This window comes from Pseudomonas sp. P4_D7 (assembly GCF_056401755.1).
In genome coordinates this window covers 1-115,343 of sequence record NZ_JBFUIR010000001.1, presented here as the reverse complement: position 1 = coordinate 115,343, position 115,343 = coordinate 1, and the positions used below count along the sequence as shown (strand labels likewise).

101 protein-coding genes, 1 tRNA gene and 1 pseudogene (1 of these 103 running past the window's edge) are annotated in these 115,343 nt (G+C 59.5%); 46 read left to right on the top strand and 57 right to left on the bottom strand.

What is annotated here, in order from left to right; all coding sequences use genetic code 11:
* On the top strand, positions 1–53 hold the 3' end of the coding sequence (gene fdhA, locus AC1DVF_RS00515; protein WP_093429915.1) for a formaldehyde dehydrogenase, glutathione-independent. Its footprint begins 1,147 nt before the window's first position; only the last 53 of its 1,200 coding nucleotides appear in the window; its start codon lies off the left edge, out of view; the stop codon is at positions 51–53.
* A gap of 70 nt (positions 54–123) precedes the next feature.
* Here the strand turns inward: fdhA and AC1DVF_RS00510 are convergent, their stop codons facing one another.
* Both AC1DVF_RS00510 and AC1DVF_RS00505 read right to left on the bottom strand, forming a co-directional pair.
* Positions 124–336, bottom strand: a complete 213-nt coding sequence (locus AC1DVF_RS00510; protein ID WP_477781863.1) for a cold-shock protein — start codon at positions 334–336, stop codon at positions 124–126.
* Positions 337–373: 37 nt separating this feature from the next.
* Positions 374–598, bottom strand: a complete 225-nt coding sequence (locus AC1DVF_RS00505; RefSeq protein ID WP_460130340.1) for a hypothetical protein — start codon at positions 596–598, stop codon at positions 374–376.
* Between the two features lie 215 nt (positions 599–813).
* Here AC1DVF_RS00505 and AC1DVF_RS00500 point away from each other — a divergent pair.
* Positions 814–911, top strand: a pseudogene (locus tag AC1DVF_RS00500) (hypothetical protein); the annotation flags it as partial.
* A 247-nt stretch (positions 912–1,158) separates the two neighbouring features.
* On the opposite strand, the gene AC1DVF_RS00495 reads toward AC1DVF_RS00500, so the two are convergent.
* Together AC1DVF_RS00495 and AC1DVF_RS00490 are read right to left on the bottom strand one after the other, a co-directional pair.
* Positions 1,159–1,833, bottom strand: a complete 675-nt coding sequence (locus tag AC1DVF_RS00495; RefSeq protein ID WP_477781862.1) for an anti-sigma factor — start codon at positions 1,831–1,833, stop codon at positions 1,159–1,161.
* Complete coding sequence (locus tag AC1DVF_RS00490; protein ID WP_093429918.1) at positions 1,830–2,465, bottom strand: RNA polymerase sigma factor; 636 nt, start codon at positions 2,463–2,465, stop codon at positions 1,830–1,832. Before AC1DVF_RS00490 ends, AC1DVF_RS00495 begins: the two co-directional genes overlap by 4 nt.
* A gap of 150 nt (positions 2,466–2,615) precedes the next feature.
* Between AC1DVF_RS00490 and AC1DVF_RS00485 the strand changes: the two genes are divergently transcribed.
* Positions 2,616–3,173, top strand: a complete 558-nt coding sequence (locus AC1DVF_RS00485; protein WP_099757364.1) for a DUF2780 domain-containing protein — start codon at positions 2,616–2,618, stop codon at positions 3,171–3,173.
* A gap of 1 nt (position 3,174) precedes the next feature.
* Here the strand turns inward: AC1DVF_RS00485 and AC1DVF_RS00480 are convergent, their stop codons facing one another.
* Entirely contained in the window at positions 3,175–4,062 is an 888-nt protein-coding gene (locus AC1DVF_RS00480) for an acyltransferase (RefSeq protein ID WP_099757363.1), read from the bottom strand.
* Positions 4,063–4,319: 257 nt separating this feature from the next.
* Here AC1DVF_RS00480 and rloA2 point away from each other — a divergent pair, with 257 nt between their 5' ends.
* From rloA2 to creD, 4 genes are all read left to right on the top strand, one after another.
* On the top strand, positions 4,320–4,823 hold the full coding sequence (gene rloA2, locus AC1DVF_RS00475; protein ID WP_007909997.1) for a retropepsin-like aspartic peptidase RloA2: 504 nt from the start codon (positions 4,320–4,322) through the stop codon (positions 4,821–4,823).
* Between the two features lie 73 nt (positions 4,824–4,896).
* Complete coding sequence (gene creB / locus AC1DVF_RS00470; RefSeq protein ID WP_414927150.1) at positions 4,897–5,577, top strand: two-component system response regulator CreB; 681 nt, start codon at positions 4,897–4,899, stop codon at positions 5,575–5,577.
* Complete coding sequence (gene creC, locus AC1DVF_RS00465) at positions 5,577–6,995, top strand: two-component system sensor histidine kinase CreC (protein WP_477781861.1); 1,419 nt, start codon at positions 5,577–5,579, stop codon at positions 6,993–6,995. The genes creB and creC overlap by 1 nt, the downstream gene beginning before the upstream one ends.
* Before the next feature lie 185 nt (positions 6,996–7,180).
* Complete coding sequence (gene creD, locus AC1DVF_RS00460; protein WP_477781860.1) at positions 7,181–8,551, top strand: cell envelope integrity protein CreD; 1,371 nt, start codon at positions 7,181–7,183, stop codon at positions 8,549–8,551.
* 208 nt (positions 8,552–8,759) lie between these two features.
* Here the strand turns inward: creD and AC1DVF_RS00455 are convergent, their stop codons facing one another.
* The 8 genes from AC1DVF_RS00455 to AC1DVF_RS00420 form a co-directional block, all read right to left on the bottom strand.
* Positions 8,760–9,389, bottom strand: a complete 630-nt coding sequence (locus tag AC1DVF_RS00455; RefSeq protein WP_099757359.1) for a glutathione S-transferase — start codon at positions 9,387–9,389, stop codon at positions 8,760–8,762.
* 176 nt (positions 9,390–9,565) lie between these two features.
* A complete protein-coding gene (locus AC1DVF_RS00450; protein ID WP_016772844.1) occupies positions 9,566–9,745 on the bottom strand; it encodes a hypothetical protein in 180 nt (59 codons plus the stop codon).
* A complete protein-coding gene (locus tag AC1DVF_RS00445; RefSeq protein ID WP_477781859.1) occupies positions 9,742–10,872 on the bottom strand; it encodes a PepSY-associated TM helix domain-containing protein in 1,131 nt (376 codons plus the stop codon). The genes AC1DVF_RS00450 and AC1DVF_RS00445 overlap by 4 nt, the downstream gene beginning before the upstream one ends.
* A 74-nt stretch (positions 10,873–10,946) precedes the next feature.
* Positions 10,947–13,373 carry a TonB-dependent siderophore receptor gene (locus tag AC1DVF_RS00440; protein WP_477781858.1) on the bottom strand — a complete coding sequence of 809 codons (2,427 nt, stop codon included), beginning with the start codon at positions 13,371–13,373 and terminating at the stop codon, positions 10,947–10,949.
* A gap of 234 nt (positions 13,374–13,607) precedes the next feature.
* Entirely contained in the window at positions 13,608–14,582 is a 975-nt protein-coding gene (locus AC1DVF_RS00435; protein ID WP_477781857.1) for a FecR domain-containing protein, read from the bottom strand.
* The gene (locus tag AC1DVF_RS00430) at positions 14,579–15,055 is read right to left on the bottom strand and encodes an RNA polymerase sigma factor (protein ID WP_189661312.1); all 477 of its coding nucleotides are present in this window, start codon (positions 15,053–15,055) and stop codon (positions 14,579–14,581) included. Before AC1DVF_RS00430 ends, AC1DVF_RS00435 begins: the two co-directional genes overlap by 4 nt.
* A gap of 221 nt (positions 15,056–15,276) precedes the next feature.
* Positions 15,277–15,984, bottom strand: a complete 708-nt coding sequence (locus tag AC1DVF_RS00425) for a 3'-5' exonuclease (protein ID WP_257356428.1) — start codon at positions 15,982–15,984, stop codon at positions 15,277–15,279.
* Complete coding sequence (locus tag AC1DVF_RS00420) at positions 15,981–17,915, bottom strand: DUF294 nucleotidyltransferase-like domain-containing protein (RefSeq protein ID WP_477781856.1); 1,935 nt, start codon at positions 17,913–17,915, stop codon at positions 15,981–15,983. Before AC1DVF_RS00420 ends, AC1DVF_RS00425 begins: the two co-directional genes overlap by 4 nt.
* A 259-nt stretch (positions 17,916–18,174) precedes the next feature.
* Here AC1DVF_RS00420 and AC1DVF_RS00415 point away from each other — a divergent pair, with 259 nt between their 5' ends.
* Positions 18,175–18,621 (top strand): response regulator, encoded by a 447-nt coding sequence (locus tag AC1DVF_RS00415; protein ID WP_034155034.1) that lies wholly within the window; start codon positions 18,175–18,177, stop codon positions 18,619–18,621.
* A 398-nt stretch (positions 18,622–19,019) separates the two neighbouring features.
* On the opposite strand, the gene AC1DVF_RS00410 is transcribed toward AC1DVF_RS00415, so the two are convergent.
* Positions 19,020–21,197: a malate synthase G gene (locus tag AC1DVF_RS00410; protein WP_477781855.1), complete on the bottom strand. Its 2,178-nt coding sequence runs from the start codon at positions 21,195–21,197 to the stop codon at positions 19,020–19,022.
* 504 nt (positions 21,198–21,701) lie between these two features.
* On the opposite strand from AC1DVF_RS00410, the gene AC1DVF_RS00405 reads away from it, so the two are divergent.
* A complete protein-coding gene (locus AC1DVF_RS00405) occupies positions 21,702–22,220 on the top strand; it encodes a glycine cleavage system transcriptional repressor (protein ID WP_093429935.1) in 519 nt (172 codons plus the stop codon).
* A gap of 223 nt (positions 22,221–22,443) precedes the next feature.
* On the opposite strand, the gene rarD is transcribed toward AC1DVF_RS00405, so the two are convergent.
* The 5 genes from rarD to AC1DVF_RS00380 form a co-directional block, all read right to left on the bottom strand.
* On the bottom strand, positions 22,444–23,331 hold the full coding sequence (rarD, locus tag AC1DVF_RS00400; protein WP_460130334.1) for an EamA family transporter RarD: 888 nt from the start codon (positions 23,329–23,331) through the stop codon (positions 22,444–22,446).
* A gap of 206 nt (positions 23,332–23,537) precedes the next feature.
* Entirely contained in the window at positions 23,538–24,512 is a 975-nt protein-coding gene (locus AC1DVF_RS00395; protein WP_093429937.1) for a serine/threonine protein kinase, read from the bottom strand.
* A gap of 165 nt (positions 24,513–24,677) precedes the next feature.
* Complete coding sequence (locus tag AC1DVF_RS00390; RefSeq protein WP_116254369.1) at positions 24,678–26,579, bottom strand: PhoX family protein; 1,902 nt, start codon at positions 26,577–26,579, stop codon at positions 24,678–24,680.
* Between the two features lie 70 nt (positions 26,580–26,649).
* Positions 26,650–27,414 (bottom strand): TOBE domain-containing protein, encoded by a 765-nt coding sequence (locus AC1DVF_RS00385; RefSeq protein ID WP_477781854.1) that lies wholly within the window; start codon positions 27,412–27,414, stop codon positions 26,650–26,652.
* A gap of 187 nt (positions 27,415–27,601) precedes the next feature.
* Complete coding sequence (locus tag AC1DVF_RS00380; protein ID WP_477781853.1) at positions 27,602–28,336, bottom strand: double zinc ribbon domain-containing protein; 735 nt, start codon at positions 28,334–28,336, stop codon at positions 27,602–27,604.
* Between the two features lie 91 nt (positions 28,337–28,427).
* Between AC1DVF_RS00380 and bioB the strand changes: the two genes are divergently transcribed.
* From bioB to AC1DVF_RS00325, 11 genes are all read left to right on the top strand, one after another.
* On the top strand, positions 28,428–29,483 hold the full coding sequence (gene bioB / locus AC1DVF_RS00375) for a biotin synthase BioB (RefSeq protein ID WP_477781852.1): 1,056 nt from the start codon (positions 28,428–28,430) through the stop codon (positions 29,481–29,483).
* Positions 29,484–29,642: 159 nt separating this feature from the next.
* On the top strand, positions 29,643–30,821 hold the full coding sequence (bioF, locus tag AC1DVF_RS00370) for an 8-amino-7-oxononanoate synthase (protein ID WP_477781851.1): 1,179 nt from the start codon (positions 29,643–29,645) through the stop codon (positions 30,819–30,821).
* Positions 30,814–31,545 carry an alpha/beta fold hydrolase gene (locus AC1DVF_RS00365; protein ID WP_477781850.1) on the top strand — a complete coding sequence of 244 codons (732 nt, stop codon included), beginning with the start codon at positions 30,814–30,816 and terminating at the stop codon, positions 31,543–31,545. Before bioF ends, AC1DVF_RS00365 begins: the two co-directional genes overlap by 8 nt.
* Positions 31,538–32,347, top strand: a complete 810-nt coding sequence (gene bioC, locus AC1DVF_RS00360; RefSeq protein ID WP_460089115.1) for a malonyl-ACP O-methyltransferase BioC — start codon at positions 31,538–31,540, stop codon at positions 32,345–32,347. The genes AC1DVF_RS00365 and bioC overlap by 8 nt, the downstream gene beginning before the upstream one ends.
* Positions 32,344–33,024: a dethiobiotin synthase gene (gene bioD, locus AC1DVF_RS00355; protein WP_095050294.1), complete on the top strand. Its 681-nt coding sequence runs from the start codon at positions 32,344–32,346 to the stop codon at positions 33,022–33,024. The genes bioC and bioD overlap by 4 nt, the downstream gene beginning before the upstream one ends.
* Before the next feature lie 107 nt (positions 33,025–33,131).
* Positions 33,132–33,428 carry a pyrroloquinoline quinone biosynthesis protein PqqE gene (locus AC1DVF_RS00350; protein WP_093429944.1) on the top strand — a complete coding sequence of 99 codons (297 nt, stop codon included), beginning with the start codon at positions 33,132–33,134 and terminating at the stop codon, positions 33,426–33,428.
* A gap of 274 nt (positions 33,429–33,702) precedes the next feature.
* On the top strand, positions 33,703–35,508 hold the full coding sequence (locus AC1DVF_RS00345; protein WP_414927158.1) for a phenylacyl-CoA dehydrogenase: 1,806 nt from the start codon (positions 33,703–33,705) through the stop codon (positions 35,506–35,508).
* Positions 35,509–35,778: 270 nt separating this feature from the next.
* Complete coding sequence (locus tag AC1DVF_RS00340) at positions 35,779–37,881, top strand: cytochrome-c peroxidase (RefSeq protein ID WP_477781849.1); 2,103 nt, start codon at positions 35,779–35,781, stop codon at positions 37,879–37,881.
* A gap of 198 nt (positions 37,882–38,079) precedes the next feature.
* A complete protein-coding gene (locus tag AC1DVF_RS00335; RefSeq protein ID WP_093429947.1) occupies positions 38,080–39,369 on the top strand; it encodes a GGDEF domain-containing protein in 1,290 nt (429 codons plus the stop codon).
* 90 nt (positions 39,370–39,459) lie between these two features.
* Positions 39,460–41,256: an acyl-CoA dehydrogenase C-terminal domain-containing protein gene (locus AC1DVF_RS00330; RefSeq protein WP_477781848.1), complete on the top strand. Its 1,797-nt coding sequence runs from the start codon at positions 39,460–39,462 to the stop codon at positions 41,254–41,256.
* A 210-nt stretch (positions 41,257–41,466) separates the two neighbouring features.
* Positions 41,467–43,245 (top strand): acyl-CoA dehydrogenase C-terminal domain-containing protein, encoded by a 1,779-nt coding sequence (locus AC1DVF_RS00325; RefSeq protein WP_477781847.1) that lies wholly within the window; start codon positions 41,467–41,469, stop codon positions 43,243–43,245.
* A gap of 227 nt (positions 43,246–43,472) precedes the next feature.
* Here the strand turns inward: AC1DVF_RS00325 and AC1DVF_RS00320 are convergent, their stop codons facing one another.
* Positions 43,473–44,387: a LysR family transcriptional regulator gene (locus AC1DVF_RS00320; RefSeq protein WP_093429950.1), complete on the bottom strand. Its 915-nt coding sequence runs from the start codon at positions 44,385–44,387 to the stop codon at positions 43,473–43,475.
* Between the two features lie 169 nt (positions 44,388–44,556).
* Between AC1DVF_RS00320 and AC1DVF_RS00315 the strand changes: the two genes are divergently transcribed.
* Together AC1DVF_RS00315 and AC1DVF_RS00310 are read left to right on the top strand one after the other, a co-directional pair.
* A complete protein-coding gene (locus AC1DVF_RS00315) occupies positions 44,557–45,840 on the top strand; it encodes an aspartate aminotransferase family protein (RefSeq protein ID WP_477781846.1) in 1,284 nt (427 codons plus the stop codon).
* Between the two features lie 194 nt (positions 45,841–46,034).
* Positions 46,035–46,193, top strand: coding sequence for a YqaE/Pmp3 family membrane protein (locus AC1DVF_RS00310; RefSeq protein ID WP_003228885.1), 159 nt, complete (start codon positions 46,035–46,037; stop codon positions 46,191–46,193).
* A gap of 133 nt (positions 46,194–46,326) precedes the next feature.
* On the opposite strand, the gene AC1DVF_RS00305 is transcribed toward AC1DVF_RS00310, so the two are convergent.
* The 15 genes from AC1DVF_RS00305 to rpsU form a co-directional block, all read right to left on the bottom strand.
* Positions 46,327–48,138, bottom strand: coding sequence for a S9 family peptidase (locus tag AC1DVF_RS00305; protein WP_477781845.1), 1,812 nt, complete (start codon positions 48,136–48,138; stop codon positions 46,327–46,329).
* Positions 48,104–49,243: a pyrroloquinoline quinone biosynthesis protein PqqE gene (gene pqqE, locus AC1DVF_RS00300; RefSeq protein ID WP_460092280.1), complete on the bottom strand. Its 1,140-nt coding sequence runs from the start codon at positions 49,241–49,243 to the stop codon at positions 48,104–48,106. Before pqqE ends, AC1DVF_RS00305 begins: the two co-directional genes overlap by 35 nt.
* On the bottom strand, positions 49,236–49,511 hold the full coding sequence (pqqD, locus tag AC1DVF_RS00295) for a pyrroloquinoline quinone biosynthesis peptide chaperone PqqD (protein WP_477781844.1): 276 nt from the start codon (positions 49,509–49,511) through the stop codon (positions 49,236–49,238). The genes pqqE and pqqD overlap by 8 nt, the downstream gene beginning before the upstream one ends.
* Positions 49,508–50,260, bottom strand: a complete 753-nt coding sequence (gene pqqC / locus AC1DVF_RS00290; RefSeq protein ID WP_093429953.1) for a pyrroloquinoline-quinone synthase PqqC — start codon at positions 50,258–50,260, stop codon at positions 49,508–49,510. The genes pqqD and pqqC overlap by 4 nt, the downstream gene beginning before the upstream one ends.
* A 136-nt stretch (positions 50,261–50,396) precedes the next feature.
* Positions 50,397–51,308, bottom strand: coding sequence for a pyrroloquinoline quinone biosynthesis protein PqqB (pqqB, locus tag AC1DVF_RS00285; RefSeq protein WP_103520389.1), 912 nt, complete (start codon positions 51,306–51,308; stop codon positions 50,397–50,399).
* An 81-nt stretch (positions 51,309–51,389) separates the two neighbouring features.
* On the bottom strand, positions 51,390–51,464 hold the full coding sequence (pqqA, locus tag AC1DVF_RS00280) for a pyrroloquinoline quinone precursor peptide PqqA (RefSeq protein ID WP_003422658.1): 75 nt from the start codon (positions 51,462–51,464) through the stop codon (positions 51,390–51,392).
* Positions 51,465–51,620: 156 nt separating this feature from the next.
* Entirely contained in the window at positions 51,621–54,035 is a 2,415-nt protein-coding gene (gene pqqF, locus AC1DVF_RS00275) for a pyrroloquinoline quinone biosynthesis protein PqqF (RefSeq protein WP_477781843.1), read from the bottom strand.
* 38 nt (positions 54,036–54,073) lie between these two features.
* A complete protein-coding gene (locus AC1DVF_RS00270) occupies positions 54,074–54,868 on the bottom strand; it encodes a carbon-nitrogen hydrolase family protein (RefSeq protein ID WP_460089106.1) in 795 nt (264 codons plus the stop codon).
* A 12-nt stretch (positions 54,869–54,880) separates the two neighbouring features.
* Positions 54,881–56,563 (bottom strand): flavin monoamine oxidase family protein, encoded by a 1,683-nt coding sequence (locus AC1DVF_RS00265; protein ID WP_099757338.1) that lies wholly within the window; start codon positions 56,561–56,563, stop codon positions 54,881–54,883.
* A 222-nt stretch (positions 56,564–56,785) separates the two neighbouring features.
* Positions 56,786–57,247: an Lrp/AsnC family transcriptional regulator gene (locus tag AC1DVF_RS00260; protein WP_093429958.1), complete on the bottom strand. Its 462-nt coding sequence runs from the start codon at positions 57,245–57,247 to the stop codon at positions 56,786–56,788.
* A 636-nt stretch (positions 57,248–57,883) separates the two neighbouring features.
* Positions 57,884–57,960: transfer RNA gene (locus AC1DVF_RS00255), tRNA-Ile, on the bottom strand.
* A 15-nt stretch (positions 57,961–57,975) separates the two neighbouring features.
* Positions 57,976–61,722 (bottom strand): bifunctional diguanylate cyclase/phosphodiesterase, encoded by a 3,747-nt coding sequence (locus tag AC1DVF_RS00250; RefSeq protein ID WP_320336238.1) that lies wholly within the window; start codon positions 61,720–61,722, stop codon positions 57,976–57,978.
* A gap of 126 nt (positions 61,723–61,848) precedes the next feature.
* The gene (rpoD, locus tag AC1DVF_RS00245; RefSeq protein ID WP_093441990.1) at positions 61,849–63,693 is read right to left on the bottom strand and encodes an RNA polymerase sigma factor RpoD; all 1,845 of its coding nucleotides are present in this window, start codon (positions 63,691–63,693) and stop codon (positions 61,849–61,851) included.
* A 67-nt stretch (positions 63,694–63,760) separates the two neighbouring features.
* Positions 63,761–65,725 carry a DNA primase gene (gene dnaG, locus AC1DVF_RS00240; RefSeq protein ID WP_093441982.1) on the bottom strand — a complete coding sequence of 655 codons (1,965 nt, stop codon included), beginning with the start codon at positions 65,723–65,725 and terminating at the stop codon, positions 63,761–63,763.
* A 485-nt stretch (positions 65,726–66,210) separates the two neighbouring features.
* Positions 66,211–66,426 carry a 30S ribosomal protein S21 gene (gene rpsU, locus AC1DVF_RS00235; protein WP_002551877.1) on the bottom strand — a complete coding sequence of 72 codons (216 nt, stop codon included), beginning with the start codon at positions 66,424–66,426 and terminating at the stop codon, positions 66,211–66,213.
* A gap of 199 nt (positions 66,427–66,625) precedes the next feature.
* On the opposite strand from rpsU, the gene tsaD reads away from it, so the two are divergent.
* Positions 66,626–67,651 carry a tRNA (adenosine(37)-N6)-threonylcarbamoyltransferase complex transferase subunit TsaD gene (gene tsaD, locus AC1DVF_RS00230; RefSeq protein WP_093441977.1) on the top strand — a complete coding sequence of 342 codons (1,026 nt, stop codon included), beginning with the start codon at positions 66,626–66,628 and terminating at the stop codon, positions 67,649–67,651.
* Positions 67,652–67,674: 23 nt separating this feature from the next.
* Here tsaD and plsY read toward each other — a convergent pair whose 3' ends face one another.
* Positions 67,675–68,244, bottom strand: coding sequence for a glycerol-3-phosphate 1-O-acyltransferase PlsY (gene plsY / locus AC1DVF_RS00225; RefSeq protein WP_093441972.1), 570 nt, complete (start codon positions 68,242–68,244; stop codon positions 67,675–67,677).
* Positions 68,245–68,318: 74 nt separating this feature from the next.
* On the opposite strand from plsY, the gene folB reads away from it, so the two are divergent.
* Positions 68,319–68,675, top strand: a complete 357-nt coding sequence (gene folB / locus AC1DVF_RS00220; RefSeq protein ID WP_064390789.1) for a dihydroneopterin aldolase — start codon at positions 68,319–68,321, stop codon at positions 68,673–68,675.
* Positions 68,666–69,181 (top strand): 2-amino-4-hydroxy-6-hydroxymethyldihydropteridine diphosphokinase, encoded by a 516-nt coding sequence (folK, locus tag AC1DVF_RS00215; RefSeq protein WP_477781842.1) that lies wholly within the window; start codon positions 68,666–68,668, stop codon positions 69,179–69,181. Before folB ends, folK begins: the two co-directional genes overlap by 10 nt.
* A 91-nt stretch (positions 69,182–69,272) precedes the next feature.
* Here the strand turns inward: folK and AC1DVF_RS00210 are convergent, their stop codons facing one another.
* The 11 genes from AC1DVF_RS00210 to AC1DVF_RS00160 all read right to left on the bottom strand — a co-directional run bounded on the left by AC1DVF_RS00210 (position 69,273) and on the right by AC1DVF_RS00160 (position 83,366).
* Entirely contained in the window at positions 69,273–70,496 is a 1,224-nt protein-coding gene (locus tag AC1DVF_RS00210) for a multifunctional CCA addition/repair protein (RefSeq protein WP_477781841.1), read from the bottom strand.
* Positions 70,497–70,559: 63 nt separating this feature from the next.
* Positions 70,560–72,122: a SpoVR family protein gene (locus AC1DVF_RS00205; protein WP_093441957.1), complete on the bottom strand. Its 1,563-nt coding sequence runs from the start codon at positions 72,120–72,122 to the stop codon at positions 70,560–70,562.
* A complete protein-coding gene (locus tag AC1DVF_RS00200; protein ID WP_007910114.1) occupies positions 72,119–73,390 on the bottom strand; it encodes a YeaH/YhbH family protein in 1,272 nt (423 codons plus the stop codon). Before AC1DVF_RS00200 ends, AC1DVF_RS00205 begins: the two co-directional genes overlap by 4 nt.
* Positions 73,391–73,511: 121 nt before the next feature.
* Positions 73,512–75,434: a PrkA family serine protein kinase gene (locus AC1DVF_RS00195; protein WP_007910115.1), complete on the bottom strand. Its 1,923-nt coding sequence runs from the start codon at positions 75,432–75,434 to the stop codon at positions 73,512–73,514.
* A gap of 297 nt (positions 75,435–75,731) precedes the next feature.
* Positions 75,732–76,061: a thiosulfate sulfurtransferase GlpE gene (gene glpE / locus AC1DVF_RS00190; RefSeq protein WP_016983139.1), complete on the bottom strand. Its 330-nt coding sequence runs from the start codon at positions 76,059–76,061 to the stop codon at positions 75,732–75,734.
* Positions 76,062–76,094: 33 nt separating this feature from the next.
* On the bottom strand, positions 76,095–76,976 hold the full coding sequence (locus tag AC1DVF_RS00185; RefSeq protein ID WP_477781840.1) for a symmetrical bis(5'-nucleosyl)-tetraphosphatase: 882 nt from the start codon (positions 76,974–76,976) through the stop codon (positions 76,095–76,097).
* Entirely contained in the window at positions 76,976–77,356 is a 381-nt protein-coding gene (gene apaG / locus AC1DVF_RS00180; RefSeq protein ID WP_116254383.1) for a Co2+/Mg2+ efflux protein ApaG, read from the bottom strand. The genes AC1DVF_RS00185 and apaG overlap by 1 nt, the downstream gene beginning before the upstream one ends.
* 113 nt (positions 77,357–77,469) lie before the next feature.
* Positions 77,470–78,288, bottom strand: a complete 819-nt coding sequence (gene rsmA, locus AC1DVF_RS00175; protein WP_093441939.1) for a 16S rRNA (adenine(1518)-N(6)/adenine(1519)-N(6))-dimethyltransferase RsmA — start codon at positions 78,286–78,288, stop codon at positions 77,470–77,472.
* Positions 78,285–79,274 carry a 4-hydroxythreonine-4-phosphate dehydrogenase PdxA gene (gene pdxA, locus AC1DVF_RS00170; RefSeq protein WP_093441935.1) on the bottom strand — a complete coding sequence of 330 codons (990 nt, stop codon included), beginning with the start codon at positions 79,272–79,274 and terminating at the stop codon, positions 78,285–78,287. The genes rsmA and pdxA overlap by 4 nt, the downstream gene beginning before the upstream one ends.
* A complete protein-coding gene (surA, locus tag AC1DVF_RS00165; protein WP_147307367.1) occupies positions 79,271–80,587 on the bottom strand; it encodes a peptidylprolyl isomerase SurA in 1,317 nt (438 codons plus the stop codon). Before surA ends, pdxA begins: the two co-directional genes overlap by 4 nt.
* Positions 80,568–83,366 carry an LPS-assembly protein LptD gene (locus AC1DVF_RS00160; protein ID WP_427119053.1) on the bottom strand — a complete coding sequence of 933 codons (2,799 nt, stop codon included), beginning with the start codon at positions 83,364–83,366 and terminating at the stop codon, positions 80,568–80,570. Before AC1DVF_RS00160 ends, surA begins: the two co-directional genes overlap by 20 nt.
* 130 nt (positions 83,367–83,496) lie before the next feature.
* Between AC1DVF_RS00160 and AC1DVF_RS00155 the strand changes: the two genes are divergently transcribed.
* From AC1DVF_RS00155 to AC1DVF_RS00145, 3 genes are read left to right on the top strand one after another with little or no spacing between them, the layout of a single operon-like run.
* The gene (locus tag AC1DVF_RS00155; RefSeq protein ID WP_477781839.1) at positions 83,497–84,516 is read left to right on the top strand and encodes an aminoglycoside phosphotransferase family protein; all 1,020 of its coding nucleotides are present in this window, start codon (positions 83,497–83,499) and stop codon (positions 84,514–84,516) included.
* The gene (gene murU, locus AC1DVF_RS00150) at positions 84,513–85,184 is read left to right on the top strand and encodes an N-acetylmuramate alpha-1-phosphate uridylyltransferase MurU (RefSeq protein ID WP_095050318.1); all 672 of its coding nucleotides are present in this window, start codon (positions 84,513–84,515) and stop codon (positions 85,182–85,184) included. The genes AC1DVF_RS00155 and murU overlap by 4 nt, the downstream gene beginning before the upstream one ends.
* 1 nt (position 85,185) lies before the next feature.
* Complete coding sequence (locus AC1DVF_RS00145; RefSeq protein ID WP_093441918.1) at positions 85,186–85,953, top strand: TerB family tellurite resistance protein; 768 nt, start codon at positions 85,186–85,188, stop codon at positions 85,951–85,953.
* A gap of 126 nt (positions 85,954–86,079) precedes the next feature.
* On the opposite strand, the gene AC1DVF_RS00140 is transcribed toward AC1DVF_RS00145, so the two are convergent.
* Entirely contained in the window at positions 86,080–87,063 is a 984-nt protein-coding gene (locus AC1DVF_RS00140) for an alpha/beta hydrolase family protein (RefSeq protein WP_093441912.1), read from the bottom strand.
* 73 nt (positions 87,064–87,136) lie between these two features.
* On the opposite strand from AC1DVF_RS00140, the gene AC1DVF_RS00135 reads away from it, so the two are divergent.
* From AC1DVF_RS00135 to trpE, 10 genes are all read left to right on the top strand, one after another.
* The gene (locus AC1DVF_RS00135; RefSeq protein ID WP_477781838.1) at positions 87,137–89,533 is read left to right on the top strand and encodes a PAS domain-containing sensor histidine kinase; all 2,397 of its coding nucleotides are present in this window, start codon (positions 87,137–87,139) and stop codon (positions 89,531–89,533) included.
* An 85-nt stretch (positions 89,534–89,618) separates the two neighbouring features.
* Positions 89,619–90,248: a response regulator gene (locus tag AC1DVF_RS00130; RefSeq protein WP_093441901.1), complete on the top strand. Its 630-nt coding sequence runs from the start codon at positions 89,619–89,621 to the stop codon at positions 90,246–90,248.
* Between the two features lie 347 nt (positions 90,249–90,595).
* Positions 90,596–91,720 (top strand): ABC transporter ATP-binding protein, encoded by a 1,125-nt coding sequence (locus AC1DVF_RS00125; protein WP_194935294.1) that lies wholly within the window; start codon positions 90,596–90,598, stop codon positions 91,718–91,720.
* A gap of 48 nt (positions 91,721–91,768) precedes the next feature.
* On the top strand, positions 91,769–92,812 hold the full coding sequence (locus AC1DVF_RS00120; RefSeq protein ID WP_016983607.1) for an ABC transporter substrate-binding protein: 1,044 nt from the start codon (positions 91,769–91,771) through the stop codon (positions 92,810–92,812).
* 181 nt (positions 92,813–92,993) lie between these two features.
* Positions 92,994–94,241, top strand: coding sequence for an ABC transporter permease (locus AC1DVF_RS00115; RefSeq protein WP_477781837.1), 1,248 nt, complete (start codon positions 92,994–92,996; stop codon positions 94,239–94,241).
* A gap of 12 nt (positions 94,242–94,253) precedes the next feature.
* Positions 94,254–95,078: an ABC transporter permease gene (locus tag AC1DVF_RS00110; RefSeq protein WP_008084123.1), complete on the top strand. Its 825-nt coding sequence runs from the start codon at positions 94,254–94,256 to the stop codon at positions 95,076–95,078.
* A gap of 502 nt (positions 95,079–95,580) precedes the next feature.
* The gene (locus AC1DVF_RS00105) at positions 95,581–96,729 is read left to right on the top strand and encodes an iron-containing alcohol dehydrogenase (protein WP_093441891.1); all 1,149 of its coding nucleotides are present in this window, start codon (positions 95,581–95,583) and stop codon (positions 96,727–96,729) included.
* 114 nt (positions 96,730–96,843) lie between these two features.
* A complete protein-coding gene (gene rpe, locus AC1DVF_RS00100; protein WP_007918813.1) occupies positions 96,844–97,518 on the top strand; it encodes a ribulose-phosphate 3-epimerase in 675 nt (224 codons plus the stop codon).
* On the top strand, positions 97,515–98,333 hold the full coding sequence (locus tag AC1DVF_RS00095) for a phosphoglycolate phosphatase (RefSeq protein WP_034155098.1): 819 nt from the start codon (positions 97,515–97,517) through the stop codon (positions 98,331–98,333). Before rpe ends, AC1DVF_RS00095 begins: the two co-directional genes overlap by 4 nt.
* Before the next feature lie 71 nt (positions 98,334–98,404).
* Positions 98,405–99,886 (top strand): anthranilate synthase component I, encoded by a 1,482-nt coding sequence (gene trpE / locus AC1DVF_RS00090; RefSeq protein ID WP_116254390.1) that lies wholly within the window; start codon positions 98,405–98,407, stop codon positions 99,884–99,886.
* Between the two features lie 173 nt (positions 99,887–100,059).
* Here the strand turns inward: trpE and estP are convergent, their stop codons facing one another.
* Positions 100,060–101,967, bottom strand: a complete 1,908-nt coding sequence (gene estP, locus AC1DVF_RS00085; protein ID WP_477781836.1) for an esterase EstP — start codon at positions 101,965–101,967, stop codon at positions 100,060–100,062.
* 408 nt (positions 101,968–102,375) lie between these two features.
* Between estP and AC1DVF_RS00080 the strand changes: the two genes are divergently transcribed.
* The 4 genes from AC1DVF_RS00080 (at position 102,376) to AC1DVF_RS00065 (ending at position 105,698) form a co-directional block, all read left to right on the top strand.
* On the top strand, positions 102,376–102,969 hold the full coding sequence (locus AC1DVF_RS00080; protein WP_186619856.1) for an aminodeoxychorismate/anthranilate synthase component II: 594 nt from the start codon (positions 102,376–102,378) through the stop codon (positions 102,967–102,969).
* 9 nt (positions 102,970–102,978) lie between these two features.
* Positions 102,979–104,028 (top strand): anthranilate phosphoribosyltransferase, encoded by a 1,050-nt coding sequence (gene trpD, locus AC1DVF_RS00075; RefSeq protein ID WP_095050325.1) that lies wholly within the window; start codon positions 102,979–102,981, stop codon positions 104,026–104,028.
* The gene (gene trpC / locus AC1DVF_RS00070; RefSeq protein ID WP_093441870.1) at positions 104,025–104,861 is read left to right on the top strand and encodes an indole-3-glycerol phosphate synthase TrpC; all 837 of its coding nucleotides are present in this window, start codon (positions 104,025–104,027) and stop codon (positions 104,859–104,861) included. Before trpD ends, trpC begins: the two co-directional genes overlap by 4 nt.
* Before the next feature lie 135 nt (positions 104,862–104,996).
* Complete coding sequence (locus tag AC1DVF_RS00065; RefSeq protein WP_460097089.1) at positions 104,997–105,698, top strand: lipoate--protein ligase family protein; 702 nt, start codon at positions 104,997–104,999, stop codon at positions 105,696–105,698.
* 9 nt (positions 105,699–105,707) lie between these two features.
* On the opposite strand, the gene crp is transcribed toward AC1DVF_RS00065, so the two are convergent.
* Entirely contained in the window at positions 105,708–106,352 is a 645-nt protein-coding gene (gene crp / locus AC1DVF_RS00060; RefSeq protein ID WP_093441863.1) for a cAMP-activated global transcriptional regulator CRP, read from the bottom strand.
* 238 nt (positions 106,353–106,590) lie between these two features.
* Between crp and AC1DVF_RS00055 the strand changes: the two genes are divergently transcribed.
* Together AC1DVF_RS00055 and speD are read left to right on the top strand one after the other, a co-directional pair.
* A complete protein-coding gene (locus AC1DVF_RS00055) occupies positions 106,591–107,013 on the top strand; it encodes an OsmC family protein (RefSeq protein WP_477781835.1) in 423 nt (140 codons plus the stop codon).
* 237 nt (positions 107,014–107,250) lie between these two features.
* Positions 107,251–108,045: an adenosylmethionine decarboxylase gene (gene speD, locus AC1DVF_RS00050; protein ID WP_194935305.1), complete on the top strand. Its 795-nt coding sequence runs from the start codon at positions 107,251–107,253 to the stop codon at positions 108,043–108,045.
* 118 nt (positions 108,046–108,163) lie between these two features.
* On the opposite strand, the gene coq7 is transcribed toward speD, so the two are convergent.
* The 6 genes from coq7 to hemJ all read right to left on the bottom strand — a co-directional run bounded on the left by coq7 (position 108,164) and on the right by hemJ (position 112,713).
* The gene (coq7, locus tag AC1DVF_RS00045; protein ID WP_008077993.1) at positions 108,164–108,811 is read right to left on the bottom strand and encodes a 2-polyprenyl-3-methyl-6-methoxy-1,4-benzoquinone monooxygenase; all 648 of its coding nucleotides are present in this window, start codon (positions 108,809–108,811) and stop codon (positions 108,164–108,166) included.
* Positions 108,812–109,007: 196 nt separating this feature from the next.
* Positions 109,008–109,346 carry a histidine triad nucleotide-binding protein gene (locus AC1DVF_RS00040; RefSeq protein WP_003228789.1) on the bottom strand — a complete coding sequence of 113 codons (339 nt, stop codon included), beginning with the start codon at positions 109,344–109,346 and terminating at the stop codon, positions 109,008–109,010.
* 57 nt (positions 109,347–109,403) lie between these two features.
* A complete protein-coding gene (locus AC1DVF_RS00035) occupies positions 109,404–110,192 on the bottom strand; it encodes an SDR family NAD(P)-dependent oxidoreductase (protein ID WP_093441854.1) in 789 nt (262 codons plus the stop codon).
* Between the two features lie 61 nt (positions 110,193–110,253).
* Positions 110,254–111,204, bottom strand: coding sequence for a DUF805 domain-containing protein (locus AC1DVF_RS00030; protein WP_093441849.1), 951 nt, complete (start codon positions 111,202–111,204; stop codon positions 110,254–110,256).
* Between the two features lie 75 nt (positions 111,205–111,279).
* Entirely contained in the window at positions 111,280–112,251 is a 972-nt protein-coding gene (locus tag AC1DVF_RS00025) for an NAD(P)H-dependent flavin oxidoreductase (protein WP_099757314.1), read from the bottom strand.
* Positions 112,252–112,284: 33 nt separating this feature from the next.
* Positions 112,285–112,713, bottom strand: a complete 429-nt coding sequence (gene hemJ / locus AC1DVF_RS00020; RefSeq protein WP_034155111.1) for a protoporphyrinogen oxidase HemJ — start codon at positions 112,711–112,713, stop codon at positions 112,285–112,287.
* A gap of 133 nt (positions 112,714–112,846) precedes the next feature.
* Here hemJ and argC point away from each other — a divergent pair, with 133 nt between their 5' ends.
* Together argC and erpA are read left to right on the top strand one after the other, a co-directional pair.
* Positions 112,847–113,881, top strand: a complete 1,035-nt coding sequence (gene argC, locus AC1DVF_RS00015) for an N-acetyl-gamma-glutamyl-phosphate reductase (RefSeq protein ID WP_034155112.1) — start codon at positions 112,847–112,849, stop codon at positions 113,879–113,881.
* A 168-nt stretch (positions 113,882–114,049) separates the two neighbouring features.
* The gene (gene erpA / locus AC1DVF_RS00010; protein ID WP_008077999.1) at positions 114,050–114,400 is read left to right on the top strand and encodes an iron-sulfur cluster insertion protein ErpA; all 351 of its coding nucleotides are present in this window, start codon (positions 114,050–114,052) and stop codon (positions 114,398–114,400) included.
* Positions 114,401–114,471: 71 nt separating this feature from the next.
* Here erpA and AC1DVF_RS00005 read toward each other — a convergent pair.
* Positions 114,472–115,343, bottom strand: an 872-nt coding sequence (locus AC1DVF_RS00005; RefSeq protein WP_477781834.1) for an anhydro-N-acetylmuramic acid kinase, incomplete at its 5' end; no start/stop codon positions are given.

Below are 115,343 nucleotides of genomic sequence, written 5' to 3'. Positions count from 1 at the left end.
GCGTGCCGAAGAAGTTTGTGATTGATCCGCATAAGTTGTTTAGTGCGGCTTAAGGTTTTACGCAATAGAAAACGGCGCCATTGAGGCGCCGTTTTTCATGGGGGCGGGAATTTCCTTCCGCTTTTACTCAATTTCAACTTCTTCTGCTTGCATTCCTTTCTGCCCTTTAGCAGAAATGTAACTAACTGATTGTCCTTCCTTCAGAGTCTTGAACCCATCAGCCTTGATTGCTTTGAAATGAACGAAGAGGTCATCGCCGCCATTCTTCGGCGTTATGAAACCAAACCCCTTTTCATCGTTGAACCACTTGACCGTGCCATTCTCTCTACCTGCCATGTCTTTGCTTCCCGTTTCGATTGATTGGTGAAAACATTTACAAAACAACAGAAGAATGAGGATGTTTGAGAAAGTCCTCGTCCTGAGCCAGTTTTATATCGACTGCGTAATATTGACCGTTATCGCCCTGCACAAGGTCATAGGTGACCTTCTGCCCCGCTTTGATGTATTTGATGATCGGATCGTCCGGGCTGATGCAAAAGATGATCGGCGGGACATCTGATTCGAGCAGTTGATCGCGCGGACTGAGTTGCTTCTCCATCACCGTATCTCCCGTTGAATGACCGTTAATTGCACCTCGCTTTCTTCGAACAATTGACACACCAGCAGCCTATTCCAGCCCGGATCGCTAGACACCTGTCAGATCTGACAGGTGTCTAGTTCTTTTTGAAATATTGATTTGCATGACAAGCAATTAACGGCCTAAAAAGATCTCAGCCCTCGGGTTGTTTCGCGGATTTGAAGTCTTGCGGGGAGATCAGCCTTGATCAGGCGCCGGAAGGTATGGCGAGTTCGATGCGGGCGTGCCGAAGAAGTTTGTGATTGATCCGCATAAGTTGTTTAGTGCGGCGTAAGGCTTGAGCGCAATACAAAACGGCGACCTCAGGTTCGCCGTTTTTTGTTGAAATCCAAGGTAAAAAGCTACCCTCATCGGAACGCCGCCCGCCCAGCCCTCTCCCTAAGGGAGAGGGGGAAAGGGAGCAGATTTGCGTTGTTATCGGGCCCGAGTTCGGCTCGGTAATTCAGGTCGATGAAACTCGAGAGAACACCACGGTCAGTCCCCTCTCCCTCTGGGAGAGGGCTAGGGTGAGGGGCTTTGCTTCAAAGGGCCGCCAACGTCCCTTGATACAGCACCGGCCCAGTCGGTTGCCCGGTCGGCGAACCACCTTTCGGCTCAAGACTTACCGCCAGCGCAATCGGTTTACCGATCAAGGCTTTCTGCGCTTCGCTCAGCTCAACCTTGCCTTTGCCTCCCGCCGGAATGACCCCGAGGGAAATCGGTTTGCCATCCGCCGGAATCGCCCACAGTTCCAGACTACGATCCGCATCAACCGCCGCCAGCGTCAGCGGCTCAACTTGCAGATAATCCGCATGCGCTTCGACCTTCAGCGCCGGTTGCGCATCGGCGGTCAGCAGGGTGGCGCGGTAGCGGGCGTCGTCGCGGTTGTACAGCGAGCCGAGGAACACCAGCACGGCAATGGAGCAGATCGCAGCGGTGAGTCGCAGCCAGTTCCAGAATGGCCGTTTTTCAGGCACATGCAGAACCTGTGGTTCGATGCGCGAGGTGATGCCGTGCCACACGCGGTCGGGCACCGGATGTTCCGGCAGCGCTTCGGTGAGAGTGGCGAGGCTTTCCTGCCATTGCGCCAGTTCAGCCCTTAATGCCGCGTCATCCAGTAGCAACTGTTCAAAGCGCCGCCGCGCAGGTGCAGACATCAGGCCGATGGCGTAATCGGCAGCGAGGGCGCGGCGCAGGGCAGGGGTCTGGTAGTTCATGATTCAAGGCACCGGCGCAGGCGTTCCATGCCACGGCGAATCCACGATTTGACTGTCCCCAGTGGCGTGGCGAGATGTTCGGCGAGTTCCGTGCACGACAGTCCTTGAAAGTAGGCCACGGTGATTGACTGGCGCTGCATGCTTTCGAGGGTTTCGAGGCATCGGTTCAGCGCGTTGGCCTCGCGGGCGCTGTTCAGTTGCTCGTGAGCCGAGGGGCTTTCGTCCGGCAGTGTGTCCTGTTCCAGATCAGTCAGTGGCCTTTCGCGATGTTTGCGCAACTGATCGATGGCCTGATTACGGGTGATGTTGATCATCCAGGTCAGCGGCGCCGACAGATGCGCTTCGTAGCGCGAGGCGTTGTTCCAGATGCGCACGAAGCTTTCCTGCAGCACTTCCTCGGCCAGATCGGTGCGGCGCATAAACCGCAGGGCGACACCATGCAGACGCGGGCCGACGCTGCGGTACAGCGTTTCGAAGGCGCGACGATCGCCCAGTGCACACTGGGCCAACAGCTGGCGCAACTGATCGGTGTCGGCGATGGAAATGACGACTCTCCAGGCAAAGGTAGAGCGACGAGGGCTGGGCTCGGACTGTTCACAGGCTAGTTCAGTGATAGCGGTTGTGCCATTCATCGCGAAGGTGTCCGGGATTTCACGTTTTATATACGCAGGCCGGACGAAAATGGATGCGCCGCGCCGGAACATGCCGGCGGATACCCGGTCAAACCGGCAGTTTCACTGCCCGTGCAACGGGTGGTTTTCACAGCGCAAGAGGATGTCTGAATGAAGATTTCACGCGGTATTGCCTTGGCTTCACTGATGACCCTTGCGGCCAGCCCGGTGTTCGCCGGTTTCAGTCTGGACGACGTGACCAAGGCGGCTTCGAGCATGCAGGGCGGCAATGCTGCCACCGCCGCGGCGCCGACCTCGGAAACCGCCGGTCTGCTGCAAGCCGTCACCGGTCTGGGGGTTACCCCTCAACAAGCCGTCGGCGGCACCAGCGCCATGCTTGGCCTGGCCAAGAACCAGTTGAGCAGCACTGATTATTCACAGTTGGCCAAAGAAGTACCGGGCATCGACAAGCTGTCGGGCGGTGGCGGTAACCTGGCGGCGCTGAGCGGCTTGTTGGGCTCGTCGGGCAAGTCAGCCGGGCTCGAAAACGCGCTGGGCAACGTCAAGGACACCAATGACCTGAACAATGCCTTCGGCGCGCTGGGCATGGACAGTGGCATGGTCGGCCAGTTTGCCCCGGTGCTGCTCAAGTACTTGGGTGATCAGGGCGTCGGCGGCCCGCTGCTGCAAAGCCTCGGCAGCATCTGGGGCGCCGGCACCGGTAGCTGATTCAGCCGCGTTCGCCGCGCAGTTCGGCGATGCGCTGATCCTTCTCGTTCCAGAGCTGGTTGACCCAGCTCTGGACCGTTTGACGAAACGCCGGATTATTCTCGTAATCACCCTGCCACAGCGCCGGGTCGAGTTCGCGGGTCTTGATATCGATGATCACGCGCGGCACGTTGCCGCTGATCAAATCCCAGAAACCCGGGATGTTCGCCTGTGGATAAACCACGGTGACGTCGAGAATCGCATCCAGTTGTTCACCCATCGCCGCCAACACAAATGCCACGCCGCCAGCCTTGGGCTTGAGCAAGTGCTTGAACGGTGATTGCTGCTGTGCGCTTTTCGCGGCGGTGTAGCGGGTGCCTTCCAGATAATTCACCACGGTCACTGGCTGACGCTTGAACAGCTCGCAGGCCTGTTTGGTGATTTCCAGATCCTTGCCGGCCAGCTCCGGATGTTTTGCCAGAAATGCCTTGGTGTAGCGTTTCATGAAGGGGTAATCCAGCGCCCACCACGCCAGTCCGAGAAACGGCACCCAGATCAGTTCTTTCTTGAGGAAGAATTTGAAGAACGGCGTGCGGCGGTTGAGGGTCTGGATCAGCGCCGGAATGTCGACCCACGACTGGTGGTTACTGACCACCAGATACGAAGTGTCACTGCGCAAGTCTTCGCCACCGCGAATGTCCCACTGAGTGGGGATGCACAGGCGGAAAATCAGCTTGTCGATCTCGGCCCAGGTCTCAGCGATCCACATCACCGCCCACGAGGCGTAATCGCGCCAGCGGCCTGGTGCGATCAGTTTGAGCAGAGCAAATACCAGCAACGGCCCGATCAGGATCAGGGTGTTGAGCAACAGCAGCAGGGTGACGAAACAGCCGGTGAGCAGGCGGCGCATAAGCAACTCTTTGCAAACGGATGGGCGCGCCATGATAAGCAGCTTCGCGCGGCAGGCCAAATCGGTGGTGACGAATGTTTCACTTTAGTCGCGTTAACCTGATCGTTCCCACGCTCTGCGTGGTAACGCCGCCCGGGACGCTCCGCGTCCCTGTGACGCAGAGCGTCACTGGATGCATGCCCACGCAGAGCGTGGGAACGATCAAGCGCGCAACGGTCTAAAATCCCGTTGCCCAACCTCTCAAGGAAGCCCCTTACGTGAAATCCCTCCTTGCACTGTTTGCCCTCGTCGCCCTGCCGGTCATGGCCGCCGAGCCGACCCTGTACGGGCGCTATGAATACATCGCGCTGCCGGAAATCGGCGGTGAAGTGCTCAAGGCCAAGATGGACACTGGCGCGCTGACCGCTTCGCTGTCGGCCAAGGACATCGAAACCTTTACCCGCGATGGCGATGAATGGGTGCGTTTCCGCCTCGGCACCAAGGACGCCAGCAACAAGGTCTACGAACACAAGGTCGCGCGGATCAGCAAGATCAAGAGCCGCTCGGATGAAGAGGATGAGGGCGAAAGCACCGAAGTCGCCAAACGTCCGGTGGTCGATCTGGAGCTGTGCCTGGGCAACGTCAAGCGTACCGTCGAGGTCAACCTGACCGATCGCAGCAACTTCAATTATCCGCTGCTGATCGGTGCCAAGGCCTTGCGCGAGTTCGGCGCGGCGGTTAACCCGGCGCGGCGCTTCACGGCGGATAAACCGGACTGCTGAGCCAAGTGGTCTCATTGACGTAACGTCAGGCTTGGGGCACCGTTCGCGCACCTAACCCACGGGCTCGGACGCCATGCCTCATATCCTGATTGTCGAAGACGAAGCGGCGATTGCCGATACGCTGATTTTTGCCCTGCAAGGCGAGGGGTTCGGCACCACGTGGCTGAGCCTCGGCGCGGCGGCGCTGGAGCATCAGCGGCAGACGCCTGCCGATCTGATCATCCTCGACATCGGCCTGCCGGACATCAGCGGCTTCGAGACCTGCAAACAGCTACGTCGCTTCAGCGACGTGCCGGTGCTGTTCCTCAGCGCCCGCGATGCCGAGATTGATCGCGTGGTCGGGCTGGAGATCGGCGCCGACGACTACGTGGTCAAGCCGTTCAGCCCGCGTGAAGTCGCGGCGCGAGTGAAGGCCATCCTTAAACGCATGGCGCCGCGTCCAGTGATTGAAGCCTCTTCGGCGCTGTTTCGCATCGATCCCGAGCGCGTACAAATCAGCTATCGCGGCCAGACGTTAAGCCTGACCCGCCACGAATTCCGCCTGTTGCAATGCCTGCTCGAACAACCCGAACGGGTATTCAGCCGTGAGCAATTGCTCGATGCGCTGGGCGTCGCTGCCGACGCCGGCTACGAGCGCAGCATCGACAGTCATATCAAAAGCGTGCGCGCCAAACTGCGTCTGGTGCGCGCCGACGCCGAGCCGATCCAGACCCATCGCGGCCTCGGTTACAGCTACAGCCCGGGGCACAGCTGATGTCGCTGGGGCTGCGGATCTTTCTGGTGTATGTGCTGTTTGTCGGCCTCACCGGGTACTTTGTGCTCAACACGGTGATGGAAGAAATCCGCCCCGGCGTGCGCCAGTCCACCGAAGAAACCCTGGTCGATACCGCCAACCTGATGGCGGAAATCCTCCGTGATGATTTCAAGGCCGGCACCCTTAGCGAGAACCGCTGGCCCGAGTTGCTGCGCGCCTATGGCGAGCGCCAGCCGCAAGCGACCATCTGGGGCTTGCCGAAAAATCAGGTCAACCACCGTATCTACGTCACCGACGCGAAAGGCATCGTCGTGCTCGATTCCAGTGGTGTCGCGGTCGGTCAGAATTACTCGCGCTGGAACGATGTCTACCTGACCCTGCGTGGCGAGTACGGTGCGCGTTCGAGCCGCAGTGATCCGGATGACGCCAGCTCGTCGGTGATGCACGTCGGCGCGCCAATTCGCGATAACGGCAAGATCATCGGCGTAGTCACCGTGGCCAAGCCCAACAGCTCATTGCAGCCCTATGTCGATCGCACCGAGCGGCGCTTGCTGTTTTACGGCGCCGGGTTGATCGGCCTCGGTCTGCTGTTTGGTGCTTTGTTGTCGTGGTGGCTGAGCCGTGCGCTGCACCGTCTGACCGGTTATGCCCAGGCGGTGAGCGAAGGCCGGCGGGTGGAAGTGCCGCATTACCGTGGTGGTGAACTGGAACAACTGGCTACCGCCGTGGAACAGATGCGCACGCAACTGGAAGGCAAGGCCTACGTCGAGCGTTATGTGCACACGCTGACCCATGAACTGAAAAGTCCGCTGGCGGCGATTCGCGGTGCGGCGGAGTTGCTGCAAGGCGACATGGCGCCGGTTCAGCGTTTGCGGTTTGTCGGCAACATCGACAGCGAAAGTGCGCGGATGCAGCAGTTGATCGAACGGTTGCTCAATCTGGCGCAGGTGGAACAACGTCAGGGCCTTGAAGAGCGGGTCGCCGTGCCGTTGGCCGTGTTGGTCGATGAGTTGCTGCAAGGGCAGGCAGCGCGAATTGAAGGCAAACAGTTGCGCATCGAACAGACGATTGCCGCGGATCTGCTGTTGATTGGCGAGCCGTTTCTGTTGGGTCAGGCGCTGGGCAACTTGCTGGAGAATGCGCTGGATTTCACCCCGGTTGAGGGGCTGCTGCGGTTCAGTGCCGAGCGGGTTGGCGAGCAAATCGAATGTCGATTGTTCAATGAGACGGCGCCGATTCCCGATTACGCTTTGCCGCGGTTGACCGAGCGTTTTTACTCATTGCCGCGCCCGGACAGTGGGCGCAAAAGCACGGGGTTGGGGCTTAACTTCGTTGAAGAAGTGATCAAGTTGCATGGTGGGGCGATGCAGATTCGCAATGTCGAGAGCGGTGTTGAGGTGACATTGCGCTTGCCTTGATACCGAGTCGTTGCCTTCGCGAGCAGGCTCGCTCCCACAGGGGATTTGTGAACGACACAGAACCAATGTGGGAGCGAGCCTGCTCGCGAAGGGGCCAGTGAAGTCTCCACACAATCTCCACATTCCCCCCACAAAACCCCCACACCCACTCAGCAGACTCTCCCCATCCAAACAGGGAGAGTCCCATGAACAAGAATCTGACGATAAAGCTCGGCGCCATCGCCCTGCTGATCCTGCTGTTGCTGATCCCGCTGCTGATGATCGACGGCGTCATCGACGAGCGCCAACAGTTGCGCGACGGTGTGCTCGAAGACATTGCCCGCAGCTCCAGCTACAGCCAGCAACTGAGCGGCCCGGTGATGGTGGTGCCGTATCGCAAAGTGATTCACAACTGGAAAACCAACGATAAAACCAACCAGCGTTACGACGAACCGAGCGAAGAACGCGGTCGTTTGTACTTCCTGCCGGAGCGTTTCGAACTCGACGGCCAGGTGCAAACCGAACTGCGTGCACGAGGCATTTATGAAGCGCGGTTGTTCCACGCCGATAACCGTATCAACGGCCATTTCTCATTGCCGGCGCAATTGGGCATCAAGGAAGACTTCAGCGACTACCGGTTCGATGCACCGTTTCTCGCGGTCGGTATCAGCGATATTCGCGGTATCGAAAATGCGCTGAAACTCGAGCTCGATGGACAGCGCCTCGATTTCGTTCCAGGTACGCAAGTCGGTTGGCTCGGTGAAGGTGTGCGGGTCACGCTGCCGTTGCTCGACACCAGTAAAACCACGGAACTGAGCTTCGGCTTCGACCTGCGTCTGCAAGGCACCGGTTCATTGCAGGTGCTGCCGGTGGGCAAGAGCAGCAGCGTCAGCCTCACCGCCAACTGGCCGCATCCAAGCTTTGTCGGCAACTTCCTGCCGGGCAAACGTGAAATCAATGATCAAGGTTTCAGCGCCGATTGGCAGACCACGTTTTTCTCCACCAACCTGCAAGACGCCATGAGCCGTTGCGTGAGCAGCAATGATTGCGAGGCGTTCAACGGTCGCAGCTTCGGTGTGAGCTTTATCGATCCGGTGGATCAATATCTGAAGAGTGACCGGGCGATCAAATATGCGCTGCTGTTCATTGTCCTGACGTTCGCTGGTTTCTTCCTGTTCGAAGTGCTCAAGAGTCTGGCCGTGCACCCGGTGCAATACGCGTTGGTCGGTGTGGCGCTGGCGTTCTTTTATCTGTTGTTGCTGTCGTTGTCGGAACACATCGGCTTCGCCCTGGCGTATCTGTTGTCGGCCAGTGCTTGTGTGGTGTTGATCGGGTTTTATGTCTGCCATGTGCTACGCAGTGTGCGTCACGGTTTGAGCTTTTCGGCGGGGCTGGCGGCGTTGTATGGCCTGCTCTATGGCTTGCTGAGTGCCGAGGATTACGCGTTGTTGATGGGCTCGTTGTTGCTGTTCGGTCTGCTCGGTGTGTTCATGGTGCTAACGCGCAAACTGGATTGGTACGGGATTGGGCAGAAGCCGGGCAAGCCGTTGGAGTTTGATGTGGGGGCGATGCAATGAGCCGGGTGGGATTACGTGAAGATCAGCGAGAGGCGGAGGTTTTGGTGACGCTGATTTTTGCAGCGCTACCATCGGAACCGAGGTGGTTCATTCGCGAGCAAGCTCGCTCCCACATTGGATTTATGTCGTTGCATCCATGGCATGAACAACACAATACAACTGTGGGAGCGAGCTTGCTCGCGAAGAGGCCGGAACAAGCGCCGCCGATTTAAGGCTTGGGCATCGTGGCGATCATGGAAGGTCGCTGACTCACTTCAAAGAACCAGTTGGCCAATTGCGGGTTGGCATCACGCCAGCCCAGGTCCGGGAAGCGCAGGTCGAGGTAACCCAGCGCACACGCCACGCTGATCGCTGCCACATCGAAATGGCTGGTCAGCTCGGCAATCGCGTCGCGCTCCAACACAGCGAGGGCGCGGCGGATCTTGTCACGCTGAGCCTCGAGCCATTCGTCCCAATGCTTTTCCGGCGCGCGCAGGACCATTTCATAACGCACCATCACCGACGCATCCATGATCCCGTCGGCCATCGAGGCCAGGGTCAGACGCCGCCAGCGGGCCGCGCCTTCGCGCGGGATCAGCGGATTGCCGACGTGTTGTTGATCGAGGTATTCGAGGATCACACGGCTGTCATGGATGACGTTGCCATCGGCCAGGCGCAGGGCGGGGATCTTGCCCAGCGGGTTGTCGACATTCAGCTCAGCGCTCGGGCTGACCGGGCTGAGCACGCAGTCTTGCAAGGCGACGCGATCCTGCTGGCCGGTTTCGTGCAGCAACACCATCACTTTGCGCACGAACGGGGAGAGCGTGTTGTGGTACAGGGTCATGCTGGGGGCGGACATTGGCAGGGTCTCGATCAGAACGATGAGGGAGCAGCATAGCCTGTCAGTGCACGAGCTCAAGCCTTGCGCCGAACCAAATGTAGGAGTGAGCCTGCTCGCGATAGCGTAATAACATTCAATAACTATGTTGACTGACCCGCAGCCATCGCGAGCAGGCTCACTCCTACAAAGGTTTTTCAGCTTCGCGGCAGAAAACCTCGTATCGCCAGAAACGCCGGCACACCCAGCCCAACCCAGCTCAACGCATCCCAAATCCCATCCCCAAGCAGCGCCGCAAACAACCCCGCCGCACTGAGCAACGCAATCACGATCGGCGTGCTGAACACTTTCCAGAAACTCGACTGACGCGGCTTCATGCAGAGGCCTCCGCCGTTTCCAGCACAGGCCTGGCCGCTCTGCGCCGCACCACCCACAAATACACACCACTGCCGAGCACAATGATCGTCAGCACATCAAGCGTGGCCCAGAGAATCTTCATCGGCATGCCGCCGTAATCACCGAAGTGCAGCGGCTGCGACATGCCCATGGCGTCCATGTACCACGGCCGTTCGGCCACGGCGGTGACCTGCAGCGTGGTCGCATCGATCAGCACCGGCGTCAGCAGATGCGAGGTCAGGTGCGTACCGCCCTTCATGAACACCGAGTAATGGTGTTCGCTGGAAAAGCGTGTGCCGGGAAAGGCAATGAAGTCCGGCTGCATGTCCGGCGCGACTTCGCCAGCGATATCGAGCAAATGCGTGGCCGGTGCCAGATGCGTCAGTGGCGGGGCATCGCGATAAGGTGCGATCAAGGTGTTCAGTGCATCGTTGCGCCAGGCGGCGATCAACAAGTCGGCGCACGCGCTGATCACGCCGGTCACGCCCACCACCAGCGCCCAGGTCAGGGTGACGACACCGATCAGGTTGTGCAGGTCGAGCCAGCGCAGGCGGGTGGATTTGTCCTGACGCACGGTGCCGAACTTCAAGCGGCGCATGAACGGCAGGTACAACACTGTCCCGGATACGATGGCCACGACAAACAGCAGCCCCATGAACGCCAGCAGCAACTTGCCCGGCAGCCCGGCGAACATGTCGACATGCAGGCGCAGGATGAACAGCATCAAGCCGCCATTGGCCGAAGGCGTTTCCAGCGCTTCCCCGGTGCGCGCATCGAGCATGAACGTGTGCGAGGAATTCGGTTCGGTGCCAGCGGTTTTCGCCATGATCGTCAGCACGGCGTTCGGCTCATCGTCATCGAAGCCGAAGTACTGCACGACGTCATCGGGGCGATGCTGTTCGGCGGCCACGACCAGTTGCGCCAGATTCAATCGAGGCGTGTCGGCCGGCATCTCGCGCACTTCGGGTGCGTCGCCGAGCAGGTGCTCGATCTCGTGATGAAAGATCAACGGCAAACCGGTCAGTGCCAGCATCAGCAAAAACACGGTGCAGACCAGGCTGGTCCAGGTGTGGATGAACGACCAGCGGCGAATTGTTTTACTTTTCATTTCATGACCTTCAAAAACACCAAAGCCGTCCACGGAGGACGGCCTGGTCACAGGGCCTGTTTCAGCTCAGACGCTTACCACTTGTAAGTGGCGCTGGCGACGACACTGCGCGTGTCGCCGTAGTAGCAGTAGAAGCTGTCGCAGGTGGAAATGTATTCCTTGTCGAACAGGTTGGTCGCGTTGAGTGCCAGCGACGCGCCTTTGAGGCTGTTGTCCAGGCGGCCGAGGTCGTAATGCACCGAAGCGTCGAACACGGTGTAGGCGTCCGCCTTGCCCAGCCAGGAATTGGCCTTGTCGCCGTAGGTGTTGCCGGTGTAACGCACGCCACCGCCAATGCCGAAGCCGTCGAGCACGCCGGCGTGCCAGGTGTAGTCAGTCCACAGCGACGCTTGCTGGTTCGGCATCAGTTGCAGGCGATTGCCCTTGTCGACGCCATTTTGTACTTCCGATTTGGCCAGGGTGTAGGCAGCGATGACTTTCAGGTTGTCGGTGACGTCGGAAACCGCTTCCAGCTCCAGGCCTTTGACTTTCACTTCGCCGGTCTGGCTGGTGATCGACACGTTGTTGACGAAGGTGTTGACCGAAACGTTCTTCTGAGTGAGGTCGTATACGGCAGCGGTCAGCAGGGTTTTGCTGCCCGGTGGCTGGTACTTGATGCCCAGTTCCCACTGCTTGCCTTCGGTCGGTTTGAGCGAACCGGTCGAGGTGGCGTCGGCGCCTGTGGTCGGCTGGAAGGATTCGGCGTACGACAGGTACGGCACGAAACCGTTGTCGAAGACGTAGCTGAGCGCAGCGTTGCCGCTGAACGCTTTGTCGCGCTGGGTGTTGGTGGCATCGCCCTTGTTGATGAACTGGGTGCTGGTGTGCACCCAGTCTTCACGGCCACCGAGGGTCAGGCGCCACTGGTCGAGGGCCATCTGATCCTGGATGTACAGGCCGGTCTGGTAGGTCTTCTGGTCGTAATCGTAAAACGCGGTGGAGCGCGCTGGACGCACGATCGGCTGACCATAGATCGGCGTGATCACGTTGGTGGTCAGGCCGTCACCGAAGATCGAGGTGTAGTTGGTGTTGCTGCGCTGATGGTCCAGACCCAACAACAGAGTGTGGCGGATATCGCCAGTGGCGAAGTCGGCCTGGAAGTTGTTGTCCACGGCGAACTGGCTGATGTCTTCTTCGACGCTGGTGCTGGTGCGCCCGACGTTGCCTTGATCATCCACTTCGGTGAACGGGTAGGAACCCGGCGTCAGCGACTGGAACGACAGGTCCGACTTGGTGTAGCGCAGGTTCTGCTTGAACTGCCAGACATCGTTCAGACGATGTTCGAAGGCATAGCCCAGCGCGTAGTAGGTGCGATCGTAATATTCCCAGTCCGGATCACCCAGATTCTTGTGGTGGGAAATATCACCGAACGGCGATTTGATCTTGGTGCCCTGCACCGGCAGGAACTGGCTGGTGATGCCGGTATCGTCGCGGGTGAACTGGCTCAGCAGGGTGAGCTTGGTGTCGTCGTCGATGTTCCAGGTCAGACTCGGCGCGATGTTGTAGCGCTTGTTGTCGACGTGATCGACCTGCGTGCCGCTGTCGCGCACCACACCGCTGAGGCCATAGAGAAACTGGCCAGCGTCGTCAATTTTGCCGGTGCTGGCGAAGTTGATCTGACGGTGGTTGTCGCTGCCGTATTGCAACTGGATTTCGCTGCTGGCTTCAGCACTTGGGCGACGGCTGACCATATCCAGCAGGCCGCCCGGTGGCGTCTGGCCGTAAACCGAGGAGGCCGGGCCGCGCAGCAGGGCGAGGCGGTCGAGGTTCCAGGTTTCCTGTTTCGGGTTGGCGTACACGCCTTTTGGCAGCGGCAGGCCGTCGAGGAACTGGGTCGGTTCGAAACCGCGCACACGCAACCAGTCGGCACGGGTGTCGCTGCCGTAGCTGCTGGCGGTGATACCCGGCATGTAGCGTACGGCGTCATCGAGGCTGTGCACGCTGCGGTCGTCCATTTGCTGGCGAGTCGCGACGGAGATCGAACGCGGCGCTTCGACCAGCGCGGTGTCGGTCTTGCTGCCGGCGGCGGTGCGGGTGGCGGTGTAGCCGTCGACCGGGCCCCAGGCGCTTTCGACGTTTTCCACACCGATGACGGAAGTTTCCGGCAGGGCCAACGTCCCTTCAGGCACCGCCACAAGGGTGTAGGTGCCGGTGCTGCTTTGTTCCAGTTGCAGACCGGTGCCATGCAGGGCCGCGCGCAAGGCACCGGCCGCGTCGTACTGGCCGTTGACCGGCGCCGAGGTCTTGCCCGCCGCCAGCGACGGATTCAGCGACAGCGCAATGCCGCCCCGGCTGGCGATCTGGTTCAGGGTGGTCGACAGTGGCGCCGCCGGCAGGTTGTAGGCGCGCACGCTGGACGCTTGTTCAGCGGCGAGCAACGGACTGCTGATCAGCGGCGCGCTGAGCGCGATGGCGACGGCCAGCAGACCGGGGCGCAACAAGGTGTCTAGCGAACGGGACATACGGCGGCTCCTGAATGGAAATATTTCTCAATTGCCTGTGTGCCGGATGAAAAGCAGAAAGTGATAGGGCAGGATGAAAATAATTTCGATTAACTGGAAACAGCCACATTTCTGCGGGCTTGATCGTTCCCACGCTCCGCGTGGGAATGCCTCAATGGACGCTCTGCGTCCGCTTCGGCAGGGACGCAGAGCGTCCCGAGCTGCATTCCCACGCAGAGCGTGGGAACGATCAGGTCAAGGGGAGGAGGGCTCGGCCTTAGCGACTGTGACCCAATACGGCGTATGCCGCTCGATCTGCACCGGCAGGGTCGGCAGCAATGCGCTCAGGGCCTTATCGGTGTCATGCAGCGGGAAGCTACCGGTAATCCGCAGGTCAGCCACGTCCGGTGCCACGCCCAGATACCCGCGACGATAACGCCCGAGCTCGTGCACCAAATCGCCCAACCGCGCGTTATCGACCACCAGCATGCCGCGCGTCCAGGCATCGGCGCCGGGATTGAGCGCGACAATCGAGCCCAGCCCGTCACCGCGCAGCAGCACTTGCTGGCCTTCATGGAGAATTTGCTCTTCAGGGTTGGATTGCGGGCGCGCCGCGACCGCCGACTGCAACACACTCAGGCGCGTGCCTTGGTCTTCACGCTTGACCAGGAACCGCGTACCCAGCGCGCGCATGCTGCCTTCGCGGGTTTCGACGATAAAAGGGCGCGCATCGCCATGCCCGGTTTCGACAAGAATTTCGCCTTCCTGCAAGACGATCAACCGGCGCTTCTCATCGAACCGCACATCCACCGCACTGTGGGTGTTCAGATTCAGCACGGTGCCGTCAGCCAGACGCACAGTGCGCTGCTCACCGGTCGCGGTGCGTTGATCGGCGAGCCAGTAATCCAGCGGCAGAAAGCGTTCGCTGGCGAACAGCCCCACACCGACCAGCAGCACAACGCTGGCCAGCCCACTGCCCAGTCTGCGCACCCGGCGGCGAATGCCTTCGCGTGACTGCAGCAAGGCACTGCGGGCCGGACCTTTGGCCACGCTGAAGCGCTGATCGAGCATGCCCAGTTGCCGCCACGCGCGGGCGTGTTCTTCATGGGCCGCATGCCATTTGGCGAATTCCTCGCGCTCCAGCGGGCTGCTCGAATCGAGGGTCAGTTGCCAGGCAATCGCCGCGTCCAGCACATGCGCCGGCACCGGTCTGGAACTGGCCGGGCTCACGTCGGCTCTCCGTACAGCGCGATGTAGCACTGACGAATCCCCTGGGCCAGATACTGGCGCACGCGCGGCACCGAGACGCCGAGCTTGTCGGCGATCTCGGCATGGCTGAGGCCATCGAGGCGGTTATAAAGGAAAGCGGCGCGGGCCTTGGTCGACAGTTTGCCGAGCAAGCGGTCGATGGCTTTGAGGTCTTCGAGGATCATTTGCTGTTCTTCCACCGACGGTTGTTCGCCTTCGGGGATCAGCATCAGTTCGGTGAGATAGGCCTGTTCCAGCGCCGCACGGCGGAAGTAGTCGAACAGCAAGCCTTTGGCGATCGCCACCAGAAAGGCGCGTGGCTCGCGCGGTGTCAGCATGTCGTCGCGACCGAGCAGGCGGACGAAGGTGTCCTGACTGAGGTCTTCGGCACGTTGCGGGCAGGCCACATTGCGCCGCAGCCACGCCAGCAGCCAACCGCGATGGTCACGATACATCGCACCGACGAGCTCACTGTTAGGGCTTGGGACTGACGACACCGGACATCACCGATTGGGAAATATTAACTAACGCGAATTGTTCGCGATTGTGGCAGAGGTGGGAATGGTTAGCAATTGGCCACTGGTCAGGTGGGCGTTAAAGGCTGGCCCTCACCCTAGCCCTCTCCCTCTGGGAGAGGGCTAGGGTGAGGGCGATGGATCTTGGACTTGACTCAATTTCAGAACGAAGGCGTCTGCTGCCGCCGCTTCCACTGACTCAACCGCTGCTGCAAATTCAACGGACTATGAATCTGCTGACCCCGCGCCCGACTGAACAGAATCAACGCCAACTCTGCAGTCGCCAGCGCATCGGCACTCGCGTTATGCCGCTCGAACACCTCAAGCTTGAACCAGTCGATCCACTCATCCAGCCCGGCCTCACGAATGTTCGCTTGCGGGCACACTAGCGGTGCAATGTCGGCGACATCCAGGAACACCTGCTGCAACTTGTGCCCCAGATGTTCCTTCAGCGCACGCCCGAGCATGTGCTGATCAAACGGCGCATGAAACGCCAGCACCGGGCTGTCGCCGATAAATTCCATGAGTTCCAGCAACGCCTCGACCGGCTCACTGCCCGCCGCAATCGCATTCGGCCCCAACCCGTGAATCAACACGCTCGGACTGAGCTTCAGCTCGCGACATTGCAGCGTGCGTTCGAACTGCTGACTGAAATCGATCGCGCCGTCCTCGATCACCACCGCGCCAATCGACAACACACGGTCCTTGTTCAGATTCAGCCCGGTGGTTTCCAGATCCAGCACTACCCAACGTTGTTCGCGCAGTGTGCATTCGCTCAGCTCGGTAATCGTCGGCAGCTGCGCCAGACGCTGCTGAAAATCCACCGGCACCACCGCACTCGCCGGGCGCAGCCACGAGAACAGGCTCATAGCTGATACCGCAAGGTCAGGCTGCTTTGCAGGCGCTGGGCCTGGCGCAGGGATTCCCGCAGGATGCGCCGGTCGAGGTGGTTGAGGCTGTCCGGGTCGACGCGGTTGGAATAGGGCAGATTCTCCCGCGTCTGCAATTGATGCTGTTGCATGCGCGTTTGCTGAATGAAGTGATAGGCCTCTTCATACGCCGCGCCATCCAGTCGCTCGATGACTTCTTTCTCGACCAACTGACGGAAGCGCTCAAGGGTATTGTTGGCGTCGATACCGTTGGCCAGCGCGAGCAAGCGTGCGCCATCCACGAACGGCGTCAGCCCCTGCACCTTGAGGTCCAGCGTGGCTTTCTCGCCATTCTTGCGTGCCAGCACAAACTCACGGAAACGGCCCACCGGTGGACGATTGCGCAGGGCGTTCTCGGCCATCATGCGCTGGAACAAACGGTTGTCGCCGACCTGATCGAGAATGCCGCGGCGCAATTGTTCGCAGCCTTTTTCATCGCCCCAGACCACGCGCAGATCGAAGTAAATACTCGAACCGAGCAGATTCTCCGGCGTTGCCTCACGAATAAACGCCGCGAAGCGCCGCGCCCATTCTGCCCGCGACAGACACAGCTCGGGATTGCCGGCCATGATGTTGCCCTTGCACAGAGTGAAACCGCACTGCGCCAGACTCTGGTTGATCTGCTGCGCAATCGGCAGCAGCTTGCCGCGAATCTCCGCTGCATGCGCAGCATCGCGGGCGTCAAACAGAATGCCGTTGTCCTGATCGGTGTGCAGCGTTTGCTCGCGGCGGCCTTCGCTGCCGAAACACAGCCAACTGAACGGCACACCGGGGTCGCCTTTTTCCGCGAGGGTCAGCTCGATCACCCGGCACACAGTGTGATCGTTGAGCAAGGTGATGATGTGGGTGATCTGCGTCGACGACGCGCCATGAGCAAGCATGCGCTCGACCAGTTGGCCGATCTCACCGCGCAGACCGACCAGCTGTTCGACGCGTTGGGCGCTGCGAATCGTCCGGGCTAGATGCACCAGGTCGACCCGTTGTAGCGAAAACAGATCACGTTCTGAGACCACGCCACACAAACGCTGATCCTTGACCAGACAGACATGCGCGATGTGCCGTTCGGTCATGGCAATCGCCGCATCGAACGCACTGTGATCCGGCGAAAGATAAAAGGGCGAAGGCGTCATGTGGCGCTCGATGGCCTCGCTGAAATCACCGACGCCCGCAGCCACGACATGACGCAGATCACGCAGGGTGAAAATGCCCAGCGGCGCCTTGTGTGCATCCACCGCAACGATGCTGCCGACCTGCTGCTCGTGCATCAGCTTCACCGCTTCACGCAATGGCGTGTCGGGGCTGCAGGTGACCGGGTGACGCATCGCCAGTTCGCCCAGTCGGGTGTTCAGCGAGTACTGCGTGCCGAGGGTTTCCACGGCTTTCTGCTGCACTTGCTGATTGACTTGATCGAGCAGACTGCTTACCCCGCGCAAGGCGAAATCGCGAAAGGCGTTGGAGAGGGCGAACAGCTTGATGAACGCCAGTTTGTTCAGTTGCAGGCAGAAGGTGTCTTCGCCGGCCAAGTGTTCGGTGCGGGTTGCGCGTTCGCCGAGCAGCGCGGCCAGCGGAAAGCATTCGCCGGTGGTGATTTCAAACGTGGTCTCGGTGCCGGGCTTGGTGATGTGCTGACGTTCGCCGACCACCCGACCTTGCTTGACGATATAGAAGTGTTCAACCGGGCCGTCGGCAGGTTTGATGATGCTCTCGCCCTGGCCGTAGAAACGCAGCTGGCATTGTTCCACCAGATAAGCCAGGTGGGCGTGTTCCATCTGATTGAAGGGCGGGAAGCGCTGGAGGAATTGCAGGGTGCCCTGAATGTTCTGCAATACCGCGGTTTTCCCTGCCTGGGTGAAGGCGTCCGCTTTACTCATAACCATTACCGCAGTCTTTTTCGAATTGTTGTTGTCGGATCGTTCTGACCATGGTCGACCCCTGCGGGCGGGGTGCCCATTGGACGTAAGTCTAGGTTTGAGCTGCCGTTGGGCACATTTGGGAAGTGCCCTACAAAAACAGTCGGAAATTCGCCCGCCAGTCTCTTGGAAAAAAATCCGACGAAGTGCACATTGAAGCTCTGCTTAGCGATGTCTGACGACTGTGCCAGGTGATTGATTTGAAAACGTAGAGAACGCCATGTCCGACCACGATATTTTGAGCGACGCCGAGCGTGAAGCGCTCAGCGCTGTAATGCTCGAACCCGATTTGCCGCCGCAGCGTGTACTGATCGTCGATGACGACAAGGACGCCCGGGAGCTGTTGTCGGAGATTCTCGCGTTGGATGGCATTCGTTGCATGACCGCTGCCAGTGGTGAGACGGCGCTGAAGATGCTCGAAGAAAAACCGTCGATCGGGCTGGTGATTACCGATCTGCGCATGGGCCATGTCGGTGGCCTTGAGCTGATTCGCCAGGTGCGCGAATCGGTGCGGGCGGCGCTGCCGATCATCATCGTGTCCGGCGATGCCGATGTGAAAGATGCGATTGCGGCGATGCATCTGAGCGTGGTGGATTTTTTGCTCAAGCCGATTGATACGGGCAAGTTGTTGGCGTTGGTGAAACATGAATTGGGTATCGAGCCTTAGAAGCCCCTCACCCTAGCCCTCTCCCAGGGGGAGAGGGGACTGACCGAGGTGAATATTCGAGGTGCACCGACCTGAAATTCCTCAGTCGAACTCAGGTTTTGAAAAGCAAAAAGATCGGCTCCCTTCTCCCTCAACCTTTGGCAATTCCTGATCCGAGCTCAGATTTTGAAAAGCACAAAGATCGGCCCCCTTTCCCTTTTACCCTGGCAATTCCTGAGTCGATCTCAGATTTTGAAAAGCATATAAATCTGCTCCCTTGCCCCCTCTACCCCCTGGGGGAGAGGGCTGGGGTGAGGGGGATGGATCTCAAGCCCGCCACAAAAATCCAATCCACAGCACAAACAAAAAAGCCCTGATCTTTCGATCAGGGCTTTTTCATGTCCGGCATTCAGCGCAAGTTACAGGCCGTTGGCCTTCTTGAACTCGCGACGACGACGGTGCAGCACCGGCTCGGTGTAACCGTTCGGCTGTTTGGTGCCTTCGATCACCAGTTCGACCGCCGCCTGGAAGGCGATGTTACTGTCGAAGTTCGGTGCCAGCGGACGGTACAGCGGGTCGTTGGCGTTCTGACGATCCACCACCGGCGCCATGCGCTTGAGGCTTTCCATCACTTGCGCTTCGGTGACGACACCGTGGCGCAGCCAGTTGGCGATGTGCTGGCTGGAGATACGCAGCGTGGCACGGTCTTCCATCAGGCCGACGTCATTGATGTCCGGCACTTTCGAGCAACCCACGCCCTGGTCGATCCAGCGCACCACATAGCCAAGAATGCCCTGGGCATTGTTGTCCAGTTCGTTCTTGATCTGCTCAGGCGTCCAGTTCGGGTTGACCGCCAGCGGAATGGTCAGGATATCGTCTACCGAAGCGCGAGCACGTTTGGCCAGTTCGACCTGACGGGCGAACACGTCGACCTTGTGGTAGTGCAGCGCGTGCAGCGCAGCAGCAGTCGGCGACGGCACCCAAGCGGTGTTAGCACCGGCCAACGGGTGCGCGATTTTCTGTTCGAGCATCGCCGCCATCAGGTCCGGCATCGCCCACATGCCTTTACCGATTTGCGCGCGACCTTGCAGGCCGGTGCTCAGACCGATATCGACGTTCCAGTTTTCGTAAGCGCCGATCCACTTCTCAGCCTTCATGTCGGCCTTGCGTACCACCGGGCCGGCTTCCATGGAGGTGTGGATTTCGTCGCCGGTACGGTCGAGGAAACCAGTGTTGATGAACACCACGCGCTCGCTGGCGGCCTTGATGCAGGCCTTGAGGTTGACCGTGGTGCGGCGCTCCTCGTCCATGATCCCGACTTTCAGGGTGTTGCGCGTAAGGCCCAACACGTCTTCGATGCGGCCGAACAGCTCGTTGGTGAACGCTGCTTCTTCCGGGCCGTGCATCTTCGGTTTAACGATGTAGACCGAGCCGGTGCGGGTGTTACGACGCGTGGTATTACCGTTGAGGTTGTGCATCGCCGCCAGGCAAGTGACCAGACCGTCAAGGATGCCTTCCGGCACTTCGTTGCCTTGACTGTCGAGGATCGCGTCGATGGTCATCAAGTGGCCAACGTTGCGCACGAACAACAGCGAACGACCGTGCAACGTCACTTCACCGCCATTTGGCGCGGTGTAGGTGCGATCCGGGTTCATGGTGCGGGTGAAGGTCTGGCCGCCCTTGGAAACGGATTCCGACAGATCGCCCTTCATCAGGCCGAGCCAGTTGCGGTAGATCACCACTTTGTCGTCGGCATCGACGGCAGCCACGGAGTCTTCGCAGTCCATGATGGTGGTCAGAGCCGCTTCCATCAGGATGTCTTTGACGCCGGCCGGGTCGGTCTGGCCAACCGGGGTGCTGGCGTCGACCTGGATTTCGAAGTGCAGACCGTTGTGTTTCAGCAGAATGGCGATTGGCGCGTTGGCGTCGCCCTGGAAACCGATCAGTTGTGCATCGTCGCGCAGGCCGGTGTTGCTGCCGCCCTTGAGGGTGACCAGCAGTTTGCCGTCAGCGATTTTGTAGGCGGTCGAATCGACGTGGGAGCCAGCAGCCAATGGTGCGGCTTCGTCGAGGAAGGCACGGGCGAAGGCGATGACTTTGTCGCCCCGCACCTTGTTGTAGCCTTTGCCTTTTTCCGCGCCACCGTCTTCGCTGATCGCGTCGGTGCCGTAGAGGGCGTCATACAGCGAACCCCAGCGGGCGTTCGAGGCATTGAGAGCGAAGCGGGCGTTCATCACCGGCACCACGAGTTGCGGGCCGGCGGTACGGGCGATTTCATCATCGACATTTTGCGTCGTTGCCTGGAAATCAGCCGCTTCTGGCAGCAGATAACCGATTTCTTGCAGGAAGGCTTTATAGGCCACGGCGTCGTGCGCCTGACCGTTGCGTTCCTGGTGCCAGGCATCAATGCGAGCCTGGAAGTCATCGCGTTTGGCGAGTAGGGCTTTGTTCTTCGGCGCCAGGTCATGAATGACCTTGTCGGCACCTTCCCAGAATTTTTCGGCGGTGAGGCCGGTACCGGGAATGGCTTCGTTGTTCACGAAGTCGAACAGGACTTTGGCGACCTGCAGGCCACCGACTTGAACGTGTTCAGTCATTGCTTGCCTCACTCTGCTCAGCTATTTCGCTTTTCAGCTCTTCAATTTGACAATGAAGCCTCTGGCCATTTAAACCACAAACCTGCCGACCAGTACATGCCATTGCTGGCGGCTGGGCTGGGACCAATCAACGGCTTGGGGCCTTGCTGACGGGGCTTTCAGGGTTGCGAACAGGCTTTGGGCAGACATCGATCCAGCGTTATGTAGTGCGCGCTGCGGCATACTACATGATGAGTTGCGCTTGTGAAAATCAGACTAATTACGTCGTTCTGCGACCTCATGTCGCATTGCGGTCACATCGCGGAACGGGATGTTCTCAAAAAACAGATGGATTGTTCCAGCTAAATATAAAAAGTTGTACACATAAATAGTAATTGGCTGCTATGGCACCGGTTTTTGTGGGAGCGAGCTTGCTCGCGAAAGCGTCGGTCGCCTCAACGCAAAATCGACCCTTGCCTATACTTCCCCCTTCTATAACAAAAGTCATGACAAGAGGGCTGCGCCATGGACCATCTCGTACTCACCGTATTCGCCCCGGACAAGCCCGGGCAGGTCGAGCGCATCGCCCAATGCATTGCCGAACACGGCGGTAACTGGCTGGAAAGCCGCATGTCGCGGATGGCCGGGCAGTTCGCCGGGATTCTTCGGGTGGGGGTGCCGGCAGAGGCTTACGACGAATTAGTCGATGCCTTACAAGCATTGTCGACGCACGGCATTCGCGTGCTGATCGCCGAGAGCGGTATCGAACAATCCTGTACCTGGAAACCGATCGCCATGGAACTGGTGGGCAATGACCGGCCCGGCATTGTTCGCGACATCACCCGGCTGTTGAGCGAGCAGGGCGTCAACCTTGAGCGGCTGGTGACTGAAGTGCGTCCGGCACCGATGAGCAGCGAACCGCTGTTCCACGCCGAAGCGATTCTCGCGGTACCGCTAACCCTGTCGCTGGATGTATTGCAGTCGCGGCTGGAAACCCTGGCCGATGATCTGATGGTCGAACTGGTGTTACGCACAGACAGTTAAGCGCTGACCGGGTTATCCAGTTTTAACGTGCACCTGCCTGTGGATAACCTGTAGAGACCGGGCGCAGCGCCAAGCCGGCCGGGGCTTGCGCGGAACTGATCAAAAAACCGCCAACATTCAGTGACTTGCACACAAACGGCGGGGATCACGTTGTGGATAACCTTGGGAAGAAACGATGCAGGCCACGAGAACCATGGCCTGTGAGGGTTTGTACGTTTTTTGATCAGTTGCGCCGGCGTAAACTGATCACCGCGTCGACGCTGTAAACGGCCAGGCCGGCCCAGATGAAGATAAACGCCACCAGTGTGCTGGACGATAGATGCTCACCGAACAGCAGCACGGCTTGCAGCAGCACCAAAGTCGGCGCCAGGTATTGCAGGAAGCCGATGGTGGTGTAGGGCAAGTGACGCGTGGCAGCGTTGAAACACACCAGCGGCACCAGTGTCACCGGGCCGGCCGCTACCAGCCACCAGGCTTGCGAGGTGGTCCAGAACTCCGGTTGGGCGCTGGTCGCGGTCTGATTGAACAGCAGCCAGGCAATCGCGATCGGTACCAGCATCCAGGTTTCCACCACCAGTCCCGGCAACGCCTTGACCGGCGCCTGTTTGCGGATCAGACCGTAGAAGCCGAACGTCAACGCCAGCACCAGCGATACCCACGGCAGACTGCCGACCTGCCATACCTGCTGCGCCACACCAACCGCCGCCAGGCCGACCGCGAGCCACTGCATCCGCCGCAAGCGTTCACCGAGAATCAACATCCCCAGCAGCACGTTTACCAATGGGTTGATGTAGTAGCCGAGGCTCGCTTCGAGCATGCGCCCGTTATTCACCGACCACACGTAGGTCAGCCAGTTGGCCGCGATCAACGTGCCGCTCAGGGCCAGAATCGCCAGTCGCTTGGGATTGTCGAGCAACTCGCGCAACCAGCCCGGGTGTTTCCACACCATCAGCAACAACGCACCAAACAGCGCCGACCACAACACTCGATGGATGATGATTTCAACGGCCGGCACTTCGGCGATGGCTTTGAAGTAGATCGGGAACAGGCCCCAGATGATGTAGGCGCTCAGGCCCAGAATGTACCCGCGACGCGGGTTGGCGGCTTGCATGCAGAATCCTTGCTTAGGCAGCTAACAAAGGAGGGATTGTAAGGAGATTTGTCTACGAATGCCGTAGCGCAATGGTCGGGAAATTGTGAACACCGAACAAATGTAGGAGTGAGCCTGCTTGCGATCGCGGTCTGACATTTAACATTTACGTCGACTGACAAAGCGCTATCGCGAGCAGGCTCACTCCTACAAGGAGGAGGTGGTGATCAGAAGAGTTTCAGTGGCTCTTCATTCAGCGCGGACAGTTGCTCACGCAACGCCAGCACCTGATCACCCCAATAACGCTCGGTGCCAAACCACGGAAAACTGTGCGGGAACGCCGGGTCATCCCAGCGCCGCGCCAGCCAGGCGCTGTAGTGCATCAGGCGCAAGGCGCGCAGCGGCTCGATCAGTGCCAGTTCTCGCGGATCGAAGTCGTGGAACTCGTTGTAGCCATCCATCAATTCCGACAACTGCCCCAGGCATTCCTGACGATCACCGGCGAGCATCATCCAGATGTCCTGCACCGCTGGGCCCATGCGGCAGTCGTCGAGGTCGACGATGTGGAACATCTCGTCACGGCACATCATGTTGCCGGGGTGGCAATCGCCGTGCATGCGGATGTTCTGGTGCGGTGTGTTGGCGTAGGCATCTTCCACGCGTTTGAGCAGGTCGCGGGCGACGGACTCGTAGGCCGGCAGCAGGCTTTTCGGAATGAAGTTGCCTTCGAGCAAGGTGTTCAGCGAAGCGTGGCCGAAGTTCTGCACGGCGAGGGCTTCACGGTGCTCGAACGGCTTGGTCGCGCCGACCGCGTGGATGCGCCCGAGCAACTGGCCGAGGCGATACAACTGATCAAGGTTGCCCGGCTCCGGCGCACGACCGCCGCGACGCGGGAACAGAGTGAAGCGAAAACCGGCATGTTCGTGCAGGGTTTCGCCGTTGTGGATCAGCGGCGCTACCACCGGGATGTCGACGTTGGCCAGTTCGAAGGTGAATTGATGTTCTTCGAGGATGGCTTCGTTGGTCCAGCGTTGCGGGCGGTAGAACTTGGCGATCAGCGGTTCGGAGTCTTCGATGCCGACCTGATAGACGCGGTTTTCGTAGCTGTTGAGCGCGAGAATGCGCGCATCGCTCAGGAAACCGATGCTTTCAACGGCATCGAGCACGAGGTCGGGGGTAAGGGTTTCAAACGGGTGGGCCATGCTGACTCCTGCGCGCAGCAGGCTGCCGCGTCCGGCCCAGCATGGTAGCGCAGATGGCAGCGGGGAGGTGGTTGGTGTCTGTGCTGACACCATCGCTGGCAAGCCAGCTCCCACATTTGGAATGCGATCCCTTGTGGGAGCGAGCCTGCTCGCGAAAGTGGTGTATCAGGCGCCGACGATTCCACCATCCTCGCGAGTGATCGCCATCACCGAAGACCGCGGCTTGCCATTCGGCAAATGCTCAGGGAAGGTCGACCCGCCGTTCTCCCCCGGATGCTGAATCCCGACAAACAACGTCTTCTGATCCGGCGAGAAGCTGATTCCCGTCACCTCACAACCAATCGGCCCGACCATGAATCGGCGAATCTCACCGGTCTTCGGATCGGCGCAAAGCATCTGGTTATTGCCCATCCCGGCAAAGTCGCCGGTGTTGCTCGAATCACCGTCGGTGAGAATCCACAAGCGCCCGGCCTTGTCGAAGCCCAAACCATCCGGGCTGTTGAACATGTTCTGCGGGGTGATGTTCTTCGAGCCACCCTTCGGCGTCCCGGCATGCACGCCCGGGTTGCCAGCGACCACAAACAGGTCCCAGGCAAACGTCTTCGAGGCGTGATCGTCACGGTCGGTGCGCCAGCGCAGAATCTGCCCGTAGACGTTTTTCTCGCGCGGGTTCGGCCCGCCCACCGGCTGCCCGTCTTCGCCGCGCTTGGCGTTGTTGGTCAGGGTGCAATAGACCTGACCGTCCTTCGGACTGACGACGATCCACTCCGGACGGTCCATGCGCGTCGCGCCAACCACGCTGGCGGCGAGGCGCGCGTGGATCAGCACTTCGGCCTGATCGGCGAAACCGCTGCTGGCGTCGATGCCGTTTTTGCCGTGGGTCAGTTCGATCCACTGGCCCTGGCCTTTCGGGTGGTCGGGGTTGCTGTCGCCATTATCGAACTTGGCCACGTACAGGGTGCCGTGATCGAGGATGTCGCGGTTGGCCTTGGCGTTGCGATGGTTGATGCGGTCGCGGCTGACGAATTTATAGATGAACTCGCCACGCTCGTCGTCGCCCATGTACACCACGGCGCGACCGTCGTCGGTCTCGGCCAGTGCGGCGTTTTCATGCTTGAAGCGGCCCAGCGCTGTGCGCTTGACCGGGGTCGATTGCGGATCGAACGGATCGATCTCGACCACCCATCCGTGTCGGTTGAGTTCGTTGGGGTTTTTCGCCATGTCGAAGCGCGGGTCGTACGGGTGCCAGTTGATCTCGCGGCTGGCGACGGAGACACCGTAACGCTTCTGCGCCGGGTCGAACTGTTGCTGGGCATTGCTGCTGCCGAAACAGTCGGTGAAGTTTTCTTCGCAGGTCAGGTAAGTGCCCCATGGGGTTTTACCGTTGGCGCAGTTCTGGAAGGTGCCGAGGACTTTTTTGCCGTGTTTGTCGGCAGCGGTTTTCATCAGATCATGACCGGCTGCCGGGCCGCTGATGCGCAGCGGCGAGTTGCCGTGAATGCGGCGGTTGTAGCGTGAGCCCTGAACGAACTGCCATTGGCCGTTCTTGCGCTGTACCTCGATCACCGACACGCCCTCGCAGGCCAGCGCCTTGCGCACGTCTTCGGCCGATTGCGGCATGCCGCCGTGCGGATAGAGGTAGCGGTAGTTGGTGTATTCGTTGTTGATCGCCATCAACGCGCGGTTGCGGTCGTCGGGGAAGGCGAACAGGCTCATGCCGTCGTTGTTGTCGCCGAATTGCACTTCCTGTGCGGCAGCGGTGCCGTTGCCACTCGGGTCGAAGGCCGGGCCGTTCTTTTGCAGGGGCTGGCCCCAACTGATCAGCACCGAAGACTTGTAGCCTTTGGGCAGTGTGATGACGTCGGTGGTTGCCGCCGGAATACTCTCGAAACCGAGCAGACGGCTGTTGCCGGCACTGACGCCAGTGGCCAGCGCGCTGCGGCTCAACAGGCTGCCGCCGAGGAACATCGCCGCGCCGCACAGCGCGCCGGCGCCGATGAAACCGCGACGGCTGAGGCCGACCATTTTTTCCAGGTCAGTGGATTGGTTTTCTTCTAATAGGCTCACATCAGGCTCCCTGCTTGGTTTTGGCAGCCACCTTAATGAGCGTCGATGACGCTTTCGTTGCAGCGCCTGATTACAGCGGCGTGCCGAGCAGCACATTGGACGGCGAAAACTGCACCTGCACCGGTTGTGCGACGCCCAGCCCGCGAGTGCGCAGGTCCAGCGGTTCCGCCAGGGCACAGAGGGTATGGCCGTTGGGCAGGGCAATGCGCACTTCGCTCGGGCCATCCTCGGCGTCGAGGATCGTTTCGATGGTGCCGTTGAGAAGATTGTGACCAAACGTTGCAGGCTGCTCATTGCTGAGCAATTCCAGCCAGCCGGCCTTGATCAGGGCCACCACTTCGGTGCCGGCTTGCAGCTCCAGATGCACGGTGCTGTCGTGGGTGATCTGCGCGTCGAGGCACAGGTCTTCGGCCAGTTCGAGGCGGATCAGGTCATTGCGGCCCTGCGCTTCGATCGCCACGACCTTGCCGTGCAACTGATTGCGTGCGCTGGTTCTGAGCATCAAACGACCGAGCAGATCCAGATCACTGGCGTCTTCCGCTGCCTCCAGCACCTGGGCCTGCAAGGCCTGCAGTTTTTGGTACAGGCGCAAAACGCGCTCGCCTTCGCTGGAGAGTTTCGCACCGCCGCCACCCTTGCCGCCGACGGCGCGCTCGACCAGCGGTTTCTGCGCGAGGTTGTTCAGCTCATCGATGGCGTCCCATGCCGCTTTGTAGCTCAGGCCAGCACTTTTCGCCGCGCGGGTGATCGAGCCCTGTTCGGCGATATGTTGCAGCAGGGCGATGCGCTGCGGGCGGCGGACGATGTGCTGGGAGAGCAGGGAGGGCATGGACATGAATGGGTGCTTTTTTGCTGTGGCGGTGGAGGAGGAAGTTGGCCGCTCGCAACGCGAGAGTCAAGCTTGACGCAGAACCCTGTGGGAGCGAGCTTGCTCGCGAAAGCGGCTTGTCAGTCAACATTGATTTTGAATGTGCTGGCCCCTTCGCGAGCATGCTCGCTCCCACATGAACATTGCGTTGGCTTCAGTTTCCGGGTTTCGGCGTGCGGGCCAGGCAATAGACATCAACCCGCGCAGCGCCTGCGTTCATCAGCAACCGGGCGAGAGCCTGTGCGGTCGCGCCAGTGGTCAATACGTCGTCAACCAGCGCGAGATGTCGGTCTTTTATGCGCGCATCCGGCATGAGGTTGAAAGCATTACGCAGATTACCTTTACGCGCCTTGGCGTCGAGATCCTGCTGAGCATCGGTATCCTTGATTCGCCGCAGAACCCGTTCTTCGCACGGCAACCCCAGTGACTGACTCAACCACCGCGCCAGCATCGCAGCCTGGTTGAACCCGCGTTGACGCAGACGTTTGTTCGCCAGCGGCACCGGCAACAACACATCAGGCCTCGGCAACCCCTCATCGAAGCGATGTTGCAGGTATTGCCCGAGAACGTCGGCGAGCAGGTGGCCAAACGGCCATTTTGCGTTGTGTTTAAAACGCGTAATCAAACTGTCGACCGGGAAGCCATAGCGCCACGGCACCACCACCTGTTCGAACGCCGGCGGCTCTAGCAGGCACTCGCCACAGGTCAGGTCGGCGGCAGAGAGTGGCAGGGCGCAGGTCTGGCAGTGGTCGCCGAGCCAGGGCAAATCCGTTTCGCAGGCCACGCAGATTGGCATTTCTGCTTCTGCCGGCTCATCGCAAAGTAAGCAGGTCTGTACATTATTTAAACAGATGTAAACCTGTCCTTCGTATCGTGGTTGACAGCGCATGACTCTTCCTTAAATATGCCGAACATCCGTGTCGCGCCTGTGGGTATTCCGTTCCCGCAGCCGCCAGCCAAGCATAACCAAGGAACTACCCATGAGCGCGAGCAGCACCGCCACCCTGCGTCACGACTGGTCTCTGGCCGAAGTCAAAGCACTCTTCGTACAGCCATTCAACGACTTGCTGTTCCAGGCGCAAACGGTGCACCGCGCACATTTCAACGCCAACCGCGTTCAGGTGTCGACACTGCTGTCGATCAAGACCGGCGCCTGCCCGGAAGACTGCAAGTACTGCCCGCAGTCCGGTCACTACAACACCGGCCTGGAAAAAGAAAAGCTGATGGAAGTGCAGAAGGTCCTCGAAGAGGCTGCACGCGCCAAGGCTATCGGTTCGACACGTTTCTGCATGGGCGCGGCGTGGAAACATCCGTCGGCGAAAGACATGCCGTACGTGCTGAAAATGGTCGAAGGCGTGAAGGCCATGGGCCTGGAAACCTGCATGACTCTTGGCCGTCTCGACCAGGATCAGACCGAAGCACTGGCCAAGGCCGGGCTCGATTACTACAACCACAACCTCGACACGTCGCCGGAGTTCTACGGCAGCATCATCACCACCCGTACTTACAGCGAACGTCTGCAAACGCTGGCCTATGTGCGTGAATCGGGGATGAAGATCTGCTCCGGCGGCATTCTCGGCATGGGCGAGTCGCTGGATGACCGCGCCAATCTCCTGATCCAGTTGGCCAACCTGCCGGAGCATCCGGAATCGGTGCCGATCAACATGCTGGTGAAAGTTGCCGGCACGCCGCTGGAAAATGCTGAAGACGTCGACCCGTTCGACTTCATCCGCATGCTCGCCGTGGCTCGCATCCTCATGCCGCAATCCCACGTACGCCTGTCCGCCGGCCGCGAAGCGATGAATGAGCAGATGCAGGCCCTGGCTTTCTTCGCCGGCGCCAACTCGATTTTCTACGGCGACAAACTGCTGACCACCGCCAACCCGCAGGCGGACAAGGACATGCAGTTGTTCGCGCGTCTGGGCATTCAGCCGGAAGCGCGTGAAGAACATTCCGATGAGGTTCACCAGGCCGCAATCGAACAGGCGCTGGTGGAGCAGAAGAGCAGCGAGCAGTTCTACAACGCCGCCGTTTAAACCTGCGCGGATTCCTCTGAAGGAATGCAAAACCCCTGTGGGAGCGAGCCTGCTCGCGAAAGCGGTGCCTCAGTCGACATTGATGTTGGATGTGAAGGCCTATTCGCGAGCAGGCTCGCTCCCACAAGGGATCTGTGTCACTTGAAAGTCGAGGCCTGCATGTCTTTCGATCTCGCCGCACGCCTTGCTGCCCGTCGTGCCGAAAATCTCTATCGCCAGCGACCGCTGCTTGAGTCCCCGCAGGGGCCTGAAGTGGTGGTCGACGGCAAACCATTGCTCGCGTTCTGCAACAACGATTACCTGGGCTTGGCCAATCATCCGCAAGTGATCGAAGCCTGGCGCGCCGGTGCTGAACGCTGGGGCGTCGGTGGCGGTGCCTCGCATCTGGTGATTGGCCACAGCGGCCCGCACCACGCTCTGGAAGAAGCGCTGGCCGATCTCACCGGTCGACCGCGTGCATTGCTCTTTACCACCGGCTACATGGCTAATATCGGCGCGGTCACGGCGCTGGTCGGGCAGGGCGATACGGTGCTGGAAGATCGCCTCAATCACGCTTCGCTGCTGGACGCGGGTCTGTTGTCCGGCGCGCGTTTCAATCGTTATCTGCACAACGACGCGGTGAGCCTGGCCAAGCGTCTTGAGAAAGCCAGCGGCAATACGCTGGTGGTCACTGACGGTGTGTTCAGCATGGACGGCGATCTCGCTGACCTGCCGGCATTGGCTCGTGAAGCCAAGGCCAAAGGCGCGTGGCTGATGGTCGATGACGCTCACGGTTTTGGGCCGCTCGGTGCGAACGGCGGCGGCATCGTCGAGCATTTCGGTTTGAGCCAGGAAGATGTGCCGGTACTGGTTGGCACCCTCGGTAAAGCGTTCGGCACGGCAGGGGCATTTGTTGCTGGCAATGAAGAGTTGATCGAAAGCCTGATCCAGTTCGCCCGTCCCTACATCTACACCACCAGCCAACCGCCGGCGCTGGCCTGCGCGACCCTGAAAAGTCTGGAGCTGCTGCGCACTGAACACTGGCGCCGTGAGCATCTGCAGACCTTGATCCGCCAGTTCCGCCAGGGCGCCGAGCAGATCGGCCTGGAGTTGATGGACAGCTTCACGCCGATCCAGCCGATCATGATTGGCGATGCCGGTCGTGCGGTGCGGTTCTCGCAAATGTTGCGCGAGCGCGGGCTGATGGTTACCGCCATCCGCCCTCCGACCGTGCCCGCCGGCAGCGCGCGCTTGCGCGTGACCCTGACCGCCGCCCACAGCGAGGCGCAGGTGCAGCTATTGTTAGAGGGACTGGCCGATTGCTTTGCCCAACTGTCGTCGGAGCCAAGCCATGCGTGATCGCCTGATTCTGCTGCCCGGCTGGGGCCTCGGTGTGTCGCCGATGGAGCCTCTGGCCGCCGCTTTGCAAGGGCTCGACGAGCATCTGAAAGTGGAAATCGAGCCGCTGCCGGAGCTGGATTCCGGTGACCTGCAAGACTGGCTCGATGAACTCGATGAACGCATTCCACAAGACGTCTGGCTCGGTGGCTGGTCGCTGGGTGGCATGCTCGCGTCCGAATTGGCGGCGCGCCGTGGCGAGCGCTGCTGCGGTTTACTGACTCTGGCGAGCAACCCTTCCTTCGTTGCCCATGAACAGTGGCCGACCGCGATGCCCGGCGAGACCTTCGATGCATTTCTCGCCGGTTGCCAGGCCGATCCCCGGCTGACCCTCAAACGCTTTTCGCTGCTCTGTGCTCAAGGTGCACAAGATGCGCGCGGCTTGTCGCGGTTGATGCTCGGCGGCGCACCGCACACGGCGCCGTCGGCGTTGATGGCGGGCCTGGAATTGCTCGCGCAACTGGACACCCGCGAAGCACTGCAAGCATTTCGCGGCCCGCAATTTCATCTGTTCGCCGGACAGGACGGCCTGGTCCCGGCGGAAGCGGCGGGGGCGTTGTTCGTCCTGTTGCCGGATATCGAAATCGGTCTGATCGAACAGGCCAGCCATGCCTTTCTTCTGGAAGACCCCCACGGACTGGCGGGCGCTATCCAGGCTTTTCTACATGAGTGCGGTGATGACTGATTTGTCTCTTGTGCTGCCCGGCGGCTTGCCTGACAAACGTCAGGTCGCGGCCTCTTTTTCCCGCGCTGCGGCCAGTTACGACAGCGTCGCCGAGTTGCAACGTGATGTTGGTACACAATTGCTTCAACGCTTGCCGGCGGATTTTTCACCGTCGCGCTGGCTGGATCTGGGCTGTGGCACCGGTTATTTCACCCGGGCACTGGCCGCGCATTTTGCCGAGGGCCATGGTCTGGCGCTGGACATTGCCGAGGGCATGCTCGATCACGCGCGGCCGTTGGGCGGCGCTGATTACTTCATTGCTGGCGATGCGGAGCGTCTGCCGTTGCAGGACTCGACTTGCGACTTGGTTTTTTCCAGCCTGGCGGTGCAATGGTGCGCGGATTTCGATGCGGTGCTCAGCGAAGCCTTTCGCGTACTGAAACCGGGTGGGATTTTTGCGTTTGCTAGTCTTTGTGTAGGGACGTTGTTCGAGTTGCGCGACAGCTGGCGGCAGGTCGACGGGATGGTGCACGTCAACCGCTTCCGCGAGTTCACCCGTTATGAGCAACTGTGTACGGCCAGTGGCTTGCGTACGTTGAGCCTGGATAATCAGCCTCACGTGCTGCATTACCCCGATGTGCGCAGCCTGACCCATGAATTGAAGGCCTTGGGTGCGCACAATCTGAATCCCGGACGGCCCGGTGGTTTGACCGGACGGGCGCGGATTCTCGGGCTGGTGGAAGCTTACGAGCAATTCCGTGAAGCGTCGGGATTGCCGGCGACTTATCAGGTGGTCTACGCCGTGTTGGAGAAACCCGTATGAGCGCAGCCTATTTCATCACCGGAACGGACACTGATGTCGGCAAGACCACCGTGGCTGCCGGGTTGCTGCATGCGGCGCGATCAGCAGGCTTGAGTACCGCGGCGGGCAAACCGGTGGCCTCAGGGTGCGAAGTCACGCCGAAGGGGCTGCGCAATTCCGATGCGTTGGCGCTGTTGGCCGAATGTTCGCTGCCGCTGACATATCAACAGGTCAATCCCGTGGCGTTCGAGCCTGCGATCGCTCCACACCTGGCAGCGCGTGAGGCCGGAGTAGCGTTGACCGTGCAATCGTTGCTGGCGCCGATGCGCGAGATTCTGGCGATGAACGCCGATTTCACCTTGATCGAGGGCGCGGGTGGCTGGCGGGTGCCGTTGGCGGATCAGGACAATCTGTCGGATCTGGCGATTGCGTTGAAGCTGCCGGTGATTCTGGTGGTGGGTGTGCGGCTGGGGTGCATCAGTCATGCCTTGCTGACGGCCGAGGCGATTGCCCGTGATGGGCTGCAATTGGCCGGGTGGGTGGCGAATATCATCGATCCGAAGACTTCGCGGCTTGAGGAGAACCTCGCCACATTGGCCGAGCGAATTCCGGCGCCATGCCTTGGGCGCGTGCCGAAACTCAAGAGCTTGAGTGCCGAAGCGGTAGCGGATCATTTGCAACTGGATCTGCTCGACTAAGCTTTTCTCTATGGGCAGGCACTGTGCCATTAGTGTTTTTGACGGGTGTTTTTCTGGCGCCTCTGGTTCAATGGCGCCATTGATCCTTCCCAAGGATGAGAACTGTTATGGAAATCTCCGGTAACACAGCTTTTTATGCAGGTCTGAGCTCGATTCAGAGCGGGCAGAACCGCGTTGATCAGGCCGCCAGCCAGATTGCCAACAACACCATTGAGCGTTCGGTCACCAGCCAGTCTTCGGAAGCGCAGGTCGATCGTCTGCGTGGCGTTGATCGCAGCCAGCAAATGGACCTGGGCAGCGACATGGTGCAAATGGCCCAAGGCAAATTTCAGGTGGAGCTGGGCGTAAAAGTCGCCAAAGCTTCCGACGAAATGCTCGGTACGATCATCGACACCTTCGCCTGATTTTTCGCCATCTACACCCTGAACGCCGCGCTTTGTCGCGGCGTTTTTCGTTGTAAGTCCTTCTCCCTCAACTAATCTTTTTTCAGCACCCGTGACTCGATCGAGCGCATGGCGGTTTGCTGTGTCCGGCGTTTGAAAGATGCGATGACGAACGGCAAAAGATCGATGCTTGACAAGATTTCGGCGTAAACGTATGTTTCAAACAACTGTTTGACCGTCACAACAAATCAACACGGTCGTTCATTCCCGGTTACATCAGCAGAGGTTTATCGCTATGCCTGACTACAAGGCCCCCTTGCGTGATATTCGCTTCGTTCGTGACGAACTGCTCGGCTACGAAGCGCACTATCAGAGCCTTCCGGCTTGCGCAGACGCAACTCCAGACATGGTTGACGCCATTCTCGAAGAAGGCGCCAAGTTTTGTGAGCAGGTACTGGCGCCGCTGAACCGCGTGGGCGACCTCGAAGGTTGCACCTGGAGCGAGTCCGGCGTGAAAACCCCGACCGGCTTCAAAGAGGCTTACAAGCAATTCGTCGAAGGCGGCTGGCCAAGCCTGGCGCACGACGTTGAGCACGGCGGCCAAGGCTTGCCGGAGTCGCTGGGTCTGGCAGTGAGCGAGATGGTTGGCGAAGCCAACTGGTCGTGGGGCATGTACCCAGGCCTGTCGCACGGTGCGATGAACACCATCTCCGAGCACGGCACCCCTGAGCAGCAAGAAGCCTATCTGACCAAACTGGTTTCCGGCGAATGGACCGGCACCATGTGCCTGACCGAACCACACTGCGGCACCGACCTGGGCATGCTGCGCACCAAGGCCGAACCTCAGGCTGATGGCTCCTATAAAGTCTCCGGCACCAAGATCTTCATCTCGGCCGGTGAACACGACATGGCCGACAACATCGTCCACATCGTACTGGCCCGCCTGCCGGATGCACCGGCCGGCACCAAAGGCATCTCGCTGTTCATCGTTCCAAAGTTCATGCCCAATGCTGATGGCACCGTCGGTGCACGCAACGCAGTGAGTTGCGGTTCGCTGGAACACAAGATGGGCATCCACGGCAATGCCACTTGCGTGATGAACTTCGACGGCGCTACCGGTTACCTGATCGGCCCGGCGAACAAAGGCCTGAACTGCATGTTCACCTTTATGAACACCGCTCGCCTGGGTACCGCGCTGCAAGGTCTGGCCCACGCCGAAATCGGTTTCCAGGGCGGCCTGAAATACGCTCGCGACCGTCTGCAAATGCGCTCCCTGACTGGCCCGAAAGCGCCGGACAAAGCCGCTGACCCGATCATCGTGCACCCTGACGTACGCCGCATGCTGTTGACCATGAAGGCGTTCGCCGAAGGCAACCGTGCGATGGTGTACTTCACCGCCAAACAGGTCGACATCGTCAAATACGGCGTCGATGAAGAAGAGAAAAAGAAAGCCGACGCACTGCTGGCCTTCATGACCCCGATCGCCAAGGCGTTCATGACCGAAGTCGGTTTTGAGTCCGCCAACCACGGCGTACAGATCTACGGCGGCCACGGCTTCATCGCCGAGTGGGGCATGGAGCAGAACGTTCGCGACAGCCGCATTTCGATGCTGTACGAAGGCACCACCGGTATCCAGGCACTCGATCTGCTGGGCCGTAAAGTGCTGATGACGCAAGGCGAGGCTTTGAAGGGCTTCACCAAGATCGTCCACAAGTTCTGCCAGAACAACGAAGGCAACGAAGCCGTTGCAGAGTTCGTCGCACCGCTGGCCGCGATCAACAAGGAATGGGGCGAGCTGACCATGAAGGTCGGTATGGCTGCCATGAAAGATCGCGAAGAAGTCGGCGCGGCCTCCGTGGATTACCTGATGTACTCCGGTTATGCCTGCCTGGCTTACTTCTGGGCCGACATGGCGCGTCTGGCTGCTGAAAAGCTGGCACAAGGCACCGGCGACGCAGCGTTCTACACCGCCAAGCTGCAAACCGCACGCTTCTACTTCCAGCGCATCCTGCCGCGTACCCGTACTCACGTGGCCACCATGCTGTCGGGCGCCAACAACCTGATGGACATGAAAGAAGAAGACTTCGCACTGGGCTACTAAGCCTTAACGTGGTCTTTTGAAAAACCGCTGCTCCTTAGGGGGCGGCGGTTTTTTTTGCGCTGGATTACCCCCAACACCGGGGATGTTTCCCCAGCAGAAACGGTGAGCTGACAACGCGCAGCCCCAGCGTTTATTGATTCAAAATGTTTCTCGGAAGGGTGGCCAATTAATTGCACTGCGCAGATTAACCGGCGCTCACGAGAAATCCTGTCCTGTTTCACGACGCCTCTCGCCCGGCGAACTCATAACAACAACGTCAGGGTGAAGCATATGAACATCTGTCGACTTGTCGGGTTAACCCTCACGCTAAGTGCCTGCGGCGCCATGGCGGCTGATCCTGTGGAAGTGGATCCGCCGGTGCCGCAAGTGCCGAGCCTGCAATCACTGCGAGGCATGGTTCCGCCCGATCCCTCAGGAACCGAGGGTGGCCGTAAAGTCGACCTGATGACCGACTACGTGCTCAACCGGTCCGCCGCAATCCTGCTGGGCAAAGCGCTGTTCTGGGACATGGAAGTCGGCAGCGACGGCGCCACGGCGTGTGCGTCCTGCCATTACCACGCCGGCGTCGATCACCGCATCACCAACCAGCTCAACCCCGGCCAGGCGCACACCAATGCCAACGTCGCTTCGATCTTCAACAAACCCTTTGTAGCGTCGGATATTCCCGGCGATGTGGCGTCCTACGCGACGCTGTCCGGCGGCAAGGGCGGGCCGAACTACACACTGAAGAAAAACGACTTCCCGACCCATGTGCTGAGTAATCCACTGGAGCGCAACTCGCCGATTGTTTACTCGACGGACGACGTGATCGGCTCCCAAGGCGTGTTCGACGCCAATTTCGTCAAACCCAACCAGCCACGTTTCGACAAATGCACCCAGCAGCCTGACGGCATCTTCCAGGTCGGCGGCATCAACGTGCGCCGCAGCACCGGGCGCAACGCGCCGTCGGTGATCAACGCAGCGTTCAATGTGCGCAACTTTTGGGACGGACGGGCGAATAACGTGTTTAACGGCTTCTCGCCGTTCGGCAATCGCGACCCTGATGCGGCGATTTACGTGACCAGCGAGCGCAGCACCGTGGCAATCAAAGTCCGGCTGGCGCTTAACGATGCTTCTGCGGCGTCGCAAGCAGTAGGTCCGCCCGGGAGCGGGGTGGAAATGTCCTGCGGTGGCCGCACTTTCGCCGACATCGGCCGGCGCATGCTTGATCAGTTGATGCTCAAGCAACAGCGGATTTCTTCCAACGACTCCGTGCTCGCTTCGGTATCCGGCGCGCGGCGTCCGACTTATCGCGAATTGATCAAAAATGCCTTCCAGCCACGCCTGTGGAACGCCACACAAAATGTGCTGGTGGGCGGTGCACCGTATACACAGATGGAAGCCAACTTCCCGCTGTTCTTCGGGTTGGCGATTCAGATGTACGAATCCACCCTGATCTCTGACCAGGCGCCGATTGATGCTTATCTGCAAGGCGATTCAACCGCGATGAACGCGCAGCAGGTTCAGGGCATGAATCTGTTCCTCGGCAAGGGCAAATGCGTCAATTGCCACGGCGGCGCGGAGCTGACCAACGCGGCCAGCCGCCTGCTGATGCACCCGCGTGAACGCATCGAACGCATGGTCATGGCCGATAACCTGATCACCCTTTACGACAACGGCTTCTACAACACCGGTGTACGTCCGACCTCTGAAGACCTCGCGCTCGGTGGCTCGGATGCCTGGGGTAACCCATGGTCGTTCAGCCGCCAGTACAACAAGCTGTTGCAAGGCGGCAGCATCCCCGATCCGCTGGACGTCGATGTCTGCACCTTCGAGGCGCCGCTGAGCGCAGCGATTCCGTGCGACGCCACGCTCAAGCCCAACGTCAACTTCCGTGATTCGGTCGACGGCGCCTTCAAGACGCCGACCTTGCGCAACATCGCGCTGACCGGGCCTTACTTCCACAACGGCAGCCGCGCCACGCTTAAACAGGTGATGGAGTTCTACAACCGTGGCGGCGACCGTCGTGGCGAAGTCGCCAACAACACCAGCGGTTTCGAGCATCCTTCGGCGAATCAGCACAACACCTCAAATCTCGATCCGGACATGACCAATCTCAACCTGACGCCGGATGAGATCGACGCACTGGTGAAATTCATGGAAGTCGGCCTGACCGATCCGCGCGTGGCCTGGGAGCGGGCGCCGTTCGATCATCCGTCGCTGGTTCTTCCGCAGGGCGAGATCGGCGATGAAAACGCCGTGACCCAGCGGCCGGCCAGTCCGAAAGTCACCACCCGGCAAGCGACCGACGCTTTGTTCTCGCTCAAGCCATACGGGGCCGAGGGCCGGAGTTCGGCGGAGGGGCCGTTGTTGCCGTTCTACAACGATCTGTGAGGGATATTTTCAAGCCTGGCCATCAGTGATGGTGGCCAGCACGGCAAATCGGGCAAAAAACTTGGCAAATCGCTCAGATAGTCAGGTTTTCTGCCGTTAAAGAGACTGCGTGTGATCTGGATCACATTGTGTGTGCTTAACTGCACGCATTGCAGGCACAATGCCATCTCTTTGCTATGACGGGTCGGAGCTTTACCCTTGCCGCGTTCTTCCGCTGTACGTTTCAGTCATTTCCTGCCATCACTGCTGTTGTTACTAGCGGGGTTGGCGGCTGCGTACGTCAAAGACCTCAGCGTGTTCTTCACTTCGCTGTTCAACGTGTTGCCGACGTTGGTGCTGTTGCTGGGCGGCGCGTATTGCGCGGTTTATCGCCGTCAGCGCGAGCTGTTTCTGATGCTCACGGTGTACATCGCCTACTTTCTGCTCGACACCCAGACCGACTATTACCGCGACAACGGCAAGGTCCGCGAAGACGCTGCGGTGGTCTTCCACCTCGTCTGCCTGCTGTTGCCGTTGTTGTTCGGCTTGTTCGCCGCATGGCAGGAACGTACACATCTGTTCCAGGACATGGTCGCGCGTTTCGCCGTGTTACTGGCCTTTGGCAGCGTGGCATTGGGGCTTGAGCAAAGTTATCCCCAGGCATTGCTGATGTGGCTCTCGGAAATTCGCTGGCCGGCGCTGCACGGCGCGTGGATGAGTCTGATCCAGCTCTCGTATCCAGTGTTCATCTCGGCGTTCCTGCTATTGGCCTGGCAATACTGGCGCAATCCACGTCCGCTGCATGCGGCGCAATTGGTTGGCCTGCTCGGCGTGTTCTGGATGCTGCCGAAAACCTTCATCCTGCCGTTCACCCTGAACATCATGTGCAGCCAGGTGATGTTGATGATTGCCGCTGCGGTTGCGCACGAGGCTTATCAGATGGCCTTCCGCGACGAACTCACCGGTCTGCCGGGCCGCCGCGCGCTCAACGAACGCATGCAGCGCTTGGGTCGCAACTATGTATTGGCGATGAGCGACGTCGATCACTTCAAGAAATTCAACGACACCCACGGTCACGATGTCGGTGACCAGGTACTGCGTCTGGTCGCCAGCAAGCTGTCGAAAATCAGCGGTGGCGGTAGGGCGTATCGCTATGGCGGTGAGGAATTCGCCCTGGTGTTCGCAGGCAAAACCCTTGAGGAATGCATGCCGCACCTTGAGGTGATCCGCGAGTCGATTGCGTCCTACAACATTCAACTACGCAATCAGGAAAACCGCCCGCAGGATGATCAGCAAGGTCGTCAGCGCCGCGCCGGCTCTGGTGCTTCCAGCGTTTCGGTGACGGTCAGCATCGGCGTTGCCGAACGAGTGGAGCAGCGCAACCCGGAACAAGTGCTGAAGTCCGCCGACGAGGCGCTCTATGCCGCAAAAGGCGCGGGGCGTAACTGCGTGATGGCATACGGACAAAACCGCCGTGGCGCGGTGCGCATGGACACGGCCGCAGGTTGAGTGATGACGGCGCATTCAGCGTCTGCACAGTGATTGTGGGGTGTGGTGGCCAGCAGTAGGTTGGAGCAATCTGCTGACGGAGAAGCCACCATGCCTGAGTACAAAGCCCCCCTGCGCGACATGCGCTTTCTGATCGATCACGTCTTCGACTTCCACAGCAATTACGCCGCCCTTGGCGCGCACGACGCCAGCCCTGACATGATCAACGCGATCCTCGAAGAGGGCGCGAAGTTCTGTGAGAACGTGCTCGCGCCGCTCAATCGCAGCGGTGATGAAGAGGGCTGCCATTTCGACAACGGCGTGGTGACAACGCCTGCAGGCTTCAAGCAAGCCTTCGCACAATACGTGGAAGGCGGCTGGCACGGTCTGGCGGCGGATCCGGCTTACGGCGGCCAAGGCCTGCCGAGTTCGCTTGGGCTGGTGATCAGCGAGATGGTCGGCTCCAGCAACACTTCCTGGGGCATGTACCCGGGCCTGACCCACGGCGCGATGTCGGCGATCCACGCCCACGGCAGCGCTGAGCAAAAAGACACCTACCTGAGCAAACTCACCGCCGGCCAGTGGACCGGTACCATGTGCCTGACCGAAGCCCATTGCGGCACCGACCTGGGGATCATCAAGACCCGCGCTGTGCCTCAGGCTGATGGTAGTTACGCGGTCACCGGCAGCAAGATTTTCATCTCTGCCGGCGAGCACGACATGAGCGACAACATCATCCATCTGGTGTTGGCCAAATTGCCCGACGCTCCAGCCGGAACCAAAGGGATTTCGCTGTTTATCGTGCCGAAGTTCTTGCCGGATACGGCGGGTGAAGCGGGCGAGCGCAACGGTGTTTCCTGTGGTTCGATCGAACACAAGATGGGCATCAAGGCTTCAGCCACTTGTGTGCTGAACTTCGATAGCGCCAAGGGCTATCTGATCGGTGAGCCGAACAAGGGCCTGAACTGCATGTTCACCATGATGAACCACGCGCGGCTAGGCACCGGCATGCAGGGTTTGTGTCTGGGCGAAGCAAGCTTCCAGGGCGCGATCAAATACGCCAACGACCGCTTGCAGATGCGCGCGCTGACCGGCGCCAAAGCCCCGGATAAAACTGCCGACCCGATCATTGTCCACCCGGACGTGCGGCGCATGCTGCTGACCATGAAAGCCTTTAACGAAGGCAATCGGGCGCTGACCTACTTCACCGCGCAGTTGCTCGATGTCGCGCATCTGAGCGGTGATGCCGAAGCACGGCAGGAGGCCGAGGGTTTGCTGGCGTTCCTCACGCCAATCTGCAAAGCGTTCATGACCGACACCGGCCTGGAAGTGACCAACCACGGCATGCAGGTGTTCGGCGGCCACGGTTTCATTCGCGAATGGGGCATGGAGCAACTGGTGCGCGATTGCCGGATTGCACCGATCTATGAAGGCACCAACGGCATTCAGGCGCTGGACCTGCTCGGACGCAAGGTGCTGGGCAGTCAGGGCAAGTTGCTGCGCGGTTTCACCAAAATCGTCCATAAGTTCTGCTCAGCCAACGCTGAGCACCCGCAGCTGGGCGGTTTCGTTGCGCAGCTCAATCAGATGAACCAGCAGTGGGGCGACCTGACGATGAAGGTCGGCATGGCGGCGATGAAGAACCCGGATGAAGTGGGCGCGGCGTCGGTGGATTACCTGATGTACAGCGGTTACATCATCCTTGGCTATCTGTGGTTGCGCATGGGTCTGGTGGCGCAGGCGCAACTGGAGGCGGGCGAGGGCGAGAGGGATTACCTGCGCGGGAAATTGGCGACGTGCGAGTTTTACTTCAAGCGCTTGTTGCCGCGTACGGCGGCGCATCGTGCGGCGATCGAGGCGGGCAGTGATTGCTTGATGAAGTTGCCGGCTGAAATGTTTGCGCTTTAAGGAAGATCAAAAGATCGCAGCCTGCGGCAGCTCCTACATGGGATCGAGTTTTATCTGTAGGCGCTGGCGAAGGCTACGATGTTTTTTGGTGACTAAAAATAACAAATCAGTCACTGGTTGACCCTATGTGTCGCAAAAGTTGTTGAGGTACACTCCGGCTCAGAAAACATCATTCCACGAATCACCTGTTTAGATCTTGCGAGGTTTGCCATGGCTGACTACAAAGCGCCGCTGCGCGATATGCGCTTCGTCCTCAATGAAGTGTTCGAAGTCGCCAAGCTCTGGGCCGAACTGCCGGCCCTGGCCGAGACTGTCGACGCCGAAACCGTTGAAGCCATTCTCGAAGAGGCCGGCAAAGTCACCAGCAAAAGCATCGCACCTCTGAGCCGCGCTGCCGACGAAGAAGGCTGCCACTGGAAGGACGGTGCCGTCACCACGCCGGCCGGTTTCCCACAGGCTTATCAGACGTATGCTGAAGGCGGCTGGGTTGGCGTCGGTGGCGATCCGCAATACGGCGGCATGGGCATGCCCAAAGCCGTGTCGGCGCAAGTCGAAGAAATGGTCAACTCCGCCAGCCTGTCGTTCGGTCTGTACCCGATGCTGACCGCCGGCGCCTGCCTGTCGATCAACGCTCACGCCAGCGAAGAGCTGAAAGCCGCGTACCTGCCGAACATGTACGCTGGCGTCTGGGCCGGCTCGATGTGCCTGACCGAGCCGCACGCCGGCACCGACCTGGGGATTATTCGCACCAAGGCCGAGCCTCAGGCCGACGGCTCCTACAAAGTCAGCGGCACCAAAATCTTCATCACTGGCGGCGAACACGACCTCACCGAAAACATCATTCACCTGGTGCTGGCCAAGCTGCCGGACGCCCCGGCCGGTCCTAAGGGCATCTCGCTGTTCCTCGTGCCGAAGTTCATGGTCAACGCCGACGGCAGCCTCGGCGCGCGCAACCCGGCGAACTGCGGTTCGATCGAACACAAAATGGGCATCCAGGCGTCCGCGACCTGTGTGATGAACTTCGACGAAGCCGTGGGTTATCTGGTTGGCGAGCCGAACAAAGGTCTGGCCGCGATGTTCACCATGATGAACTACGAGCGTTTGGGCGTCGGCATCCAAGGTCTGGCCACCGGCGAGCGCTCCTATCAGAACGCCGTCGAATACGCCCGCGACCGTCTGCAAAGCCGTTCGCCAACCGGCGCGCAGAACAAAGAAAAAGTCGCTGACCCGATCATCGTCCACCCGGACGTACGGCGCATGTTGCTGACCATGAAAGCCTCGAACGAGGGCGGCCGTGCGTTCTCCACCTACGTAGCGATGCAGCTCGACACCGCCAAGTTCAGCGAAGACGCCACCACCCGCAAACGTGCGGAAGATCTGGTCGCGTTGCTGACGCCGGTGGCCAAGGCATTCCTCACCGACCTGGGTCTGGAAACCACCGTGCACGGCCAGCAGATTTTCGGCGGCCACGGCTACATCCGCGAGTGGGGCCAGGAGCAACTGGTACGTGACGTGCGCATCACCCAGATCTATGAAGGCACCAACGGCATTCAGGCGCTGGACCTGGTCGGGCGCAAGATCGTCGGCAGCGGTGGCTCTTTCTACAAGCTGTTCGCTGACGAGATCCGCCATTTCACCGCGACGGCCAGCGCCGATCTGGGTGAATTCACCAAGCCGCTGAACGATGCCGTCGACACTCTCGACGAGCTGACCTCGTGGCTGCTGGACCGGGCGAAAACCAATCCGAACGAAATCGGCGCGGCTTCGGTCGAATATTTGCAAGCATTCGGATACACAGCGTACGCCTACATGTGGGCACTGATGGCCAAAGCTTCGCTGGGCAAAGAAGCGCAAGACGATTTCTATGCCAGCAAACTGGGCACCGCGCGCTTCTACTTCGCCCGTTTGCTGCCGCGTATCCACTCGTTGAGTGCGTCGGTGAAGGCCGGTAGCGAGTCGCTATTCCTGCTGGATGCGGCGCAATTCTGACGCGATGACGTCATGTAAGCATTCTCTTACATGACGTGCTGCTGTTCTCCCATATGCGTAGATTGGATCCACGGCTAATCTACATTTCATGGACGTCGCGCAGGAAGCGCAAAGCAACAACACGGACACGTAGGATTCTGCCAGGGTGGCGGAGTGAAATGGATGTCAGGGAAACAGTCTGCAAAGCCCCGCTTCGGCGGGGTTTTCTTTTGCCTGCAGAAAAGTGCTCAGACCAGAGGATCTCTCTCTGGCCGCACTTCACGCTCCATCACTTCCTCCAGCAATGTCTGCAACAGCGCCAAAGGCGCCTGCTGGCGCTGCACATCGCGACAGACCAACCCAACTTTCAGCGGCACGCGCGGTTCGCTCAGCGGTTTCCAGAGCAGATCCTGATCGTCGTACTCCTTTTGCGAACGCCCCGGCAGCACCGTCGCCAGTTTGGTGTGCGGCAGACTGTCGAGTATCCCCACCATATTGTTCAGTTCGGCCTGCACCTGCGGGCGTCGTCCGAGGTTGGTCAGTTGCGCCTGCCAGATCTGGCGGATCTGAAACTCTTCGCCCAGCAGCAACATCGGCAGTTCAGCCGCCTGGCGCATCGAAACTTTCTTGAATTCACGCAGCGGATGATCCGCCGGGATGACCAGCGTCAGCTCATCTTCGTAGAGCATCACGCCGTGCAGGCCGGGTTGGCGCGGCGGCAGGTAACTGATGCCGATGTCCAAAGAGCCGTTGAGCAGCCGCCGCTCGATCTCAAGTCCGGTCAATTCATAGATCTGCACCACCAGATGTGGCTGTGCCTTGCGCACCCGCTCAAGCATTTGCGGAACGAGACTGGTGTGAACCGTTTGCAGCACGCCGATTGCCAGCGTGCGCAAGGCCTGGCCCTTGAAGTTGCCCAATGCCTCACGCGCCCGCTGCAATCCGTCGAGCAGCGGCAAGGCGTGGTTGTACAACGTGTGCGCGGCGAGGGTTGGCAGCAGACGCTTGCTGCTGCGCTCGAACAGGGTAACGTCGAGGTTCTGTTCGAGCTGGCGGATCTGCTGCGACAGTGCCGGTTGCGAGATCGACAGGCGTTCGGCGGCGCGACCGACATGGCCTTCTTCGTAGACCGCGACGAAATAACGCAGTTGTTTGAAATCCATAAGTAATGCTTATCGAAAATGCTGGTAAATCGAAATGGCCCGCAGGCCTCAGTGAGCCTAGTCTAACCGCATTCACAAGGCTTACAGGGCCAGAAAGCGCGATGAATAGCGTTCGCTTCGACAGTGTTTGCATAGGCAGTTCAAAACACCTTAAACGCGGTGTTTTTCAATGAATCTGTTCAGTTTGCGGCGCCAGACGCCGAGTCTTGATGACCTCGCCTTTGAGGTTGATCCTTCTGATATCAACGAAAATCTGAGCACCGAACGCCTGATGCCCAGCGTCGAACGGCCGCAACAGGTGTTCGTTCGTGGTCAGGGTTCCTGGTTGTGGGACAGCAACGATCGTGCGTACCTCGACTTTTCCCAGGCCGGTGGCGCCAACAGTCTTGGTCACAGTCCTTCGGCATTGGTCAAAGCCATCAGCAGTCAGGCGCAGGCACTGATCAATCCCGGCTTCAATCTGCACAATCGCGGCATGCTCAGCCTCGCTGAACGGCTGTGCGCCAGCACCTCCAGCGATCAGGCCTATCTGCTCAACAGCGGCAGCGAAGCCTGTGAAGCGGCGATCAAACTGGCGCGCAAATGGGGCCAACTGCATCGTGGCGGCGCTTCGCGAATTATTGTGGCGAAGCAAGGCTGTCATGGCCGCAGTCTGGCGACGATTTCTGCCTCCGACAGCTGCAACCTGCACAACCGTTTCGCGCCGTTGCTGCCGGGTTTCGATCTGGTGCCGTTCAACGACTTGCCGGCCCTGCACGCGGCGGTCGATGCGCAAACCGTGGCGATCATGCTTGAACCGATCCAGAGCGATGCGGGGGTGGTGCCGGCGACCGGGCATTATCTAAAAGGTGTTGAACGTCTGTGCCGAGAGCTGGGCATTCTGCTGATTCTCGATGAAGTGCAAACCGGCATCGGTCGCTGTGGCACCTTGCTTGCCGAACAGTCCTATGGCGTACGCGCCGATATCGTCGTGCTCGGCAAAGGCCTTGGCGGCGGTGTGCCCTTGGCGGCGCTGCTGGCGCGAGGCAAGGCGTGTTGTTTCGACGCGGGTGAACTGGGCGGCACGCATCACGGCAATGCGCTGATGACAGCGGCTGGTCTCGTGGTGCTCGACAGCGTGTACGACCGCAGCTTCCTGCAGCAGGTCAACGATAATGGCCAGCATCTGCGCGAAGGCCTGGCCCGATTGGCGCACCGCTACGACCACGGCAAATTGCGCGGCCAAGGCCTGTTCTATGGTCTGACCCTGTCGGACGATTCCGCCGATGCTGTGGTCCATGCAGCCCTGCACGAAGGCCTGCTGCTCAACGCCCCGCAAGCCAACTGTTTGCGCTTCACCCCGGCCCTTACCGTCAGCAAAACCAACATCGACGAAATGCTCCTGCGCCTGGGCCGCGCGTTCTCGCGAGTGCGCACCGCGCAACTGCAATGCCGTAAAGGGATTGCCGTCTGAGCTGAACTTTCCTACCCGATTTCCAGAACCGTCTCGCGGTATAACGCACGCCCCACGCCTGATTCTTTTGGCGTGGGGCGTTTTTTTGTGAGGTGATGGCGATCAAATGGCAGTTGCACTGAACCCTGACGAACGGCGCAGGTCGATTAGCTTGTATGGCTCATGTGAGCCAACCCCCATTCAGGAGCTGACCCATGGACTTCATTCGCATCATCATCGCCATTCTGTTGCCGCCACTGGGTGTGTTTCTGCAGGTCGGGTTTGGCGGGGCGTTCTGGTTGAACATTCTGCTGACGTTGTGCGGGTATATTCCGGGGATCGTGCATGCGGTGTACATCATCGCCAAGCGTTGAGTACTGCTGCGCCTGATAGATAGCTTTCGCGAGCAGGCTCGCTCCCACAGGGGATTTGTGAACAACACAGATCCAATGTGGGAGCGAGCCTGCTCGCGAATGGGGCAATTCGGTTTTGAACGGGGCGCGGTGATCAGTCCGCCAATCCCATCACCCGCCGATAGAACTTCCACTCCTGCTCCAGCGCATGCGCCTGATTGGCCGCGCGGCGGAAGCCGTGGCGTTCGTCGGGGTAGTAATGCGCTTCGACGGGGATGTCGTTCTGCTCCAGCGCCGTGACCATGTCGCGGGTCTGTTGTGGCACGACCACGGCATCCAGCTCACCCTGAAAGAAAATCACCGGTACGCGGATATTGTTTGCGTGCAACAACGGCGTGCGGGCGGCGTAGCGTTCGGCGTCTTGCTCGGGATCGCCGATCAGCCAGTCCAGATAATCACCTTCAAATTTGTGCGTAGCCCGAGCCAATGCAACCGGATCGCTGACGCCGTACAAACTCGCTCCAGCGCGGAAGACTTGCTTGAACGCCAGCGCACATAACGTGGTGTAGCCACCTGCGCTGCCGCCACGAATGAATGCGCGATCACCGTCGATCAAATCCTGGCCGGTGAGATAACTCACCACCGCACAAGCATCCTCGACATCCACCTCACCCCAGCTCAGATGCAAGGCCTGCCGATATTCGCGGCCATACCCGCTGCTGCCGCGATAGTTGAGATCGGCCACGGCGAAGCCGCGTTGCGTCCAGTATTGAATGCGCGGGTCGAGCATCGGGTAGCAGGCCGATGTCGGGCCGCCGTGGATGAACACCACCAGCGGCGGGTTTGTCTCGCCGCTCATGGCCGGATAAAAGAACCCATGCGCTTCGCCCGAACCGCTTGGGTAGCACAGGGTTTGCGGACGGCTGATGCGCTCAGCAGGCAAGGGCGCTACGCCACCCACCAGCACGTTCACTTCTCGCGTGGTTCGATCAACGGCGATGACCGCCGAAGGACTGATCGGTGAGGCGGCGATGCAGTAGATAAATCGCTCATCCACAGCGAGATGACGGAAGCGGCTGTAGTCACCAGTGAAATCTTCGTCACCGAGCGTCAGGCGACCAAAACCACCTTCGCTCCAGCTCGCCAAAAACGCATTCTCAACAGGCAACCAAGTGCAGCCGCCCAGTTGCCACGGTGCCGGCGCGTGATCGGCTTGCGCAGATGGTAATCGCTCCAAACCGTCGGAAGTCTCAGCCCACGGCTGCCAGAATCCACCACGATCGGTCAGGCAATAAAGGCGATTGTCGGCATCGAATCGTGGTTGTTGGATGGACTCTTCAAACTCGGCGCCGGCAACGCATCGCGGCGAACCAAAAGCGCTATTGGTCGAACGCTTAGCCACCATCAACCGGGTCGACGTCCACGGCTGATGCGGCCGACTCCACTCGATCCAGGCCAAACGCTGGCCATCCACACTAAGGATTGGCGCCGCATAAAAATCCGCGCCTTCAGCCAATAAATGCCGCGTTCCGTCAGCCAGATCAATGGCGACGAGCCGATGCTGATCTTGCTGTTCTTCGACCGCCAGCACCTGGCCGAAAGCAAAATGCAGATCGCCATAACGGCACTCTCCCGACGTCAGCGCCTCAGGCTCGCCATCCAAAGTCTGGCGATACAACTGCTGATCCGCCTCAGCGACGAAAACCACCCCATCCGGCGTTAGACAAAACGCACCGCCGCCATATTCGTACACCCGACTGCGCACGCTAAAACCATTCGGCGTCAGACATTTCGCCACACCATCCCGCCAATGCCAGATCCGGCAGGCGGCATCCTCAGGACGATATTCATTCCAGAACAGCCCGTTGGCACCGAGCTGCAGTTCGGCAAAGTCCATCCCGGCAGCGACGGCTTGCGAGGCGCTGAAAGGCTCAGCCTTTAGCGATGAGGCGCGAGTTTCGTTCATTGCGGAAGGCCAATTGTTCGATGGTTTGAGTGGCGGTCTCGGCTTCTTCGCGGGCCTTGAGGATCACGCCGTGATGTTCGGATTTGCTGCACACCGGGTCGGCATTGCTCGCATCACCGGTGAGCATGAACGCCTGACAGCGGCAGCCGCCGAAGTCTTTTTCTTTCTCGTCGCACGAACGGCACGGCTCGGGCATCCAGTTGTAACCACGGAAGCGGTTGAAGCCGAACGAGTCGTACCAGATGTGTTGCATGCTGTGATCGCGCACATTGGGAAATTGCACCGGCAGCTGTCGGGCGCCATGACAAGGCAGGGCGGTGCCGTCCGGTGTGACCGTCAGAAAAATACTGCCCCAGCCGTTCATGCAGGCTTTCGGGCGTTCTTCGTAGTAATCCGGGGTGACGAAAATCAACTTGCACGGATGCCCTTCGGCTTCCAGTTTCGCGCGGTATTCGTTGGTGATGCGCTCGGCACGGACCAGTTGCTCTTTGGTCGGCAACAGGCCGACACGATTGAGCTGCGCCCAACCGTAAAACTGGCAGGTGGCGAGTTCGACAAAGTCGGCCTCAAGTGCAATGCACAGCTCGATGATGCGGTCGATTTTGTCGATGTTGTGCCGGTGGGTGACGAAGTTCAGCACCATCGGATAGCCGTGGGCCTTCACTGCGCGGGCCATTTCCAGCTTTTGCGCGAAGGCCTTTTTCGAGCCGGCGAGCAGGTTGTTCACTTGCTCGTCGCTGGCCTGGAAACTGATCTGGATGTGATCCAGGCCAGCCTTTTTGAAGTCGCTGATTTTCTGCTCGGTCAGGCCGATGCCGGAGGTGATCAGGTTGGTGTAGAAACCCAACTGCCGCGCTTCATGAATCAGCTCGGCGAGATCCTGACGCACCAGCGGCTCGCCGCCGGAAAAGCCCAGTTGCGCCGCGCCCATCTCCCGCGCCTCGCGGAACACTTTGATCCACTGTTCGGTGCTCAGCTCTTTGCCCTGCTCGGCGAAATCCAGGGGATTGGAGCAGTACGGGCATTGCAGCGGGCAGCGGTAGGTCAGCTCGGCGAGCAGCCACAGCGGCAGGCCGACTTCAGGCTTGGGCGGCAGATCAGGCAAGTTCGATCCAGTGCTGCGCACGGGCAACCTCCATGAATTGCTCGATGTCGTCACCGAGCTCGGGCACGCCGGGGAACTGCTCATCGAGTTTGGCAATAATCGCCGCAACGTCGCGTTCGCCGTCGATCAAGCCGCCGATCAGCGCGGCGCTGTCGTTGAGTTTGATCATGCCTTCGGGGTAGAGCAGCACGTGACCTTTCTGCGCCTGCTCGTACTGGAAGCGGTAGYCGGGACGCCAGGTCGGGACTTTGCTGCGGTCGAAACTCATAAGGTGATTCCTTTATGCCAGACGCGTTGTTCGGTGACGCTGTGATACGGCGGGCGGTTCAGTTCGTAGGCCATGCTCATGGCATCGAGCATGCTCCAAAGAATGTCGAGTTTGAACTGGAGAATTTCCAGCATGCGTTCCTGGCCTTCGCGGGTCTTGTAGTGCTCGAGCGTGATCGCCAGACCGTGCTCGACATCACGCCGGGCCTGACCGAGGCGGGTGCGGAAGTATTCGTAACCGGCCGGATCGATCCACGGGTAATGCTGTGGCCAGCTGTCGAGGCGCGACTGATGGATCTGCGGCGCGAACAGTTCAGTCAGCGAGCTGCTGGCGGCTTCCTGCCAACTGGCCCTGCGGGCGAAGTTGACGTAGGCATCGACGGCGAAACGTACGCCGGGCAGTACCAGTTCCTGGGAGCGCAATTGATCCGGATCGAGGCCGACCGCTTGACCGAGTCGCAGCCAGGCTTCGATGCCGCCGTCTTCGCCTGGGGCGCCGTCGTGGTCGAGCAGACGTTGAATCCACTCGCGGCGGATTTCCCTATCGGGGCAGTTCGCGAGGATCGCCGCGTCCTTCAGGGGGATGTTCACCTGATAGTAGAAGCGGTTGGCGACCCAGCCCTGAATCTGTTCGCGGGTGGCGCGGCCTTGGTACATCGCCACGTGGTAGGGGTGGTGGATGTGGTAGTAGGCGCCTTTGGCGCGCAGGGCCGCTTCGAATTCGGCGGGGGACAGCGGGGTGTCGGTCATTGCGGTTCTCCGGGGAACAACCGTTGGAATCCTGGGTGTTTATTCGGACGCTTTCGCGAGCAAGCTCGCTCCCACAGGGTTTGTGAACGCCACAGATCCAATGTGGGAGCGAGCTTGCTCGCGAAGAGGCCGGTGGCTACAGCACAATACTCATGCCATCGAACGCCACTTCAACATTACGCCGGGCCAACTCGGCACGCTCCGGCGAATCTTCGTCGAGAATCGGGTTGGTGTTGTTGATGTGGATAAGCACTTTGCGCTGCTCAGGCAACTGCTCCAGCACTTCGAGCATGCCGCCAGGGCCGTTCTGCGCCAGATGGCCCATCTCGCGACCGGTGCGGGTGCCGACGCCACGGCGCTGCATTTCATCGTCATCCCACATCGTGCCGTCCACCAGCAGGCAATCGCTGCCGGCCATGATCTCCAGCAACGGCGCATCGACTTTGCCCAGACCCGGCGCGTAGAACAATTTGCCGCCGGTGTTCAGGTCTTCAACGATCAAACCGATGTTGTCGCCCGGGTGCGGATCAAAGCGATGCGGGGAGTACGGCGGCGCCGCGCTGCGCAGGGGCAGCGGGGTGAAACGCAGGTTCGGGCACGCCGCCACGGTGAAGCTCTGGTCGAGTTCAATGCGGTTCCAGTTCAAGCCGCCGTTCCAGTGGGTAAGCATCTTGAACAACGGGAAACCGGTGCTGAGGTCTTCGTGAACCATGTCCGTGCACCAGACCTGATGCGGGCAGCCTTCGCGCAGGCTGAGCAGGCCGGTGGTGTGGTCGATCTGGCTGTCCATCAGGATGATCGCGCTGATGCCGGTGTCACGCAGGGCGCGGCCCGGTTGCATCGGGGCGAAGCTTTGCAGCTGCGCGCGGATGTCCGGCGAGGCGTTGCACAGCACCCAGTTCACGCCGTCATCGGAAATCGCGATGGACGATTGAGTGCGGGCCTTGGCATTCAGGCTGCCGTCGCGAAAGCCTGCGCAATTGACGCAGTTGCAGTTCCACTGCGGAAAACCGCCACCGGCGGCCGAACCCAGAATCTGGACGAACATGAACGCTCCATCATTTCTACGCGGAAAATAAAACGCCCCGGCGAGCCGAGGCGTTGCACTGCAATTCTACGTAAGCAGAACTCAGCGGCTGGCGAAGTACATGGTGACTTCGAAGCCGATACGCAGGTCGGTGTAAGCAGGTTTTGTCCAGGACATGGGTGTCTCCTTCAGGGTGGGTGGGATAGCGCTGTCCATAGGTATAGTCCACGGCAGCGCAAAGATGTTCCAAATAGTTAGGCGGCTATGTTACTCAAAATTTCACCGGGTTTGCCCGTGAATATTCGAGAAAGCTCCTTGCAGCCTCGGTAATGATCAGTTTGTCGTTTGCCATGGGTTACCGGGTGCGGGGTCGCTGGCGAGACAGAGCCAGCCGCCTTCGGCGTTGATCAAGCGCTGTGCTGCGTTAAACAACGCCTGGCGATCGAGTTGGCCAATGGCGGCGAGCAATTGCCCAAGATAATCCGACGAGTGGCCTGCGAGTCTGGCCTGCCAGAGCAACTCGGCAGCATCTTTGCTGGATAGATTGGCGTCGTCGAATTGATCCGCGAGGTTTTGCCGCCGCTGGTTGAGGCTGACCTCATCAAGTTGTTCGATCAGCGCGGGCATACCTTTGAGGAACTGTTGAATGTGCTCGAGCAACTCCGCAGGTCTGGCGCTCGGAGATTGCACGCCGAACAGCAGGGCGGTTTGGCCATTCATCTGGCGAAGCGCACTGAACACCGCGTAGCCCAATTGCAATTCGACGCGCAGGCGCTGGTAGAACGGCGTCTGGCACACCTGCGCCAACAGTCGCCACGCGGCGTCCTCGACGATGTCGCGGCTGGCGCCGGGGCAGAACAACAGCACGGCGTGTTCGCTGGAGGCGGTATCGACATGGCGCCAGTGTTTTTGCGCGGTGATTGCCGCCGGCGCTGCCAGATGGTTGTCCGGGATGCCGGGAACCCGGCTCAGGGCCAGGCCCATGGCGGACTGGGTCTGTTGGCTCAGTCCCAACGCGAGGCCGTCCCAATGCGAAGTTGTCCACAGCTGTTGGGCGTCGTCGCCGGTTTCAGCTGATTCCAGCGCCTGTTCCGGCAGCGCTTTCAGCAACTCGCGAATGGGGATCAGCGGCGTTTCCGCCTCACTACGCAACGAATCGGCGTCAACTTGCGTCAGACATTTCAGCGCATGCTCCAGGACGCTGGGCATTGGCTCCTGCAGGCCATTGAGCTTGAGCAACCATTGATGCCCTGTGGTGCTGAAAGACAACTCGACTCCAGCCTCGCGCGCGTCTTGCTGAGTTTGCCGGAGACTGCGTTGCAATCTCGAGTGCAGATCAGGGCTGGCGGCAGACTCAACCTGCCAACGCAGATAAATCGCGCCTTCATCGCCGCTGTCCGGCAAGACCTGGCTGAACTGCATCGGCGAGCGTTCGCGACGGCCGCGCGAGCGATCCTGAGCAAATGTACGAAGGCCACGGTGGGCGCTGGTCTGGCCGCGAATCAGGCCCGCATTGGCGAGCGGTTCGCTGGCGCGCAGAAATGGATTGGCAGCAGGTAATCGCCAGTGGGCGCTGAAGTTATCCACAACACCGATTTCACGGAGCAGGTGTTTGAGGGCGCTGATGCCGCTGTCGGACAGCCCACTCTCTTGTCGCTCGCTGTCGACTCGTGCCAGTTGCAGCGCACCGCTGACTTGTTGCTGGCGCTGAACCAGGGCCATGTATTCCGCCCGCAGCGGTGTCCAATCCTGTTGCGCGAAGAAGCTCAGCCAATCCTTTGCGCGTTCGCTAATGACGTTCATCGATTCGGCTGGTGCGATGAATGCCAGATGCAGCAAGGCTTGCCCGGCAAAGCAGTACAGTGGTGCGGCTTTCAGATCATCCGCCAGATTCTGCTCCTGCAGATGCGCCAGCAACCCACCGGGCTTGGCACTGTTCAGCCAGTGGCAGAGGAATGCCATTGCCCCGGCGGAAGACTCCGGCAAATCATCGAACGCAAACAGCAGATTGGCGCGTCGCTCAGCGGCCTGTTGATAACTTTTCACCGCCAGTTGCAGGGGCGCAGCCTGCACAATTTTATCCCCAGCCGGTAAAGCCGCTGCGAACTGCTCGGCCAGTGCACGCAGCTCTTCAAGGCTCTGCGGCCCCACCAGGCTCAAGCTCATTTGTCCGGTGCGATAGAACTGCTGGTGGAAATCCTTCAACGCTTGTTGAAACGCTGGCAATTCCACTTTCAGGCTATCCCGATTCCCCGCATGAAATCCGCGCAACGGATGCTCTGCCGGTAAACCCTCATACAACGCAAACTGCTGCTGAGCCGCAGGATCTTGCGACCAGGCGACAAATTCCGCCTGCAACACTTCTCGTTCCCGCAGCTGATCGTCCAGATTCATACGCGGCTTGGCGAGCATGTCTGACAGACGCTCCAACCCCTCGCTGAACGAGCGCGTCGGCAGCTCGAAGAAAAAGTCAGTGGTGCGTTCGCCAGTGCTGGCATTCACTTGGCCACCGTGGCGCTGCACGTAGGCCATCAACCCTTCGTCCGCCGGAAAACGCTCAGTGCCGAGAAACAGCAAATGCTCGAGGAAATGCGCCAGCCCGGGCCACGCCAATGGCGCGTCATGACTACCGGCAGCCACCCGCAGGGCAGCGGCACTGCGCTTGAGGCTTGGCACATGACGCAGGGTCACGCGCAAGCCGTTGGCCAGGGTTTCGGTGTGGGGGCGGGGGTGAGTCGGCGCAGGCATGGGCACTTCCAGAACAGTGAAGTGCCCATGCTAGCGGATTAGCGCTTGTTCAGCGCGCCGTAAAGCTCCGGGCGGCGGTCGCTGAGGTAGCGATTGGCCGCGCGGGAATCGACCATCAACTGCCGATCCAGTTCGCCGACGATCAACGCTTCGTCCAGACCGGCCTGAGCGATACGGCTGCCGTCAGGCGCGGCGATGCTGCTTTGCCCGCAATAATGGATATCGCCTTCATGGCCGCAGTAGTTGGCGTAGGCCACGTAGCATTGGTTTTCGAAGGCGCGGGCGCGTACGGAGACATCGGCGATAAAATCGAACGGAATCATGTTCGCCGTCGGCACCAGAATCAGCTCGGCGCCGTCGAGGGCCAGGCGTCGGGCGTTTTCCGGGAATTCCAGGTCGTAGCAGATCAGGAAACCGAGTTTCCAGCCGTTCAGTTCAACCACCGGAAAATCGCCTTCGCCGGGGCTGAACATCGAGCGATCAAGGTCACCGAACAGGTGCGTCTTGCGGTAATTGCACAGGCGCTCACCGTTGGCGTCTATCAACTGCACGGCGTTGTAGATCTGCCCGTCCGCCGTGCGCTCGGGGTAACCGTAGAGAATCGCCAAACCGGCCGACTTGGCAATGCGGCCGATCTGCTGCGCCCATTCCCCGTTGTAGACCTCGGCCAGGGTGCTGACCGCTTCGGCGCCAATGTTGTAGCCGGTCATGAACATCTCCGGCAGCACCAGCAGATCGGCGCCTTTGGCCTCCATCGCCACTTGATGCAGGCGTTGCAGGTTGGCGGCGGGGTCCAGGGGCAGCGGTGGACATTGGTAAAGGGCTACACGCATCAGGGATTCCTCTTACTCGGGCAGGGCGATAGGGCCGATGTCTTTGAACACATCACCCGGGCCCGGGTTCGCTTTATGTGTCGAACCGCCGAAATGCTTCATGATCCCCCACACCGCGTTGAGCGATGTCTGCACTGCGCCTTCAACCCACGCCGGTGTCCACGACACATCGTCGCCAGCGATGAAAATCCCGCGCTGCTCGGCGGGCATCTCGTCCTGCATGAAGTGCGCGTACATGCGCTGGTTGTAGCGATAGTGGCCGGGCAGGGCGCCCTTGAACGCACCGAGAAAGTAAGGGTCGGCTTCCCACGACACGGTGATCGGATCGCCGATGATGCGCGCGGCGATATCGACTTTCGGGTAGATCTTTTTCAGCGCGTTCAACGCCAGCTCAACGCGTTTTTCCACTGGGTGCGGAAGCATCTTCAAGGCGTCGCTCATCCACGAGTACGACAGGCAGATCACCCCCGGTTTGTCGTCGCCGTTGTCGAACAGATAAGTGCCGCGGGTCAGGCGATCGGTGAGGGTCATGCTCATCAGGTCGCGGCCGGTTTCTGGGTCTTTGTCTTTCCAGAATGGCCGGTCGACCATCACGAAAGTCTTCGACGATTGCATATAGCGGGTGCGGTCGAGGGCCATCCACATCTTCTGCGAGAACAGGGTTTCGTCGCATTCGATCTGGGTGGTCAGCAGCCAGCTCTGGCAAGTGGTCAGCACTGCGGCGTATTCGCGAGTGTCGCCATTATTGTCGGTGACCGCGAAACGGCCATCGGGCGCGTGAGCGATTTTCTTCACCCCCGAGCGTGGCGCACCACGGTGCAGGGATTTCAGGCTGGTGCCTTCCGGCCAGTGCACGCAACGCTCCGGCACATGCCGCCAGATGCCTTGTGGGACTTGCTCGACGCCACCGACCACCAGGTGCTGGTGATCGTCGCAGTTGGTCATCACCACGCGGAAGATTTCCAGCATCGAGTTGGGGAAGTCGGAATCCCAGCCGCCGGTGCCGAAACCGACCTGACCGAACACTTCGCGGTGATGGAACGACAGTTTGGCGAAGGCCTCTGAGGTGGCGACGAAGTCGTAGAAGGTGCGGTCGTCCCACAACGGCACCAGCGTGTTCCACAGCTCTTTCAGCCGGGGCACATCGCGATCGCGGATGGCTTGCTGGATATCGGCGAACTGCGAGCCGGCTTCCAGTGCGTCCGCCCAGGCGTCAGCCACTTCCTGAAACAGTGCAGGAAGATCCGCCAGTTTTTGTGCGTAATGGGTTTTGCCTTCCAGGTCGATCACGGTGCTGCCGGAGGCCGGCGTCAGCGGGTTCGGGAAAGGTTTGGTTTCCAGGCCGAGCTTGTCGACGTAGTGATAGAACGCGGTGGAGGACACCGGAAAACGCATGCCACCCAGTTCCGCGACGATGCCGTCAGTGCCGTTGAACGCTTGCGAGCGCAGACGCCCGCCGAGCTTCGAAGCCTCGTAGACCACCGGTTTCAGGCCGAGCTTCATCAGCTCGTAAGCCGCTACCAGGCCGGCGATGCCAGCGCCGACGATCGCCACTTCAGCGCCATGATGATGTTCAGGAATAGTGCCGAGACCGGCCGGGTGCTCGATCCAGTCGTCGAACGCGAACGGAAAGTCCGGGCCGAAAATGGTGACTGGTTTCTTACCGTCTGCAGGATGGCGATTGTTCTTGTTCATGGCTGACCTTGCTGGCGACCCGACGCAGGATGCGCGTCTGAGTCTAGGAAAAGATGCCTGCCATTCTAGGGAGCGTAGAACACGTTAATAAGACGCAAAGTGTCGTCGTTTTGCCAGTTAGCAGATCAATATGACGATCAAAGACTGCATATGGACCAAAGTTTAGGAGGGGCCTGCTCGCGAAGAGGCCCTGAAATCCAGCCGAGAAGCCCGATCAAGACCTTAAACCGGCTGCCCCCGATCAATCTTGCTGCTCAAGATGATCGAAGTCGTGGTCTTCTCGACCCCATCTACACTCCCGATCTGATCCAGCAACTGGTCCAGCTGCTCCGGCGAATCGGTGCGCAACCACGCCACATAATCAAACTCGCCACTCACCGCACACAACTGCTGCACCTGCGCCATCGCACTCAGGCGGCGCAACACCTCTTTTCCGGAACGCGGCTGCACCTTGATCCCGACGTACGCCTGCAACCCGCCATCGACCACGCGCTGACCCAGGCGCACGCCATAACCGGTAATCACTTTGGCCTTTTCCAACCGCGCCAAGCGTGAAGTCACGGTGGTGCGCGCGATGCCCAACTGTCGGGCGAGCATGGCCACGCTTTCGCGGGCGTTGATCTGCAGGGCGGCAATCAACTGGCGGTCGATTTCATCAAGCACGGGCGTGCGGGTGTCGGGCAAGGGGGCGGCTCCATGGGTGTGGGGGCGGTGAGTACGCATGTTACAGACACTGTCAGCAACACGCTTGCAGGCGATGTTTGAATTGTTCACCCAAGAATCGATGCCATCGTTGCGCTGAAACAATACATCGGATATTTGATTTGACTTGGTTGGCCTATTTATCAAGAATGCCAGCAAGAGCGCGAAATCCGCTGCCTTGCAGGGCATTAGTGGACGTAGGTACCTCAGCGATGCTGCAACATCGGTGTAAGGTGAGACCTCTTCATCCCATTTCCTGAGGATGCAAATATCAGGATTCAAATATTAAGGGCAGCCAAATGGCTGCCCTTTTCTTTGTCTTCAGAGATCGGGTAAGGCGAGGTCGATCCAGGTTTGCTGGTCGGCTGCTTCCTTTATCAGTGGCGCAGCATTCACGAGCATGAAATCGATCCTGGACGGGCGGAGGCGTCCGGAGATTACTCGTCTGGAGAAACGGTCAACAACGCGCGGAGAGGGGAGAAAACCTAGTTTGGGAACATTCCTACAGATCTTGCGGTTGTATTCCTAACAATGCCCTTCGTACATTGCGCTCGCCAAGACGTCGAACCCTAATCCATCGCCCAAGAAAAAGCCGCGCATTTAGCGCGGCTTTCAATTTGGTGGGCCCACACGGACTTGAACCGTGGACCAAAGGATTATGAGTCCTCTGCTCTAACCAACTGAGCTATAGGCCCTCAGTAGGTCGCGGATTATAGCGACGGTTTCTCGGCTGTGCTATCCGAAAAATCCGATACGGTTACACGAAGAAACGTTGCTGCGAATTCTTCCGGCGGCAGCGGCAGGCTGACGATGTAGCCCTGGATCTGTTCACAGCCTTCGGCGGCGAGAAATTGTTGTTGTGCCTGGGTTTCCACACCTTCAGCGATAACCGTGAACTGCATGCTCCGGCCCAGTGCGATGATCGCCCGGACGATGGCCGCATCGTGGGGGTCATCGGGCAGTCCGCGGACAAACGACTGGTCGATTTTGAGGATGTCCAGCGGCAGCCGTTTGAGGTAACTGAGCGAAGAATATCCGGTGCCGAAGTCATCAATCGCCAATTGAACGCCGAGGTGTTTGAGCTGGTGTAACACCGCCAACGCCTCTTCGGCCTGACTCATGATGAAGTTCTCGGTAATTTCCAGTTGCAGTAAATCCGGTTGCAGGCGGTTGTCGTTGAGCAGCTGTTCGATGCGTCCGAGCAGATTCGGCTGACGCAATTGCGCACCGGCGAGGTTCACCGACAGCGGGCCGAGGCTGTCGTAGACCTGACTCCATTCGAACATTTGCCGGCACGCCGTCTCGAGCACCCAGTCACCAATCTGCAGGATCATGCCGTTCTCTTCGGCCAGCGGAATGAAGTGTTCTGGTGGCACGTCGCCGAAGGTCGGGTGACGCCAGCGGATCAGCGCTTCGGCACCGACCAGACGATGATCGTCGAGGCTGATTTTTGGTTGGTAGTAGAGAAACAGTTCATCACGTTCAATGGCCCGACGCAGTTCATGCTCAAGCGCAATGCGCTCGCTGGCCTGGGCGGTGAGGTCGCGGGTGTAGCTCTCGACGCGGTTGCGGCCCTTGGCCTTGGAGCGGTACATCGCCGCGTCGGCGTTTTTCACCAGCGTGGCGACGTCGCAACCGTCTCGAGGATAGAGGCTGGTGCCGATGCTGGCACTGATGAAGAACTCATGCTCACCGGCCTGGAATGGCGCACCGAAGCAGTTGAGCAGTTTGGTGGCGATGTTGTCGGCGTCGCTGGCCTGTTGCAGGCCGGGTAACAGAATGATGAATTCGTCACCGCCCAGACGCGCCACGGTATCGATGTCTCGCAATTGCTCCTTCAGGCGCACGGCGATGCCCTTGAGCAGCAGATCGCCGACCGGGTGGCCGAGGCTGTCATTGATGTGTTTGAAGCGGTCGAGATCGAGAAACAGCACGGCGCCCTGACTGCCGTTTTCCTGCTGGCTGTTCAGTGCCATCAGCAAGCGGTTTTCGAACAGCGTGCGGTTTGGCAGACCGGTAAGCGGGTCGTGGTGCGCCTGATAGTCGAGTTTGGCTTGTGCATGTTTGAGGCTGGAGATGTCGGCAAACACCGCGACAAAGTGGGTAATAAACCTGTCTCGATTGCGCACGGCGCTGATGGTCAGCCAGCTCGGGTACAGCTCGCCGTTCTTGCGTCGGTTGGAGATCTCGCCTTGCCAGTGACCTTCGTCGGTCAACTGGTGCCACATTGCCGCGTAGAACGCGCTGTCATGCAGGCCGGAGGCGAGCAGGCGCGGCGTATGCCCGAGCGCTTCGCTTTCGCTGTAACCAGTGATTTCGGTGAAAGCGCGATTGACCGCACTGATGTGTTGTTGGGTGTCGGTGATCAATACGCCTTCAGCGGTACTTTCGAACACGGTGGCGGCCTGTTGCAGTTTTTCCTGCATCAGATGCCGCTCGGTAATGTCGCGGGCGATGGTCAGCATGCAGTCATCTTCGCCAATCGGCAGTGGACGGCTGGATACTTCACAGAGGCGGATCTGCCCGTCACTGCGGCGGATATGGCAGGTGAAGTCACGGACGAAGCCGTCGCGATGCAACAGATCGAGCATCTGTTTGCGTTCGTTGAGGTTGACCCAGATTCCCAGATCCAGTGCCGAGCGATCCACCGACATGGCGCTATTGAAACCGGTGATACGGCTGAATCCTTCGTTGACCTCCAGCAGCAGGCCGTCGCTCTGGCGTGACAGCAGCAAACCGTCCGGCGAAGCATGGAAGGCTTTGGCAAATTTCTCTTCGGAGGTTTGCAGTTGCTGTTGGGTTTCCTTGAGTTGGGTAATGTCTCGTACTACGACGACAAGCGCGGGTGTAGTGTCCAGATCAAACGGCTCGGCGGAAATCAGGCCGGTAAAGAGTTGGCCATTGTTGCGGCGAAACGGCATCTCCAGATTACGAATGCTGCCTGCCTGCAGGCGCTGCAGCAATCCGGGACCGACGCCGGGAATCCCCCAGATATTCAGCTCGGTCGCCGTTTGGCCCAGCACTTCTTCGGCTTTCAGTCCGATCTGTTCTTCAAACGCTTCGTTGACCTCCAGCAGACAGCCATCGGACAGTCGTGCAATCACCAGAATGTCCGGGCATTGCTGAAACACCGAGGCGAACTTTTGCTCCGAGAGTCGCAGCGCCTCTTCGGTGCGCTTGATTTCGCTGATGTCGATCATCAGGCCGCGCATCACCGGCTCATGGCCATGCTCGATCAGGCTGACGATGTCGCGCACCCACAGGCAGCGGCCATCAGCGGTTATCACCCGATAGTCGACGATGTGATCGCGACCCTGGCGAAGCGCTTCTTTGCAGTAACTTTGTGTACGGGTCAGATCGGCCGGGTGAATGATGTTGTGCCAGAAACCGGGAATCAACCAATGGGATTGTGGATAGCCAAGCAGGTCTTCGGCGTGGGGCGACACATAGCTGTAGGTGAAGTCGCTCATCCGTGCTTCCCAAGCGATGGCCGACAGGCTCTCGACCAGGCCACGATAGTGGTATTCGCTGCTGCGCAGTTCCTGTTCGAGGTCGATACGTCGGGCGATTTCCGAACTCAGGCGACGGTTGATGCGGATCACCACGGCGAGAATCGTCACCAACAGCAACAGACCCGGTAAACCGTAGATCAGCAGGTCTGACCAGAATGTCCGATGATCAAGGACGTTGCCGACCCAATGCTCCTGAATACTACTGATTTCATCAGGACTCATGTCAGCGAGGACTTTGTCGAGAATTCCCACCAGTACCTTGTTGGCGCGGGGGACGGCCATCGCCAGTTGGTAGCGATAAGGGGTTTCGCCGCTGACGTACAGACCGTCGAGCTTGAGCTGGCGCAGGCTCCAGACGCTGGACGCGAGGTCACCGACGACGGCGTCCACTTCGTCGGTCGCCAACGCCTGCAATGCCGAACTGACATTGGGCATGGCCACCAGGTTCAGATCGGGGTGGTGGGTGCGCAGCAGTTCGTGGGGCGCGTAGTTTTCCACCACGGCGATCTTCAAACCGTACAGGTCGTCGAGCTTGCGCGGTTGCGCGCCGCCGATGTGGGCGAGAATGACGATCGGAAAATCAAGATACGGGCGGGTGAACGACAGGTAGGTCTGACGCTCGGGGGTGGACATGATGCCGGGCAGGAGGTCGATCTTGCCCGATTTGACCTGTTCGAGCACCACCGTCCAGCTCACCGGTTCAATGGGCGTCAATTTGATTGCCAAGCGTTGGCGAATCACGTCGATATAGTCGGCAGCCAGGCCCTGATAGCGGCTCTGATCGTCGCGAAACTCAAAGGGCGGCCACGACGCATCGACACCCAGGCGCAAGTCCGGGTGAGCCGCCAGCCAGCTACGTTCTTCATCGGTCAGAGTCAGCGCGTCAGCCGTTGCGGTCCAGATCATCAGTGACAGCAAAAAAAGCACGGACGCCAATCTGGGCATAACGCTCTCGTTATGGCTCGGGGATGATTGTTTCGAGTGTAGACGGGGTATGCGGGGGAGGGGTGTTGCGAGGGATTTAATCTGCCATATAAACAAAACCCCCGGCCTGGGCCGGGGGTTCTGGTATCACTCGTCGAGGAAGGAGCGCAGATGCTCGCTTCGCGTCGGGTGGCGTAGCTTGCGCAGCGCCTTGGCTTCGATCTGACGGATCCGCTCACGCGTTACGTCAAACTGTTTGCCCACTTCTTCGAGTGTGTGGTCGGTGTTCATGTCGATACCGAAACGCATGCGCAGTACTTTGGCTTCACGGGCAGTGAGGCCGGACAGCACTTCGCGAGTCGCTTCTTTCAGGCTCTCGACAGTGGCGACATCGATTGGCGACTGCATGGTCGAGTCTTCGATGAAGTCACCCAGATGGGAGTCTTCGTCATCACCGATCGGGGTTTCCATGGAGATCGGCTCTTTAGCGATCTTCAATACCTTACGGATCTTGTCCTCAGGCATTTCCATGCGTTCGCCCAGCTCTTCCGGGGTCGGTTCGCGACCCATTTCCTGCAACATCTGCCGGGAAATGCGGTTGAGCTTGTTGATCGTCTCGATCATGTGCACCGGAATACGGATGGTGCGGGCCTGGTCGGCGATCGAGCGAGTGATCGCCTGACGGATCCACCAGGTGGCATAAGTCGAGAACTTGTAACCACGACGGTATTCGAACTTGTCTACCGCTTTCATCAGACCGATGTTGCCTTCCTGGATCAGATCGAGGAATTGCAGGCCACGGTTGGTGTACTTCTTGGCGATCGAGATCACCAGACGCAGGTTGGCTTCAACCATCTCTTTCTTCGCGCGGCGGGCCTTGGCCTCACCGATCGACATGCGACGGTTGATGTCCTTGATTTCTGCGATGGTCAGACCGGTTTCGGTTTCCAGCGCGATCAGTTTCTGCTGGCAACGAATGATGTCCGGTTGCACGCGACCAATGGCTTCGGCGTATTTGCTTTTGCCTTTGGCCAGGGCGTCGGACCAGCTTTCGTCGACTTCGTTGCTCGGGAACTGACGCAGGAAATCGGCGCGTGGCATACGTGCATCACGTACGCACAGTTGCATGATCGCGCGCTCTTGCTGACGCAGACGATCCAGGGCACTGCGGACACGCTCGACCAGGCCTTCGAATTGCTTCGGCACCAGTTTGATCGGCATGAACAGTTCGGCCAGTGCGAGCAACTCGGCAATCGCTGCCTTGTTGTTGCGACCGTGCTTTTTCAGGGCCTTGCGGGTGATTTCCATCTGGTCAGCCACGGCGCCGAAACGCTGGGCAGCGATGACCGGATCCGGACCGCTTTCGGCTTCTTCTTCGTCATCGGAAGATTCGGCTTCATCGTCGTCGGTGTCGTCGTCGGCTTTCGCCACTTTAGCTTCGACAGGCGGCGGCACTTCGGCAGGCGGCGCAATGCCGTCGTCCGGGTCGATATAACCGCTCAGAACGTCGGACAGGCGACCACCTTCGGTGGTGACGCGGGTGTACTCGGAGAGAATGTGGTCAACCGTGCCAGGGAAGTGCGCGATTGCGCTCATCACTTCACGGATGCCCTCTTCGATACGCTTGGCGATTTCGATTTCGCCTTCACGAGTCAGAAGCTCGACCGTACCCATTTCACGCATGTACATGCGCACAGGGTCAGTGGTGCGACCGATATCGGTCTCCACCGCTGCCAACGCAGCGGCTGCTTCTTCCGCAGCGGCCTCGTCGGTATCGGCGTCGGCCAACATAAGGGCGTCCGCATCCGGAGCACTCTCGTGTACGGGGATCCCCATGTCGTTAATCATGCGGATGATGTCTTCCACCTGCTCAGGATCTGAAATATCCTCGGGCAGGTGGTCGTTGACCTCGGCGTAAGTCAGATACTTCTGCTCACGACCCAGTTTGATCAACTCAATAATACGAGACTGCTGTTGCGCTTTTCCGGACATAACACCCTATCCACTGAAGGTCTTGGCGGGCAAAAAACAAGCCGAGGATTATACCTGAGCTATGACCTCACGCGCCAGTTGAGGTCGGGTTTGATGCGGAAACATTGCGACTTAGTAGGTCGCGCAGTTGGTTTTTCTCTTCAACGCTCAGTTCGCTTTGACGCGCTTTCCTGAGCAACTGTTCCAGATTTCGCTCGCGTTGGCGGGCTGACAAGCTAGTAATGGTGTCGAAAAACTGTTGTTCAAGGTTATCGCCGTCAATCAGCCACTCCTTTTCTGCCAAAGCCTTGAGCAAGCGTCCCTGTTCAGTGCCGTGCCATCGCGCGATCAACTGAAATGAGTTTAGCTTGGGATTCTTCTGTACAGCTTCGAGCAGGGCCACAAGTAACTGGGCGTTGGTCTGATTCTCGTCCGCAATGTGCCCGGCATCTTCGACGCGCTTGGCCAATTGTGGGTGATGAAGCAGTGTGCGCAGGGCGGTCAGGGTTGGCGACTCGACGCCAATCGGTGTGCGCGGGCGCTGCTGATCGCGATCACCGCCACGTTTGCCGTTCTTGTCCCAGGGTTTTTTGTCCCACTTCTTGCCGCCAGCGCCGGGCTTTTTCGGCGTCCACTCCTGCTGCGGCACATACATATCCTGTGCCTGCGGCTGATGGTAGTCGCTGTAGTCCGGCATCGCATCGTAATCGATGCCCGGATCGTAGGCGGGCGGCGCTTCCTGTGGCGCGCTTTGTGCCAGCTGACTGACGGTTTCGCTGCTCAGGCCGGTGATTTCGGTCAGGCGCTGACGCATCAGAATACGCAGGTTGGCGCCCGGCACTTTGTCGATCAGCGGTGCGGCGAGGGTGGCCATGTGGGCCTTGCCTTCGAGCGAGCGCGGATCGGCTTCTTCGGTCAATTGCTGGAAGAAATAATCCGCCAGTGGCTGAGCGTGCTGATTGATCCGGGCCTTGAAGGCGTCAGTGCCTTCGGCGCGCACCAGGGTATCCGGGTCTTCGCCTTCGGGCAGAAACAAAAAGCGCGCCCGGCGGCCGTCTTGCAGGCTTGAAAGCGTTGCTTCCAGGGCGCGCCACGCGGCGTTGCGGCCGGCCTGGTCGCCGTCGAAACAGAACAACACGTTCGGTACGACGCGGAACAGGCGCTTCAAATGTTCTTCGCTGGTCGCGGTGCCCAGCGTCGCGACGGCATTCTTCAGCCCCTGCTGTGCGAGGGCGATGACGTCCATGTAACCTTCGACGACGATGATTTCGTCGAGGTTGCGGTTGTTCTTGCGTGCTTCATAGAGGCCATAGAGTTCCTGGCCTTTATGGAATACCGGGGTTTCCGGTGAGTTCAGGTATTTCGGCTTGTCGTCGCCGAGTACGCGGCCGCCGAAAGCGATGATCCGCCCGCGGGTGTCGCGGATCGGGAACATTACGCGATCGCGGAAGCGGTCATAGCGTTTGCCGGTTTCGGCGTTCTCGATCAGCAGGCCTGCGTCGATCATGGCCTTCTGCTGCAATGTATCGCTGCTCAAGTGCTTGAACAGATTGTCCCAGCCCGGCGGCGCGAAACCGAGGCCGAAATCCCGGGCGATCTCGCCAGTCAGGCCGCGTCCCTTGAGGTAATCCACTGCAGCTTTGCGTGCCGGATGGCTCTTGAGCGCCTGCCGGTAAAAGTCGGCGGCGGCGGTGAGCAGTGGATACAGCGGCGAATCGGTCGGCTGCCGTGGCTTGCGCTCGCGGCCGCTTTCTTCGCGGGGGATTTCCATACCGGCGGCTTTGGCCAGATCTTCGACAGCCTGGGGGAAATCCAGGTTGTCGTGATCCATGAGAAAGCCGAGGGCATTGCCGCCGGCGCCACAGCCGAAACAGTAATAGAACTGCTTGTCGGGGCTGACGCTGAAAGACGGCGTTTTCTCTTTGTGAAACGGGCAACAGGCGGTGTAGTTCTTGCCGGCCTTCTTCAATTGCACGCGCGAACTGACCACATCGACGATGTCGGTGCGGTTCAGCAGGTCGTCAATGAAGCTCTGGGGAATCAGCCCGGCCATGGCGTTCTCGTCGTCTGCGCTGTAATAAGTCCGATGCGAAAGGCTGCCGGACGCGGGTCATTGTTTGAAGCACGCAAAATGTGCGGCTCGACCGGTGTCGTCTGCGTAATCGCTGTCGGGAAGTGTATCTGCCGAAAATCCACTGACGTTAGTACTCATCAGTCGTCGACTATTTGAAAGTGTTGCGCTGAATCCGCTGGCGGCCGGTTCAGGGCCTCGGATCGCTCAATAAAGCGGGCACGCATGCAGGTGCCTTGGGCTGATCGTCGTAAGAGGAATCAGTGGGTGTGCTCGTCAGTAGCCTTGAAAGGCTCGTCAGAAAAGACGTGCACCGCTGGCAAAAGAGCCAGGTCTGACGCGTGAAGCAGATTTGTCTCGGTCGCGTGTGCGGCTTCGACGGTGAAGCATCAAGCGTTTTACGCAAATGCCATTAGCCCGGCTGAGAGCCGGGCTTAGGCAAGAAGCTTGCTACGAACGTCTGTGTATTAGTACAGACGAACGGCGCGGCGCTGTTCGCGCTGAACTTTCTTGGCGTGACGCTTAACAGCGGCTGCTGCTTTGCGCTTACGCTCAGAAGTTGGCTTCTCGTAAAATTCGCGGCTACGAACTTCAGCCAGTACACCGGCTTTTTCGCAGGAGCGCTTGAAACGACGCAGAGCTACGTCGAAGGGTTCGTTCTCTTTAACTTTGACGGCTGGCATCCAGAGCTACCTTCATTCATTACCGGGGTCAACATCCTCGCGGCAAAAGAGCACTTGAAGACGTCGGTTTTTAAGGGTTGCGGATGTTAACCCCTCATCGCTCGGAATGCAAAGCCTCTGATCGAAAACCGCTGGTCGGGGCATCACGCGGCGACTATTATGCGCGCCTTCGAATTCAGCCTAAACAAGGCGCAAACCCATGCTAGTACTGGGATTAGAAACCTCCTGCGACGAAACCGGCGTCGCATTATATGACAGCGAACGCGGCCTGCTGGCCGACGCACTGTTCAGCCAGATCGACCTGCACCGCGCTTATGGCGGCGTGGTGCCGGAGCTGGCCTCGCGTGACCACGTCAAACGCATGCTGCCCTTGATCCGTCAGGTGTTGGCCGAGGCTGACTGCGTACCGACCGAGATCGATGCAATCGCCTATACCGCGGGTCCTGGCCTGGTTGGCGCATTGCTGGTCGGCGCTTCCTGCGCTCAGGCACTGGCGTTTGCCTGGGGCATTCCGGCGCTCGGCGTGCACCACATGGAAGGCCACTTGCTGGCGCCGATGCTGGAGCCGAAACCGCCCGAATTCCCGTTCGTCGCTTTGTTGGTCTCCGGTGGTCATACGCAGCTGGTTCAGGTCGATGGCATTGGCCAATACAGTTTGCTCGGCGAGACGCTGGATGATGCCGCCGGTGAGGCATTCGACAAAACCGCGAAGATGATGGGTCTCAATTATCCGGGTGGGCCGGAAATCGCCAAGCTGGCCGAGAAGGGCGTCGCAGGACGTTTTACCTTCCCGCGTCCGATGTGTGATCGCCCGGGTCTGCAATTCAGCTTCAGTGGTCTGAAAACCTCTGCGCTCAACGCCTGGCAGCAGTGCGTCAACGCCGGGGACGACAGCGAGCAAGCCCGTTGCGACATCGCGCTGGCGTTCCAGCAGGCCGTGGTGGAGACTTTGACCATCAAGTGCAAGCGTGCCCTGAAGCAGGCCGGCATGAAGCGTCTGGTGATTGCGGGCGGCGTCAGCGCCAATAAGGCGTTGCGTGTTTCGCTGGAAAAGATGCTCGGCGACATGAAGGGCGATGTGTTTTATGCACGCCCGGAGTTCTGTACCGACAATGGCGCGATGATCGCCTTTGCCGGTTGCCAGCGTTTGCAGGCCGGTCAGCAGGAAAGTCTGGCGATCAGCGTGCAGGCGCGCTGGCCGATGGAGCAATTGTCGGCGTTGTGATGAGTGGCGCTCATGGCCGGTATTTAAAAATGCCGTTCGCGCCCGGCAAACAGGTCGCGTAGATTGCCGCGGTGGCGCCAGACGATCAGCAGTGTCAGCGCGCTCATCGGCAGCAGCGCTTCCGGTTCCTGCCAGGCCAGCAAAGGCAGGGTTAAGGGGGTTGCGATCAGTGCTGCGAGCGAGCTGGTGCGGGTCAGGTAAAACGTCAGTAACCAGGCGCATACTGCCAGCAGCGCGGCGGGCGGATACAGGCCCAGCAGCATGCCGGCAGCGGTGGCGACACCTTTGCCGCCACGAAAGCGAAAGTACAGCGGGAACAGGTGACCGATCACGGCGCACACGCCGATCCACGCCTGATCCTGCAGCGAAAGGCCGGCAGTCGAAGCGATCAGCACCGGCACCAGGCCTTTGCACAGATCACCCAGCAGGGTCAGGATCGCCAGTTTGCGACCGGCCAGGCGCAGCATGTTGGTGGCACCGGCATTACCCGAGCCACTCATTCGCGGATCCGGGTTTCCGGTCAGGCGGCTGAGCAAAATGGCGAAGGACAGCGAGCCGAGCAGGTAGGCGAGAGTCGCCAGTAACCAAAACATGCTAACTATTCCGGGCGAGGACGCCCTGATTCTAACGGCGCATTGCGCCCTTGTCGTGCAGCGGAGAGAAGTGCTTGGACAGAGTGTTTATCGAAGGCCTGGAAGTCGACACCGTGATTGGTGCCTACGACTGGGAGCGCGGCATCCGCCAGTGCCTGCGCCTTGATCTGAGCTTCGCCTGGGACAATCGCCCGGCCGCCGCCGGTGATGACCTGACCCTGGCGCTCGACTACGCCAGCGTGTCCACGCGAATTCAGGCGTTTGCCGAGCAAGCGCAGTTTCAACTGGTCGAGACCTTCGCCGAACGTCTGGTTGAAGTGCTGATGAGCGAATTCAAGATCACTTGGGTACGCCTGAAGCTGACCAAACCCGGCGCCGTTCCGGCTGCCAAGGGCGGCGTGGGTGTGGAGATCGAGCGCGGATGTCGCTGACTCAGGTCTACCTCGGGCTCGGTAGCAATATCGAGCGCGAAACTCATTTGCGCGCTGGACTCGACGCTTTGGCGACGTTTCTGGTGGATGTCCGCTGTTCGGCGGTGTTCGAAAGCGCGCCTGTGGGCATCAAGAGCGGGCCGTTCTTCAATTTCGTGGTGTCGGCGTATACCGACCTGCCGTTGATGGAACTGGATCGCCGCTTGAAATTCATTGAGGCGGATAACGGTCGCTATGCGCCTGATCGCAAGGGCTTGCCGCTGGATATCGACGTGCTGTTGTATGGTGATCTGGCGGGGAATTTCGACGGACTGGTTCTGCCGCGCGCGGAGATTCTGAAAAATGCTTTTGTGCTGTGGCCGCTGTCGCTGATTGCGCCGGATCGCGTGCATCCGGGGGTGGGAAAGAGCTTCGCGACGTTGTGGGCAGAGGCGCAGATTGACCAGGTTTTAGCGCCAGTTGCGTTCGAGTGGTGTGGTGCGCAATTGACCCCGCCGAATCTTTAAAAGCAAAAGATCGCAGCCTGCGGCAGCTCCTACACGGGAATATGCGTTTCTCTGTAGGAGCTGCCGCAGGCTGCGATCTTCTGATCTTGCTTCAGGCGTTCTCTTTGTAAGCCTTCAACGCCTTCAGTCGCTCACGTTTCAGCGCTTCGCCCAGTTCCGGGCCCTTGAATCCCTTCTCCAGTAACGGCTGCACCGCAACCTCTCGCGCAGCCTTCGCCGCACCGCGCAAATAATCCGCCTGTGGATAACTTCTCTGCTCCAGCCCTTTACGGCCTCGGGCGTCCATTTCGCATGCCGCGATAAACTCTTCAAACCGCTGCGGTCGGCGATACACATCAAAGCTCTGCAACAGCTCAAGCAGCGTCGAGGCCTTCAACTCCAGCGCCCGGTGGCTGTGGGTGTGGTACTTGCCGACCAACAAGGCCAACTCCTGACAATCCTTTGGTGCCTTAAAGCGTTCGTTGACCGCTTTGATCAGCTTCAACCCCGTGTGCTCATGGGCGATGTGTCGCGGCCACTCTTCCTCTGGGGTCAGACCTTTGCCGAGATCGTGCAGCAGGCAAGCCCAGCGGACCGTCAGCGGTTGTTTGTGCCGCGCCGATTGCTCCAGGACGCTGAGGGTGTGCAGGCCGGTATCGATTTCCGGGTGATGCGCTTCCGGTTGTGGCACACCGAAAAGCGCGTCGACTTCTGGCATCAGTACTTTCAGTGCGCCGCAGTCGCGCAGTACCTGAATGAACACTTGCGGCTGATCTTCCATCAGTGCCCGGGAGATTTCTTTCCAGCTACGTTCAGCGGTCAACGCCTCCAGCTCACCGGACTCGCTGAGCTGACGCATCAATTCCAGCGTCTCCGGTGCGACAGTAAAACCCAGCCCGGCATAGCGCGCTGCGAAGCGGGCAACGCGCAATACGCGGAGGGGATCTTCGGCGAACGCCGGAGAAACGTGACGCAGAATCCGGGCTTCAAGATCGCGCTGGCCATGGTAGGGATCGGTCAGATTGTGCTCATTGTCCTCGGCCATGGCGTTGATGGTCAGGTCGCGACGAATCAGGTCTTCCTCAAGCGTCACTTCGGGGCTGGCGTGAAAAGTGAAACCGCCATAACCGCGCCCGCTCTTGCGTTCGGTGCGGGCGAGGGCGTACTCCTCGCCGCTTTTGGGATGAAGAAACACGGGGAAATCCGCGCCAACCGGGCGATAACCCTGGGCGAGCATTTCTTCCGTGGTGGCACCGACTACGACCCAATCGATGTCGGTGACTGGTTTGCCCAGCAAGCGATCACGTACGGCACCGCCAACCTTGAAAATCTGCATAAAAAACCTCCGTTAGCCCGACAGAATAACCCTTGCGTCAGACTTTCGGAGGCCGAAACCGGATCAAAGATGAATGACGGCAAGGTCAAGTCGACCGTAATCCCCTTCGCTGTGTTCACTGCGTGGCGGTACGTGGTGGGTTTTCATGATCTGGTCGCCTTGCAGGGTTTCCAGATGGATATCGAAGCCCCACAAGCGATGCAGATGTTTAAGCACTTCGTCAGTGGAGTCTCCCAGCGGTTTGCGATCGTGCTGTTGGTGACGCAAGGTCAGTGAGCGGTCGCCGCGCCGATCGATGCTGTAGATCTGCACGTTCGGTTCACGATTGCCGAGGTTGTATTGCGCGGCCAGTGTTTCGCGGATGATCCGGTAGCCAGGTTCGTCATGAATCGCAGGCACCAACAAGTCGTCCTTCTGATCGTCATCCATGATGCTGAACAGTTTCAGGTCACGGATCACTTTCGGCGATAGATACTGCAGGATGAAACTCTCATCCTTGAAGCTGCTCATGGCGAATTTGATGGTCGACAGCCAGTCGCTCCCGGCAATTTCCGGGAACCAGTGACGATCCTCTTCGGTAGGTTCTTCACACATGCGCCGGATGTCGCGATACATGGCGAAACCCAGCGCGTAGGGGTTGATGCCGTTGTAGTAAGGGCTATCGAAACCTGGCTGAAACACCACGCTGGTGTGCGAGGTGAGAAATTCCATCATGAAGCCGTCGGTAACCAGCCCTTCGTCATACAGGTCGTTCATCAGCGTGTAGTGCCAGAATGTTGCCCAGCCCTCGTTCATCACTTGGGTCTGGCGTTGCGGGTAGAAGTACTGGGCGATCTTGCGCACGATCCGCACGATCTCGCGCTGCCACGGTTCCAGTAACGGCGCGTGTTTTTCGATGAAGTACAGGATGTTTTCCTGCGGCTCGGCCGGGAAGCGTGCGTTGTCCTTGTCGCTGTATTTATCCGCGCCTTTGGGAATGGTGCGCCACAAATCGTTGATCTGCTTTTGCATGTGCTCTTCACGATCCTTCTGCCGACGCCGTTCTTCTTCGGCGGAAATCGGGTAAGGACGTTTGTAGCGGTCGACGCCGTAGTTCATCAACGCATGGCAGGAGTCGAGCAGGTCTTCTACTGCATCGATGCCGTGACGCTCCTCGCACTGCATGATGTACTGCTTGGCAAACACCAGGTAATCGATGATCGAGCTGGCGTCGGTCCAGGTGCGGAACAGGTAATTGCCCTTGAAGAAACTGTTATGCCCGTAACAGGCATGCGCCACTACCAGCGCCTGCATGCAGATGGTGTTTTCCTCCATCAGATAGGCAATGCACGGGTCAGAGTTGATCACGATTTCGTAGGCGAGGCCCATCTGCCCACGGCTGTACGACTTTTCCGTGCTGAGGAAGTGTTTGCCGTAGGACCAGTGGTGGTAGCCCAGTGGCATGCCCACCGAGGCATACGCATCCATCATCTGCTCGGCGGTGATCACTTCAATCTGGTTGGGGTAGGTATCCAGCGCATAGCGGGCCGCGATCCGGGCTATTTCGCGGTCATAGGTCTGGATCAGCTCGAACGTCCATTCGGAGCCGGTGGAAATGGGTTGGCGCTTCTGCTCTTTGGCGGTCATGTCACTAACCTGCGCTGGAAGAGTTCACGGAAGACCGGATAGATATCCCCGGCCGAGACCAGTTGCTGTTGGGCAAAAGTGTCAGAGAAGGCTTCGGCGATGCGTTCGTACTCGTACCACAAGGCCTGATGTTCGCGCGGGGTGATCTCCACGTAAGTGTAGTACTGCACAAACGGCATGATCTGGTTGATCAGGATGTCGCGGCAGATTGGCGAGTCATCATTCCAGTTGTCGCCGTCGGAAGCCTGCGCCGCGTAGATATTCCACTCGTTGCTCGGGTAACGCTCGGCCATGATCTCCTGCATCAGTTTCAGGGCACTGGAAACGATGGTGCCGCCGGTTTCCCGTGAATAGAAAAACTCCTCTTCGTCGACTTCCCGGGCGCTGGTGTGGTGGCGGATGAACACGACATCGATCTTGTCGTAGTTCCGTTTCAGGAACAGGTACAACAGGATGAAAAAGCGTTTGGCGATGTCCTTGGTCGCCTGGGTCATGGAGCCGGAGACGTCCATCAGGCAGAACATCACCGCTTTTGAACTGGGGTTGGGCTGCTTGATCAGCAGGTTGTACTTCAAGTCGAATGTATCGAGGAACGGCACGCGGTGAATGCGCGCGCTGAGTTTTTCGATTTCCGCCTCGAGTTCCTGAATATCGCCGAAGTTGTCCGGCTCTTCGCGTCTCAGACGCTCAAGTTCTTCTTTGACTTCACGCAGTTTCGCTCGACTGCTACCGGAAAGGGCAATGCGTCGCGCATGAGCCGAACGCAGGGTGCGGATGATATTGATGCGCGACGGGTTGCCTTCGTTGCTGATCCCGGCGCGCACGGTTTTGAAAGTGTCGGTGCCGCTCAGGTTGCGTTTGACCAGGTTCGGCAGTTCGAGGTCTTCGAACATGAATTCGAGGAATTCTTCCTGAGTGATCTGGAAGACGAATTCGTCCATGCCCTCGCCGGAGTTTCCGGCCTTGCCCGGACCGCGTCCGCCACCGCCTCCCGGCGGGCGGGCGATGTGTTCGCCGGCGGTGAACTCCTTGTTGCCCGGATGCACCACGGTCTGCTTGCCGCCGCGGCCATGGTGAAGCACCGGTTCGTCGATGTCGCGACCGGGAATACTGATCTGTTCACCGTGCTCCATATCGGTAATGGAGCGCCGGCTGACCGCCTCTTCGACAGCCTTCTTGATGTGGTCACGGTAACGCCGCAGGAAGCGCTGACGGTTCACCGTGCTCTTGTTCTTGCCATTGAGACGTCGGTCGATCACATAACTCATAGGAAGCCCTCCGGGCAGCTTCAAGTTGTGAGCTTCAAGCTGCAAGTAAAAGCAGGTTCCCGGGCATCAGTGGGTTACGCGCTTTGTTCTTGCAGCTCGTAGCTAGAAGCTTGCAGCTGCTTCACTGCGACTTCCGTACCCGTAGGTACCATTCGGAAAGAAGCCGTACCTGTTTGTCGGTGTAGCCGCGTTCGACCATTCGAGTGACGAAGTCGTTGTGCTTTTGCTGATCCTCTTTGCTGGCCTTGGCGTTGAAGCTGATGACTGGCAGCAGATCTTCGGTGTTGGAGAACATTTTCTTCTCGATGACCACCCGCAGTTTTTCGTAGCTGAGCCAGGTCGGGTTCTTGCCGTTGTTGTTGGCGCGTGCGCGTAGTACGAAGTTGACGATCTCGTTGCGGAAATCCTTCGGATTGCTGATGCCGGCCGGTTTTTCGATTTTCTCCAGTTCTTCGTTCAGCGCGACGCGGTTGAGAATCTCGCCGGTTTCCGGATCGCGGTATTCCTGATCCTGAATCCAGAAGTCCGCGTACAGCACGTAGCGGTCGAAGATGTTCTGGCCGTACTCGCTGTAAGACTCGAGGTACGCGGTCTGGATCTCCTTGCCGATGAATTCGATATAACGCGGCGCCAGATATTCCTTCAGGTAGCGCAGGTAGCGCTCGCGGGTTTCAGCCTGGAATTGTTCCTGTTCGATCTGCTGTTCCAGCACATAGAGCAGATGCACCGGGTTGGCAGCGATTTCATGCGGATCGAAGTTGAAGACCTTGGACAGGATCTTGAAGGCAAACCGGGTCGACAGACCGTTCATGCCTTCGTCGACGCCTGCCGAGTCGCGGTATTCCTGGATCGACTTGGCTTTCGGATCGGTGTCTTTGAGGTTTTCGCCGTCGTAGACGCGCATCTTCGAATAGATGTTGGAGTTTTCCGGCTCCTTGAGGCGCGACAGCACAGTGAACTGCGCGAGCATCTTCAGGGTGTCAGGCGCGCAATGCGCTTTGGCCAGGGAGCTGTTGAACAGCAGTTTGTCGTAGATCTTCACTTCGTCACTGACGCGCAGGCAGTACGGCACTTTGACGATATAGATCCGGTCGATGAACGCTTCGTTGTTCTTGTTGTTGCGGAAAGTGTGCCATTCCGATTCGTTGGAGTGGGCGAGCAGGATCCCGGTGAACGGAATCGCGCCGAGGCCTTCGGTACTGTTGTAGTTGCCTTCTTGCGTCGCGGTCAGCAATGGGTGCAGCACCTTGATGGGTGCCTTGAACATTTCGACGAATTCCATCAGGCCTTGGTTGGCCCGGCACAGCGCACCGGAGTAGCTGTAGGCGTCGGCGTCGTTCTGTGGGTATTCCTCGAGTTTGCGGATGTCGACCTTGCCGACCAGTGCGGAGATGTCCTGGTTGTTCTCGTCGCCCGGTTCGGTCTTGGCTACGGCGATCTGGTTGAGGATCGACGGGTACAGTTTGACCACGCGGAACTGGCTGATGTCGCCGCCGAATTCGGCCAAGCGCTTGGTCGCCCAAGGCGACATGATGGTGTTCAGGTAGCGCCGTGGAATGCCGAAGTCTTCCTCGAGGATCGCGCCATCTTCGGTGGCGTTGAACAGACCCAGAGGCGATTCGAATACTGGCGAGCCCTTGATGGCGTAGAAGGGCACTTTTTCAATCAGCTGTTTCAGCTTTTCGGCCAGGGACGATTTACCGCCACCGACGGGACCGAGCAGATAAAGGATCTGTTTCTTTTCTTCCAGGCCTTGGGCGGCATGGCGGAAATACGAAACGATCTGGTCGATGCATTCTTCCATCCCGTGGAAGTCTTCAAAGGCCGGATAGCGGCGGATCACCTTGTTGGAGAAGATGCGTGACAGCCTCGAATTGGTCGAGGTGTCGAGCAGTTCCGGTTCACCGATGGCCAGTAATAGACGCTCGGCGGCAGAAACGTAGGCGCTCCGGTCTTTTTTGCACAGCTCCAGGTACTCTTGCAGCGAGAGTTCTTCCTGGCGTGTGGACTCGAAGCGTTGTTGGAAGTGGCTAAAGATACTCATGACGTCACCTCGCTCGATACGTGGAGCCGACGCCGGATCACTCAGTCGATGCTGGCAAACAACCGTTTAGGCAGCTGTTTGTTTACCCCCCAGAACACTTTCACGATCGACAATCGTGAAAGTCACTCCCGATGACCCGTGCGCCGGTGTACCGGCTCTCCCCTGTTTTGGATGGCCTGGGCTTAAGGATAGTTGGGAATTCGGGAGGTAAAGGCGAGATACGTAATTAGTTGTGGCAAGACCGTTCGTCTGCCAGCGCGGGCCCACGGCAGCCGGGGCCTGCGCGTGACAAAAAAATTATTCGGCGGTGCCTTGCGCAGTTTCCGCAGGATAAGTCGTACGCCACAGCTCGAAGCCGCCGTCCATGCTGTAGACGTCGGAGAAGCCTTGGCTGATCAGGTAGGCCGCAGCACCCTGGCTGGAGTTGCCGTGATAGCAGACGACGACGGTCGGCGCATCAAGGTCAGCGCCTTGAATGAAAGCGTGCAGGGAATGGTTGTCCAGATGCTTCGAGCCGCTGATGTGCAGGGCGGCGAAAGTCGCCGGGTCGCGCACGTCGACGACGACAGCACCTTGTTCACGCAGGGCCTGGGCCTGTTCCGGGGGGATTCGTTTGAATTCGCTCATGGCGGGTTCCTGTTGCTCGGCTGAAAGCGCAGTCTAACGCGGTGCGCTGACTGGCGAAGTTTTGGGGATAAGTGGTGCGACAGTTGGCGCGAGTCCGCCGTGTTCGTCGCATTTGCACGACAGCCGTTCGCCGCTGTCGACATTCATCAGGGTCAGGCTGCCGCCCCAGACACAACCGGTGTCGAGCGCCGAGATACCTGGCTCATGGACATTGCCTTCGAGTGCCGCCCAGTGGCCGAAGATGATGCGCAGGCCTTTGGTCTTGCGATCCTTGTGCTGAAACCACGGTTTATATCCGGCGGGTGCTGTGTCGAGGCCTTCCTTGCTCTTGAGGTCGAGTTTGCCTTCGGCGGTGCAGAAGCGCATGCGGGTGAAGTAGTTGGTGATGACGCGCAAACGAGTCACGCCTTTGAGATCGTTGTCCCATTTCGCTGGATCGTTGCCGTACATGCCGTCGAGGTAGGCGAGCAGCATGTTGTCGTCTCGCAGGGCCGTTTCGACTTCGGCGGCGCACTTCAGTGCGCGGCTCAGCGACCATTGCGGTGGAATGCCGGCGTGAACCATGGCGACATCGCGCTGCTCGTCGTAGTGCATGAGCTTTTGTTGGCGTACCCATTCCAGCAGTTCCGCGCTGTCTGGGGCATCGAGAATCTCGCGCAGGGTGTCGGACTTTTTCAAACGCTCGATATTTTTAGCCGCTGCCAGCAAATGCAGGTCGTGGTTACCGAGCACGCAGACCAGCGATTCACGCATGCCATACAGAAAACGCAGGGTTTCCAGTGATTGCGGGCCACGGTTGACCAGGTCACCGACCAGCCACAGTCGATCAAGCTTTGGGTCGAACGCCACTTGCTTGAGCAGGCATTTCAGCGGTTCGAGGCAGCCCTGCAGGTCGCCGACGGCATACGTCGCCATCAGTGCAAAGACCCGGGCACGGCGAGGCGGAACGGCTTGATGATGGCGTCGAAATGTTTGCCATCATCGGCGACCATTTCGTAGGTGCCCTGCATGGTGCCGACCTTGGTTGTCATCACTGTACCGCTGCTGTAGGTGTGGCTTTCACCGGCCTCGATCAACGGTTGTTTGCCGACCACGCCAGCGCCGCGCACCTCCTCTACATGGCCATCACCGTCGGTGATCACCCAGTGCCGCGAAAGTAGCTTGGCCGGGATGGCGCCATTGTTCTGCACAGTGATGGTGTAGGCGAAGGCGAAGCGGTCGTGCTCGGGTTGCGATTGGTCTGCCAGATAGCGGGTGACGACGCTGACATCGACCTGGTAACGGGAATCGGACATGCAAGAGGCCTTAAACGAAGCGGAACGCGGGGCGTAGCTGATGGGGATTCAGTCTAGGCAAGTATCGGGCAGTAAACCAGAGTGGCGTCCTGCCCGATAGCGTTCATCGTTTATCAGTCGGCGGCGGGGGAGGCCGGGACTTGTACCGCGAGCTGGTCGGCCAGACGTACGAACGCGGCCAGATCCAGTTGCTCCGGACGCAAGCTGCCATCGACGCCGGCGGCTTCAATCTCGGCATTGCTGAGCAGTTGCTTGAGAGTATTGCGCAAGGTCTTGCGGCGTTGGTTGAACGCTTCGCGCACAACGCGCTCCAGCAGCTTGTGATCCTTGGCCGGGTGCGGCAGTACGGCGTGCGGCACCAAGCGGACGATGGCCGAGTCGACCTTCGGCGGCGGGTTGAACGCGCCGGGACCGACGTTGAACAGGTGTTCCACACGGCAATGGTACTGAACCATGATCGACAGGCGACCCCAGTCACCACCGCCAGGACCTGCGGCCAGACGCTCGACCACTTCTTTCTGCAGCATGAAGTGCATGTCGCGAATGATGCCGGCATTGTTCAGCAGGTGAAAAATCAGCGGCGTGGAGATGTTGTACGGCAGGTTGCCAACCACACGCAGGCTGTTTGGCGCGGCGTTGAGCGTGTTGAAGTCGAACTTCAGTGCATCGCCCTGATGCAGATTGAAGTTGTCCTTGCCGGCAAACTGCTGGTTGAGGATCGGGATCAGATCCTTGTCCAGTTCCACCACGTCGAGTTGTGCGCCGGAGGACAGCAGGCCGGCGGTCAGTGCGCCCTGGCCCGGGCCGATTTCCAGCAGGCGGTCTTCAGACTTGGCGCTGATGGAGCGCAGGATGCGGTCGATAACGCCGGCATCGTGCAGGAAGTTCTGGCCAAAGCGTTTGCGCGCCTTGTGTTGGTATTGCTCGGTCATAAACGGGTCTCGGCCATCTGGTAGGCGGTTTCCAGGGCGACTTGCAGGCTGCCGGTGTCGATCTTGCCGCTGCCGGCCAGATCGAGGGCGGTGCCGTGATCGACCGACGTGCGGATGATCGGCAGACCCAGGGTCACGTTGACGGCAGCGCCGAAGCCTTTGTACTTAAGCACAGGCAAACCCTGGTCGTGGTACATCGCCAGCACTGCGTCGCAGTGCTCCAGATATTTGGGGGTAAACAGAGTGTCGGCAGGCAGCGGGCCACGAAGGTCCATGCCCTCGCCGCGCAGGCGCTCTAATGTCGGTTCAATGATGTCGATTTCTTCATGGCCCAGGTGGCCGCCTTCACCGGCGTGCGGGTTGAGTCCGCAGACCAGGATGCGTGGCTGGGCGATGCCGAATTTGTGTTGCAGGTCGCTGTGCAGAATCCGCGTCACGCGCTCCAGCCGTTCTGGTGTGATTGCGTCGGCAATCTCGCGCAGGGGCAGGTGAGTGGTGACCAGTGCCACGCGCAAACCACGCGTGGCGAGCATCATCACCACTTGGGCGGTATGAGTCAGGTCGGCGAGGAATTCTGTGTGCCCGGAAAAGGCGATGCCGGACTCGTTGATCACGCCTTTGTGCACAGGCGCGGTGATCATTCCGGCGAAATCACCGTTCAGGCAGCCATTGCCGGCGCGGGTCAAGGTCTCGAGGACGAATGCGGCGTTGGCTTTGTCCAGTTGCCCGGCAACCACGGGGGCGCTGAGCGGCGTATCCCAGACATACAGGCTGCCTGCGGGCGCCGGAGCGTCCGGCCAGTGATCAGGCGCAACATCCAGCAAAGTGACGGCCAGCCCCAGCTGCGCGGCCCGCTCAAGGAGCAAGTCGCGGCTGGTGATGGCAATCAGGGGATGTGGCTGGGCTTGCGAGGCGAGCAGCAGGCACAGGTCGGGACCGATGCCGGCTGGTTCGCCGGGTGTCAGCGCGAAACGCTTGGGTTTCACTGCGCTGCCTGGTCTGCACCAGGGAGTTTGATCTCTACGTACGCTTCGTCACGGATCTGACGCAGCCAGGTTTGCAGCTCTTCGTCGTATTTGCGGTTACGCAGTACGGTCATGGCTTGCTGCTCGCGGGCCTGTTCAGTGCTGTCAGTGGCGCGACGGCCAAGGACTTCCAGAACGTGCCAGCCATATTGAGTCTGGAATGGCTTGGACAGCTGACCTTGTGGGGTCTTGGCCATCACTTCGCGGAATTCCGGTACCAGTGCGTTCGGGTCGATCCAGTTCAGGTCGCCGCCGTTGAGCGCCGAACCCGGGTCTTCGGAATAGCTTTTCGCCAGAGTGGCAAAATCTTCACCGGCCAGAATGCGCTCGTACAAGGATTGAACCAGTGCCTTGGTCTTCGCTTCATCGCGAATCGGGCTCGGCTTAACCAGAATGTGACGTACATGCACTTCGTCGCGCATCTGCGCTTCGCCACCACGTTTTGCCAGCAGCTTGAGGATGATGAAACCACCCGGCGTGCGTGCAGGTTGCGTGATGTCGCCAACAGCCATGCTGCTCAACTCGCGGTCGAACGGCGGAGGCAGTTGCGCGGCTTTACGCCAGCCCATGTCGCCGCCTTCCAGTGCGTTGTCGCTGCCGGACTTGGCAACGGCCATCTGGCCGAAGTCAGCGCCTTGCTTGAGTTGCTGGTAAACCTCCATGGCCTGACGGGCAGCGTTCTGAATCGCTTCAGAGTTGGCGCTTTCCGGCGTCGGGATCAGGATGTTGGCCAGGTGCAGCTCTTCGGACAGTTGCATTTTGCCCAGGTCGGAAGCGAGGAAGTTCTTCACTTCCTGCTCGGAGACCTGAATGCGTTCTGCCACGCGGCGTTGACGTACGCGGCTGATGACCATTTCGCGTTTGATCTGGTCACGGGCGTCGTCGTAGGACAGGCCGTCGCGAGCCAGAGCAGCACGGAACTGCTCAACCGACATGTTATTGCGCTGGGCAATGGTGCCGACCGCCTGGTTCAGTTCTTCATCGGTGATGCGGATGCCGGAGCGTTCGCCGATCTGCAGTTGCAGGTTTTCGACGATCAGGCGCTCAAGCACCTGTTGATCCAGTACGCCAGGAGGCGGCAGGCCGCCACCACGCTTGGCGATGGTCTGCTGCACTTCGTGGACGCGCTGGTCCAGTTGGCTCTGCATGACCACATCGTTGTCGACGATCGCTACCACTTTGTCGATGGATTGAACTGCGGCGTTCGCCGCAGTACCCAGGAACAGCGCGCCCAGCATCAGCGGGCGCAGACAATCAGAAAGCTTGGTCTTCACGTTCACGATAACCTTGAATGCCTTTGTCGAGGAAGCTCTCTACCTTGGCGCCAGTGAGGCCGCCGAGTCCCTTCAGAACAATTTGGAGGAAGACGCCATGGTCGCCTTTTTCGTTTTGCGGAGCTTCCTGGCTGAACTCGTCATAGGAAACCCAGTAACGGTTGATCAGGCGCAGTTTCCAGCAGCAGTTGTCGTACTCGAAACCACCGAAGGCTTCCAGGGTACGGTTACGGTTGTAGTCATACTGCCAGCGGCTGATCGCGTTCCACTGTGGAACGATCGGCCAGATGACCGAGAAGTCATGCTGCTGGATCTTGTAGTAGTCCTTCACGTAGCCAGGCTGGCCAGGGGTGCCGTAGTCACCACCGCCCACCGACCATTTACCGGTGTTCTGGTCGTAACGAACCTGGTCATTGCGATAGCGATAGCCGGCGTTGATAACCTTGTTCGGGTTGTCTTCAGGCTGGTAGTGGAACATCGCGCTGCCGGAACGTGGGCTGCGGCTGTCCGGATCCCAGTTGTAGTCGGCCGTGGTGCGCCAGTCGCGGTTCCAGCGGTATTCGTATTCCAGTGCATATGGCGAAACGTTGGACTGGGCATCTTTGCGATCTTTGAACGCGATGCCTGGCAGTTGTACTTCACGATCCTTGAAGTAGTAAGCCTGACCGACGCTGATGCGTTGACGCTCGAAACCGTTGTCTTCAATCCAACGGCTGGTCACGCCCAGCGACAGCTTGTTCTCGTCGCCGACACGGTCGGAGCCGGAGAAGCGGTTGTCGCGGAACAGCGAGGCGTAGTTGAAGGTGTATTCGCTGGTGTCGAATACTGGAATATCTTCCTGATCAACCTTCGGTACATAGAGGTAGAACAGGCGTGGTTCCAGGCTCTGGCGGTAGTTTTTGCCGAAGAACGACGTATTGCGGTCGAAGTACAGGCCGCTGTCGATACTGGCGATTGGTACGCCACGGTTCTGGTTGCTGTCGAATTCACCGTTGAGTTTTTTCTGCTCAGCAGTCATTAAATCGATCTGCGATTTACCGGTGTTGTCCAGGTCCAGTTGGTACTGGGTGTACTGATACTTGAGCGACGGTTTCAGGAAGCCGTAAGTCCAGTTCATCGGCAGACTGACACCTGGTTTCAGGTTCAGACGGTCGCCGTTTGCTCGAGCCAAGCCGGATACGTGAGTATCGAGACGATCCTCTCCAACCCCGTTTTCATCAATGAACTGGCCAGTTTTCAGATCACGATCAAACCGGACAAGCTCCGTCTCGTAATCGAAGTTCAGACCCTCCGGGTGATACGGCAGTTGACCATTGAAGGTGATCTGCGGCAGACGACCATACGGTGTGATGTTCGAAACGGTAGCCAATTGGTACTGCTGAGCATTCAAGCGAGCGGTATAGCTGTCGCCACGATAAGTAACCGCGCCCTGCTGGTTCACGAAGTCGCTGGATTTCACACCAATCTGATCGGTCTGCAGATCCTGGAAATAATACGGATCGCTGATCTTGGTGTAGTCGACTTCGGTGAGCACACGAGAGTCGAGACCGCCCTTGTGCTGCCAGTTGTACATGTAGCGGGTTTTTTCGTAGTCGGTCTGCTTGCTGCGCTCGGTATCGTCATCGTTCAGATATGCAGCACCAAACTGACCTTCACTCGACTTGGTCAGGTAACGGAATTCGCCTTCCACCAACATGCCACGCTTGCTCATGTAGCGCGGGTACAACGTGGCGTCGTAGTTCGGCGCCAGGTTGAAGTAGTACGGGGTGACCAGCATGAAGCCGGTATCGCTGCCGCTGCCAATGGTCGGCGGCAGGAAGCCCGACTGGCGACGGTCGTCGATCGGGAAGTAGATGTACGGCGTGTACAGAATCGGAATGTCTTTAACGCGCAACGTCACGTTGGTCGCGGTACCGAAACCGGTGGCCGGGTTCAAGGTGATGTTGTTGCCCTTGAGCTGCCAGGCGTTGCTGTTCGGTTCGCACGTGGTGTACGTGCCGTCCTTCAAACGGATGATCGCGTTCTCGGCACGCTTGGCGTACAGCGCGTTACCGCGGATACGCGATTTGTGCATCACGTATTCGGCGTTGTCGACCTTGGCTTCACCGGTGTCGAGCTGCACATCGGCGTGGTCGCCGACGATCAGCGCGCCGTTGTCGCGGATACGTACATCGCCATTGAGTTCGGCGCGGCTCTCGGCCTGATACAGGCTGGCCTCGTCGGATTCGACCTGCATGCTGCCCTGACGCAGTACAACATCACCGGCCAGCGTACCGACTTGATCATCGGTGTTATAGCGCGAGGCTTTTGCGCCGATAAAGGTCGGAGCATCGCTTTTGTTCGTCTTGTCATTCATGCCAGGACGAATCGGTTCGATGTAGGCACCAGAGCAGTAAGGCCCGGTCTCGGCCAATTGAGCGGCGGTGAGCTTCTCGCGCGGAACCCAGTCGAGGTGACTGAAGTCTTCGCTACGGGATTTCAAACCGCGGCCCTTGGCTTCGGTGACCAGCGCCGTTTTAGGCGCTGTGTCGGCAGCCGAACCGTTCTCGGTCGCCGCTTCGCCCGTAGCACTGACGGCACTGCCGTCATGCACCGGACGCGGCGGCAACGCAGCAGCGGTTGATTTGGGCGCACAGGCCCAACCACCCGAAGCCGAGACGGAGCAGTCATACTGCTCGGCGGCAACAACGAATTGACTGGCCAGAGGTTGCATAGCCAGCAGACTGCCGGTTACCAACAACGGAAATTTTTTACGAAACGCGGGGGATTTCAATGCCATCTTATTAGTCCGGGCTTCCTGCGTGCCATCTGCCCGCGGTGTGGGCCGCACGCCTCTCGATGGTCTGAAAAAGATGCTGGATAATAAAGCATGACCCGCTTGACGGCTAGCGCCGTCGGAGACCCTTGCAATGCCTGACCAAGATGTACGCTTGCAACACCTGAAAGTTTGGCTCGATGAGCAGTTGGCAATCCTGTTTGCAGATCAGGGCTGGGGCACCGTGCCCCCGGCCACGTTGACTGCGGCCAGCAGCGACGCGAGTTTCCGCCGTTACTTCCGCTGGGAAGGCGAGGGGCGCAGCTTCGTCGTGATGGACGCACCGCCGCCCCAGGAAAACTGCAAACCGTTCGTGGATATCGCTTTTTTGCTGGCGAAATCCGGAATAAATGTGCCGAAAATTTATGCCGAGGACCTCGAGCGCGGATTTCTTTTGCTCAATGACCTGGGCAACCAGACCTATCTCGACGTGATCGATGGCGAAAATGCCGACGCATTGTTCGCCGATGCCCTGCAAGCGTTGCTGGCTTTTCAGCAGTTGCCGATGGTTGCACCGTTGCCGAGCTACGACGTTGCCTTGCTGCGCCGTGAGCTGGAACTGTTCCCCGAGTGGTATGTGACGCGTGAACTCGGTGTCGAATTTGATTCGACTCAGCAACAGCAGTGGCAGCAGGTTAGTGATCTGCTGATCGACAGCGCACTCGCTCAACCCAAAGTGCTGGTACACCGCGACTACATGCCACGCAACCTGATGCTCAGCGAACCGAATCCCGGCGTGCTGGATTTCCAGGATGCGGTTTATGGCCCGGTGACCTACGACGTGACCTGCCTGTTCAAGGACGCCTTCCTCAACTGGCCCGAAGAGCGCGTGCGCGGCTGGCTGGAAAATTACTGGCAGCAAGCTTTGGCGTTGAACATTCCAGTGCAGCCGGACTTCGAAGACTTCCTGCGCGCCAGCGATCTGATGGGCGTGCAGCGTCATTTGAAAGTTATCGGCATCTTCGCGCGCATTTGTCATCGTGATGGCAAGCCGCGTTACCTGGCCGACGTGCCACGTTTCTTCTCCTATATAGAAGCGGTGATTGCGCGTCGTCCTGAATTGGCCGAACTGCAAGCGCTGTTCACCAGCCTGCGGGGTGGAGCAACAGCATGAAGGCAATGATTCTGGCGGCAGGCAAAGGCGAGCGCATGCGTCCGCTGACCCTGACCACGCCGAAACCACTGGTGCGTGCCGGCGGTGTTCCGTTGATCGAATATCACCTGCGCGCTCTCGCGGCCGCAGGATTCAACGAGATCGTGATCAACCACGCCTGGCTCGGTCAGCAGATCGAGGATTATCTGGGTGACGGTTCGCGATTTGGTGTGAGCATTCAGTACTCGCCCGAAGGCGAGCCACTGGAAACCGGCGGCGGGATTTTCCGGGCGCTGCCGATGCTTGGCGATGATGCGTTCCTGGTGGTCAACGGTGATATCTGGACCGATTATGACTTCAGCGTCCTGCACCAGCCGATCAACGGACTCGCGCATCTGGTCCTTGCGGACAACCCGACGCATCACCCGAACGGTGATTTCACGTTGGCCGACGGCCAGGTGATCGATGGCCAGCCCGACGCTGCAACCCTGACCTATAGCGGCATCGCTGTGCTGCATCCGCAACTGTTCGATGGCTGCACCGACGGCGCGTTCAAGCTGGCACCGCTGCTGCGCAAAGCCATGGCGGCTGGCGAAGTGAGTGGCGAACGCCTGAAAGGGCACTGGGTCGATGTCGGTACGCATGAGCGTCTGGCTGAAGCTGAAACATTGATAGAAGCGAGTCGCTGACATGTTGTGGCCAGGGACTCTGATTGGAGCCGGAGCGGGATTTGCAATCGCCAGCATTCCGGGGGCCATGCTTGGGGCATTGTTGGGGCAGGCGCTGGATCGGCGTCTGCACTTGCAGAGCTGGGGACACTTGCGGGAAAAACTCGGCGGTCGGCCGATGCTGCGCAACGACGAACTGTTGTTTGTGTTGCTCGGGCGTCTGGCCAAGAGTGATGGTCGGGTTACCGACGGGCATATCCAGCAGGCGCGCAACGAGATGCGTGCGCTGGAGATGAGTGAGCCGGCAACGCGCCGTGCCATCGCGGCATTCAACCGTGGCAAGTCTGAAAATGACAATCTGCGCGGTTATCTGCGTCGCTTGAGCGCGCAGCCCCATGCGGCCGAGGGTGTCTTGCGTGCGTGCTGGCGGATGGTCTGGGCCGATGGTCGTGCTGGCGTCAGCGAGCGTGAATTGTTGGCGCAGTGGGGCAAATGGCTGGGCTGGACAACGCATCAGGTGCAGGCGCTGGCCAGTGATTACGAACCGGGCAAGCGTCCGATCGTCAGTGCTGCAGTGAGCTATCAGGAGGCGATGCGTTTATTGGGCGTGTCGGCCTCCAGTGAACCGGCGCAGATCAAACGGGCCTATCGGCGCCTGCTCAGTCGTCATCATCCGGACAAGATTGCCGGAACGGGGGCGACGCCAGCGCAGGTGCGTGAAGCGACTGATAGAACCCGGGAGCTGCACAATGCTTACACGTTGATTCGTGAGCGGCGGGATTTTCGCTAGTCGTTAGAGCTGTGTTGGCGGTGATGGCACCTTCGCGAGCAGGCTCGCTCCCACATTGGATCTGTGCACACAATCCATTGTGGGAGCGAGCTTGCTCGCGAATGCGGGCGACTCGGTCTTATTCGGTCAGTCCATGTTCTGCGGATTCAACCAGCCACGCACCCGACGGAACAACTGTTCCTGCTCAGCCTTGCTGTCTGGCAAAGCTCTGAGCGCCACTTGGCTGAACGCCGAAGTCTTCAAGCGCTTGCTCGCCTGCATGCGTTCCAGCGCGGCGTTGCGATCCAGCGGCTTGTCCATATAGAAAATATCTGCGGTCGGCAGCTTCAGCGTTGGCGTCAACTCGGCCAGTGGCGGTTTGGCCTTGGCTGGCATCTGCGCATCGACCATGACGAACTTCTCTACCTGCGCGGTTTGTTTCTCGCCCAGGTATCGCGCGGCCCAATAGGCGCCAGTGCCGTGTCCGAGTACGACAATGCTGCGTGCGCTCTGCTGTTCGGCGTAGGCAATCGCGGCGTCGATGCGCGCGAAGATCCTTTCGGCGTCAGCCTTGGATTGTTCTTCAGTGGTTTCGGCGACCACTTGATCCGCCACTTCGGCTTCACCGCCAGCGGCTTGTTCAATTGGCTGCGCGGTAGTGGAGTCCTTGCTACCCGACTCCGGTGCTTTCGGCGCAACCGGCGCTTCAACCACGCGCGGTGCGATGGCGTCGCTTTGCAGGTCGGGCAGGGTGATACTCAGGCTGCTCCATTTTGCATCCGGCAGTTTGCGCCGCAATGGGCCGATTGCCTGCGGCCAGTCAGCGGTTTCGCCGGCGCCAGGGATGATGATCACCGCGCCTTTGGGCTCGGCGGTGTTGGCCGGTTTCCACAGGGCGAGGAAGCTGTCGCTGCCGGCCTGCAATTGTTGCTGTTCTTGCGCCGGGACTTTACGTTCCAGTGCGGCGGCCTCTTCCTGACTACGCTCTAGCAGTGGCTGGCGTTCGGCCGGTTTTTCTTCTGCCGGTTTTTCCGCCGCAGGAGTGGGGTCGGCGGCGTTGACGGAAAACGCACAGGGCAGGATCAGCGACAGGCACAATGCTGGCATTGCCAGGCGGTAAACAGAGGGCATCGGTTATTCCAGGCCAGAAAGTATCCCGGCAGCCTAATGGGTTGGTCAGAATTTGTCAGTGTATGAGACTTCAATGAAGCGATTTTGCTGCCTGTGGGTTATCGGCTGTTTGTGGTTTCCCTTGATGGGCTGGGCGGCGCCTGCGCCCCCGGCCCACGTTGCGCAATTGTCGGCGGGCCAGCAGCAATGGCTGGCGCAGCACAATGAACTGCGCGTCGGTCTGGTCCTGCAAGCACCGTATGCGCAATACGACCGGCGTTTGCAGCGGCTGTCCGGGGCCAATGTCGAACTGATGAAGTTGTTGGCCAAGACGCTCAATGTCGAACTGAGCTGGCGTAACTTTCAGGATCTCGCACAACTGGAAACCGCCGTGCGCGAGGGCGAGATCGATATCGCTCCGGGCCTGAGTCAAACCCCGAGTGCGTTGCGTCTGTGGCAGTTCTCCGATCCCTACATGCGCGTGCCGCAACTGGTGGTCAGTGATCAGAAGGCCAGTGGCGTGATCGATCTGGAGAAACTCGACAGCCAGGTCCGCGTCGCCGTGCGCATGCCCAGCAGTACTGCCGATTACCTGCGCGGCAACTATCCACACCTGAACCTGCAAGGCGTGCCGCTGGAGCGTCAAGCCTTGCAGTTGCTGTTGACGCAGCAGGCCGCCTACGCCGTGGTCGACGAGGCACAACTCGGGCGGTTGTCGGTAGAGCCGGAGTTCGCCGAGCTGGTGGTGGTCGGCGATATCGGCCTGCCGCAACTGCTGCGAGTCGGTTCGCGCCGTGATTGGCCGGAGCTGGCCGGTATTGTGCAAAGTGCTTTGCGCGCGATTCCGGCCAAAGATCTGGAGCAACTGCACAACCAATGGCTGCAACCGAAATACCCGCGACTGTCGGAGTCGCCCGGCTTCTGGCAGAACCTCAGTCTGTTGTTTGCGGTGATGCTGCTCAGTTGTGTCGCGATCGTGTTCTGGCAGCGCCGCCAACAGCACAGCCTGGAGCAGCGATTGCTGGCCGCCCGGGAAGACATCGCCTTGCGCGCGGCCAGCGAAGAAGCGCTGCGGTTGACGCAGTTCTCCATCGATCAAAGCACCGTCGGCATCCTCTGGGTCAACTGGGACAGCCATGTGCGCTACGCCAATCGCGCGGCGGAAAACATGCTCGGTTACCCCTCAGGCGGGTTGATCGAGCGTCCCCTGATCGACTTCGAGCCGGGGCTGCACATGGATCGCTGGCTCAATCTGTGGAAGCGCGCGCGGGCCAGCGAAGAAGGGCCGCTGAGTTTCGAAACCAGTTGCGTGCGCGCCGACGGCAGTGTTTTGCCCGCGGACGTGTCGCTGAGTTTCCTGCGCTTTCGCGACAGCGAATACCTGGTGGTTTACCTCACCGATGTCACCGAGCGCCGCCGGGCTCTGGCGGCGTTGCAGGAAAGCGAGGCGCGACTGCAAGGCATTGCGGCGAATGTGCCGGGGCTGGTGTTCCGTCTGGAGCGGGCGCCGGTGACCGGGCAGATCGACTTTGCCTATATCAGCGAGGGCAGCGAAAGTCTGGTCGGCTATGCCCCGGCCGCCATTGCCCATCGCGACATGGGCCTGCGCAGCCTGGTGCATCCCGACGATAAGGCGAGTTATCACTGCACTCAGGATCAGGCGCTGGACACCGACAGTGACTGGTCATGGCAAGGCCGGATCCTCACGCGTCAGGGCGAGCAGCGCTGGGCCGAGATCAAAGCGATCACCCGGCAACTGGAGGACGGCGCGTATGTCTGGGACGGCATCGTCTGGGACATCAGCGAGAGCAAGCGTATCGAGCTGGAACTGGCGGCCTCCCGCGAGCAATTGCGTGAACTGTCGGCGCACCTTGAAAGCGTGCGTGAAGAAGAGAAGGCGCGAATTGCCCGCGAGGTTCACGATGAATTGGGGCAGATGTTGACGGTGCTGAAACTGGAAACATCGATGTGCGAACTGGCCTACGCGCAACTCGATCCCGGTCTGAACGAACGGTTGAACAGCATGAAGCGCCTGATCGCCCAGTTATTTCAATTGGTGCGTGATGTGGCGACGGCGCTGCGACCACCGATTCTCGATGCCGGGATTGCGTCGGCAATCGAGTGGCAGGCGCGGCGCTTCGAGGCGCGTACGCAGATTCCATGCCTGGTGCAGGTGCCGGACAATCTGCCGGCGCTCAGTGATGCCAAGGCGATTGGCCTGTTCCGGATCTTGCAGGAGGCGCTGACCAATGTGATGCGCCATGCCCAGGCGCATACTGTGGAACTGACGCTGGCGCTGGAAGGCGACGAATTGTGTCTGACGGTCGCCGATGATGGCGTAGGATTTGCCCCCGCTGGCGGTCGGCCGACTTCGTTTGGTCTGGTGGGCATGCGCGAACGGGTGCTGATCATGGGCGGGAGGTTGACGCTGGAGAGTGAGCCGGGGGAGGGCACCAGTCTGGTGGTGCGGGTGCCGGTGAGTGAGGTTTGAAAATTTGTGGTGTTTGGGCTGACGCTATCGCGAGCTGGCTCGCTCCCACAGGGATTGGTGTGTACCTGAAATCTGGAGAAAAGATTTGATCCGTGTACTGGTAGCCGAAGACCACACCATTGTCCGCGAAGGCATCAAGCAATTGATTGGCCTGGCCAAGGATCTGCAAGTGGTGGGCGAGGCGAGCAATGGTGAGCAACTGCTCGAAACCCTGCGCAATGTGCCGTGCGAAGTGGTGCTGCTCGACATCTCCATGCCCGGGGTCAATGGCCTCGAAGCGATCCCGCGCATCCGTGCTCTGAACAATCCGCCAGCGATTCTGGTGCTGTCGATGCATGACGAAGCGCAGATGGCTGCTCGGGCGCTGAAGGTTGGCGCCGCCGGGTATGCGACCAAGGACAGTGATCCGGCTTTGTTGCTCACCGCCATTCGCAAGGTCGCGGCCGGTGGGCGTTACATTGATCCGGATCTGGCGGATCGCATGGTCTTCGAAGTCGGCCTGACCGATGCGCGGCCGCTGCATTCTTTGTTGTCCGAACGCGAGTTCTCGGTGTTCGAACGCTTGGCCCAAGGCGCCAACGTCAATGACATCGCCCAGCAACTGGCGCTGAGCAGCAAAACCATCAGCACCCACAAGGCGCGTTTGATGCAGAAACTCAACATCACCTCGCTGGCCGAACTGGTCAAGTACGCGATGGAACACAAACTCCTCTGATCAGCACTGTTCCCCTGTGGGAGCGAGCCTGCTCGCGAATGCGGTGTATCAGTCACAGAATGAGTTGAATGACCCACCGCTTTCGCGAGCAAGCTCGCTCCCACAGGGTTCTTTGTTCAGCTCTCGATGTGCGCATATCCATTAACGACAGGCGCTTTTGCTTGTTCTTGCAGCCTGCAACTCAACCCTCGCCACTGCCTTATCCATTAGCGCCATCCTTGTAGGGCAATCCCTACCCCCAACCTTCCATCCGGCTGAGGCGATTCTCTCCTGCGCCCCGATTTGCGTGCCTGTCAGCAACCACTAGGCTTAATCCACAAGCAGTCATCAACAACAAAGGTGTGGGTATGAGCCAGGTCGAAACAAACGCAGGGGCCAGTGATGTGCTGGTCAGCTTTCGTGGAGTGCAGAAGAGCTACGACGGCGAGAACCTGATCGTCAAAGACCTCAACCTGGACATCCGCAAAGGCGAATTTCTCACCCTGCTAGGGCCATCCGGTTCCGGCAAGACCACTAGCCTGATGATGCTCGCTGGCTTCGAAACACCGACCGCCGGCGAAATTCTGCTGGCCGGGCGCTCGATCAACAACGTGCCGCCGCACAAGCGCGACATCGGCATGGTGTTCCAGAACTACGCGCTGTTCCCGCACATGACCGTGGCGGAAAACCTCGCGTTTCCACTGACCGTCCGTGGCCTGAACAAAAGCGATGTCAGTGACCGCGTGAAAAAAGTCCTCAGCATGGTTCAGCTCGACGCGTTCGCCTCGCGTTATCCGGCGCAACTGTCCGGCGGTCAGCAACAGCGTGTGGCGTTGGCCCGTGCGCTGGTGTTCGAACCGCAACTGGTGCTGATGGACGAGCCTCTTGGCGCCCTCGACAAGCAACTGCGTGAACACATGCAGATGGAAATCAAACACCTGCACCAGCGCCTCGGTGTGACCGTGGTCTATGTGACCCACGATCAGGGTGAAGCGCTGACCATGTCCGACCGCGTGGCGGTATTCCATCAAGGCGAAATCCAGCAGATCGCCCCGCCCCGCACCCTTTACGAAGAGCCAAAAAACACTTTCGTCGCCAACTTCATCGGCGAGAACAACCGCCTCAACGGCCGCCTGCTCAGCCAGACCGGTGAGCGCTGCGTGGTCGAGTTGGGCCGTGGCGAAAAGGTCGAGGCGCTGGCGGTCAACGTCGGCCAGACCGGCGAACCGGTGACCCTGTCGATCCGTCCGGAGCGCGTCAGCCTCAACGGTTCGAGCGATCAATGCGTTAACCGCTTCTCAGGGAGGGTGGCGGAATTCATCTATCTGGGCGACCACGTCCGGGTGCGCCTGGAAGTCTGCGGCAAGACCGACTTCTTCGTGAAACAACCGATTGCCGAGCTCGATCCAGCGCTCGCCGTCGGTGACGTGGTACCGCTTGGCTGGCAGGTCGAGCACGTACGCGCGCTTGATCCGCTTTTAGAGGCGAACTGATCGCCCCGGCAATACCAACACCAACCCTGCACGTGGAGAGAACAATAAATGTTGAGATCCCTGAAGTTCACCGCCCTGACCCTGGGCCTGATGGGTGCGGCCAGCGCGATGGCCGCCGGCCCGGATTTGACCGTGGTGTCGTTTGGCGGGGCGAACAAGGCGGCGCAAGTCAAAGCCTTCTATGCACCGTGGGAAGCGGCGGGCAACGGCAAGATCGTCGCCGGCGAATACAACGGCGAAATGGCCAAGGTCAAAGCCATGGTCGACACCAAGAGCGTGTCGTGGGATCTGGTGGAAGTTGAATCGCCAGAGCTGTCCCGTGGCTGCGACGAAGACATGTTCGAACAACTCGACCCGGCACTGTTCGGCAAGACTGAAGACTACGTCAAAGGCGCGATTCAGCCGTGCGGCGTGGGCTTCTTCGTGTGGTCGACCGTACTGGCTTACAACGCCGACAAGCTGAAAACCGCGCCGACCAGCTGGGCCGATTTCTGGGACACCAAGAAATTCCCGGGCAAGCGTGGCCTGCGCAAAGGCGCCAAGTACACCCTCGAATTCGCGCTGATGGCCGACGGTGTGGCGCCGAAAGACGTCTACAAAGAGCTGGCGAGCAAGGGTGGCCAGGATCGTGCGTTCAAGAAGCTTGATGAGCTGAAGCCAAACATTCAGTGGTGGGAAGCCGGCGCGCAACCGCCGCAATACCTCGCTTCCGGTGACGTAGTGATGAGCTCGGCCTACAACGGTCGCATCGCTGCCGTGCAGAAGGAATCCAACCTGAAAGTGGTGTGGAACGGCGGCATCTACGACTTCGACGCCTGGGCCATCCCGAAAGGTCTGGACGCCAAGCGCGCCGAAGCGGCGAAGAAATTCATCGCTTACTCGGTACAGCCGCAGCAGCAGAAAACCTACTCGGAAAACATCGCCTACGGCCCGGCCAATACCCAAGCCGTACCGCTGCTGGCCAAGGATGTTCTGAAAGACATGCCGACCACCCCGGAAAACATCGCCAACCAGGTGCAGATCGACGTCAGCTTCTGGGCTGACAACGGCGAGCAACTGGAGCAGCGCTTCAACTCCTGGGCTGCGAAATAACCGAGGGCTCGCTCTCCTGTGGGAGCGAGCTTGCTCGCGAAAGCGCCAGTACATTGAACATTGATGTCGACTGATGCGCCGCCTTCGCGAGCAAGCTCGCTCCCACATTTGGATCTGTGTGCATCAATCGATCGAGGTGGTTCGCCACCTCTGTAACGATCAAAGATTTGCGGAGTACGTCATGGCCATCGCCGTTCCCCTGAACGAGGGCACCAGCCCCACCTTGAAGCAGAAGCTCAAGCGCGCCGAGCGGGTCAACCGCTGGAAGGCTCAAGCGCTGATTGCGCCGCTGGTGCTGTTTCTGTTGCTGGTGTTTCTGGTGCCGATCGTGGCGCTGCTCTACAAAAGCGTCGGCAACCCCGAAGTGGTCGGCGGCATGCCGCGCACCGTGGCGGCCATCGCCAGTTGGAACGGCCGTGGCCTGCCCGCTGAACCGGTCTACAAAGCTGCCGGCGAAGACCTTGCCGAAGCGCGCAAAAACCAGACGCTGGGCGATCTGTCCAAGCGCTTGAACATGGAGTTGGCCGGCTATCGCAGCCTGTTGACCAAAACCGCCCGGGCGCTGCCGTTTGCCAGCGAACCGGCCTCCTATAAAGATGCACTGGAAGGTCTCGACGAACGTTGGGGCGACCCGGCCTACTGGCAAGCGGTCAAACGCAACACCAGCAGTATCACGCCTTACTACTTGCTGGCAGCGGTCGATCACCRTATCGACGACCTCGGCGAAATCGCCCCGGCCACCCCGGATCAGGCGATCTACCTCGACATCTTCGCCCGCACCTTCTGGATGGGCCTGGTCATCACCGTGATCTGCCTGCTGCTGGCTTATCCGCTGGCGTACCTGCTGGCCAATCTGCCGTCGCGGCAAAGCAACCTGCTGATGATCCTCGTGCTGCTGCCGTTCTGGACATCGATCCTGGTGCGCGTCGCCGCGTGGATCGTACTGCTGCAATCGGGCGGTCTGATCAACAGTGGGCTGATGGCCATGGGCATCATCGATAAACCGCTGGAACTGGTGTTCAACCGCACCGGCGTGTACATCTCGATGGTGCACATTCTGCTGCCGTTCATGATCCTGCCGATCTACAGCGTTATGAAAGGCATCTCGCCGACCTACATGCGCGCGGCGATTTCCCTCGGCTGCCACCCGTTCGCCAGTTTCTGGCGGGTGTACTTCCCGCAGACCTACGCCGGTGTTGGCGCCGGTTGCCTGTTGGTGTTCATCCTCGCTATCGGCTACTACATCACCCCGGCGCTGCTCGGCAGCCCGAACGATCAAATGGTCAGCTACTTCGTCGCTTTCTACACCAACACCAGCATCAACTGGGGCATGGCCACCGCGCTGGGCGGGCTGTTGCTGCTGGCGACCGTGGTGCTTTATCTGATTTACAGCTGGCTGGTCGGCGCCAGTCGCCTGCGCCTGAGCTAAGGGGAATTCGAAATGCTGAGTCCTTACATGTCGCCCATTGAACGGGTGTGGTTCTACAGCCTGCGGATCCTCTGCGGCCTGATTCTGTTGTTCCTGATTCTGCCGGTGCTGGTGATTATTCCGCTGTCATTCAACTCGGGGAGTTTTCTGGTCTATCCGCTGCAGGGTTTCTCGCTGCAGTGGTACCACGACTTCTTCGCCTCGGCGGAATGGATGCGGGCACTGAAGAACAGCATCATTGTTGCCCCAGCGGCGACGGTGCTGGCGATGATATTCGGTACGCTGGCGGCGATTGGTCTGACTCGCGGTGACTTCCCCGGCAAAGCGCTGGTGATGGCGCTGGTGATTTCGCCGATGGTGGTGCCGGTGGTGATCATCGGCGTGGCGAGTTATCTGTTCTTCGCGCCGTTGGGTTTGGGCAACAGCTTCTTCTCGCTGATCGTCGTGCATGCGGTGTTGGGTGTGCCGTTTGTGATCATCACCGTGTCGGCGACATTGCAGGGGTTTAACCACAACCTGGTGCGGGCGGCGGCGAGTCTCGGTGCATCGCCACTGACGGCGTTCCGCCGGGTGACCTTGCCGCTGATTGCGCCGGGGGTGATTTCCGGGGCGTTGTTTGCGTTTGCGACTTCGTTTGATGAGGTGGTGGTGACGTTGTTTCTTGCCGGGCCTGAGCAGGCGACGTTGCCACGGCAGATGTTCAGCGGGATTCGCGAGAACCTGAGTCCGACGATTGCCGCTGCTGCCACGTTGCTGATCGCCTTCTCCGTCATTTTGCTGCTGACCCTGGAATGGCTGCGCGGGCGTAGCGAAAAACTGCGTACGGCTCAGGTTTAAGGGCCAGATCAAAAGCTTACCCCCTCACCCCAGCCCTCTCCCCCAGGGGGGCGAGGGGGAAAGGGAGCAGATCGTTGTGCTTTTCAAAACCCGAGAACGACTCGGTATCTCAAGTCGGTGTATCTCCTCCATGCACCTCGGTCAGTCAGTCTTTTTACCTTCGGGGGGAAAGGGAGCAGATCGTTGTGCTTTTCAAAACCCGAGAACGACTCGGTATCTCAAGTCGGTGTATCTCCTCCATGCACCTCGGTTAGTCTTTTTACCTTCGGGGGGAAGGGGAGCAGATCGTTGTGCTTTTCAAAACTCGAGTTCGACTCGGTATCGCACGTCGGTGTACCTCTCCCATCCACCTCGGTCAGTCCCCTCTCCCTCCGGGAGAGGGCTAGGGTGAGGGGCTCTTGATCTTCTAACCGATCAACCATTCACCACCTGAATAGCAGACAACCCCAAATCCCCAGCTAATCTTGTGCCCAGCTCCCACATCTATAAGAGGCTGCGCACGATGAGTCTGTCCCAGTTCAAAATCGCTCACAAACTGATCACCGGCGCCGCCGCCATCGAACAACTGGCCGCTGAGCTCACGCGCCTGGACATCGACAATCCACTGATCGTCACCGACGCCGCGCTGGTCAAATCCGGCACCGTCGAGCTGGCGCTGGTGCAACTCGGTGGGCGCGACTACGAGATTTTCGACCGCGTGCTGCCCGATCCGGAAATCGCCATCGTCGAAGACTGCATGCGCGTTTACCGCGAGGGCGGGCATGACGGCTTGATCGGCCTCGGTGGCGGCAGTGCCATCGACATCGCCAAAAGCGTCGCCGCCTACGCCGGTTACCACGGCGCGCTGGAAGATCTGTTCGGCGTCGATCAGGTGCCACGCAAAGGCCCACCGCTGATTGCCATCCCGACCACCGCCGGCACCGGTTCCGAAGTCACCAATGTGGCGATTCTCTCGGACAAAGTCGCGCAACTGAAGAAAGGCATCGTCAGCGACTTTCTGTTACCGGACGTGGCGCTGGTCAGCCCGCAGATGACCCTGACCTGTCCGCGCAGCGTCACCGCCGCCAGTGGTGTCGACGCGTTGGTGCACGCCATCGAATCCTATCTGTCGGTGAATGCCTCGCCGATCACCGATTCGCTGGCCATCGGCGCCATCAAGCTGATCGCCAAAGCGTTGCCCAAGGCCTATGCCAACGGCGCCAACCTGCAGGCTCGCGAAGACATGGCCACCGCCAGCCTGATGGCCGGCATGGCGTTCGGCAATGCCGGGGTTGGCGCGGTGCATGCGCTGGCGTATCCACTGGGCGGGCGTTTCAATATCGCCCATGGCGTGAGCAATGCCTTGCTGCTGCCGTATGTCATGACCTGGAACAAGATGGCCTGCGTCGAACGCATGCAGGATATTGCCGAAGCCATGGGGGTGAAGACTGCTCATCTGAGTGCAGCCGAGGCGGCGGACAAAGCCGTGCAGGCGATGACCGATCTGTGCGCGGCCGTGGAAATCCCGGCCGGGCTGCGTAGTTTCGGCGTGCCGGAAGAGGCGATCCCGGCGATGGCCGTGGAAGCCGCGGGCATTGAGCGGCTGATGCGCAATAACCCGCGCAAACTCAGTGCTGTCGATATCGAGAAGATCTACCGCGCGGCGTATTGAGTCAGCGCTGGTCATCCGTCATGGCATAACCCAATCATCGCGGTCACGGTGCGCGCTTGGAAACTTGAGGTATACAATGCGCGCCATCGTGATTTAGCTCAGAAAAGGTGCGTCATGCAGCCCTTCGTAATTGCTCCGTCGATTCTCTCCGCCGACTTCGCCCGCCTCGGCGAGGAAGTAGACAACGTTCTCGCCGCTGGCGCCGACTTCGTCCACTTCGACGTCATGGACAACCACTACGTGCCAAACCTGACCATCGGTCCGATGGTCTGCGCGGCATTGCGCAAGTACGGCGTTACCGCGCCGATCGACGCGCACCTGATGGTCAGCCCGGTGGATCGCATTGTCGGCGACTTCATCGAAGCTGGCGCCACCTACATCACCTTCCACCCGGAAGCCACGCTGCACGTCGATCGCTCGCTGCAGCTGATCCGTGAAGGTGGCTGCAAATCCGGTCTGGTGTTCAACCCGGCGACCCCGCTGGACGTGCTCAAGTATGTGATCGACAAGGTCGACATGGTCTTGCTGATGAGCGTCAACCCGGGCTTCGGCGGGCAGAAGTTCATTCCTGGCACCCTCGATAAACTGCGCGAAGCGCGGGCGATCATCGATGCCTCGGGCCGTGACATCCGCCTGGAAATCGATGGCGGCGTCAACGTCAACAACATCCGCGAAATCGCCGCTGCTGGCGCTGACACCTTTGTTGCCGGCTCGGCAATCTTCAATGCGCCGAACTATCAGGAAGTCATCGACAAGATGCGTTCCGAACTGGCGCTGGCTCGCCCATGAGCGGGTTTGAGCAGCTGTTCCCGGGGAAACTGCCACGGCTGGTGATGTTCGATCTGGATGGCACACTGATCGACTCGGTTCCGGACCTGGCAGCCGCCGTGGACACCATGCTGCTCTCTCTCGGCCGGCAACCGGCGGGCATCGATTCGGTGCGCGAGTGGGTGGGCAACGGCGCGCCAGTACTGGTGCGCCGTGCGTTGGCCGGTGGTATCGATCATTCGGCGGTGGATGACGTCGAAGCCGAGCACGCGCTGGAAGTATTCATGGACGCCTACGGCGCCAGCCATGAGCTGACCGTGGTCTATCCCGGCGTGCGCGACACTCTCAAGTGGCTGCACAAGCAAGGCGTGGCCATGGCGCTGATTACCAACAAACCGGAGCGCTTCGTCGCGCCGCTGCTGGATCAGATGAAGATCGGTCGCTACTTCAAGTGGATCATCGGTGGCGATACCCTGCCGCAGAAAAAGCCTGATCCGGCCGCGCTGTTTTTCGTGATGAAAATGGCCAACATCCCGGCCTCGCAATCGTTGTTCGTCGGCGACTCGCGCAGCGACGTGCTGGCGGCGAAAGCGGCGGGGGTCAAATGCGTGGCGCTGAGTTATGGCTACAACCACGGCAGGCCGATCGCCGAGGAATCCCCGGCGCTGGTGATCGACGATCTGCGCAAGCTAATTCCCGGTTGCCTCGGTTCGGCCGCTGAGATAACGTTGCCCGACGCTGCTCAATCCCATTCTGGAAACGCCATCGTGGTGGTCACTCGCAAACTCTGGATGAAAGTCATCAAGGCCCTGGCCCGCTGGCGTTGGCGCGCCTGACTTGTTCCTGGCCGGCCTGCCGGCGCGTTTGCATACCTGACTGATTTGCCCCTCACACCACGAGGCACCTTATGATCCGCGAAGAATTCCTGCGCTTGGCCGCTGACGGCTACAACCGCATTCCGTTGGCCTGCGAAACCCTGGCCGACTTCGACACCCCGCTGTCGATCTACCTGAAACTGGCCGACCAGCCCAACTCCTACCTGCTCGAATCGGTACAGGGCGGCGAGAAATGGGGCCGTTACTCGATCATCGGTCTGCCGTGCCGCACCGTGTTGCGGGTTCACGACCATCACGTGAGCATCACCGTTGATGGCGTCGAGACCGAAAGCCACGATGTGGAAGACCCGTTGGCCTTCGTTGAGGCCTTCAAGGCGCGCTACAACGTGCCGACCATCGCTGGTCTGCCGCGTTTCAACGGTGGTCTGGTGGGTTACTTCGGTTACGACTGCGTGCGTTATGTCGAAAAGCGCCTGGGCAAGTGCCCGAACCCGGATCCGCTGGGCGTGCCAGACATTCTGCTGATGGTTTCCGACGCCGTCGTGGTGTTCGACAACCTCGCCGGCAAGATGCACGCGATCGTGCTGGCCGACCCTGCGCAGGCGGATGCCTTCGAACAAGGTCAGGCACAGTTGCAGGCGTTGCTGGAAAAACTCCGTCAGCCGATCACCCCGCGCCGCGGCCTGGATTTCAGCAAGCAGCAGTCGGCTGATCCGGTGTTCCGTTCGAGTTTCACCCAGAACGACTACGAAAAAGCCGTCGATACCATCAAGGAATACATCCTTGCCGGTGACTGCATGCAGGTTGTGCCGTCGCAGCGCATGTCGATCGACTTCAAGGCTGCGCCGATCGATCTGTACCGCGCTTTGCGTTGCTTCAACCCGACGCCGTACATGTACTTTTTCAACTTCGGCGACTTCCACGTCGTTGGCAGTTCGCCGGAAGTGCTGGTGCGGGTCGAAGACAACCTGATCACCGTGCGCCCGATTGCCGGCACGCGCCCACGTGGCGCCACGGAAGAAGCGGATGTGGCGCTGGAAGAGGACTTGCTGTCAGACGACAAGGAGATCGCCGAGCACTTGATGCTGATCGATCTGGGTCGTAACGACACTGGCCGGGTTTCGGAAATCGGCTCGGTGAAGCTCACCGAGAAGATGGTCATCGAGCGCTATTCCAACGTGATGCACATCGTCTCCAACGTCACCGGCCAGTTGAAAGCCGGGCTGACGGCAATGGACGCGCTGCGAGCGATTCTGCCGGCGGGCACCTTGTCGGGCGCGCCGAAGATTCGCGCGATGGAAATCATCGACGAACTGGAGCCGGTCAAGCGTGGCGTCTACGGTGGGGCGGTGGGTTACTTCGCCTGGAACGGCAACATGGACACCGCGATTGCGATTCGTACGGCGGTGATCAAGAACGGCGAACTGCACGTGCAGGCCGGCGGCGGCATCGTTGCCGACTCGGTGCCGGCACTGGAATGGGAAGAAACTCTGAACAAGCGCCGCGCGATGTTCCGCGCCGTGGCCCTGGCCGAGCAAACCCCGGAAGCCTGAACTCACGCAAAACCCCCTGTAGGAGTGAGCCTGCTCGCGATAGCGGATTAACATTCAACGGATATGTTGTCTGAACCACCGTAATCGCGAGCAGGCTCACTCCTACATTTTGATCTGTGTTCAGCCATAAAAAAGCGGCGCCTGTGAAGGCGCCGCTTTTTTATGCGTGGGATTTAGAAGTCGAGCACAACCCCGACATTAACACCCTGCTGGGTAAAGTCATCATCCTTGCGCAGCGAGTAGCCGCCGCGCAGCGCCAGATCCGCCGTGAGTTTGTGGCTGACGCCCAGGCTCAAACGGTTCAAATGACTCTGCGGCGTGTAGCCCTCAAGTTTGAAGTCGTTGGCCGGCAAGGTATTGAGCGCGATGTTGACCTTCTGCACGTCGTCTTCGTACTCACGCTCGTGAGCGTACTCGCCGAATACCTGGGTTTGCGGGGTGAAGTTGTACTTGCCCTGCAAGCCCAACCCCAGGCGTTTCGAGTCACGAGTCTGATCATCGAAAGTCAGCGCCGTGGCGCGGTTGCTTTTCTCTGAGTAGCCGTCGACATCGACGCTGGCGTAGTCGGCGCTGACGAATGGCGACAGGTGCCACTCGCTGCCCGGCTGGGCAATGTCGTAACCGACGCGGGCGCTGAAGGCCCAGAGGCTACCGTCGGTGTCGCCTTTTTCTGCACCTTCGCTGACGCCCAGATCAAATTTGCGCTTGAGGTTGTCGTAGTCGAGCTTGCCGCCGGTCAACGCTGCGTCAGCCCACCAGCGATTTTGCTGATATTGGGCAAATGCCGTGGCCATGTAGCTGTTGAGTTTGTAGTCGGAATCGTTATGCCCAGCCTCCAGATTCTGCCGGTAGAAACCGCCTGCCACACCGACGCGCCAAGCTTCATTCAAGCGGTAGCTGCCGCCGACGTTGAGGTTGTAACCGCTGCCATCGGCGCTGGCGCCGCTGCTTTGGCTGTCGACATCAAGATGTTGGCCGCCTGCCGAAACAATGGCGCGCCATTGACCTACCGCTTGCCAGTTCTCCCAGTCCGCCTGCCATTGATTGCGCAGCTCATCCTGATGCGCACGCACGGTGGCGTGGGCCATTTCCGGTAGCAGCGTCAGCTCCCACGGCGCGGCGAGCAGGGAATAGGCGTAATCGGAGATCAGCTTTTGCCCGGCCTCGGTCGGGTGCACGCCGTCGTTGTAGATCAGCTTGCTCGGATCGGGTGTCGCGCTGTTGATGCCGTAACGGGCGTTTTCGGTGCAGCTATTGCCACTGAAGCAGGTCGCAGTGAGGTTCTGATCGGTTGCGAGGCCAAAACGTCCTGGATCGGCAAACACTTCCGACAACAGGACCGGAATGTTCAGCGGAATGATTTCAGCGTTGATGCCTTGCAGGCGAGTGACCAACTGGCTGTTGAACTGCGTGGCGAGTTGGCTGCTGAAGGCTTGCAGCGGTGTACCGTTGATGGCCGGGGTCAGGCCAACGTCAGGCAACAGCCAGACCATCACGTACTTGGCGCCGGCGGTTTGCAGGGTCTGCACGCTGTCGGCCAGTCGATCGGCGGCGGCGTTGGCTTGCGGCAGGCTGAGAATGCGACCTTGCAGGAAGTCGTTACCGCCGCCGGAAATGTAATACAGCGCATTCGGGTCGGCGCGGAAGCCGTTCGATGGCAGGTAACCGGCGCGGGTGCGTTCGCCGGTTGCGGATTGCGTGGTGATCGAGTCGAGGATCTGGTCGGTGCGATAACCGCCGACCGCCCAGTTGTTACCGTCCGGCTGGCCGTTTTCGGCGCGCACGGCGGAGCTGGAGGAGGCTGTCTGGTCTGGCGAAAAGCCAAGGCGTCCGCCGAGCAACTGCGTGGAATTCAATGAATACAGTTCACCGCTGCCATCCTGATACACCGGCCCGGTCCGGTTGGTGTAACGCTCGGTGGAGCCGGCCGGTCCGCCAGTGTCGGTGAAGGTTCCGGCGTCATTCAGACTGTCGCCGAAAACTATGAAATTCGAATAGGGATTGGGTGCAGCATTGGCCTGAGCACAAGCCAGTGCAAGCAGGCAGCCAGCCAGCGGTACAAACAACGTCTGTTTGATCATGAGCAAGTCCGTTTATTTATTATTGTGGGTGAACGAAACGACAGTACCAAAAACTCCCGGCGTTTTGCCATCGGTCGCGAATCCTCCCCCGGTTTTATCTGCCGCAGCCCCGGCCATATTGCACGCTCCGCCCAGCTAAGTTACTGTGCCGGAACGTATGAACGAGACCTTCCCCGTGTTGATCACCAGCAAACTTCTGGATCAAGTCATCAAGGCACACGCCCGCTGGCGTTGGCGCGCCTGAATCTTTTCTGCCGGCCCCGCCGGATCTGTATCGCTTTGCCTTCCTTGCCTGTTTGAAATGCCGCTGTGCCGACGCATCTTTCTGCGTCCGACATCGTGCAGCGCCCTGCGGGCAAGTGATCTGAAGGCTGTTTTCAAATCAGAATTCAAGAGGTTCGACACGCCATGTTGCTGATGATCGACAACTACGACTCCTTTACTTATAACGTTGTGCAATACCTCGGCGAGCTGGGTGCCGAAGTCAAAGTGGTGCGCAACGACGAGCTGACCATCGCCGAAATCGAAGCACTCAAGCCTGAGCGCATCGTGGTTTCCCCCGGCCCGTGCACGCCAACCGAAGCCGGCATCTCCATCGAAGCGATCAAGCACTTTGCCGGCAAGCTGCCGATCCTCGGCGTCTGCCTCGGCCACCAGTCCATCGGTCAGGCCTTTGGCGGCGACGTAGTGCGTGCGCGGCAGGTGATGCACGGTAAGACTAGTCCGGTATTCCACGAGGACAAGGGCGTTTTCGCTGGCCTGAACCATCCGCTGACCGTCACCCGTTACCACTCGCTGATCGTCAAGCATGCGACGTTGCCCGATTGCCTGGAGCTGACCGCATGGACGCAACACGATGACGGCAGCGTCGACGAAATCATGGGCCTGCGTCACAAGACCCTGAACATTGAGGGCGTACAGTTTCACCCCGAGTCGATCCTGACCGAGCAGGGCCATGAGCTGTTTGCCAACTTCCTCAAACAAACCGGCGGCACGCGCTAAGGACTTCCCATGAATATCAAGACAGCCCTGAGCCGTATCGTCGATCACCTCGACCTCAGCACCGATGAAATGCGCGACGTGATGCGCGAAATCATGACTGGCCAATGCACCGACGCGCAGATCGGCGCGTTCATGATGGCCATGCGCATGAAGAGCGAGAGCATCGACGAAATCGTCGGCGCCGTGTCGGTGATGCGTGAGCTGGCCGATCAGGTAGAACTGAAGACCCTCGACGGCGTGGTCGATGTGGTCGGCACCGGCGGTGACGGCGCGAACATCTTCAACGTATCCACCGCCTCTTCGTTTGTCGTAGCGGCAGCCGGTTGCACCGTGGCCAAGCACGGCAACCGCGCGGTATCGGGCAAGAGCGGCAGCGCCGACTTGCTGGAAGCCGCCGGCATCTATCTGAACCTGACGCCGGTGCAAGTCGCGCGTTGCATCGACAACGTCGGCATCGGTTTCATGTTTGCCCAGACCCACCACAAAGCCATGAAGTACGCCGCCGGCCCGCGCCGCGATCTCGGCCTGCGTACGCTGTTCAACATGCTCGGCCCGCTTACGAATCCGGCCGGTGTGAAACATCAGGTGGTGGGCGTGTTCACTCAGGCATTGTGCCGGCCATTGGCCGAAGTCTTGCAGCGCCTGGGCAGCAAGCATGTACTGGTGGTGCATTCGAAGGACGGCCTGGACGAGTTCAGTCTTGCCGCGCCGACTTTTGTTGCCGAGTTGAAGAACAACGAAATCACCGAGTATTGGGTCGAGCCGGAAGATCTCGGCATGAAGAGCCAGAGCCTGCACGGTCTGTCGGTCGAAGGCCCGGAGGCGTCGCTGGCGCTGATCCGTGATGCTCTCGGCAAGCGCAAGACCGAAAACGGCCAGAAAGCCGCCGAAATGATTGTGCTCAATGCCGGTGCGGCGCTGTATGCCGCTGACGTGGCGAGTAGTTTGAAACAGGGTGTGGAGCTTGCGCACGACGCCCTGCACACCGGCCTCGCTCGAGAAAAACTCGAGGAGCTGGGTGCCTTTACCGCGGTATTCAAAGTGGAGAATGAGGGATGAGTGTACCGACGGTTCTGGAAAACATTCTGGCCCGCAAGGTTCAGGAAGTCGCCGAGCGTAGCGCCCGTGTGAGCCTGAGTGAGCTGGAAAGTCTGGCCAAGGCGGCCGATGCACCCCGTGGTTTTGCCCAAGCGTTGCTGGCGCAAGCCAAGAAGAAGCAGCCCGCAGTCATTGCCGAAATCAAAAAGGCCTCGCCGAGCAAAGGTGTGATCCGCGAGAACTTCATTCCGGCCGACATCGCCAAAAGCTACGAGAAGGGCGGGGCGACCTGTCTGTCCGTGCTGACCGACATCGATTACTTCCAGGGCGCCGATGCTTATCTGCAACAGGCCCGAGCCGCGTGCAAACTGCCGGTGATTCGCAAGGACTTCATGATCGATCCTTACCAGATCGTCGAAGCCCGCGCGCTGGGTGCTGACTGTGTGCTGCTGATCGTCTCCGCACTGGATGACGTGAAAATGGCCGAGCTGGCCGCTGTCGCCAAAGGCGTCGGTCTCGATGTGTTGGTCGAAGTGCACGACGGCGATGAGCTGGAACGTGCATTGAAAACCCTCGACACGCCGCTGGTCGGGGTCAACAACCGTAACCTGCACACCTTCGACGTCAGCCTGGAAACCACCCTCGACCTGCTGCCGCGCATTCCGCGCGATCGTCTGGTCATCACTGAGAGCGGTATTCTCAATCGTGCCGATGTCGAGTTGATGGAAATCAGCGAAGTGTATTCGTTCCTGGTGGGTGAAGCGTTCATGCGCGCCGAGAATCCTGGCACTGAATTGCAGCGTCTGTTCTTCCCGGAGCGCGGGACTTCCATCAGCGGTTCGACCCTCGACTGATTCGCTCTAGACTGAGTCGAGACCATCGCGAGCAGGCTCACTCCCACAGGGGAAATGCATTCCAATGTGGGAGCGAGCTTGCTCGCGAAGGGGCCATCGAAACCGCAAAAGATTTCCATGTTGCCGGAGCCTGTTATGTCGCTGCCAACCTCCCTGACCATCGAAACCGGCCTGCAAGCCGAACAAGACTTGCTGGCCTCGGTCTGCGCCGGTGATGCAGAATTCGGCCTTCTATTCTGGCAACCCAGCGATCGTGCGTTGGTCATGCCTCGCCGCCTCAATCGCCTCGCCACGTTCGACCACGCCTGCGAAGTCTCAGCCGCCGCTGGCTGGCCCGTCCTGCTACGCGAAACCGGTGGCGAACCCGTCCCGCAATCAGCGGCGACGATCAACATCGCCCTGGTCTATGCACCACCACGCAGCGAAGGCGACCTGAACCGCATCGAAACCGGCTACCACCGTCTCTGCGACCCGATCTGTCAGTTGCTGGAGGAGTTGGGCGGCACGTCATCACTTGGCGAAATCGACGGTGCATTCTGCGACGGCCGTTTCAACGTCAACCTCGACGGTCGCAAAATGGTCGGCACGGCCCAGCGCTGGCGCCAGAGTCAGGGCGGGCAACGTCCGGTGGGCCTGGTGCACGGTGCTATGCTGATGGATAACGAGCGCGACTCGATGGTCGCGGCGGTCAATCGCTTCAATGGAGCGTGCGGCCTGGAGCAGCGGGTGCGGGCGGAGAGCCACATTGGCCTGCATGAAAAGTTCAACGCGCCCGGGGCTTTGGCGCGTCTCGATGAACTGTTTCGTTTGATGCTGGCGCAGATCTACAACGCCTGACTATCGGGCTTAGCGCGTACCGAAGACCACCATGGTCTTGCCTTTCACATCGACCAGGTTACGCTCCTCAAGATCCTTGAGCACGCGACCGACCATCTCCCGCGAACAACCGACAATCCGGCCGATTTCCTGACGGGTCACCTTGATCTGCATGCCATCCGGGTGTGTCATTGCGTCCGGCTGCTTGCACAACTCCAGCAGGCAGCGCGCCACTCGGCCGGTCACGTCGAAGAACGCCAGATCGCCGACCTTGCGCGTGGTGTTGCGCAGACGTTGTGCGATTTGTCCGCTGAGTACGTAAAGAATGTCCGGATCCTGCTGCGACAATTCGCGGAACTTGGCGTAGCTGATTTCCGCTGTTTCGCATTCGACCTTGGCCCGCACCCAGGCGCTGCGTTGCTGTTCCTGTCCCGCTTGCTCGAACAGGCCCAGTTCGCCAAAGAAATCCCCGGCGTTGAGGTAAGCGATGATCATCTCCCGACCGTCGTCATCCTCGATCAGGATCGTCACAGAACCCTTGATGATGAAGTACAGCGTGTCCGAGCGATCGCCCGCACAGATGATGTTGCTCTTGGCCGCATGGCGACGGCGCTGGCAATGCATCAACAGCTTGTCGAGATTCTTGATTTTGGATGTGGGGGTAATAGCAACCATGGTTGTATCCCGAAAAGACTGCACGGTGATGTTTGATTTTTTATGAGGCGCTGAAGGCGGTCGCTACACGGGCTGGCATGGGCGCCAGCGAATTGGCGCCAGCTTAACAGACACTTCGTCGCAAATTCGAGAAATTACCTACAGCGCTGAGGCATCGTGTCCTAGGAACGTTGCTCGCTGTCCGGGCAAAGCCCTGTGCTAAGCTGGCGACCCTTTTTTTTACAGTGGAGTCTGGGCGATGAAGGCACGCATCCAATGGGCTGGCGAAGCCATGTTCCTCGGCGAATCCGGTAGCGGTCATGTCGTGGTGATGGACGGTCCGCCGGACGMCGGTGGTCGTAATCTGGGTGTTCGTCCGATGGAAATGCTTCTGCTGGGTGTCGGCGGTTGCAGCAACTTCGACGTGGTCAGCATCCTGAAGAAATCCCGTCAGGCCGTTGAAAGCTGCGAGGCCTTTCTCGACGCCGAGCGCGCGACCGAAGATCCGAAGGTGTTCACCAAGATCCACATGCATTTCGTGGTCAAGGGCCGTGGCTTGAAAGAAGCTCAGGTCAAGCGCGCCATTGAACTGTCCGCCGAGAAATACTGCTCCGCTTCGATCATGCTTGGCGCGGCAGGCGTGGCGATCACCCACGACTACGAAATCGTCGAACTCGGTTGAACCGACATTCAACTATCATAAACGCAGTGCAGACTCTGACGATCACTCGTTGACGTCTGCATATTGCGCCACTTTTTTCAGGGCAGTGATCGGTCAGCCGACGGATCAGCCGCTTGAACAGATAACCAAAATCGCCATAGCGAAGAGGTGTTAACCGTCCTACGCAGGTGCGTCGTTCGCACTTGACGGGCATGCTTGATCACGCGGCCGGGCCGCATACATAGAGAGTTTTTAACGGTGAAAAGCAAACTCAAGCTCCACGGGTTCAATAACCTGACAAAGACCTTGAGCTTCAATATCTATGACATCTGCTACGCGGAAACCCCGCAAGACCAGCAGGCTTACGTCGAGTACATCAATCAAGAGTACAACGCGAAACGCCTGACGCAGATTCTCACAGAAGTTGTCGAGATCATTGGTGCCAACATCCTGAACATTGCCAGTCAGGACTATGAACCCCAGGGCGCCAGCGTCACGATTCTGATTTCTGAAGAGCCGGTAACCCCGACTGAAAGCCAGATCGAAGAGTCGCCGGGTCCGTTGCCCGAAATTATCCTGGCCCACCTCGACAAGAGTCACATTACGGTGCACACCTACCCGGAAATCCATCCGGATGACGGTATTGCAACTTTCCGTGTGGACATCGATGTGTCGACTTGTGGTGTCATTTCACCGCTCAAAGCGCTCAATTTCCTCATTCACCAGTTCGATTCGGACATCGTGACTGTGGATTACCGTGTGCGCGGCTTCACCCGTGACGTTGAAGGCAACAAGCACTTCATCGACCACGAGATCAATTCGATCCAGAACTACCTCTCCGAAGACACCCGCGACGCGTACCAGATGACTGACGTGAACGTGTACCAGGAAAACCTGTTCCACACCAAAATGCTGCTGAAGAACTTCGAACTGGACAACTACCTGTTCGGCGACGCCACCAGCAATCTGTCCTCCGAGCAGCGCGTTCAGGTGACCGACCGTGTGAAACACGAAATGCTCGAAATCTTCTACGCACGCAACATGCCGACCTAAGATTCCCGGGCACAAAAAAGGCGACTGTTTCAGGACAGTCGCCTTTTTTATTGCTGGAACAAAGCACCCTGTGGGGGCGAGYCTGCTCGCGATAAGGCCTTCGGCACCTACACAGATCTCAGATCCGATAAGTGCTCTTGGTCATCACCTTGGCCAGAATACTCATCCCGAACTTCACCGGCGCCGGAAACCGAAAACCCCCAGCCTCCAGCGCACTTTCCGCATGATGTTCTTCATCTATGCGCATCTGCTCCAGAATCGCCCGGGACTTTTCGTCCTCGGCCGGCAATTGCTCCAGGTGTTCATTCAAGTGCTTGCACACCTGATGCTCGGTCGCCGCGACGAATCCAAGGCTGACCTTGTCGCTGATCAACCCGGCCACTGCGCCGATCCCGAACGACATCCCGTAAAACAGTGGATTCAAAACGCTGGTATGGCTGCCCAACTGATGAATACGCTGTTCGCACCAGACCAGATGATCAATCTCTTCTTCGGCGGCGTGCTCCATGGCCTCGCGCACCTGAGGCAGCTTGGCGGTCAACGCCTGCCCCTGATACAGCGCTTGGGCGCAGACTTCACCGGTATGGTTGATACGCATCAGGCCGGCGACGTGGCGGGTGTCTTCGTCGCTCATCTGCGTGTCCGGCTGCAAAATCGCCGGCGACGGACGGTACGGCTGGCCACTGAAGGGCAGCAGAGTACGCATTGCAGCATCGGCTTGCAGCAGAAGACGGTCAATCGGCGAGTAGTGACGTTGGGTAGTCATGCTGACCTCCGGGAAGAATCTCGGCGGCCAGTTTAACCGAATCGGCCGGGGAAGGTTTGCGTTGGGTCATTTGCTGCGCGGTCATGCTTTTTTGTGGGAGTGAGCTTGCTCGCGAAAGCGGAGTGTCAGGCAATGGAGGTTTTGAATCTGCCGACGCCTTCGCGAGCAAGCTCGCTCCCACAGTTTTTGTCGTGAATCAGCCCGGTGGCCAGTTCATCTGACGCTGACCGAGTACGTGCATATGAATGTGATAGACGGTCTGCCCACCTTTTTCATTGCAGTTCATCACCACGCGGAAACCTTCTTCGCAACCCAGTTCCAGTGCCAGACGCTGCGCAGTGAACAGGATGTGCCCGGCCAGTGCCTTGTCATCTTCGGTCAGGTCATTGAGGGTGCGCACCGGTTTTTTCGGGATCACCAGGAAATGCACCGGTGCCTGAGGGGCGATGTCATGGAAGGCCAGAACCTGATCGTCTTCGTAAATGATCTTGGCCGGGATTTCCCGGTTGATGATCTTGGTGAACAGAGTATCCACTGCTGTTTTCTCCGCTGTTTGGGCTGAATCGAGTGTACCGCGTTGAATCCGGTTTCTTCAGCGCGGGCAGTAAGCTTTATTGACCATACCGACGATGGTGCGATTGAGCCAGCGCGAGCCCAGTCGCGGCAAGAACGCGAACCAGCGGTTGCGTCGTCCGGGAATGATGATTGCGCGGTTCTTGTCGAGGGCGCGTACGGTGTACAGCGCAACTTCCTCTGGGCTCATCATTAACTTGCTGTCTTTGAGTTTGTCGCTGTTCAGCTGCGCCGTGCGGAAAAATGCCGTGCGTGTCGGGCCGGGGCAGAGTACCGAGACCTTCACCGCACTTTGTTTCAGTTCAACCCGCAAGGCTTCGGAGAAGTGCAGCACATACGCCTTGCTGGCGTAGTAAGTGCTCATCCATGGGCCGGGATTGAAGGCGGCCACCGAGGCGACGTTGAGAATCTGCCCGCCGCCCTGCAGCGCCATGCTGTTGCCGATGGCGTGGCAGAGACGGGTGAGGGCGAGGATGTTCACTTCGATCAGATCCTGCTCGGTCATCCAGTCCTGTGCGAGAAACGGGCCGCAGGTGCCGATGCCGGCGCAATTGACCAGCAAGTCGATCTGTCGGTCACCTTCTTCCAGTTCCAGCAGGAAGCCGGACAGACGCAATGGCTCGCCCAGATCGCAGGCGCGGAACAGTACCTCGACGCCAAAACGCTGGGTCAATTCGATCGCAATGCTTTCGAGCTGATCACGCTGTCGGGCCACCAGAATCAGGCTGCGGCCACGCCGGGCCAGAGCTTCGGCCATGGCCAGGCCGATGCCGCTGGAGGCGCCGGTGATCAGTGCGTAACGGGTCATGCAATTCTCCATCGCAACAGCTCCGCGCCGGCGACGCGGGTGTCACGGCGGGGAGCGCTGTTCATTCTTTCGCAGAGTCTACAGGGGCCTGCGCCGCTTCGGCTGCCTCGTCGGCGGAATCCGCAGGCGTTTCGACCTCTACTTCGACTTCGTCAGTGGTCACCGAGCCACTTTCGTAGCTGCTTTCCAGATTGCTTTCATATTCCTGCTGGATGGCTGAGATGCCGCCGAGCATTCCACCGACAAAAATCAGTGCGAAGAACACGATCCACAGGGAGCACAGCACTTTCACGGCGGTGCTGTTTGGCGGCGGGGGAGGGCCGTAGCGATTGGCGCCGGTGTTGCCCGGTACGACCATGATCACCAGCGGGAAGAAGCTGCCCACGAACGGTACCAGGTTCAGCAGCCAGAGCCAGCCGGACCAGCCAATGTCGTGCAGACGCTGGACGCTGAACAGAATGCTGACAATCAGGAAGGCGATAAACAGGAAGAACGCGAAAATTCCGCCGATGATCAGGCCGGTGGTGGAGTCGCCGCTGACCAGACCCAGAGCCAGCAGGGCGAACACGCCGACAATGGGCAGGGTCACCAGACTCAGGACCATCGTCCATGCCAGAAAACGCAGGCGGCCGATTCGCCCTTCGACGCTGAACGGCTTGAGCGTGGCGAACGCCGGAAGATTTTCCCCCACATTGGCGCGAGGCGGTGCATACGGGGAGTCCGGTTCTGCCACCACAGTGGAGTGTTCCTGGACGTCCGATAGATTCAGTTCGATTGCCGTCTCTGCTTCAATGCGTGCATCAATCCCGGTTTTGCTCAGAGCTTGTAGATAAGCCTGTGCATCGTTGTGGGACAGGTCGCGTTTGAGTGCTACGGCGCGGCCATTGAACAGGCGTTCGATGGCGGCCACTTCACTTTTGAAAAGATCAGCCAGATTGAGCTTGGCGGTAGTGATATCGACACCGGGCTGCAAAGCACCGTCGAATACGATCTTGTAACGGGGTTCGCTCATGGCCGAGGCATCCTTGTCGCGAATGGTTTGAAAGGTCGTCAGTGTAAGGCCAGTCTTGAGTCGACTGGCCCGGTTTTATTCGCGCGGCCAGCGTTTTGGCAATTGTGCTGCGTGTTCCTGGGCTTTCCGGTATTCAGCGTCCAGCCGTGCGATCAATTGATCTACGCTCGGCAGGTCATCGATCTGTCCGACGCCTTGTCCGGCCGACCACACAGTCTTCCAGGCTTTGGCTTCATCATTGATTGGCTTGAGCTTGTCACCGAAATTCACTTCGCCTTTGCCTTGCAGAGCGGCCATGTCGAACCCGGCCGCTTCCAGGCTCTGCCGCATAAAGCTCGCCGGCACTCCCGAGACCGCTGGAGTATGGATGATGTCGGACGCCTTGGCTGTCAGCAGCATCTCCTTGTAGGCGTCGGGCGCATGACTTTCCGTGGTGCCGATAAATCGCGTACCGAAGTAGGCCAGATCCGCGCCGAGCAGCTGTGCGGCGAGAATCTCATGCCCGTGGTTAAGACATCCTGCAAGCAGCAGGGTTTTATCGAAGAACTGACGGATCTCGGCAATCAGCGCAAACGGACTCCAGGTCCCGGCATGCCCCCCGGCGCCGGCCGCCACGGCGATCAAACCGTCGACACCCGCCTCGGCCGCTTTCTCGGCATGTCGGCGAGTGGTGACGTCATGGAAGACCAGGCCGCCATAACTGTGTACCGCGTCGACCAACTCCTTCACCGCGCCGAGGCTGGTGATGACGATCGGTACTTTGTGTTCGACGCAGATGTTCAGGTCTGCCTGCAAGCGCGGGTTGCTGTTGTGCACGATCAGGTTCACCGCGTACGGCGCCGGGTTGTCCAGTGTCGCCAGGCCCGCTTCGATCTGTTCCAGCCAGGCTTTGAATCCGCTGCTTTCGCGTTGGTTCAGCGCAGGAAAACTGCCGACCACGCCATTACGGCAGCAGGCGAGCACCAGCTCAGGGTTGGAAATCAGAAACATCGGCGCCGCCACTACAGGCAGACGCAGACGTTGTTCGAGCAAAGCGGGCAGCGACATTATGAACACCCCAAGGATCTGTACTTGTTGAAGTTAGAACGGCTTGACCACGACCAGAATTACGATAGCCAGCAATATCAGAACCGGCACTTCATTGAACCAGCGATAAAAGACATGGCTGCGGGTGTTTTCGCCACGGGCAAAACGTTTTACCTGCGCGCCGCACATGTGGTGGTAGCCGATCAGCAAGACGACCAGGGTCAGTTTGGCGTGAATCCAGCCGCCCATGCTGAAGATGCTCGGGTTGAGGTAGATCAGCCAGCCGCCGAAGATCAGCGTCGCAATCATCGCCGGACCCATGATGCCGCGATACAGCTTGCGCTCCATGACACTGAAGCGCTCTTTGCTGATCGTGTCTTCGCTTTGCGCGTGATACACGAACAGACGCGGCAAGTAGAACAGCCCGGCAAACCAGCAAACGATGCTGACAATGTGAAAAGCTTTGATCCATAGATAGAGCATTTTTAGTTATTCCAGGTTCACGGTAAGCCGGATAGTAGAGGCTTGAGCGTCCGCACGTCACCTTGACGGTTGTCGCAGGGCCGCGCGGCCCCTATTATCGACGGCTTTCCAGTGGGTTCTTTGAGGGCAGGTTATGGTCAAGGTCGGTATCGTCGGCGGCACGGGTTACACCGGTGTCGAACTGCTGCGTCTGTTGGCGCAGCATCCGCAGGCAGAAGTGGTAGTGATCACTTCCCGATCCGAGGCCGGTCTGGCCGTGGCTGACATGTACCCGAACCTGCGCGGACACTACGACGGCCTGGCCTTCAGCGTCCCAGACATCAAGACCCTCGGCGCTTGCGACGTAGTGTTCTTCGCTACACCGCACGGTGTGGCTCACGCATTGGCCGGTGAATTGCTCGCGGCGGGCACCAAGGTCATCGACCTGTCGGCAGACTTCCGTCTACAAGACGCTGAAGAGTGGGCCAAGTGGTACGGTCAGCCGCACGGCGCACCGGAGTTGCTGGATGAAGCGGTTTACGGTCTGCCGGAAGTCAATCGCGAGCAAATCAAGAAGGCTCGCCTGATCGCGGTACCGGGTTGCTACCCAACCGCTACGCAGCTGGGTTTCCTGCCATTGCTCGAGGCTGGTCTGGCGGATACTTCGCGCTTGATCGCCGACTGCAAATCCGGCGTCAGCGGTGCCGGTCGCGGTGCGGCTGTCGGCTCGCTGTACTCCGAAACGTCAGAAAGCATGAAGGCCTATGCGGTGAAAGGTCACCGTCACCTGCCGGAAATTCGCCAGGGCCTGCGTCGCGCAGCGGGCAAGGATGTCGGTCTGACCTTCGTTCCGCACCTGACTCCGATGATCCGTGGCATTCACTCGACGCTCTACGCGACCGTGGTTGATCGCTCAGTGGATCTGCAGGCGCTGTTTGAAAAGCGCTATGCCAACGAACCGTTCGTCGATGTAATGCCGGCCGGCAGCCATCCGGAAACCCGTAGCGTGCGCGGTGCCAACGTGTGCCGTATCGCCGTTCATCGTCCGCAGGATGGCGATCTGGTGGTGGTGCTGTCGGTGATCGACAACCTGGTCAAAGGTGCGTCGGGTCAAGCGGTGCAGAACATGAACATCCTGTTCGGGCTGGACGAGCGTTTCGGTCTGTCCCACGCCGGTATGCTGCCGTAACACTTTAAGCAGCACAGCGAAAAGGCCCGTTCAGCGGGCCTTTTTGCATTCTGAACAGCTCGTCGGGTTTATTGATATACCGTAACAATAGTTGACCGATTTTCTCGGACAAGCGGATAATGCGCGTCATCACGCATTATGGCGGCGTAACGCCGGGAGATAGTCAGCATGAGCGTCGAATCCTTCACCCCCACGGCTTTGCAATTCACCCACGGTGCCGCGCACAAGGTGAAGAGCCTGGTCGATGAAGAGGGGAATGATCGCTTGAAGCTGCGCGTATTCGTTACGGGCGGCGGTTGTTCAGGGTTTCAATACGGTTTCACCTTCGATGAAGATGTGGCCGAGGACGACACCATCGTCGAGCGCGAAGGCGTGAGTCTGGTGGTGGATCCGATGAGCTTCCAGTATCTGGCCGGTGCTGAAGTGGACTACCAGGAAGGTCTGGAAGGTTCGCGTTTCGTGATCAAGAACCCGAACGCCACCACGACGTGTGGTTGCGGGTCTTCGTTCTCGATCTGATCGCTCCTCGCTCCAGATAACAAAACGCCGCAGAGCCTCACGGTTCTGCGGCGTTTTGCTGTGCTTAATCTTTAAGCAGGGTAGATAGCGCCAAGTATCCGCAGCCCGCGTGCGCCGGTGACGCTTGGGCGGTTGGCGGCGATGCCTTCTAGGCAGCAATGGGCCAGCCAGGCGAAGGCCATGGCTTCGACCCAGTCCGGGTCAACGCCGTGAGTGGCAGTGCTGGCGACTTTGGTGGTCGGCAGCAGCTCGGCCAGACGCTTCATCAGCGTGGCGTTGTGCGCGCCGCCGCCGCAGACCAACAGTTCCTGAGTATCGGTTTGAGCGTTTTGCAAAGATTCAATGATCGTCAACGCGGTCAGCTCAAGCAGCGTCGCTTGCACGTTCTCGGCAGCAAAGGTTGGCAGGTGCGAGAGATGTTGTTCCAGCCAGGGCAGGTTGAACACTTCTCGGCCGGTACTTTTCGGCCCCTTGGTGACGAAGAACGGATCGCTGAGGAGTGCGTTTAGCAGTGTCGGCTCGACTGAACCTGTTTTAGCCCAGTCGCCATTGCGATCATAGTTTTCGCCGCGCTGCTGGTGAATCCAGGCGTCCATCAGCACATTCCCGGGGCCGCAGTCGAAACCGGCTACAGGTTTGGTCGGCTCAATCAGACTCAGATTGCTGAAGCCGCCGACATTCAAGACGGCCTGGTTACCGGTACGCTCTTCAAATAACGCTTCATGAAATGCAGGTACCAGCGGAGCGCCTTGGCCTCCGGCCGCCACATCGCGACTGCGGAAATCGCTGACTACGGTGATACCGGTCAGTTCGGTCAGCAGAGCGGGGTTGCCGATCTGCACGGTGAAACCGCGTGCAGGCTCATGGCGAATGGTCTGGCCGTGGCTGCCTATCGCCCGAATGTCTTGCGGTTTGAGTCGCTGCTGATCGAGGAGGGTATGAA

What these genes read in the sequence shown, in the direction of transcription:
- bioF (WP_477781851.1), top strand. Translation starts at nt 29,643, where the DNA reads ATGTCTTTCGATCTCGCCGCACGCCTTGCTGCCCGTCGTGCCGAAAAT.
- rpoD (WP_093441990.1), bottom strand. Translation starts at nt 63,693, where the DNA reads ATGTCCGGAAAAGCGCAACAGCAGTCTCGTATTATTGAGTTGATCAAA.
- AC1DVF_RS00450 (WP_016772844.1), bottom strand. Translation starts at nt 9,745, where the DNA reads ATGAAGCCGCGTCAGTCGAGTTTCTGGAAAGTGTTCAGCACGCCGATC.
- AC1DVF_RS00195 (WP_007910115.1), bottom strand. Translation starts at nt 75,434, where the DNA reads ATGAGTATCTTTAGCCACTTCCAACAACGCTTCGAGTCCACACGCCAG.
- trpD (WP_095050325.1), top strand. Translation starts at nt 102,979, where the DNA reads ATGAATATCAAGACAGCCCTGAGCCGTATCGTCGATCACCTCGACCTC.
- AC1DVF_RS00160 (WP_427119053.1), bottom strand. Translation starts at nt 83,366, where the DNA reads ATGGCATTGAAATCCCCCGCGTTTCGTAAAAAATTTCCGTTGTTGGTA.
- plsY (WP_093441972.1), bottom strand. Translation starts at nt 68,244, where the DNA reads ATGTTTTGGTTACTGGCGACTCTCGCCTACCTGCTCGGCTCGCTGTCC.
- hemJ (WP_034155111.1), bottom strand. Translation starts at nt 112,713, where the DNA reads ATGCTCTATCTATGGATCAAAGCTTTTCACATTGTCAGCATCGTTTGC.
- AC1DVF_RS00490 (WP_093429918.1), bottom strand. Translation starts at nt 2,465, where the DNA reads ATGAATGGCACAACCGCTATCACTGAACTAGCCTGTGAACAGTCCGAG.
- AC1DVF_RS00480 (WP_099757363.1), bottom strand. Translation starts at nt 4,062, where the DNA reads ATGCGCCGCCTGCTCACCGGCTGTTTCGTCACCCTGCTGCTGTTGCTC.
- AC1DVF_RS00125 (WP_194935294.1), top strand. Translation starts at nt 90,596, where the DNA reads ATGAGCCAGGTCGAAACAAACGCAGGGGCCAGTGATGTGCTGGTCAGC.
- AC1DVF_RS00310 (WP_003228885.1), top strand. Translation starts at nt 46,035, where the DNA reads ATGGACTTCATTCGCATCATCATCGCCATTCTGTTGCCGCCACTGGGT.
- AC1DVF_RS00495 (WP_477781862.1), bottom strand. Translation starts at nt 1,833, where the DNA reads ATGAACTACCAGACCCCTGCCCTGCGCCGCGCCCTCGCTGCCGATTAC.
- AC1DVF_RS00065 (WP_460097089.1), top strand. Translation starts at nt 104,997, where the DNA reads ATGTCGCTGCCAACCTCCCTGACCATCGAAACCGGCCTGCAAGCCGAA.
- rpsU (WP_002551877.1), bottom strand. Translation starts at nt 66,426, where the DNA reads ATGCCAGCCGTCAAAGTTAAAGAGAACGAACCCTTCGACGTAGCTCTG.
- AC1DVF_RS00025 (WP_099757314.1), bottom strand. Translation starts at nt 112,251, where the DNA reads ATGTCGCTGCCCGCTTTGCTCGAACAACGTCTGCGTCTGCCTGTAGTG.
- AC1DVF_RS00185 (WP_477781840.1), bottom strand. Translation starts at nt 76,976, where the DNA reads ATGGCGACGTATGCCGTCGGCGACCTGCAGGGCTGCCTCGAACCGCTG.
- AC1DVF_RS00140 (WP_093441912.1), bottom strand. Translation starts at nt 87,063, where the DNA reads ATGCCCTCTGTTTACCGCCTGGCAATGCCAGCATTGTGCCTGTCGCTG.
- AC1DVF_RS00155 (WP_477781839.1), top strand. Translation starts at nt 83,497, where the DNA reads ATGCCTGACCAAGATGTACGCTTGCAACACCTGAAAGTTTGGCTCGAT.
- AC1DVF_RS00200 (WP_007910114.1), bottom strand. Translation starts at nt 73,390, where the DNA reads ATGAGTTATGTGATCGACCGACGTCTCAATGGCAAGAACAAGAGCACG.
- pqqC (WP_093429953.1), bottom strand. Translation starts at nt 50,260, where the DNA reads ATGACCGACACCCCGCTGTCCCCCGCCGAATTCGAAGCGGCCCTGCGC.
- AC1DVF_RS00345 (WP_414927158.1), top strand. Translation starts at nt 33,703, where the DNA reads ATGCCTGACTACAAGGCCCCCTTGCGTGATATTCGCTTCGTTCGTGAC.
- crp (WP_093441863.1), bottom strand. Translation starts at nt 106,352, where the DNA reads ATGGTTGCTATTACCCCCACATCCAAAATCAAGAATCTCGACAAGCTG.
- erpA (WP_008077999.1), top strand. Translation starts at nt 114,050, where the DNA reads ATGAGCGTCGAATCCTTCACCCCCACGGCTTTGCAATTCACCCACGGT.
- AC1DVF_RS00080 (WP_186619856.1), top strand. Translation starts at nt 102,376, where the DNA reads ATGTTGCTGATGATCGACAACTACGACTCCTTTACTTATAACGTTGTG.
- AC1DVF_RS00485 (WP_099757364.1), top strand. Translation starts at nt 2,616, where the DNA reads ATGAAGATTTCACGCGGTATTGCCTTGGCTTCACTGATGACCCTTGCG.
- AC1DVF_RS00340 (WP_477781849.1), top strand. Translation starts at nt 35,779, where the DNA reads ATGAACATCTGTCGACTTGTCGGGTTAACCCTCACGCTAAGTGCCTGC.
- AC1DVF_RS00320 (WP_093429950.1), bottom strand. Translation starts at nt 44,387, where the DNA reads ATGGATTTCAAACAACTGCGTTATTTCGTCGCGGTCTACGAAGAAGGC.
- bioD (WP_095050294.1), top strand. Translation starts at nt 32,344, where the DNA reads ATGAGCGCAGCCTATTTCATCACCGGAACGGACACTGATGTCGGCAAG.
- bioB (WP_477781852.1), top strand. Translation starts at nt 28,428, where the DNA reads ATGAGCGCGAGCAGCACCGCCACCCTGCGTCACGACTGGTCTCTGGCC.
- AC1DVF_RS00425 (WP_257356428.1), bottom strand. Translation starts at nt 15,984, where the DNA reads ATGAGCCTGTTCTCGTGGCTGCGCCCGGCGAGTGCGGTGGTGCCGGTG.
- AC1DVF_RS00120 (WP_016983607.1), top strand. Translation starts at nt 91,769, where the DNA reads ATGTTGAGATCCCTGAAGTTCACCGCCCTGACCCTGGGCCTGATGGGT.
- AC1DVF_RS00455 (WP_099757359.1), bottom strand. Translation starts at nt 9,389, where the DNA reads ATGTCCGCCCCCAGCATGACCCTGTACCACAACACGCTCTCCCCGTTC.
- pqqF (WP_477781843.1), bottom strand. Translation starts at nt 54,035, where the DNA reads ATGCCTGCGCCGACTCACCCCCGCCCCCACACCGAAACCCTGGCCAAC.
- AC1DVF_RS00265 (WP_099757338.1), bottom strand. Translation starts at nt 56,563, where the DNA reads ATGAACAAGAACAATCGCCATCCTGCAGACGGTAAGAAACCAGTCACC.
- coq7 (WP_008077993.1), bottom strand. Translation starts at nt 108,811, where the DNA reads ATGACTACCCAACGTCACTACTCGCCGATTGACCGTCTTCTGCTGCAA.
- AC1DVF_RS00430 (WP_189661312.1), bottom strand. Translation starts at nt 15,055, where the DNA reads ATGTATCGTGACCATCGCGGTTGGCTGCTGGCGTGGCTGCGGCGCAAT.
- rpe (WP_007918813.1), top strand. Translation starts at nt 96,844, where the DNA reads ATGCAGCCCTTCGTAATTGCTCCGTCGATTCTCTCCGCCGACTTCGCC.
- creC (WP_477781861.1), top strand. Translation starts at nt 5,577, where the DNA reads ATGTCGCTGGGGCTGCGGATCTTTCTGGTGTATGTGCTGTTTGTCGGC.
- AC1DVF_RS00380 (WP_477781853.1), bottom strand. Translation starts at nt 28,336, where the DNA reads ATGCGCTGTCAACCACGATACGAAGGACAGGTTTACATCTGTTTAAAT.
- AC1DVF_RS00410 (WP_477781855.1), bottom strand. Translation starts at nt 21,197, where the DNA reads ATGACTGAACACGTTCAAGTCGGTGGCCTGCAGGTCGCCAAAGTCCTG.
- creD (WP_477781860.1), top strand. Translation starts at nt 7,181, where the DNA reads ATGAACAAGAATCTGACGATAAAGCTCGGCGCCATCGCCCTGCTGATC.
- AC1DVF_RS00035 (WP_093441854.1), bottom strand. Translation starts at nt 110,192, where the DNA reads ATGACCCGTTACGCACTGATCACCGGCGCCTCCAGCGGCATCGGCCTG.
- AC1DVF_RS00365 (WP_477781850.1), top strand. Translation starts at nt 30,814, where the DNA reads ATGCGTGATCGCCTGATTCTGCTGCCCGGCTGGGGCCTCGGTGTGTCG.
- AC1DVF_RS00325 (WP_477781847.1), top strand. Translation starts at nt 41,467, where the DNA reads ATGGCTGACTACAAAGCGCCGCTGCGCGATATGCGCTTCGTCCTCAAT.
- AC1DVF_RS00385 (WP_477781854.1), bottom strand. Translation starts at nt 27,414, where the DNA reads ATGTCCATGCCCTCCCTGCTCTCCCAGCACATCGTCCGCCGCCCGCAG.
- AC1DVF_RS00505 (WP_460130340.1), bottom strand. Translation starts at nt 598, where the DNA reads ATGGAGAAGCAACTCAGTCCGCGCGATCAACTGCTCGAATCAGATGTC.
- murU (WP_095050318.1), top strand. Translation starts at nt 84,513, where the DNA reads ATGAAGGCAATGATTCTGGCGGCAGGCAAAGGCGAGCGCATGCGTCCG.
- AC1DVF_RS00110 (WP_008084123.1), top strand. Translation starts at nt 94,254, where the DNA reads ATGCTGAGTCCTTACATGTCGCCCATTGAACGGGTGTGGTTCTACAGC.
- tsaD (WP_093441977.1), top strand. Translation starts at nt 66,626, where the DNA reads ATGCTAGTACTGGGATTAGAAACCTCCTGCGACGAAACCGGCGTCGCA.
- apaG (WP_116254383.1), bottom strand. Translation starts at nt 77,356, where the DNA reads ATGTCCGATTCCCGTTACCAGGTCGATGTCAGCGTCGTCACCCGCTAT.
- creB (WP_414927150.1), top strand. Translation starts at nt 4,897, where the DNA reads ATGCCTCATATCCTGATTGTCGAAGACGAAGCGGCGATTGCCGATACG.
- AC1DVF_RS00415 (WP_034155034.1), top strand. Translation starts at nt 18,175, where the DNA reads ATGTCCGACCACGATATTTTGAGCGACGCCGAGCGTGAAGCGCTCAGC.
- folK (WP_477781842.1), top strand. Translation starts at nt 68,666, where the DNA reads ATGTCGCTGACTCAGGTCTACCTCGGGCTCGGTAGCAATATCGAGCGC.
- AC1DVF_RS00420 (WP_477781856.1), bottom strand. Translation starts at nt 17,915, where the DNA reads ATGAGTAAAGCGGACGCCTTCACCCAGGCAGGGAAAACCGCGGTATTG.
- rarD (WP_460130334.1), bottom strand. Translation starts at nt 23,331, where the DNA reads ATGCAAGCCGCCAACCCGCGTCGCGGGTACATTCTGGGCCTGAGCGCC.
- glpE (WP_016983139.1), bottom strand. Translation starts at nt 76,061, where the DNA reads ATGAGCGAATTCAAACGAATCCCCCCGGAACAGGCCCAGGCCCTGCGT.
- estP (WP_477781836.1), bottom strand. Translation starts at nt 101,967, where the DNA reads ATGATCAAACAGACGTTGTTTGTACCGCTGGCTGGCTGCCTGCTTGCA.
- pqqB (WP_103520389.1), bottom strand. Translation starts at nt 51,308, where the DNA reads ATGTTCGTCCAGATTCTGGGTTCGGCCGCCGGTGGCGGTTTTCCGCAG.
- AC1DVF_RS00145 (WP_093441918.1), top strand. Translation starts at nt 85,186, where the DNA reads ATGTTGTGGCCAGGGACTCTGATTGGAGCCGGAGCGGGATTTGCAATC.
- AC1DVF_RS00030 (WP_093441849.1), bottom strand. Translation starts at nt 111,204, where the DNA reads ATGAGCGAACCCCGTTACAAGATCGTATTCGACGGTGCTTTGCAGCCC.
- trpC (WP_093441870.1), top strand. Translation starts at nt 104,025, where the DNA reads ATGAGTGTACCGACGGTTCTGGAAAACATTCTGGCCCGCAAGGTTCAG.
- AC1DVF_RS00350 (WP_093429944.1), top strand. Translation starts at nt 33,132, where the DNA reads ATGGAAATCTCCGGTAACACAGCTTTTTATGCAGGTCTGAGCTCGATT.
- AC1DVF_RS00510 (WP_477781863.1), bottom strand. Translation starts at nt 336, where the DNA reads ATGGCAGGTAGAGAGAATGGCACGGTCAAGTGGTTCAACGATGAAAAG.
- dnaG (WP_093441982.1), bottom strand. Translation starts at nt 65,725, where the DNA reads ATGGCCGGGCTGATTCCCCAGAGCTTCATTGACGACCTGCTGAACCGC.
- trpE (WP_116254390.1), top strand. Translation starts at nt 98,405, where the DNA reads ATGATCCGCGAAGAATTCCTGCGCTTGGCCGCTGACGGCTACAACCGC.
- AC1DVF_RS00395 (WP_093429937.1), bottom strand. Translation starts at nt 24,512, where the DNA reads ATGGCCCACCCGTTTGAAACCCTTACCCCCGACCTCGTGCTCGATGCC.
- AC1DVF_RS00315 (WP_477781846.1), top strand. Translation starts at nt 44,557, where the DNA reads ATGAATCTGTTCAGTTTGCGGCGCCAGACGCCGAGTCTTGATGACCTC.
- AC1DVF_RS00405 (WP_093429935.1), top strand. Translation starts at nt 21,702, where the DNA reads ATGGACCATCTCGTACTCACCGTATTCGCCCCGGACAAGCCCGGGCAG.
- rsmA (WP_093441939.1), bottom strand. Translation starts at nt 78,288, where the DNA reads ATGACCGAGCAATACCAACACAAGGCGCGCAAACGCTTTGGCCAGAAC.
- AC1DVF_RS00095 (WP_034155098.1), top strand. Translation starts at nt 97,515, where the DNA reads ATGAGCGGGTTTGAGCAGCTGTTCCCGGGGAAACTGCCACGGCTGGTG.
- AC1DVF_RS00330 (WP_477781848.1), top strand. Translation starts at nt 39,460, where the DNA reads ATGCCTGAGTACAAAGCCCCCCTGCGCGACATGCGCTTTCTGATCGAT.
- AC1DVF_RS00250 (WP_320336238.1), bottom strand. Translation starts at nt 61,722, where the DNA reads ATGCCCAGATTGGCGTCCGTGCTTTTTTTGCTGTCACTGATGATCTGG.
- AC1DVF_RS00210 (WP_477781841.1), bottom strand. Translation starts at nt 70,496, where the DNA reads ATGCAGATTTTCAAGGTTGGCGGTGCCGTACGTGATCGCTTGCTGGGC.
- bioC (WP_460089115.1), top strand. Translation starts at nt 31,538, where the DNA reads ATGACTGATTTGTCTCTTGTGCTGCCCGGCGGCTTGCCTGACAAACGT.
- AC1DVF_RS00440 (WP_477781858.1), bottom strand. Translation starts at nt 13,373, where the DNA reads ATGTCCCGTTCGCTAGACACCTTGTTGCGCCCCGGTCTGCTGGCCGTC.
- AC1DVF_RS00445 (WP_477781859.1), bottom strand. Translation starts at nt 10,872, where the DNA reads ATGAAAAGTAAAACAATTCGCCGCTGGTCGTTCATCCACACCTGGACC.
- AC1DVF_RS00105 (WP_093441891.1), top strand. Translation starts at nt 95,581, where the DNA reads ATGAGTCTGTCCCAGTTCAAAATCGCTCACAAACTGATCACCGGCGCC.
- AC1DVF_RS00270 (WP_460089106.1), bottom strand. Translation starts at nt 54,868, where the DNA reads ATGCGTGTAGCCCTTTACCAATGTCCACCGCTGCCCCTGGACCCCGCC.
- AC1DVF_RS00305 (WP_477781845.1), bottom strand. Translation starts at nt 48,138, where the DNA reads ATGAACGAAACTCGCGCCTCATCGCTAAAGGCTGAGCCTTTCAGCGCC.
- AC1DVF_RS00135 (WP_477781838.1), top strand. Translation starts at nt 87,137, where the DNA reads ATGAAGCGATTTTGCTGCCTGTGGGTTATCGGCTGTTTGTGGTTTCCC.
- AC1DVF_RS00205 (WP_093441957.1), bottom strand. Translation starts at nt 72,122, where the DNA reads ATGACCGCCAAAGAGCAGAAGCGCCAACCCATTTCCACCGGCTCCGAA.
- argC (WP_034155112.1), top strand. Translation starts at nt 112,847, where the DNA reads ATGGTCAAGGTCGGTATCGTCGGCGGCACGGGTTACACCGGTGTCGAA.